The sequence below is a fragment of the Cellvibrio sp. PSBB006 genome (genome assembly GCF_002162135.1).
GTDB lineage: Bacteria > Pseudomonadota > Gammaproteobacteria > Pseudomonadales > Cellvibrionaceae > Cellvibrio.
In genome coordinates this window covers 2,806,022-2,921,364 of sequence record NZ_CP021382.1, presented here as the reverse complement: position 1 = coordinate 2,921,364, position 115,343 = coordinate 2,806,022, and the positions used below count along the sequence as shown (strand labels likewise).

Here is a 115,343-nt window from a genome sequence, read left to right as displayed (position 1 = left end):
GTTCCTGCGCGGCAGCCTGCAATCGATTGACTACACCGAACGGATTGCCCCGCCATAGCGCTCTGTCACTGCCAATATGTTGGATATGCAAACTTGCCACACCACGGGCGGACCAATATTTACCGAGATAGCTGTAGCCTTCCCGCGAACCGCCGATTCCATGCGAAAACACTACTAAGGGTACCGATTTTTCAGCCACGGCAGTGGCTGGCCAATACAGGCGCGTAGGTACCGGCCGCGAACGTGTCCGATCAACCCAATCGAAATCCGTGATCAGATACGGCGGTGCCGAGTGTAGAGCGCTCGCCGCCGCAGGCGGCATAGCCAATGCCGCTAATCCAGCCAGTAACATGCCATTCACGTGGCGTCGGCTTACCAACATTTCTCCAGTGTGTACCGGAACAGGATGCTTAGCGCTCATAACTCACCCCGGTAAGCTCTTCGGACAACCGCCATAGTTTTGCCGCATTAGCTGTTTCCAGTGCTTGTGGCGGAATCCTGGCCAGGGTGGGATAACCTCGGGTTTCGCTGAGTTTGTCGGGTCCGTAATAGTGGCCGCCTTGCGCCTGGGGTGAAGTGGCGGCGAAGAGCGTGGGTAATGCACCCTGGTCCGCCGGTTGAAACAGAAACCATAAATAACGACGCGCCATGGCGGCGGCGCTACGCGCACCGGCACCATTGGGTAGTAAATCAGTCCGCGAAATGCCCGGGTGAGCCGCCATACTCTGGATACCCCAACTGGCGGCATTACTGAGGCGTTGCAGTTCAAAGGCAAACATCAGGCACGCCAATTTCGATTGGCCGTAAGCAACCATGGGCTGGTAGTGGTGCTCTGACTGCAAGTCGTCGAAATGAATAGCACCACTGCGAGCGGCGACGCTTGAAAGGGTGACAACGCGCGGGTTGTTGCCTTGGCGCAGCAGCGGCAAAAGTAGCCCGGTCAATGCAAAGTGGCCCAGGTAGTTGGTACCAAACTGCAGTTCAAATCCATCGCTCGTCACGCGACGTTTCGGTGGCGCCATTACGGCCGCGTTGTTAACCAATAGATCGAGGCCGTCGCGGGAATCCCGCAACCTATGGCAAAAGGCTTTTATAGAGCTGAGTGCTGCCAGGTCCAGAACTTCAAAGGTGACACGAGCGAAAGGAACCTGCTGGCGAATCTGGTCGACCGCTGCCGCACCTTTGGATGAATCTCTACCGGCGATGATGACGTCTGCACCGACTTTCGCCAGCGCCAGCGCATTCTGGAATCCAAGGCCGCCAGTGCCAGTCACGACTGCTGTACGGCCGTATTGCGGGGGTATATCCGAAACTGTCCAATGCATGGTTGTTGCCTACGATAAGGAGAGAGGGGTAACCTAGGTGCACAAAAAATAGCACTAAGTGCATATATTGTTGCACTGAGTGCATAATTGCAACAGATTATCTGTAGGTTTATCTGAAATGTCGGGAACCCTATCCCCTTCGGGCGCTGCGCCCGCAGAAGGCTTGCGGGAACGCAAGCGTCGTGAAACCCGCCAGCGCATCGCCGAAACCGGATGGCGTTTATTTCTCGCGAACGGTTACGAGAGCACAACGTTGGACGTTATTGCTGCGGAGGCCGGCATCTCTCGTCGTGCCTTTTTCTCGTATTTCAAATCGAAGGACGACATCATCCTGTTCTGGCAAGACGCCAGCTGGGCAGGTCTGTATGCCGATATTTTGAAGGTGTCACCGGATATTCTGCCGCTTGATGCGGTGTGCAACGTGATGGTGGAACATATCGCGCGCTACCCCATTGAGCAGATGACCGCTATCGACAATCTGATGCGATCCAGCGAGTCATTATTAGCAAGAAAGAACACCTATTACATGGAACAGGAACAGGCGCTCTTCAATACGTTATGTGAGGTTTGGCGGCAGCCGGAACGTCGCACGGCGCTGCGGATGGTCGCTATTGTGGCCATTGGTGCAGCTAGGTTAACGACCCAGACATGGCACAACCAGAGCGGCCAGCGAAAGCCGATGGCCAAAGTTCTCCTGGATGCTTTCGAGAGCCTGAAATCCGAGCTTGGTGGGGTGCCACAATATCAGGGCAGAGCATTTTCAACGGAGTGATGTTCGATAAGTGCATAGCAAGCTCGGGGCCGGAACACTCAGTCTGGCAAGATTTAACCGACAAACGAGTGCTCACACAGCACAGATGATTATTTTGCGGTCGCGCCTGGCCGACGCACGGAACGCACCTTGCCACTGCCTCCGCCGCCGCAAAAGAATCGCTCGCCCCCGTCAGATTCAAGCCCTGAAACGTTGATCCCCGTCGGCAGGTCCAGCCGTTTGAGAACTTCACCGGTGTGCGGATCTACTTGCCTCAGTTCGCTCTCATCCCCTTCCCAGGTGGCATGCCACAGTTCGCCGTCCACCCAGGTCACACCGGTGACAAAGCGGTTGGATTCAATGGAGCTGAGAATCTTACCGGTCGCCGGGTCAACCTGATGGATCTTGCGGTTGCGGTGCTGGCCTACCCAGAGCGCACCCTCGGCCCAGGCGAGGCCGGACGCGCCGCCGTCGGGTGTGGGAATTGTCGACAGTACATCGCCGGTATCCGGGTCGATTTTCTGGATACGATCTTCGGCAATCTGAAAAAGATGTTGCCCATCAAACGCGGTTCCCGCATGGGCCGCCACATCAATGGAACGCAGGATCTTTCCGCTCTCCGGGTCCAGCGCGTTCAATTTGTCTCCCGATGCAAACCAGGTCTGGTGTCCGTCATAGCTAACACCGGCAACTTCATCGATACCGGGAAAGGGCCCGTACTCGCAAATAACCTCAGCCGTTGTTCGTTTCATGGTGATGTCCTCATTGTTGAATAACAGGCAGTCAGTCTAGTGACTCGGCAATGGACCGGGGAGTAACAAGGTTGTCGTGAATGCTGGCATGGGCGAGGTTACCCAGCGGCACGCTTGCCCACGGCCGAAGGATTGCACCTTACCGGTTGCTGCCAGGGCATCGAGTGCGCGCTGGACGGTGCGCTGGCTGGTGGCCAATACCAGCGCAAGGGCGGAGCTGGACCAGGCTTCACCATCGGCAAGGAGAGCGAGGACGGCGCCGTGTTTTTCTTCGATGGGCCGCGCCAACACCACAAGGTCCTGCGCGCGGTGGGGCACCAGCATAAACCCGTGCGGCGTTGCGTTGATATCGGCAATGGGGCGCAGTGCGGCGCGGAGCCTGCCGATTTCCACACGCAAACGAGCGCGATGCGATTCGTCGGCCAGCTTTAAGCGAAAGGCGCGGGCGATCAATTGATCTCTCGGTATATCGTGCGGCCAGGCTTCACCTAACGCGCGGGCGAGGGTGAATAAAATCGGACGCTTTGCGAGGGATACCACCAGACCTTCACTGCGTATTTCATAGCGGCACGCATCGACAACCAGCGCCTTCGAGGCCAGCAAGATTTCAACCTCCTCCAGCAACAGCAAGCGTTCATTATCGCGGCCAACTAGCCGTGCGGCGGGCGTTTGTAACACGTCAGCTACCTTTTCCACTTCCGCCATCAACGAGGGAATGCCTGCCTGTTGCGCCGCCTCGGCGGCCCGGTGGAGTGCCGAGCGCGCTGCCCGGGTGTGGAGGCGACGTAGCGCAATCCCGGCGAGGGTTAACTCATGTAGCGCGCGAAAGGCAGGCGGGAAGTGTGTGGCGTCGAGCTCATCGAGCGCTTGCTCCGCCTCGTCAATACGCCCGAACAGGAGCAGAAGCCGTACGTCGAGATGGCGGGCATAGGCGGCATTGGTCCGGTCAGCGTGGGCTTCGAGCACCTGCCGCGCGGCATTCAGCCGTTCGCGCGACCAGGCCAGGTCGCGCGTTACCAGTGCGATCTCCGCTTCGGCAACCACACACCGCGCGCGGGCCACAGGTTGTTTTGAACCGAAGGCTCGGGCCGCGTTGCGCAACAGCAGCTTCGCCCGCTCCAGGTCGCCGAGCTGTGCCATGGCAATGCCGCGCAATGCCATGGCCGGAGGATCGTCACGCAGTGCCACCCGGTTGAGTGCGCCTAAAGGATCGCCCTTGGCCAAGGCGAGCGCCGCACCGGTAATCAATGAGTCCATCGCAATCCCGCCAAACTTGTTACTCCTGGGGTTTTTTATCCGCCGTTAATCTAGGTCACTCCACAAATCATCACAACCACAAATCAACAGTAAGGTGACCGCAATGACAACACACGTAATTGGAACACGCGAAGAATGGCTGGCAGCTCGTCTGGAGTTGCTGGATGCAGAGAAAGCCCTGACCCGTCGCAGCGACGAACTGGCGCAGCAACGGCAGGCACTGCCCTGGGTGCGGGTCGATAAGGATTATCGTTTTGATACGGACGACGGAAAAGCGTCCCTCGCTGAGCTTTTTCAGGGGCGCTCGCAGCTGCTTGTCTATCACTTTATGTTTGGCCCGGATTACACCGCCGGCTGTCCATCGTGTTCAGCAGTGGCAGACGGCTTCAATGGTTTTACCGTCCATCTGGCCAATCATGACGTTACCCTGATGGCGGTATCCCGTGCACCGCTGGCTACATTGCAGGCTTATAAACAACGCATGGGCTGGTCATTTCCCTGGGCATCCTCATTTGGCGGCGACTTCAACTTCGACTTTAATGTGGGGTTCACCGAGCAGCAACAACGCGAAGGCCGGATCGATTACAACTACGAGCGCAACGGCCACGCGATGGACATCATGCCGGCGCCGGAACCGGTGCACCAGCTCGCCGCGACCTGTGGGACGGATGCGCCGACCTACTCCCGCGACCGGCCGGGCATGAGCGCGTTTGTGCTGGAGGACGGTGTTGTTTATCACACCTATTCCACCTATGCGCGCGGTGTGGACGGTATCTGGGGCATGTATCCCTGGCTCGACCGGGCGCCGAAAGGGCGCAACGAGACCGGCATCTGGTGGCGCCGTCACGACGAGTACAACCAATGAGCCAGGTAGATATGGCTGGCACGGCGAGAAAGGAATTCTCGCCATCAAGAGTGCACGACCACCGCTTTTTCATCATCGCAGCCTTGGTATTTGTCGCCAGCGCGGCGGTGACGGTTATCTGGTGTGCAAGCATGTCGGCCATGGAAGGCATGTCGATGCCCGGCGGTTGGACAATGTCGATGACCTGGATGCGGATGCCGGGGCAAAGCTGGTTCGCCGCCGCTACGGCATTCCTCGGTATGTGGGTGGTCATGATGGTGGCGATGATGTTGCCGCCGCTGATGCCAATGTTGCGGCGTTACCGGCAGGCCGTCGGCGGCATCGATAACGCACATCTTGATCGACTGACTGCACGGGTAGCCGTTGGGTATTTTGCGGTGTGGACGCTGCTCGGTATCGTCATTTTTCCCTTGGGGGTGCTGCTAGCGTCGCTCGCGATGCACCTCCCTGAACTGGCCAGCAAGGTGCCGACGCTTGCCGGTGCTGTGGTCGCAATTGCTGGAGCGATGCAGTTTTCTCCGTGGAAAATTCACCACCTGAACTGCTGCCGTCACTCGCTTGACCGGGGTTCCAGTCTTCGGCCTGACAGCGACACTGCCTGGCGGCACGGTCTGCACCTGGGGCTGCGCTGTTGTTACTGCTGCGCAGGTCACACAGCAGTTCTGTTGATGGTCGGTGTTATGAGTCTCAGTGCCATGATCGTCGTGGCCGCCGCCATTAGCGCTGAGCGGCTCGCGCCGGCGGGTGAGCGCATCGCCAGAGTTATTGGAGCCATTGCTATAGGAGCGGGGGTATTTATGATGCTGCGATCCATGAACCTGATCACCGGCTGATGCGCAACCCATCCACCATCCACTTAAAGGCTTCAATCGCTTTATCGACAACACGTTCGGGGTCATCGCTGGCCGCGATCCACAGAGCTGCATTCAAGGCCGCACCGTTGAGCAACCGTGCTGCCGCTTCGGCGTTTACGGGCTTGATGGTGCCTTCCTCAATCAGTTTATCGATGGTGCGGATGGTCATCTGGAGGCAGTTATTCTGACTTGGCCATTGCGAGGGATCGCCCAGCACCGCCGGGCCGTCCAGCAGCACAATGCGCTGGACCTCCGGATTCAACGCCATCTCGATATACGCCACACCCTCAGCCACCAGACCGTCCCACAAACTGGCAGTTTCGCCCGCCAAGGCATGGGCACGGGAAGCCATCTCGGTATCGATTTGATCAACCACCGCCATCAGCAATCCTTTTTTATCCCCAAAGGTGTGATAGAGCGCTCCCCGCGTCAGCCCCACCGAGGCGGTGATGTCATCCATCGACGCGGCGGTGTAGCCCTTTTCCGCAAAAGCTTTACGTGCAGCTTGGATGAGCTTGCGGCGAGTCTCCTCAACCTTCTCGGACCGTTTCATAAAAAGTTCTCAACAAAATGCAATTTTTTGATTTACATACGGCTCGTATGTGTTTACTATTTTTACATACGCCGCGTATGTTAGTCCGGCCGGCTCAACATCTCAACTATTGCGTATCCATACGACTGGTAAGCCAGTCTCACTTCAGAGGAATTCAGTTATGAATCAACGCCAGGCAATTTTCCCTGCTGAGCGCCATGCGCTCTATGAACAGCACAAATATTCCGCCGCAATACAATCCGGTGATCTGCTTTTTGTTTCCGGTCAGGTTGGAAGCCGGGTGGATGGGACACCGGAGCCGGATTACGAACGTCAGGTGCAATTGGCTTTCGATAATCTTGCCAATGTTTTACAAGCCGCAGGCTGCACATTTCAGGATGTGGTGGATGTCACCAGCTTCCATACAAATCCCGAAACGCAATTTGAAACCTTTATGGCCGTGAGGGAAAAAAATATCGGCGCAGCACCCTATCCGAGTTGGACCGCCATTGGTGTCAATTGGTTAGCGGGGTTTGATGTCGAGCTCAAAGTGATTGCACGAGTGCCGCAAGCGTAGGGGGCTCAATTGCTCCGCAGAGGCAGGCCTGCCAGTAATTTCATCAGCTCAGCCATATCAACAGGCTTCACCAAGTGACCGTCGAATCCTGCCTCGGCGGATTTGCGACGGTCTTCCTCCTGGCCCCATCCGGTCAGGGCGATGATCAGAATGTTTTCCGCCCAGGGGTTTGCACGAATACGCCGGCAGGCATCAAAGCCGTTTAAGCGGGGCAAACCGATATCCAGCAGTATCACGTCGGGGCGCTGCCTTTCCGCCGCTTCGACAGCTTCCTCGCCATCATGGGCAACGAAGGTGTCATTGCCGGTCATCTTCAATACCTCGGCCAGGCTCTGCGCGCTATCCAGATTGTCATCGACGATAAGAATGCGACCTTTGGGGCTCGATCCGTTTACCGCGTCCACTGCTTTTATCGGCGCTGTCTGATCGATCGTCACCGGCAAGCGGACCACAAATTCACTTCCCTTACCCAGCCCTTCGCTAAGTGCTTCGATGTGGCCGTTATGAAGTTCAACCAGCCGTCTGGCCAGTGTAAGGCCGATACCCAATCCGCTTTGTGACCTCTCCAGTGATTGATCAACCTGCAAAAACATCTCGAAGATGGCATTGAGCATGGCGGGTGGAATGCCAATGCCGTCATCTTTCACGGTTATCTCCACATCGCGATCGCGCAGGCTGACGGTCAGATTGATCCGGCCGCGTTGTCCCGCAAACTTGGAAGCGTTGTTCAGCAAATTACTCACGACTTGCGACAAGCGCACCGGGTCGGCATCCAGGTAAATTGGCTGTGCCGGTAAGGTCACGGTGATTTCCTGGCCGGCAGCTTCAGCCATCGGCCGGCAGGTTTCGACGGCCTGATGGATAACCGACGCCAGCTCGATGTGCTCGCGGCGCAGCTCCAGTTTTCCACGGCTGATGCGGCTCATATCGAGCAGGTCATCAACCAGCCGTACCAAATGCGCAAGTTGCCGCTCGATGGTACCCGTTGCACGCTCGAAGACCTCGCGGTCGTCGTGAGCCAGTTTCAGTATTGATGTGGCATTGCTGATGGGGGCGAGGGGATTGCGCAGCTCATGCGCCAGGGTTGCGAGAAATTCATCTTTGCGCCGATCCGCTTCGCGTTCGCGTTGCTCGCGCCGGCGCAGTGCCAGCAGCGCGATCCACATCAAGCCCACAACACCCAGCACGAGTAGCGCGGCGCTCAAGGCGCGGCCGGTACCAACGTCAAACAATTCATATTCATACCCCTTACTACGCAGCCAGATCACCAACGGAATCATGACGACCAGAATCGGCAGGACGGTCCGTGCCATGGTGCCGGCACTGGAACGTTCGCATAACAACAGCATGGGCTGATGGTCGGGCATGCTGATGATCACACTCACGGCCAAGGCCAGCAGCATGGTCGCGCTGGGCAACGCAATCGCCGAAAGCCAGGGTATCGCATAAAAATTGCGCGCATTGAACAGGTAACCCAGGAGTGAAAACATCATCAACAGGAGGACGACAAGCGCCAGACCCGGAACGTAGCGACGCGCCGTATGGTCACGCATACCAAGCAGCATCAGCGAGATGCCGATGAACACGAACGAGATTGATGCCGGTGGGCCAAAACGGCCCGGTGTGACGGTAGCCGCTTGACCCCACTCGCGACCAAAAAGCAGCTGATGGTTGAAGCCCAAATCCGCCCCGGTAATGTATTGCAGCAGATTGAGCCCACCAAAGGCGGCAACGATTCCGCCGAACACCAAGGTGAACTTGCCATACCCGTATTGCAAAAACACAACCGCTGCGCCAGCCAGCGCAATCAACACGGCGGTATTCGGTTGGATCGAAACACCATCGTTAAGCCAATCGGTAAGGCGCGGAATATCAAATGCCCAACCGCCAAGGGAGATTACACCGGCGATAAGGGCATATAGCCCCAGCACCGCGGATAATCTTCTCAAGTAACGCGGGTCACAGGCTAATAACGGGGTTGGCATGCTGGGGCCTCGGAAAAACAACATTGGATAGAACCCGGTACAACGGAGCGTGCGGCTTATACTTCATCAGAGCATGAGCGGGATGGCTTGTCGGTTCGAAATATATCACAGAGGTACGGATTCAATTTCCGGGTAACTCACCAACCGGGCGGCGTGCTGTTAGCCGGGAAAGAAAAGGAACACATAAATCAGGCGGGGAAGAACTGAGTGGCTGTTAAAAACGCGGGCGCTTCACAATAAAAATTATCGGCTAGCGCGTGCGAGGTTGCTCACGTTAGTGAAGCGCTAAGGCTGCAACTGACAACCGGCGGTAACACGCACCGGATTGCATTGCGCCATCGCACCATGTTGCAAACTAATCACAAAACCCAACTGCAACGGATCGGGTGCGCCGGGATAATAATCTGTGCTCACGGCTTGGGCACCGCTGGAGATCGCAGCCCTCGCTTTGGAAAAATCGTTACGTCGCGCTTCCTGTGTTCCGGCATCCGTGCGCGTCCGGACGATGATGCCGTCATTAACCCAGCGCTTGATCTTTTCACCATCGACCAATGGGTCCTGAACGATCTGAATCACGCCTTCGGGTTGGTCGTCGGGATACCAGCCGAACATCGTGCGCCCGGTGAGTGAAGGATGACCGGCCCGATAGGTATCGGAAACTGCCTGGCGGACATCGAACAAGATGTAAATGCGCCCGCGTGCGGCCGAGAGGTTAGGCCAGCCGTGTTCATTTACCGCATCGCGTAACGTCGGCGCATCGCCGCGCACATCATCCGGCGTGATAAGTCGATCGCCAGGAAGTACGGAGCGAATTTCGGCATCAAGCGCATCGAGCAGCGCTTTATTATCGAGCGGTAACGGATCAGTGATACCCGGCCGGTTGACGGGCGTGTCGGCTGCATTGAGCGTAATCATGATCGGAAGATGTTCAGGATGCGCGCGTGACCATTGATCGATTTCGTTGAGACAACGGATCAGCGTCGGGCAGGTGCTGAGATAATCCACATCGGGATTGTGGAACACCTTGAACCCCGGCTTGAGCATTGCTTCTCGATCAAAGTTCGTGATCTCGCCGGCCGCGCGTGCCAGCGCTTCGCCTTTGGGATCGGCGTAACGTCCGCCCTGGGGATCGGCAAAAATATCCAGCTCGAACTGGCGAACGCCGACTTCAAGTTGTTTGGTCAAGGGGACGTGATAATAATCAAGGCTCTCGGCCCGTTTGCGGTCCGTAGCGCGAAGCGTTGCCATTACTGCATCGGGAATTTGCGCCTTGAAACTGTTGTGCGAACCTACCACCTGAATGTCGTTCATCTTGAGCGGAGTTGTTGCATCTATCTCGCGCTGGTTCGGTTGTGCGCCTTGCGCCAATTCCAATGCTAATGCTAATGCTAATGCCGAGGTCAGCATCAAACAGACAACAGTCGTCATCGCGCTGCGTGTAATCAATAATAATGGCGGGGGAATTTTATTCATCGGCGCATGATGAATCGTATGTATTAAAGATTTGTGACGCGGAGTGGGAGATGTATCGCACGATTACAGCGGCGCACAACCTTGTGAGCCGCCGTTTAACAATCCTATCGCCAATTCATTTCATCGTTATTATTGAGCCGCTGCATCCCACACCCGGCCAGAGGCAGTACCGTCGTTGGCGGGATTGAAAACTTCAACCGCCATGACCTGATAGGTGGGGTCATCACTCGCGTTAAAGTTGTTCATGTCTGGAATGATCCAGCCGGTGTCGGCCCAGGCCTTAACGTGGTCAGCAAAAATAATTTTATGATCTTCCCCAAGTGGCCGTTGCTCGGTCGGTTTGCTCCAGTATTGATAAAACGTGGATGGGCCGTTTATGGATGGTTTCTGTTCCCGTATTGAGCGGTAAGTGGAATATTCCACACCATCACTGACGAAAGTTTTTCCATAGGTACCGTCCTGGCTTGGGTCATAGGTCCAGCGTTGCAAAATATAGTATTCCACCAAATGGGCTGGATCAGCGGCAGACATATCTTCGTCGTAGCCCCAACCGTATAACGTGATATAGCTTGCGCCACTGTCTTCGTTGAAGCGATAGCCAATAACCCGGTCTTTATCACCAAAGTGCCACCCCGGACCGCCCACGTAGTTATAGCCACCGCCCTCCCAGCTCACGTTGAAGGCGCCATCGGTGCTCAAGGATAACGAGGTAGAGCCACCGTCTTTCCAGTGCGTGAAGAAAAAATCACCGATATGACCTGTTGCGTGATTTTGCGTAATAACAGCGGCTTCGGAGAATTTTTGGGTGTAAGCCTTATATTTTTCTATGGTACTAGCCGCTGATTCCTTGACATCGGCTGCGCTTTTTTCTGCACCCTTCTGTTCCTCTGTGCAGCTTATGAGGCCGAACATGGCCAGCAAAATGGTTGTCTTTAAAAAATAATGTTTCAAAAGATAATCCTCTTTTTATTAGGTTATTAATAAATCCAGGTTTAGCCAACTAGCCTGCCGATGTCTAGAGCAGCGCTGCCCTAACCAGGTCTTAATTAAAGCTCAAGACAGTGTTCTGTGCCAGATAGCGAGTAACGGTCAACAGACTCGTTCGTTATCGAATGGTTGATTTTTATACATGCGGCCGTGAACTTTTTTGCCAAGTGTACACCGCATTACACGCAATGAGCTTTGCTTTATAGTGTTTGCCCACCAGTTCGATGAAGGAGGATATTCTATGACGCATCAACCCTATACCCCACCCAAGGTTTGGCAGTGGGACGCTAAAAGCGGCGGCACATTCGCCAATATCAATCGCCCGGTGGCAGGGCCTACGCATGAAAAGGAATTGCCGGTTGGCAAACATCCATTACAGCTTTACTCGTTGGCAACGCCCAACGGTATGAAGGCTACCATCATGCTGGAAGAGCTTTTGGCACTTGGCCATGGGGGTGCGGAATATGATGCGCACCTGATACAAATTTCTGATGGCGATCAATTCAGCAGTGGGTTTGTCAACATCAATCCCAATTCAAAAATTCCCGCGATGATGGATCACAGCGTGACGCCGAGCCTGCGCGTTTTTGAGTCGGGCTCGATTCTGCTTTATCTGGCGGATAAATTTCAGGCACTGATTCCGCAGGCGATTGGCCCGCGTACAGAATGTCTGTCGTGGTTATTCTGGCAGATTGGCACCGGGCCTTTGCTCGGCGGCGGCTTCGGACATTTTTATGCCTACGCGCCGGAAAAATACGAATACCCCATCAATCGCTATACGATGGAAGTGAAACGTCAACTGGATGTACTTGATCGCCAGTTGGCGCAACATCGTTTTGTTGCGGGTGATGAATACACTATTGCAGATATTGCGATCTGGCCGTGGTATGGCGAGTTGGTGAACAACAAGGTATATAACGCGGCGGAATTTCTTGAAGTGCATATCTATAAAAATGTGCTGCGTTGGGCTGATGAGATTGCACAGCGACCAGCGGTGCAACGCGGGCGCATGGTCAACCGTACCTGGGGTGAACCGCATGAACAACTGCACGAGCGTCACGATGCCGCTGACTTCGCGACCAAAACCCAGGACAAATCATTAACTCAATCAACGTAAAAATATGCACAATATAAATTCATCACATCTTCGCCCCATGCTGCCGCGTGATACCAAAGAAGCGCATCGCGCGGCCACGCCGTTGGAACTATTCTTCGATCTGGTTTTTGTTATCGCCATAGCGGCGGCTGCGGCAGGTTTGCATCACAGTGTGGCGGAGGCGCATTTCGTCGACGGCATTATTAAATACGTGGCGATATTTTTTGCGATCTGGTGGGCCTGGATGAATTACACCTGGTTTGCCTCCGCTTACGACAATGATGATTCGTTGTTTCGCATTCTCACGCTAGTCATTATCGCGGGTGCACTGACGCTTGCGGCGGGCGTGAGTCACTTTTTTACATCCTCGGATCTGACCTTGGTCGTCGTTGGTTTTGTCATCATGCGTATCGCCATGGTGGGATTCTGGCTCAGAGCGTATAAACATGATGTAACGCGCAAACAGACGGCGCTGTGGTATGCCGTAGGCATTGCGCTGGTGCAGGTGTACTGGGTTGCATTGCTGTTGTTACAACCCTTAACGCCAGCTATGTTTTATATGGGCTTTGCACTGGGCGCTTTTCTGGAATTGTTGGTGCCATTTTTTGCCGAGCGAAAAGCGCAAACGCCGTGGCATCGTCACCACATTATCGAACGTTACGGCTTGTTAAATATTATTGTGCTGGGTGAAACCTTGCTGGCCGGTTCCATTGCATTGAACTCGGCGGCGGAGCATTTTGATCTAGCCTTGATACATTCGGCGATCTCCGCGCTGGTGATCGTGTTTGCACTCTGGTGGTTATATTTTTCGCGCGAGGAACATCTTAACGCGCAGGATTTGTCGATGGCACTTACCTGGGGCTACGGTCACCTGGTGATTTACATTGCCGGTGCTGCCGTCGGCGCAGGCTTCGCCGTTTTGGTCGACATTATTACCGGCCATGCTGCCGTGAGTTTGTTGGTGGGTGATTATGCGGTAGCGATTCCGGTGGCGTTTTACTTTATGGGCTTGTGGTTTGTGCGGGATCGTTTTGTGCTTGATGGTATCGGAAAATCTGTACTGCCTGCCTTTGCGTTATTGGTGTTATGTATTCCGTTAGTATTGGGACTCGAAGGTATTGCGTTGGTAAGCGTGTTGTGTGTTTTCACTCGCAGCAAAATCGCCTGCCGGGGAAAGCAGGCGTAGCCACGTCGATAAGAGCGTCCGTTAAAGCGGGCGCAATACAAACCTGCCGTAAGCGATAAACGCGCAGATAGCAGCCACAACAAGCCAATAGGTGATTGAGCTGAAGGTTTTATCGCCCGAGGCAACATGTAATACGCAAAACAACAGCATTTCTATTGCGATGCAGATAGCGGCGATCGGTACCAGCAGCGTCAAAGGTTTATAAAAAGCCGGCAGGATCAAACACAGGGCACAGATCAATTCCAGTCCGGCCAGTGCTTGCCAGACGCCTGTGGGAATAGCTTTGAGCGAGGGCATGGTTTGTTCAGCGGAATGGGAAAATTTCCACACCGCGCCCATGATCGTATGCAGGGCAAGCAGGACTTGAAGAACCCATAAAAAAATATTCATGATTTAAACTCCATTGTTTTTGTGGATGGCGTTATTGTGGGTGTTGTTGAGAAGGGTGTTGTCGACTGTTTGTATATCAATTGTTTGTATATCGAAGGTGTCCAGCGTTTTTTTGTCCATCACGACATCAATGGCGGTAATTTTTCCGTCTGTTACTGCAAAGCAAAATGCAACCACAGTTTTTCCATTCATACCCCAGGTGGCGCCTGCCACGCCATTCACCAGCGTCAGCTGCGCACCCGCTGCGCGACCCTTGAAGGTATCCGCCACATTGTTCGCGCCGGTAATTTCGGGGGCAAATGCCGGTGCACCTTTCGCTTTATTCGCGGTGCTGATTTTGATGGCGGTTTCATCGGCACGGAGAATAATATCCGGGTGAAGCAATTGGATTAGCGCTTCAAAATTACCTTCTCTGGATGCTGCCAAAAATGCAGCGACCACCGCATGTTGACGGTGGCTGTCCTCCTGCGGTGTGGTGCCGCCCCGAACGCGCCGCCGGGCGCGGCTGGCGAGTTGGCGCGCGGCTGCTTCGGTGCGATCAATAATGGGCGCGATCTCTTCAAACGATAAATCGAATAAATCGTGCAGCACAAACGCGATGCGTTCGGTGGGTGTCAGGGTATCGAGCACTAACAGCAACGCGGGCCCGACGGAATCGGCCACCAGAAGATCGGCTTCCGGATCGTTACTGCCGTCATCCGTTACGTCATAAACCATCTCATCAAGGGATTCGGTTTTGCCGGATTTACGCGCGCGGAGCATATCGAGGCATACGCGCGCGACAACGGTGGTGAGCCAGCCACCCAGATTGTCGATTTTTTCTGATTCGGATCGATTCAGCCGAAGCCAGGTTTCCTGAACCGCATCCTCAGCCTCGCTGTTGGAGCCCAGCATGCGATAGGCCACGGCCTGCAAGTGATGTCGAGTGTCTTCAAAACGTTCCGTTAACCAATCATGTTTTTCCATCCAGCCTTCCGTCCTCTCAAATTGCTTTGGTTTCATCAGCCATGACGAATCAGCTTCAGGAAATGTGACAAGCAATCCTGAAAAAATAATGTGAACCAGCGCATGTGTCCAACTCACGGCCTAAAGTGGGAATGTGCTATGTCCATTAATCGAACGTGCCATGTCACGCTTTCGCGGAAAATGGGCAGACACACCGTTAAACACTCCTTTAGTCTTCCTGACGCTAATGACCGCGATGTGGGTTCTCAGGTGCAGGTCGGTCCTTCTCTGTTTACTTTTAACTCCTGGAGAAATTAATGAAAATAAAATTATCCCAAGTCAGAAAAGCGTTATGTGCAGCAGCGTTCGGCAGCTTGCTGTGTGTAACCAGCGGCGCTTCGGCCGTTGTATTCCAGGCCGAAGATTACACGAATGCCTTTGATACTACCGCTGGTAATACCGGTGGCGCCTATCGCACGGGCAACGTTGATATCGAGCCTGTGACGGATACGAACGGCGGCCATAATGTCGGCTGGATAGTGGCCACTGAATGGCTGAGTTATGCGAATTTATCGGTGCCGACTGCGGGCACTTACAACATCCGCGTCCGTGTAGCCAGTGCCTCGGGCGGCACGCTCTCGGTAGATTTGAATGGTGGTGCTATTCCCCTGGGAACCATCAATATCCCGGCAACCGGTGGCTGGCAAACCTGGCAGACCGTCCAAAAGCAAGTTCAACTTCCGGCGGGTACTCACAGCCTTGGTGTGTATGCGACCACCGGTGGCTGGAACTTCAACTGGATTGAAGTTACCCCTGCGCAGCCGCCCGTAACCGGGCACCACTTTGAGGCGGAAGACTACGCTGACTCGAGTGATAACACCCCGGGCAATACCGGTGGCCAGCACCGCACTGGCGATGTAGACATTGAAGCCACGACCGATACCGGTGGAGGCTTTAACGTAGGCTGGATTGATTCCGGCGAGTGGCTGTCATTCAACAACATGAATATCGCCACAGCTGGTAACTATAAAATTGAGGCGCGCGTTGCGAGTGGCGGTACCGGCGGCGTGGTGTCTTTTGATCTGAACGGCGGCAGCGTTGCGCTGGGTCAGCTGGTTGTTCCCGCGACCGGTGGCTGGCAAACCTGGCAAACCATCTCGCTGGATGTGAATATCCCCGCCGGTAACCACAGCTTTGGTGTGTACGCCACGACGGGCGGTTGGAATCTTAACTGGGTAAAAGTCACCCCCGGTGGCAGCGGTCCGGTTGACCCCAATCCCACCGTGACCTGGAGCGATGAGTTTAATACCATCAATAGAGATATTTGGAGCTTTGAAACAGGCAATGGCAATGAGGGTTGGGGCAACAAAGAGCTGCAGTCCTACACCGATGGCAACAATGCCTATATCCAATTTGACCCGCAAGCCAACAGCAATGTGCTGGTCATTGAAGCTCGTAAGGAAACCGGTGGCGACTGCTGGTGGGGCGGTAAGTGTGGATACACCTCCACACGTATGGTTACCCGCTACAATAAATCTTTCCAATATGGGCGGATGGAAGCCCGTATGAAACTACCGCGCGCCCAAGGGATCTGGCCGGCGTTCTGGATGATGGGGGATAGCTTTAACAACAATGTCCCTTGGCCGGACAATGGCGAACTGGACATCATGGAGCACGTCGGCACTAACAACACTACTTCAGGTGCGTTGCATGGTCCTGGCTATTCGGGCAATACACCCATCACCGGGCATTTAAACCACGGCACCAGTATTGATTCCGTTTATAAAATCTATGCCGTTGAGTGGGATGCAAATGGCATTCGCTGGTACGCCGATGGTGTTAACTTTTACAGTGTGAGCCGCGCCCAGGTGCAGCAATATGGTCAATGGGTTTACGACCAACCTTTCTGGTTCCTGCTTAACGTCGCCGTCGGCGGCAACTGGCCCGGTGACCCCGACCATGCCAACTTCACCACCCAACGCATGTACGTGGACTACATCCGGGTGTATCAATAAAACTAAAAAGCCCCTTCATTCCTGAAGGGGCTTTTTAGTATCTGCAATAGCGGTTGTTCAGTTATCCCTTACCGATACAACCGCACTTTTCTTACAACCCGGAGATGGTTGAGCTTGCCCAGTTGCGGAAGGAACCGCCGTTAGGGCTTTGATCTGCACGCAGCTTCAGGCCGAGAGTCTGATACAACTCGGACTGGGTTCTGCCGCCAATATCAAGCACGCGACCACCGCTGATGCCAGCGCCGGCGACTAACATCGGCACGTTGCTGTTGCCGTGTGAGTCGGCGTCACCCATGTCGGAAACCTGGGTGATAATGGTCGAGCTGAACAAGCCTCTTTCACCCATTTTATCCAGCAAGTACTTGGTCAAACCCTGCATGTAAACAATATCTTCCGTGTAAGCGGCAGGCATGTTGCCCTGGTTGTGATGCGATTGGTGCGACTCGCGACCCAGTACGTCGAGGAAGTGGGTGTGCGCGTCGGTACCGAAGGCGATGGACACAGAAGCCGACAAGTTACAGCTCAATGCGAGGGTAACGATGTCTGCGTGTAACTTGGCCGTCGCATCAAAACCGGTAACGGAAGTGTTGCCCGGTTGCGGGCAAGTGCCGCCGGGATTTTCGCCGCTGGTGTCGATAGCCTCTTCAATTTCACGAATCGCAGTGAAGTGACTGTCCAGCTTGTCCTTTTCATGTTGGCCGAGTTTGGTGCGCAAGCTGTTGACGGCAGCATAGTGCAGATCCACCACAGATTGGCGTGGTGCTGTTGAGCCGCCACTACCGCCGCCGCTACCACCCGCAAAAAGCACATCCAATGCGGCCTGTGGGCTGGTGATGATGGGCTTGCCGGTGGAACCCTCGCGGCTCAGCGCGGATTCTGCGGTGGTGCCCACGTTCAGGTATTTCACGGGATAGTTTGCACCGATGGTACGGCCCAGGTTTACATCAAAACTGTCCTCACCCCAGCTGCCGTTGTTGAAACGGTGGAACATCACGCCGTGGCCAGCACCGCTCAAGGAAGCGTTGCGCAACATGGCGATACGGCTGTAATGTGTTTGCAGCGGTGCAGATTGGACCGGCAGGGTGCCGCCGGATGGGAACCACCGGTTTGGATGGCAGCCGCCGCCGTTGAACACCAGGCAGTGCTTGGTGGGTGTACCGGATTGCGCTTCAGCGGTGCGCGCCAGCATCACACCGGCCAGTACGCTGGACGCCCTGATCAATCCTGCCGATATACCGGCATGCGAGACAACCCTGAGGAAATCTCTGCGTTCTTTGTCGAAGCAATCTTTATATCGCATGGTATTTACTCCAATTCGTTAACAAGGTGATGTGGTTGAAGGGGCGCGCATTAGCGCGCCCACTCCTGCCGGTACATCACAGAATCCAGCGCCGGAATTTCTTCGAGCATGGCGCGTGGACCATTGGTGGTCAGTACGTTAGTCAGGTTATTGATATCGCAACGGTAAGCGTTTTCTTCCGCTTTGCTGATGCGTGGATAACCGACATCCCTTGTTGAATCAATCAGGAAGATCGAATGGATACCTGAGCTGTAGCTTACGAATTGCGTTGCCAGACAGCTTTGCGCAAGACCGGCGACCATCGGGTCTTCAACAATGGTGCGTGCGAGATCTTTACCGCCGTCAAACGTAATAGCGGGTTCGTGAAGCACGCGATCCGGATCGTTGAGGAACTGCAACTGCGGGAAGGGCGAGAAGAACGTACCCACCGCATTGATTTCGTTGCCTTTCAGGTCAGTAGCGCGAACGCGACCGAGTGCATCGTAGTTCTCCATGGAGCCGCCCAGCGGGTTGATGATTTCGCCGTGACAGTTGGAACAACTGGTACCGGAGGTAATACGGTCGAAGATCATACGTTGTGTGGTGTGCGGGTCTTCAAAGAACTCTTTGTCACGCTGGGCCAGGGCTTCGCGGTCAAGGCTCACACCTGAGGGTGGCTCAGGAATGTCCTGACACATCATACGGCGACGCACGGCCACAGCACGGGTTACCAGGTTGGCGTCCTGATCGGTGGCGTAACGTGAGAGGAAGGCACCGGAGATCAGGATACCGCCGCGCTCACCCGTGCTCGCTCTGACAAAGCCGTCAGCATCCGCACCATTACCGGAGTAAGACATACCGTAAAGGTTGGCCAGACGCTGGTTAACGTGGGTGTAGCTCGGGTTGTAGAGCGATGCGAAGGTTGAGCTGCTATCCAACATGGCATGTGCAAAGTTTTTGCCCAGCTCTCTCTTCATATCATTCGCAACCGTGGCGAAGTCAGTAACGCCGACTTTCTCTTTGATCTCCAACTGATTCGTACCCAACCAACGGTTGACGAAGTCACCGAGCAGGGCATTGGTGTCAGTAGAGTTCAGCAGAGCAGCGGTGTGTTGACGTACACCGGCAGCCGTGTTGAGTTCACCATTACCGGCAGCAGCCATCAGCGATTGGCTGGGCGTCGTGCCGGTGAAGGTGTAGCTGATGTAGGTTGCCATTTCATAACCATTCAGCTTGTACACGCCACCGCTGGCATCACCCACTTCCGAGCGATACAGGAATTGCGGGGAGGACAACATGGCCGCCAGGGCGATTTCCATACCTTCTGCGGCTGTGCGTCCGTCTGCTGTGCCTTGGGCAACGGCCAGGTAAGCCGTGCGCTCATCACTGCTTAAGGGGCGACGGAAGATGCGTGGCCCAAGTGTGTCAACCAGTGTGGTTGCACAACTTGCACTGGGCGAACAGGACAACACATTGTTCCAACGGGTTGCTACGTCTTCCGCAATACGTTCAGCGGTGGAGATGTAACTGGTGTAGCGGTTCTTGTCGACAATCAGGGTGTTGTTGTTCTCGAAGGCACCGGCGATAAAGTCGTCGGGCAGACGTGAAATCACATCCTGAGTGTAGCCGACCAGGTCGCGCACTGAGCGTTGGTACTCTTTCTTGGTCAACAGACGCAGGGTACGTTGGCCGTAAGCTGAGCCAGTATTCGGACAGGTGAAGTTGGACACCGGGTTATCCGGAATACCATCAGCCGGTCTGCGCCAGGTGAGGATGTAAGCTTCCAGATCCGCCGCACATTGGCCGGTACACGCGCCCGGATTACCTTGTGGCATCCACAGCTCGATAAACTCGCCGAGGGTGCGATCCTGGTTATCCTGGCTGTGACGATAGACAGAACGGTTCGGGTTCAAAGGCGCGTAAGCCGGTGAACCATCGGCGTTCTTCTCGCCATCAACACCGTGACAGGCGATACAGCTTTGTGAGGTCCACAAACCTTCACCGCGCGTGACATCACCAACCCAACCACCGGTGCTGCTGGAATTGCCGGCGCTGGATGAGTTACCGGCACTGGAAGAATTACCGGTGCTGGACGAGTTGCCTGCACTGGATGAATTACCGGTGCTGGAACTGGAGCCGTTGGTGTCGGAATAAACCACAGTGACCGGTGCACTGGCTGTTGAAGGAATACTGTCGCGATAGCTAATGACTTTGTAGTCGTAGCTGCCGAAAGAAGACAACAGGTTTTCTTCAAACATCGACGAATTCGCCGGCAAATTGCTTTGCGTCGTCCAGCGGCCATCCGCACCTTTACGGCGAATCAGGAAGCCGGTTTCGTTGCTGCTGATATCCGACCAGACCAGTGAAGTATCGCCACTACCCTGGCTGATATTGCCCGTCAGACCAACCGGTGTTGCCGGTGCGCTGGGCAATGTGATTGCAGCAATGTTGGTGGGGTTGTCGCGGGTCAGGAACATCTTGAAGTACACCGGTGTTTTTTCACCGATTGCAGTCAAGTTGGCAATGACACGCAAGGCTTCCACGCCAGCATTCATCTCAAAATCAACACTGTTCACCACGATGGGTTTCCGTGGTGACACGCTGATGCTGGTGCTGCTGTGCTTGACGATGGTGGCATCGAAGGTGATGGCTTTGCTCACCGCATGCAGTACCAAATTACCGCTCAAGGTTTGCGTTGCAATATCACCTACGGCCATTGAATCCAGGGTGCTGAGATTCAATTGCGTGGTGAAGTGCAGGCTGGGCAGATAACTTGATTCAAACAACAGGTTTTGCATCCGCGTGTTGCGAATATCAAAACCGGTGGAGACGCTGGCCAGAGGAATAGTCAGTGTTGCACTTCCGGTATTCGCTACCGTTCCCTGCATTTGCGTAAAGGTATGGGCTTCCGCATTGCTGATGTTTTTTACCGTCACAAAATGGAAGCTGGATTTGGTGGTGTCCAGTAACCAGCGTGCCGCTGTTGCCGGAGCACTGCTGCTTGCGTTGCTGGAAGCCACGCTGCTGACACTGCTTGAAGCTACGCTGCTGGATGTATTGTTACCACCGCAACTTGCACCGTTGAAAGTGAAGTTCGTCGGCGCTTGTGTGCTCGGATTGTTGATATTAAATCCGAAACTTGCAGAACCGTTGGCGGCGACATTGGCGTTGTAGCCTGCATCTGTGACGCATACATTGCTGCCGGTTGTGGTGACATTACCATTCCACAAATTGGCAATGGTTTCACCGCCGTTAAAGGTCCAGCACACTTCCCAACCATCCACAGCCGGGCCATTGTTGGTTACTGACAAGGCAATTTGTGCACCGCTTCCCCAGTTGTTCACTGTGGTGTAGGTAGGTGTACAAACACTTTGTGCAACAGCACTGCCGGAAGCAGCCAGGCCAAGGGCCAAGCCAAGTGGGGAGAGCATCGAGAGTTTAAGTAATTTTTTCATGATAGTTCTCTTTAGCCTCCAATTAGCGCGCATCAAATACAAGCGCGAAGTCCACAGGTACTGCCGCGCTGATAGATGTCAGGTTGGCAATGGAACGCAAGGCTTCCACACCGTCGGTCAGATCGAAATCTGCCGCGCGCGGTAGCACCGGCGCCATGCTTTGCACCAGAACACGCGAGTTCGACAGACGCTGTACCGACACGCGTGTCGTAACGGTTGTGCTTACGCCGTGCAGATTAACGCTGGCACTGATGTCTGTTTGCGTGGTTTGTCCGGCAGACAGGGAGCTCAGCAAGGTGGCTGGTACGTCAACCGTGATTGTTGCTGTGGGGTAACTGGCTGTTTCAAACAACAGGTCGCGCATCCGCTGGTTGCGTATGTCAATACCGGTGTTGACGCTGTCCAGTTCAATGGTCACCGTAGCTACACCACCAGTGCTGATAAAGCCACTCAGTGAGCCGAAGCTATGCACTTCTACGTTATGGGTATTTTTGGTGGTTACGAAGTTCAGGTAAGACGCTTCGGTATCCAGGTCCCAGGCCGCATTGGTGTTGGTCGAGGAATTTGCAGAGCTTGCCACGCTGCTGTTTGCTGCACTCGATGAGCTCACGGCAATGCTGGAAGCAACACTTGATGCAACGGAAGAAACAACAGAAGAAGCCACTGAACTGGATGATGGAACAACACTGGATGCAACAGAACTTGCGCTGCTGGAACTGGTGGGGAGTGTTGTACCGCAACCAATGGGCTCGGTAGACAACACGATATCGTCCATCCAGACATCAGCAGTATTGCCACTGAAACTGTGGAAACCGAACATCGCGTAGTTAAATTTATCGCTCAGCCAATTGGCTGGCAGGGTTCCGTTATTCCAATCGTTGGCAGACGTAACTGAATGGACCAGGCTGCCATTCACCCACATGCGCAACTCGTCGTAAGCGGTGTCAGCGTAATAAGCTGTTTCTACGCAGTACCACACATTGGGAGATAATTGCGGGCCGCTATTCCATTGCGACATTTTCGGCGCGATGTTATCGCTGGGTACGTGGTTGGTGCCTAGCACACCTTTAATTTGGCCCACGCGAATTTCGTCATCGGCATTCTGGGTTCTTTTGATTCCCATAATGTGTTCATGGTTATCGCCGGGATCATTACCCAATACTTTGCTGAGGTTGACATAAGCACGCATGTGCAAACGTTGTGTACCAGCAGGCAACGCGCGAACAATTTGCGCCGGATTTTGACCGCCGCGGAAGTGAATGGAATTGCTCCCGTTGTAAGATTTGCTGTTATCGATCAGTGCATAGTTGCCTGAACTTTGGTTGTTGTTATTGCCGTTAAATATCCAACCAATAAAGGTACTCCAACCGCTCGGGCCGGCACCGACAGTACCGTTTTCAAAGCCTTCACTGAAGAAAACGCCGTTGCCGTTGGGAACAGATGAACTGCTTGCCGTTGAAGAGGGTGCAGAGCTGGCCGGCGCGGATGAACTTGCCGGTGCAGATGAGCTGGCCGCAGAAGAGGTGCTGCCGCCACACGCACTACCGGTCACTGTAGGAACTTCCGCCGCTGCTGCGCCTTTGCTTCCCTGGAAACCAATCTCAACCGTTTGATTCGGTTGAATGTTGGCATTCCAGTTTAAATTGGACGCGGAATAGGGATTAGTACCGGTGTAGTTGGCATTCCAGTTACTGGTCAAGCGGTTGTCACCGCTGTATTGCCAATTCACGCTCCAGCCGTTAATTGCACTGGTACCGGTATTGGTAATTCTGATTGCAGCAGTGAAGCCGGTGCTCCATTGGTTAGTCACGACATACTGGCAAGCAGCATAAACTTGGGTCGAGAAGGCCGCGCTAGCCAGGGAAAGTCCTAGCAGGTACAAAGACCGGGCCAGCCTTCCCCTTCGGCGCGGGGTAATCGCAGAGGCTGTAATTCTACTCATCTTGTCTTCCTCTTAAGTGAATGCCGAGCAAGCTCGGCAACGGTCCAACAACAGCCTGCGGTCATTATTTCCACTACGCGCCACAGGTTAGTCGAAGGGTAAAAAGACTCGAAACTGCATCGATTCGAGCGGTTTAAAAAAATGGTTAACTCATGTTTTGGAAACGCTATTGGCAAGGGAAATGGATTCCGAAAGCATCGGCTGCTCATCGTCCGCGTGCGCGTCATGTTTTTTTGTCGCGAAGAGCGAACGCATAATGAAGCAACCCACCACACAGGCGGTGGCGAGTAAGCCGATATTCATGTACATCACGGTGCGGGATGCTTCCGCCGGATTCCAGGGGTGGGCGATGCCGAGGTAGCAGGCGAACAGCCAGGCGAACGCAGAGATGGAACCGCAAAACACAACCAGCAGTTTTTCAACATTGTTTAAGTCCAGGATTCCGCGGCTTGAGAAAACAGTAGAGCCAAAGATGCAGGCCGTGCCGATCAGGCCGAGATAAATAAACATGATGAAGCTGTATTCGAGGGTGTAATTCCAGCCGCGTGCAATGCCCAGATAGCAGGCAAACAACCAGGAAACGGTGGAAACACAACCGGTGAGTATCACAAGGGTTTTTTCGATGCGGCCCAGTCCCAACACACCGCCGCTGGAGGCAACACGCGGAAAACTGAAATGATGCAGCACCACTCCGTTGATGGTCAGCACAACGACCACGGTGAACTTGGCCCAGATCTTCTGGTTCGTCAGGTACTCCGGATTATCAAGGTAACCGATCAATACCAGCGTCAATCCCGACACCCAAAGCACACTGAGCGCGATGGAAATAATGCCCGCCGCGCGTTTCAATTCCTTGATGCTGTATACCGACATGGGCTTGCCGCCGGTCTTGGCTAACACCAGGTCCTGCATTAACAAAATGCCCACGGCAACGCAGGCTGCTATCAAATGAACATAAACAATTAAGGTTTTCATTGGTTAGTCCGGTTGTTTTATTTGTTATTTGTGAACCAATCACCGTCACGATTGTGAAAATGATTGCGCTAACATTTTTATCTAACACACCTCTGCCTAATGAAGAAAAACAGCAGTAGTTAAAGGGATAACGCGTTTTTCGGGCAATAAAAATCAGTTGCGCTTTTAACAGCACAAAAATGATTGTGATGGGCCGGTGAAGTTGTAAAACGACTGGAAAATAGTTGTTTTACAGGATACTGCATGCGATGAACGCTTTGACTATCACGGCTCGGTACAGCTTTTTAATTATGTTTTGTCGCTAGTAGTTATATTTTTACCAGTACTGACACCGACAATGCGTGGGTGGTGTTGAGTAGTGGTAGCGATACCATGAGCGGGATTTTACAAAAATTTGCCCTACAGTCCACAAGTATTTCGTCGTTTTTAATGTAAATCAGCCGGGAAACACACATTTTGTCGTCTGAATTTATATTTTGTGATCGATTTAAAAAAGCGCAAGAAAAAATTCGAAAAAAATTTGTCGCAAAAAATAATAATCGAAATTTCGTTTGGAAATTGATTGAATAATTTTTAATTTAAAAAGTGAATTTAAAACTTTTTTCGGTCCAAACTTTTACTAATTAAAAAACTTTTTATTTATTTCGAATTAAATGGATTTTCAAATTTTTGATAGCGACTTCACAACACAACAACCAAGCAGGACACAAATCCCTGGCCTGCCTGGTTGCAGCGGTTTAGATGAAGAAATAATCCTTTACAAATGCATAGGTGCTGCGCCAGTCAACTCGACTTCATATTGCAGGCCGATAGCATCGGGGCTGCTGGTCGTACTTTCGAAGGCGTTATAGAGGTACAAATTGTTGGGCGTGTTAGCAACCACCAGACTGACTTCTTCGTTATTCGCAACCGCCGTATTGGCCGCACCGTTCACCAGGTCCACATAACGCACGCTGCCGGATTGCGTATTGCGGATACTTAAGGTCGCGGTGAAATTGCTATCGCTCAATCCGTTACCGAGATTAATAACGCGCGCGTTCACTGTGCCACTGCTCACGCTGAGCGGCGTAATGTTGGCGCCGCCATATAAAGGTGCGCGATCCGCCTTCACGCGATAACGACCGCTACCGAGCGCCGTTAAATTGGCATAAGCGCGTGTTCTGAATCCGGCGTTATTGCGTGTACTTAAATAGCGCGCCTGAGCTTTGGGGTGATTGATATCCAGATACGCCATGCGCGCCCAATACCGGCCAAGCACACGTTGTGCAGAAACTGGCGCGGTCAAACGGGCCAACACATGCAAAGGCGTTTCATTGTTGCGCAGATGATTGCTCATCAAATCCGGCACCGCCATGCGTCCGAGGCCGGGATACTGATCCGGATTTTTGGTCAGGTAAGTCAGGAATGGCCACGCCTGATAATAATTGCGCGTGCTGACAATTTGCAGATGCGATAAAGCGATGTTGGCTTCCAGATCGATGATGGTATCCCGGTCGCGTTGCAAACCGTTGCGCACACGCACGTCTTCACACAAGGCATCGGTGTTATACGTATCCGCCACCCAGTTAGCCACGGTTTCCCACCAGGCGCCGGTGCGACCTTGATCCACCCAGGTGTAATCGGTGTACGTCAGACTGTGGCCGAATTCGTGTACCGCCGTTTCCGGACGATTGATGGCGTTGTCGCGAAACTCGATAAAGCTCAAGCGATACTGGGCATCCGCACCCATAGCGCCGCCAGCATTCAGCGTCGTGGTCGAATAGAGGTTCATCTTGTAGTAAGGACCGCTATCACTGTTCGCGGATAAACTCGTGGAGCGAAAACCCCATTCATTCACAAAACATTCGTAAGCCGCTTCCAGGTGCGACAAACCAAATGCAATCTGACTGGACGACACATTTGCCAGATTACCCTGGCCGCCGTTTAATCCATTGCCACCGTAATACGCGCGGAAACGATCAGTATCCATATATAAGGCGTTAGACGTGTTCACATCAAAGCGCGTGAACTCAGTGGTAACTGCACGATAGGGCACCGGGCCGCCGGTATTGCCCGAACTGCTGGAGCTGCTGCTTGAACTGGAATTACCCGTTGCCACACCATACACACGCCACTCAAGAATCCCGGTGGACTGCTGGGTGTTCAACATGGACACGCGCAAACGATTGGTTTCAATCTCATCGAACTCAAGGTCATTAAACGCATTCTCGGTTAACGGCACCTCGCCCGCGTAAATCCAACTGCTGCCATCCCAATACTCAACGTAGGCCGTGGTAGGCACTAACACACCGCCGTTGTCATCGAACCAATAGATTTGTGCGCGCTCCAGGCGCTGTTGTTGCGGCCATTCGTATTGCACCCATTGAATCGAATTCGGATTGTTCCAATTGCCGTAAGCGCCACTGGATTTATCGTTGGAGTTGGATGGATTGCTGTTGTCATTCACCGCGCTTAAGGTTTCCCACGGCGATACATAAGACGTCGTCGCAACAGCCGCCAGTGCAATATTGGTTGCCGTAGGTGCGACCGAACTGTCGCTGGAGGCTGCCAAAGAACTGCTACTTGAAGAGGGCGCAAGACTACTGCTCGATGAAGAAACCGAACTGGACGTATTGCTCGTTCCGCACAGCGCTCCTGTAACCTGCGGCGTCTCCACCGGCCCGCCGTTGGTCACACCCTGAATGCCAAACTCCACCGATTGGCCCGGTGCAATAGAACGGTTCCAACCGACATTGCTCGCCGAATAATTTCCACTTAGCTGCGCATTCCATGCGTTGGTAACGGCGTTAGTTTGATAGCTCCAATTAACTTGCCAGCCATTAATCGTTGACGAGGTGTCGTTCGTGATACGGATTGCCGCCGTAAAACCCGCATCCCAGTTATTTGAAACCTGATAACTGCATGCAGCAAACACATTCGGCGTAAGCAATAAACTACCGGTTGCCACACCGGCAAAACACAGCGCACGGCGCCGTTTAGATATGATACTTTTCATAGGGAGTCCTCCACCACAGGTAAGCCCGCAGCTTCCATTGGTAGTGAGTTGATTGAGGGAAAAATTATTTTTTTATTGATAAAACGCGATCAATGACCGAGTGGGGCGCAGCGAACAATAACAACTCCGCCACAACGAAACGTGGCGGAGTACGCAGAATTTCCAGCTTGCGCATGATTCGTTGCGGGGTTGTGATGGGGTGCAAGAAATGGGTTAGGCTCAGTTGAGGTAGTCAAGTTCGCCAAGGATGTCGCGAACATTGATATTTTTTTGGGGTGATTTACAGAGACATATCTGCAGGATAGTGCCAATGATCTTTGAAAGAAGTGGTGTCCACATTCAAGAGATTAGCCACGAGTGCGGCCTCAAGACTCCAATATCCAAAATAAAAGTCCCAGTTGCCTCCTTCGGCATTTTCTTTGTTGTGGTTGTTATACCAGGCTGCTTGCCAACAGTTTGAATACCAATCTTTCAGGAACGCATTAACGTACATGATCTGTTGAGATGGTGACGCGTCAAATGCAGATAGGAGTGGGCGATATAAATGCGGATAAAGCAAGTTGGGCGCGAGGATTTGATTTTCGTCGCCAAGCGCAATGGCAATGCGATCCAATAATGTATCCTCACCGCGATTGCCTATGCAGCTCAAAATTTCCAGGCAATGATCTTGCGGCTGTTGTGTTGTAACGGCAAGAGATAGCCACCAGAGCACATTGATATATCGGGTGATGTAATGTGTTTCCCCTGCTTCACTTTTGCCCGACATTTTCTCAAATTGTTCACGATATACCTGTTGTCTTGCTGGCAAAGTAGCTGCTTTTTCAAAGTAAAGTTTTTTAGCCTTCAATATCTCTGCGACTTTTGGCTTGAGTGCCTGAAGTGGTTCGCCTGCGGAATAGCAGGCGATTGTATACATCAATGTAAGTTCAAATATGTCATTGGCTACAAAAGTTTGCTCATCGGGTAAAGGCATAGAGCCGTCATCTAATGCATGATGAAGATTCTCAATGCCTTCCAGATACTGGGGTAATAGTGCATTGAAGTAATCCTTGGATTTCCGTGTGTCTCTAAGCATCATCACCTCAGATTCGTTTTCTTGTTTGATTAGCGCGTATGAACCAGATCGGCTGGATAGTAGCGATGATCACGGAATCCGGTGTCATCTATGCCAAATAATTTGACGATCAAAGCAGCTTCGTAACACCAGTAACCACGGTATCCGAAGTTATTGGTAATTTCATGGGTCTCATAGAATCCTTGTTTAACACAGGCAGGATACCAATCATCCAAGAATTTGTTCATTAGTTCGGCTTGTTGGCTGGGGTTGGATTCTATTGCATCAAGTATTGCTTTATAAGGAATTTTATACAGCACCTTGTCCGCAACAGGACGATTAGTATCACCTAGCATAACTGCGATTCGGTCGTAAATAATATCTAGTCCATCATTGTCTACAAGTTGAAGAAGCTTCATTAAATATTCCTGATTTGCTTCTAGACTTACCGCAAATGACAGCCACATGAACGTCTTTTTATACGTTGAAAAATCTAATCTTTCCCACTCTACGCGACGATCCATTTCTTCTTCTGGTAAAGCATCGGCATATTTTTTTTGCAGCTCTCGATACTTCAATAAATCGACAAGATCCTGTTTTAACTCAACAAGAGCGTCTCCGCGAGAATAACGATACTCGATGCGATCTTGCATGAGACGGCAAAGTCCTGCGGCTCCTCCCATTCTCCCATAAGGCTTTAGTTTCTCAGGCTGGTCCAAACGCAATAAATAGCGCGCGATGCTGTTATCTACGTCCTTTATAGCTTCATCAAAATAGGATTTATTTCTTAGTTTATCGCGTAACATTTTTAGCCTCATTTAATCATTTAAAGTTAAGTGATGCTGTTATGGAATGATATTGGTGCTAGTGCTGCCATCTGGATTCACTCGGATCAGGATCTTTTCCACTGTTCCATCACCGAACTCCAGACCTTCTTTAATCGCATTTAAATCCGTTGGTGATAGTCCAGCTTTCTCCAATCTGTCGCTACCCATAACCCAGCTATCACTCATCTGCGTTCCGTCAGCAGTATTACCTAATCTTGCAGTTCCATATTTCGCTTCAGTAATCACATAATCTGGCGGTGGATTTGGATGTCTATAGACACCATCAATACCGGTTTGGCCTGGGCTATAAGTGCCATTGGTATTGCCTAAAGGCTCATAGCCATCAGCGACCATCTTATCGTGCGCTGTTCGTTCGCCAATAGCGGCTTTTTGATGATTCGTCAGAGGGGTTGAATTCCGTCTGTCGGGTGGTACTTCTGTGGTTACGGTATGCTTTTGATCGGTGTCACCGGATAAATTTCTCCGCAACTTCTTCCTTTTCAACAGCTTTCCTAAATTTCTGAAAATCGACCCCAGACTTTTCAGTTTTCCCGCATGACGAATCTTGCTCACACCCTGAGCGACATTGCCGATACCGCCGGTGAACATCAGCAGCAGGGCAGTCAGCACAATCTCAAACACACCGCCGCCGGCAAACTCGGCCCATTCAATACTCGATTGCGCACCGGCGTAATCTTTACCAAATTGAACGAGCATGTCGAGGGATTCAGGATCATCAGCGATGAAGGCGGTGATCTCGTAGGCTTCGGCAAAGATATTTTTGAGGTTTTGTAAGCCTTCAGCAGATAAATGGCTGGGATCTATGCCGAGGATGCGGGCGATGTCTTGTATTTCTTCGTCCTGCATGTTCTGTATAAAACTCTGCTTCCATTGTGCAGAGGTGAGTTCGCCATCGTGATAGCTAGTGTAGGCAGCGTGGAGTGCATTGCTGAGTCGTTCAAAAGGGCTGAGGTATACAGCAATCTCAGCAGTTTTTACCACGACATCCTTGGCAAAGGTGACCAAGCCAACGGCGCCATTCCAGATCCCCGTCACATACGCGCCGTAATGACTGCCTGCTTGCTCTAATGCACTTTGCTGCGCGAGTTCGGCTTCATGTTGTGCGGCTTCGGCGCGTTGTTCGGCGATAATCGCGTCGAGCACGGCTTTGATGTCAGCGCGCGTGCGTGCCAGCCCAGGTCATGCCTTCGCTGTCGGTCGCGACGAAGCGGCCTTTAACCGGTCTGCCGTTGGCGTATTTGTATTCCACGATGACCCAATGCGGTCGATCCGGATCGACGATGGTGGTTACGGCAATGGCTTCTCCTAACTGCGTCATGCTGAGATCCTTTCGGGTATCAAACAAACGGCGGCGCGGTAGGCGCTGTCTGATGAAGTGCAAATTAACGTATGAGAGGGTGAGGTTTTTGTGAAATTTGAATAGGCAGCCAGTGCGATCAAAGCGCCGCCGGTGGCAGCACCGAGGTCACCAAAACAATCGGCAGGATGTTGGTGCTTCATATCGTTAAAGCGGTGACTGGATCGCGTGACGGCCACACCGAGTTCTTTGGCCCAATAACTTTCGCCATTACTGCTGCTAAACAGGTATTCAATCTTGTGCGGTTCGGGTAATTGGTTCAGCGCTTGTTGTACTGCCGCATCCAGCCCTTCGCCGCGATACGGCGCTTCACTGTAAATATGGCCCGGCTCCTGGCTAAAACCCGGTTCAGTCAACGCGATGACCAAGCCGTTTGTGATCATCGCATAGGCGGGATTATTGGTGAGCAGTAAAAAGGCAGCGCCTTCGCCGGGTACAAAGGTGTCGGCGTGGCGGTGCGGGCTGGCAGATTTCAATCGCTCGGTACTATCCAGAAACTTCAGCCAGGCGGAATGCTGGCAACTATCAATACCGCCAATCAATACATGATCGTGCTGGCCGCTACATAAATAAAATTGTGCAAGACGCAGTGCTTCAAGGACGCCGGTGCGCCCGGTACCGATCACACGGCTCGCACTGTAAAGAATTGGCAGGTCTACCTGTGTTTTTAACGCAGATAAAAAATTGGCAGGTAACTGATTAACTAAACCGGGATAATTTTCAGGCCCGGCCAATATCAGCGGCACCGGCTCACCGCGATAATGTGACAAGGCCTCTTGCGCTGCCACCTGCGTCATTTGCAATAAACGCTCATCGCGAAAATTGAGCAGCTCTGTTTCTTCAATTGACTCTGCAAGTGGTGGCAATACATCGTCCGGCACTAACGCCAATGTGATTTGGTAATGATCAAAGGAATGATAAATTGAAAGGGACTGGTCCGCGTTTTGGTTTGACGCGATTGTAGCCTAATCGCAAAATATTTCTGCGCAGTGACAATAATGAAGAGGAATAAATACAAGCCAGATAATTTGAGAAATGAAAATTAAAAATTTGCACGAAAAAATAATCCAGACACCGAAAACTAAAAAATAAAGAAATACGTTTATCTATTCACGCGCCTTTCATTGGCGTACTCGCGAATTTTGAACTACTAATTACATTCACCCGAAAAAAATGTAGCCGCGTGCGGCGATGCTTTGGCGCATCTTTCTGTGTTCGCACCTTGCTATTGTGGGGTTGTGGCTCCGTCTTCCGTGACGAAATCGTTCAGGAGGAACAACAGCAATGATGAAACCATTAATCAGCAAACAATTTACGAGTCTGGCACTTCTCGGCTTGATGGTAAGTGCGAGCACTAACATCGCCCTCGCAGAGAGCACCTTGTCCGGGGGTGTATGGGGCACGTATCAATACTTGCCGGATGACAAAGCCAATACCAACACCAACGGCGAATTCACCGGCGAGGCGCTGATCATTTACGCCGACGGCAAAGCGGAGGCGGGCGGCAAGTGGCTGTATTCTGCGGAGGCGCGCTTCGGTCCCGGCAGTTTCACCGATCCCGACAACAACAGCACCGGCGATCAATTCACCTTGCATAAAGCCTGGGTAGGCTGGCAGTTAAACGAGCAGCACAGTGTGCGCGTCGGCAAATCCCAGGTGCCTTTCGGATGGAAGACCGTCAACTTCTGGCCCGGCGATATCCTGCTGGCCGGTTTTGGTGATCAGATGGATGTCGGCTTCAAACTCAGCGGCACGCAAACCCGCTGGCACTACGATCTGGCCTATTACGTCGCCGACGATTGGGGCGGCACCAGCACTGATACCGTGGACGACAATGGCCATTGGGGCAGCTCAACCACCTTTCGCAAAGTGCAAACCCTGGTGGGCAATCTCGCCTGGAACATCAACCCCGACAACCGTGTGGGCGTATCGGTGCAAAGCGGGCAGTTGCAGGATTTAACCGGCACACCCGACAAGCCCACCAGCGGCGCTCACGAGGCTTACGTGATCTACCTGGAGGGCGAACACGAACAGTGGTTTTACAAAGCGTCTTACATCCAACAGCAGCGTTCACTACCCGATGCATATCAACTCATGGCCGGACTGCCAGAGGACATTGAAAACACCCGCATTGCCGCCGAAATTGGCTACAACCGGGGCGATTGGGCGTTTTACCTCGATGCCTCTATGGCCCAGCCCGACACCCAGGGCAACGACGCCGACGACGTAACCGCCTTCGCCCCCGGCGCGCGCTACGACTACGGCCCCGGCTGGCTCTACATCGAATACCTGACCCAGGACGGCTTCGTCGACCGCGACGGTCAGGTCGGCGAAGGCGACTTCGACGCGCTCTACATCTCGCTCGATTTTTATTTCTAACCGCATCAGGAGGCAGCATGTCCGATCAGCCCACCCATGACGCCATCACCGACCCGGAGCGCAAACCCTGGATCAAGATCAACCCGCCGGTCTTTATCGGCTCCGGCGGATTGTGTGTGCTCTTCGTCGCCTTCGCGGTCATCTGGCCGGACGCCGCCAGCACGCTGTTCGGCGCTATCCAGAGCTGGGTCATCCATACCGCTGGCTGGTTTTATATCCTCGCGGTCGCACTGTTTTTGTTGTTTGTGGTGATTCTCGCCACCTCGCGTTACGGACTGATCAAATTGGGACCGGACCACAGCGAACCCGATTACAGCTACGTCTCCTGGTTCGCCATGTTGTTTTCCGCCGGTATGGGCATCGGCCTGATGTTCTTCGGCGTGGCTGAGCCGGTGATGCACACCATGAATCCGCCGGTGGCAGAAGCGGGCAGTGTTGAAGCCGCCCGTGAAGCTATGCGCATCACCTTTTTCCACTGGGGCGTGCACGCCTGGGCGATTTATGCGGTGGTCGCGTTATCGCTGGCTTATTTCGCGTTCCGTCACAACCTCCCGCTCACCATTCGCTCGGCGTTTTACCCGCTGATCGGCGAACGGATCTACGGACCTATCGGTCACACGGTGGATATTTTTGCGGTACTGGGCACGCTTTTCGGCGTGGCCACCTCGTTAGGTTTTGGCGTGATGCAAGTAAATGCCGGCCTCAATTATTTATTCGATATGCCTATCTCTATTGGCTGGCAAATTTTGTTGATCGCGGTGATTACCGGCTTCGCCACCATCTCTGTGGTGATGGGCCTGGACGGCGGCATTCGTCGTATCTCCGAGCTGAATTTAATTCTCGCGGTGGTGCTGTTGGTGTTCGTACTTTTCGCTGGCCCCACGGTGTATTTGCTGCAAACCTACGTGCAGAATATCGGCGCGTATATTTCCGGCCTGGTGGCCACCACGTTTAATCTTTATGCCTACGAACCCAGGGGCTGGATCGGCGGCTGGACATTGTTCTATTGGGGCTGGTGGATTGCCTGGTCGCCCTTTGTCGGGATGTTTATCGCGCGGGTTTCGCGCGGGCGCACCATCCGCGAATTTGTGATCGGTGTGCTGCTGGTGCCGGTGGGTTTCACCTTTATGTGGATGACCTTCTTCGGCAACAACGCGCTGCACATGATCATCGACCAGAACATCATCCAGATGGCCGACGCGGTCGCGGCAGACACTTCGGTCGCGCTGTTCCAATTCCTTGAATATTTACCCTTCTCCACCATTTCATCCTTGATCGCCACGGTGTTGGTCATCACGTTTTTTGTTACTTCATCCGACTCCGGCTCGCTGGTGATCGACATGCTCACCTCCGGCGGCACCAATGAAGACACGCCGGTATGGCAACGTATCTTCTGGTCCGTCTCCGAAGGTTGCATCGCTGCTGCACTCTTGCTTGCAGGTGGACTGGCCGCCCTGCAAACCGCCACCATCGCCAGCGCCTTGCCCTTTGCCATTGTGATGCTGCTGATGTGCTGGGGTCTGGCTCGTGCTTTACGTCTGGAAGTTGTTAAGCGCGACCGATTGCAAGGCGCCATGCTCGCTCCCCGCGTCGCCATCCGCCCGGTCAGTTGGGAGATGCGTTTAGCGCGCATCATTCATCATCCGAGTTATGAAGAAGTCATGCAATTTTTCAACAGCATGGTAGAGCCCGCATTAAAACGCGTGGAAAATGAATTCACCAAACGCGGCCTGGAGGCAACCGTCAGTCGCGACGACAATGATCGAATCTGGATCGAAGTTAACCATGGCGACGAAGTGGATTTTTTCTACTCCGTTCATGCGCGACCTTACATACCACCGTCTTTTGCCATGCGCGACACCACCGCCAAGCGCGGCAAAGCGCTTAAATATTTTCGTGCAGAAGTGTATTTAAAAGAAGGTGGCCAGGATTACGACATCATGGGCTGGACGGAAGATCAGGTCATTGCGGATGTGATAGATCAATATGAAAAACATATGCATTTTTTGCATGGACTGCGTTGAATAAAAAAAGGCGAGATCCGAAGATCTCGCCTTTTAATTTTCACACCAGTGCTTTGCTGCACTGATAAGCTACCTGAATTTTAGATAGCTTGAATATTTTCAGCTTGCGGGCCTTTTTGGCCTTGAGTCACGGTGAAGCTAACGGCCTGACCTTCAACAAGGGTTTTGAAACCTGAACCGGAAATAGCGCTGAAATGAGCAAAAACATCCGCACCGGATTCTTGTTGAATAAAACCGAAACCTTTAGCTTCGTTGAACCATTTTACAGTGCCAGTAGTAGATTTAGACATAGTGTTACCTATTAAACAAAAGTAGATTTACCCGAAAGGGCGTTGGGCAGGAAGGCAGGAAATTACTTATGTAAACAGGACGAAATGCTAATACTGGAACTTCGAAGTGAGGGCATAAATACTAAACGTACTTTCAAGCTGGGTTCGAGTCTACGCGCATCCAGCGCTATGTCAACAAATGATTTTCTGCAAGCGTAACCGTGCCCACGTTCAGCTTATGTCACGATCAAGCAGGCAATCGATAAAAGCGCGAAGCGACGGAAGAATGTGACGACGATTGGAGTAATAAAGATATAGCCCCGGCATCGTCGGAGACCAGTCAGCGAGAATACGCTTCAGCTTTCCACTTTCTAATGCCTCAGCGATCCCATCATCATTGTATGCGTAGAAAATACCTAATCCTTGCAGCGCAGCGGGTACAACGATGTCCTGGTGATTCGAAATCACCGAGCCACTAACAATGGCTTCGATATTGTTATTTTTATTTTCGAAATTCCACCCGGCAATTTTGCCACTGCCTGGAAAGCGCCAGTTGATACACGCGTGGTGATGTAAGTCGGCGGGCGTTTTAGGTTCGCCATGTTTCGCAAGATATTCAGGCGAGGCGACGGCGAGCAATTTGATGTCCGGTGTGAGACGAACTGCAATCATATCTTTTTGCAAACGCCCGCCCACGCGGATGCCGGCATCGAACCCGCCGCTCACGATATCGCTCAGGCCATCATCAACCACGATGTCCAGTACCACATCGGGATAGGCTTCGTGAAAACGTCCGAGCCTCGGTGCAATGACTTTTTTCGCCGCCATACTTAGCGTGTTTATCCGCAACGTACCGGCGGTTCGACTCGTCGCACCAACCGCCTGTGCGACGGCATCGTCCATCTCACGCAGCATGGGAGCAATGCGTTCATGAAGCCGCCGCCCCGACTCCGTTGGCGAGACGCTCCGCGTCGTTCGATTGAGCAGGCGAACGCCCAGGCGAGATTCAAGCTGCCGCATGATCTGGCTGAGCGCCGACCGTGATAGCCCAAGATAATCGGCGGCGCGCGCAAAGCTCGCCCGATCAACAATTGCCACGAAGGCTTTTAACTCGGCAAATTCTGAACCACGCATTGTGCACTCTTCTCTACATAGTCTGATTAGATTGTAGGTGATTCTCTTGCCGATGCGAAAGCGCCATCCTAGGGGCTCTTTAACCTGGAGGGCCAACACAATGAACGAACTCAACTTACCTGAACCTATCGCCGCCTACTTCGAGGCAGATAAACGCGATGGCCAGGCCGTGGCACGCTGCTTTACAAAAGACGGGGTGGTAAAGGACGAGGGGCAAACCCACGTGGGCCTCGCTGCAATCGAAGCCTGGAAGACCGCAGCATCGGCACAATTTTCCTACGTTGCCAAGCCCGTCTCGTTCGACAAACAGGAGCGCCATTGCATCGTAACGGGCCGGGTGACCGGCGACTTTCCCGGCAGCCCGGTGGATCTTAAATATGTCTTCATGCTTGAGCGCGGCAAGATAGCATCACTGGAGATCACACTATGAGCTTCGATCTGCAACTGACGGGCATGCGTGCCCTGGTCACTGGTGGTGCTCGCGGGGTGGGTGCGGCGGTCGTTCAATCATTGGCGGAAGCGAACGCGCAGGTTGTAGCGGTTGCTCGCTCGCTGCCCAAACACTTAGTCGACAAGGTGCACCATATCGCGGCCGACCTAACGACAGCAGAAGGTGTCCGTCACACGGCAAACCTGGTGCAGCAGCATTTGGGTGGTATCGACATTCTCATTAATGTGGTCGGCGGTTCCAGCGCCCCCTCGGGTGGATTCGCAGTGCTGGATGATGCGGAATGGGCGAAAGAGCTTGACCTGAATCTCATGTCCGCCGTCCGCCTGGATCGCGCGTTATTGCCGTCAATGATCGCGCAACGTGCCGGGGTGGTCATCCACGTTACATCCATCCAGAACGTCCTGCCATTACCCGACGCGACTATTGCATACGCTGCCGCCAAGGCCGCGCTGTCGACCTACAGCAAGGCACTGTCGAAAGAAGTCACGCCAAAAGGCGTCCGCGTCGTACGTGTTTCACCCGGCTGGATCGAAACTGAAGCCGCCGTAGCGCTTGCCGAGCGATTGGCGACCCAAGCCGGTACGGATTATGAGGGCGGTAAGAAAATCATTATGGATGGGTTGGGTGGTATTCCCTTGGGGCGCCCTGCAAAACCCGGCGAAGTGGCAGACCTCATCACCTTTCTGGTGTCTCCGCGAGCGGCTTCGATATCGGGGGTTGAATACAGGATCGATGGTGGCACCGTGCCGACGGTTTGAATATAGTCTCAGCGTGGTTTCAGATGCTTTTTTGATAGCGCTCCCTATGCCTGAGGCTCAGCGCGGAAATACCATGGCGCCCAACCCGCAGGTGGAGCGCTTTATGTCCGCTTTTTGTAGTTAAACTTTATGTAGTCAAATCGATTCGGACAAAATGCAAACTCCAAGCCTTGTAGCTCCGCGTAATATATTCCGTGACCTTTCTCTTTCGGCCATCGTAGCGGGGTTCGTTACGGTATTAGTCGGCTTCACCAGTTCCGCGGCCATTGTGTTCCAGGCTGCGCAGTCTTTGGGAGCGAACGACGACGAAATCAGTTCATGGATGTGGGCGTTGGGTCTCGGCATGGGGCTCACAAGTATCGCGCTCTCGTGGGTGTATCGAATACCGGTTGTCACCGCCTGGTCCACGCCGGGGGCCGCAATGCTCATGACGAGCACCGCCGGATTACCGATGTCGGATGCAATCGGCGCATTCGTTATAGCGGGATTGCTCACCGTTATTGTCGGTTTCACCGGATGGTTCGAGCGGATGATCCGTCGTATTCCGGTGTCGATAGCCTGTGGCATGCTTGGTGGTGTGCTACTGCGTTTCGGAATGGAAGCCTTTGGTGTGCTCAACACGCAACTCGTACTCGCATCGCTGATGTTCGCGGCATATATCCTCGCGCGACGATTCCTCACACGTTACGCCGTGGCATACGCCGGCTTCGCCGGGTTGTTGCATGTGGAGGTACTGACGCTACAGCTCACAACCCCCGTGTTCACCATGCCGACCTTTTCGTTGGCTGCGATCCTTGGCATTGCGCTGCCTTTGTTTATTGTCACGATGACGTCCCAGAATATGCCCGGTGTTGCCGTGATCCGCGCCTCTGGTTATGACTTGCCAATCTCACGACCCATCGGGTGGATCGGCGTGGCGAACACCTTCCTTGCACCCTTCGGTGCATACGCTCTCAATCTTGCGGCGATCACCGCAGCCATATGCACCGGTCGCGATGCCCACGAAGATGCGGCGCGCCGGTATACAGCCGCGATTGCTGCCGGTGTGTTCTATCTCATCCTTGGCTTGTTTGGCGCGACAGTGGCTGCACTTCTCAGTGCATTCCCAAAAGAGTTGATTGTCGCCATTGCCGGTTTCGCGCTATTGGGAACCATCGGTAGCAGCTTAACGACGGCGCTCGAAAATGAGTCGCAACGCGAGGCGGCGTTGGTCACTTTTTTGGTAACGGCGTCGGGTATTTCGCTCGTGGGCATCGGGTCCGCATTCTGGGCTTTGGTAATAGGCAGCGTGACGTTACATATTCTAAAACGACGGCCTGCGCACTAACCGACGTAAACGTGCTGGCTCAGACTGCACGTTTTTCTTCAGCATCAAGACGCCGATTCAGCATCAAGACGCCGATTTTTTTCGGGGTGATTTTCTTTTTCCATCGTTACCAATAGCGCCTGCCGCCGCTAGTCCCAGCAAACGGCGAAACTTCGGGCACTCCATATGACTCGGTGCAGAACAGACGGCCGCATGGCGCAGGCCGTCGCGCATCGCGGTCAGCTTTCCAATTGTTCTATCCAGTTCATCCGCTTTGCTTATCAATAATTCCCTATCAATGTCCGGGTTTCCCTTGGTGCCTAGCATGCGCGCGATTTCATCCAGTGAAAAACCGGCGGCGCGCCCCAGTGCAATCAGCGCCAGTCGCTCCAAAACACTGGTGTTGAAAACCCGGCGTAAGCCTTGCCTGCCCACCGAACTGATCAAGCCTTTTTCCTCGTAAAAACGCAAGGTCGAGGCTGGCACACCGGCGCGTTTAGCGACTTCTGCAATATCCATCATGAACCCCTTGACCTCAAGTCGACTTGAAGTCGTACGATAACAACCAGTCCAAATTCAGACAACAACAGGTAAGTAATCATGAACAATTATGTAGTCATTTCTATCCTCGGGATTGGCGCTACAGCAATAATGGATGTATGGGGATTGGTCCGCAAAGCGTTGCTCGGTATAGCGCCTCCAAACTACGCGTTGGTCGGGCGTTGGATCGCCCATATGGCGCGCGGACGTTTTCATCATGACGCCATCGCGGCGTCTGCGGCGGTGCGCGGCGAACTCATCATCGGATGGGCCGCGCACTATTTAATAGGTATCGCCTTCGCAGCTTTGCTTATCGGTATCTGGGGGAGTGCATGGATTCAACAACCAACGCTTGGCCCGGCACTTATGGTGGGTGTTGTGACAGTGGCTGCCCCATTCTTATTAATGCAGCCAGGTATGGGTGCCGGTATTGCCGCCGCCAAAACGCCGCGCCCTGGGGCTGCGCGAATTCAAAGCCTGATTACTCATGCGATGTTTGGTATCGGGCTTTATGTAACGGGGCAGGTGATACAACTTTTTGATTGACGACAATTAACACGCTTTTTAAACGGTTTATTAAATTTTCAGGAGAACAACATGCGTATTCCCGCTCGCTTCGCGCCTATTCTTTTCAGTGCATTACTTTCCGCCATCATGGTCTGCATCGTATCGGCTTTCGTGCTTATGATCTCCCAAGGTTTTCACGCGGGATTTGTAGCGCAATGGCTCAAAAGCTGCGCGACAACATGGCCTGTAGCCTTCCCGACAGTCGCTGTTGTGGCTCCCTGGGTACGGCGGATAGTTAGCGGGATGACTGCTTAATGTAGGAGTTGGCGTTAACGCGCCAACTTCCCTGAATATAAATCCTCGACCGGGAAAATCATTGTGTAATCATCCCAATTCAAATTACCATCTTCAATCTTGAAAGTAAGAAAGCCTGATTCCGATTTATAGCGTTCATAGTCGGGGTGACCAACGGAAAATATAAAAGGTGCGAAATCAACGAGCCTATGCTCACCATCAGAGAATTCAATATCCAAGATGTGAGACTTTATGTGTTTTGCTTTTTTAACGGATAGCTCCGGCATTTTATACCTTCTGGTTGATAATTTTGTGTGAATATATTTTCTCTTAACAAAATAATCTACTGGTTTTGGACGATAAGCTTGGTTTATTCGTAATGGTTCTGGCATCACCTTGATGCACTTCTGGCCGACTGAATTAATTCTTTATCATCCAGTCTTAATCAGCATGAAATATGTTCTGATCATGGTGATTGTGCTTCTCTGTGCGGCCGCGCTGTATTTTAAAGACCAGGTGCTGCTGTCGCCGCACGATTCCTATTACTCCGCATTGCTGCGCGAAAACCTCAAGGCTACTGCCGAACGCTGGAGAATGGAAGCGGAGGAATCCTTAGCGGCGCCATTACCGATATCCTTGCCCTACAGCGAGCGCCGCCTGCTTGAAGCTGACTATCTACAACCCATCACATTTTCGTTTGATCTTAAAGTGGATGAGCTTATCCAGGTTGATATTTTTCCATCAATTAATACGCGCGCCGAGGTTTTCGTGGATGTGTTTTATGTAAAGGACGCAGCAACCGAACCAAAACGTATTGGCAGCATGGCGGCGAAGGAACAGCAACTCAAGATAGCGGCGGAACATACTGGCCAATACCGGGTGCGTATACAACCATCCCACACGGCGCAGGGACTAATGGATATCGCCATAACGTCACCGCTACGTTATGGCTTTCCTGTTGATACCGAGCGTGAAAATGCCGTGCAGAGTTTTTTTGGTGGTGATCGCGATGGTGGCGCGAGACGGCATGAAGGTATCGATATTTTTGCACCGCGTGGCACGCCGGTCATTGCCGCTGAGGCTGGTCATGTTTCCCGCGTGGGAGATACACCGCGCGGCGGAAAAAATGTGTGGGTCCGTGGTGACAATCGTTCCTTTTATTATGCGCATCTCGACTCAATCGCGGTGTCCCCCGGCGACCGTGTCAGGCGTGGAGATGTTCTCGGCACCGTCGGTAATACAGGTAATGCAGTCACTACCGACCCGCATTTGCATTTTGGGATATACAAATTTGTGCGGGGCGCGGTTGATCCCTTGCCTTTGGTTGGCCGAAAAAAATCGGTAAACACTTACGCTCCACCGCTCGTTCAACTGGCGCCGCGATGGTTGTCGATTAAACCAGAGAAAGCAAATTTGCGCAGCGGCCCTTCATTAAGAACTACCGTCGTCGCTTCTTTAATGCGTGCGGAATTAGTACAGGTGGATTCAGTCGCCGGGGATTGGTTGCGGATTACAACAGGCAAGGGCAAAAAAGGATTTATCGCACGGTATTTGACGGAGACACCGTCCGAATCGATATTAACGTCCGCTGAAAATTACGTGGCTTTTTCATTGCCCGATGACACCGCGCCGGTTGTGGGTCATTTTTCTGCGGGAGAGAAATTACCAACTTTAGGTCAGTTTGGCAGTTTTGCGTGGGTCAAAATGCCGGGTGGCGTTTATGCATGGGCTAAAGTGGCGAAGCAGGAAATACCAGCACTGGATTAAAAGCCTTGCATGTATGGTTATTACACTCCAATTAATACTGAGCGAAAATTTGTCAGGCTACTCATTCCAGGATCTCGCCAAAAACCGTCCCTTACCGCCCGACAAGACATGTATGGCCAGTTGCGTATTACGGGTTTGCGCCTCAGTTGATTTCAATCGATCCAGGTAGCGTAGTATTTCCTTTTGAAGGCTCGGGGTGAGTTCATCCCAGCCCTGTTTAGCAAGTTGATTTTGTTCTAATGCTTCACTGAACCAAATGGGCATCGGATGAGCGGGCCCCGGTTTATAATCTGCATCAAATTGCAGTTTTACTTCCACCAGGCTACCAACCTGTGTGTTAGAAGCTTTGAGCACTTCACGACTCAAGTACAAATAAAAACTCCCGTCGCCAGCAGGCATCATATTGATGCGCCACGGCGGCTCAGGCTTACTATTTACCTGAACCAACACGGGAAGGGGCTTGCGCCAGTTTTTCTTTAGTTGTGCAGCGAGTTCCGCGCTGACAAGTACATAAGGATTTATTCCGCGTTTTTTGATTGTCGCGGTAAAGGAAATACTGGCCATGGCGCAACCCGTGATATCACAAATTCCCGGTTTCAATAGGTTCAAGCTCTCATGTAGCGGATACTTTTTCAAGCTTGCGGATCTGATATGAATTTCGTTAGTTTTCCTCAGTCTTTATTGCGCATCCACCAAAAATTTCTATCGAATGTATTTGGGCGAATGTATTTAGGGAGGTGAAAAAACTATTCGCTGGTTGAATTGGCATTGGTAGGATCATCTCCCCGCGCCATGCTCGCAAACACCCCATCGCGGCGCACCCAGGCGTGGAACAGCGCCGCCGCTAAATGCATCAGCACCGTGACAAACAGAAGCAGCGCCAGCCAGGTGTGAGCGCTACGCAATACGGCATAAACGGTGGCGTTGTGGGGGGCAATGGCTGGCAGTGTAAAACCACCGAACATCGTCACCGGATAACCGCCTGCCGACAACATAGACCAGCCAACCAACGGCATGGCAAACATCAGCGCATACAACAACCAATGCGACGCCTTGGCCGCAAACACCTGCACGGCGGGTAGGTCGGCGGGCAAGGGTGGCGGGCGATGACGAAGACGATTGATCAAGCGCACAATTACCAATAACAAAATAGCGATGCCGAGCGGTCGATGCAGGCTGATCAGAGTGGGGCGCAAGCTAAGCGACGCAACCATGCCGATGCCAATAAACAACATCGCCAAAATCATCAGCGCCATACTCCAATGCAAAATGCGCGCGGTCAGGTTGAAGTGGCGCGGAGCAGACCGCGAGGGTAGGTGATTATTATTTTCGGTGGCGTTCATTGTGAAGCCTCCTGTGACGACGCTTGACCGATGGCGGCATCCGCTTTGCCGGTGGCGATATCATGTTCGCGGCGATTAAATGACACCGAATAGACTGCGGAGCGCGCTGCCAACAACGGATCTTCAGACCCGTCTACGCCCGTGGGCAGTATCAGCGGATCGTAATTTATATCGCGGCACGCGCCGGTCGTTTGTGGTGACGCACGCTCGATCACCACAGTGCCCACCGTCACTTTCTGGCGATCTTCCGGCCAGGTTTGCGACGGGTCGGTAATCGAATCACCTGGTTCTGCCAGGGTCACGACCATCTCCCAGCGCAAGGGCCCTTGTGCGAGGCGCGTCGTGAGATCTTCTGTCAGGAAATTATCGTCAGCGGCCTCTCGCTCTTCAGGCGACATGGCCACGAATTCTGTCTGCGGTTGCATTGACCAGCGCACATGATGCTGCTCACCGGCACTGTTGCTAAAGCGAAACGTATTGACGCTGTGGTAGGTGGTATTCGCCCAACTGGTTGACCAGGGCGTGTTTTTGGCCCACGCCGCAAAGCGTGCGAATTCTGGATGTGCCGCCGCAAACGCGGCCACTTTAGCGGGGTCGGGCTTGCCCGTTGAAGGGTCGGGCGCATTCGCCACCGTTTGCGCGTAAAACGCCTGAACCGACGACACCGCAAAAAACGGGAAATTATTCATCGCCATGCGCCACTGCTGGCCATCGTCACTATTGAATTGCAACGCCATACTGCGCACGCGCGCCTTGGCATCCAACCCATAGGGCGAGCCGCCGCCAATCGACATGCGCCCGATAAACGGCGTGCGTACCGGCGCGAACAGGCGCGCGCGCGAAAGCGCTACGCCCTGGCCATTACCCTCAAAATAACCTGCCACGCACACGCCCTTGGCATGCGCGCGACGGAAACCGCGATGGACTTGCCCGTTGCTGGTCTCAATCGCATTGGTGAAACGCGCCGGGGTAAGCCTGTCTGGCGTAAGCCACCCAGCCACCCACGCAAAAGCGAGCGCGATAGCGGCAACGATGAACGCAATAGCAAATCGCGGAAGCCACGTGGGGCGCCGCGATAATAGATTAGAAGTGGGTGTGGTTTTTTGCATGGAAGCGTTTCCCCAGAGGCGATGTGTCAGCACCAGTATTGGCTTGAATGGGTTGGAGCACCAGCTTTCTATGAAGATGCCTGATATCGTAGCGGGTATGCACTGAAATTCCCGTGTCATTTGGATGACAAATTTGTCATCACGATATGCGGCACTAGCCTGTAAAATTGATCGTAAGACATTCTCAGAGCAGGAATTTACATGGCCCTTCTCGTCATTGAAGATGACCAAAAAACCGGTGAATACCTGAAGAAAGGTTTTCAGGAGGCTGGCTATTCAGTGGACGTGGCCCGCAATGGTATTGATGGATTGCACCTGGCACTGGAAGGCGAGTATGAGCTGATCATCCTGGACGTGATGATGCCGGTTATGGACGGCTGGACCTTGATCAGCGCGCTCAGGGCCAAAAGCGATGTGCCGGTTATTTTCCTGACTGCCAAAGACCGTCTTGACGACAAATTAAAAGGTTTGCAACTGGGCGCTGATGATTATCTGGTCAAGCCTTTCTCATTTGCAGAACTGCTGCTACGCGTGCGCACCATCCTTCGCCGCGGTGTAGCGCGAGACAGCCGTGACCTTGATACATTCCAGATCGGCGACCTGCACTTTGATGCCGTCAAACATAAGGTTACGCGGCAAGGTGTGGATATCGTGTTGACGAAAAAAGAATTCATGCTGCTGCATTTGCTCATCAAACGACAGGGCGAAGCCTTATCTCGTTCTGTGATTGCATCGCAGGTGTGGGACATGAATTTTGACAGTGATACCAATGTCGTCGATGTGGCGGTGAAGCGGCTGCGCGCTAAGATAGACGCGCCCTTTGAGAAAAAATTAATCCATACCGTGCGCAGCGTCGGTTATATGTTCTCGGACCAATCATGAGCTTCTGGAACAACTGGGAATTACGCTATCGGGTCGCCGGTTTATTTGGCCTTGTTGCATGTTTGGTCGTGAGCGGTTTGGGTTTCTATCTGTACGTTTCAGTCAAACAGGCAATGGAGACGCGCGTCGACTATGCGTTGATTGGCAGGGTCGAGCACTTCCGTAATCTATTTCACGCGTTGTATGACATCAAGCAAATGGAAGAACGCCCTGAGCTGTTCGAGAGCATGCTTGGTAATGAACAGGATGTGCGCATGTTCAAACGTGTCGATGAAGCGCCATTCATCGTTGTGAATCCGGGCAACCTGTTGCCCCCCTCTATGCCTGTGGTGCCGGTAGATAAGGCGATAGGCATAAATTCTCTACGCACGAGCACAACCACCGATGGCGTAAAAGTGCGCTGGGTGACAGCGCTGGCTATGCTGGGTACAAGCCAGGATAGGATAGAAATTACCGCTGCCTATGTGATGACACAAGAATCCAGGATGCTGTCCGCCTATCTGTACCGTGTTATCGCAGCGGTAGTGTTGACAGCGCTACTGACCACAGCGCTGGCTTTTATTATCCTCAGTCGCGGGCTGCGCCCCATTAAACACATGCGTGACAAAGCGGCTGAAATTACACCCACAAAATTGTCCGTACGATTCGGGATGACAGATGCCCCACCCGAATTGCGCTCGCTGACAGCGGCATTTGATGCAATGCTGGACAGGCTGGAAAAAGGGTACCAGCATCTGAACCAGTTTTCTGCCGACCTTGCGCACGAAGTGCGTACCCCGGTGAACATCATGATGGGGCAATCACAAGTCGCCTTACAACAGGCAAGAAGCCCGGCTGAATACGAGCAAGTGCTGGAATCCAATGTCGAAGAGTTATCACGCATGGCACGCATCATAGAAAATATTCTATTTCTTGCGAATGCCGATCAGGAAAACCCGGTTGCCGACCAGGTAGAGATTGATGTTCCAACCGAGCTGGAGAAGATCGCCGAATATTTCGAACCTTTGGCAGCGGAAAAAAATATGAGCTTTGAGGTCACTGCAAGCGGAAAAATGTTTGCCAACTTAATCATGTGGCGCCGTACTGTGAATAACTTAGTGTTGAATGCCATACGCTACGGCAAACCGGGTACGACGATTCAGCTCACCAGTGCGCACACCGCAGTAGCCGACACCATTTCTGTCGTTAACCAATACGATGCGTCTACGCCAATAGATACCGATCGAATCTTTGACCGTTTTTATCGTGGTGACGAATCACGCAGTGTGTACACTGAGTCTAATGGCTTGGGATTGTCCATTGTGCGTGCCATCATGCGTCTTCATCGAGGTACTGCCAGTGTTGCTCATCTTGGTGAGGAAAATGCCGTTGTATTTACGTTGGAATTTCCGGGAAAGACGATACGGCGATAATAGCGTAAGTCTAAAATGAGCAATCGAAGTGTGAGTTAGTCGAGCCATTCGCGATAAGTCCCGACATTCTGATAGTTGATTGTAAGAGCTGCATGAAAGAGGGGGCTATTGCTCTACAAAAAGTACTGCCTGCGCATCCATCGCAAGTTTTCTCTCTATAACGGCTTTAATAGCTCAGCCCGATGCGGGAGTGATCTTTAGTTCAGCTTTCGGCCAATAGCGGACCTTGGAATCCCCTGTCCAGCAAAGCTATAGTAGGGTGACAATAAAATCTGAGAAGAAAGTTTGGTAGAGTTTTGTGCTCCAAAAAAGTGCATTCTGTTAAGTCCTTTTTGCATTAATTGACTTAAGTACCGCTCTAATACTTTCGCATTTACATTGCGAAGGTTCGATTTCAGTTAAAAATGAGTGTTGATTCCTTTGTATGACTCCAGCAACGTGAATTCCTAACGAATCATCACTTACTGACTTTACCATAGAGATGCATGTCTCCATTGCTGCAAACCTATTCATACGATACGCACTGTCAACAGCCAACTCGAAAGCTCGTGCACGAGTTTTCGATAATACATCTTTGTTTTTAAATATTGTCTGCATGTTGTCTGCTATTTTTTCTGCAAATGACCATCCATATTGCTCACTCTCAACCATCGTCTTATAGATCTTAAGAAACCCATCTAACTGTGATCTAAGTTTGTCTTGAGTTAAAATTGATATGAATGGAACTTTTATTTCGATACAAATTCGTATCTGATCCTGTTCATCCACAAGGCCTAGCTTGTCAATAAATTCTACTACTTGAGAAGATTTATACTTTGCTTCGTTTTTGAGCCGATCATTAATCGTGGCCATAAGCTGGCTCACCTCACCTAAAGGGCCCCCACGGCCACGGATAACATCATAGGCCATAGTTAAAGCCTGTCTAAGATCGGCTAGCGATTGATATCGTTTCTCCTTACTTAACTCACAGGCTCGCTCAATAACGTGAAAGAGAGCCGGATGAACTTCATTCTCCATCAAGTATGCTGGATTTTGCTTGGTGACTAAAACGTAAAAGCTTTTTCCAAGCATAAATATATCGCTAGCTTCATCAGCATATTTAAATCCACCATTCTGAAATTCAGGCGGTAGATAGCCTTGTGATCCCCAAAACATTGAGCTGCTTGTAAATCTGGAGGTTGAATCGGGTTCAATTCCAAGGCCAAAATCAGAAACGACCAACGTATCTCCATCCAAAAGAAAATTTTGAGGTTTAATATCTCTATGCAACACCTCATTTGAGTGAAGTTCTGAAATGCAATCAATCATCATATTGAAGAAATTCTCTTGCTCTTCAACGTCTGCCTGTATATCGTCAATACGTGTTGTAAGATCCCCATTTTCATAAAACTTCATAACGAAATACGGCGGTTCATGTTGTGTATTGCTGTATAACACTTCGACGACTTTTGAATTTCCATAAAATCGTTTGAGGAGGCGAACTTCTCTACGAAATCTCTTGATATACTCTTCATCTTCCTCTCGGCAGTACTTCAAGGCTAGTTGTCCTGGAAGCTCCCTTGTACTATCTCTCACAAGTAGCACACGCCCCATACCTCCACTATCACTACACAGTCCAGTGATTTTAAAGCGATCATCTATTAGTTCGTTGATTTCATAATCGATCGTCATTCCTAAAACCCATCTTTATTTAATACAATTTAGCACTTTAATTTATGATTAAGTTTCAGCTATTCCACATTCAATTCGATGTAACGCTAATAACATTAAACGGCCAACTGAGGACGTTAACTAAATTTTCAACGCGATACAGCAGTGTTGACATATCGAATAATGAAATTTATAAGAAGAAGCTTTTCCTATTATTAAACTAAAACGGAATCCCTGCTTTAAATACACATAAAGTATTATTCGTTCCATTTTTTAAATCCAATAGAATCTAATCTAGGGGAAAGCTCTTTAATTATTATCTTTGGCACCGCCAGTACAAATAAATCTTTCGCTCTGGTTACTGCTACATAGCCAATTCGCCCAAGCTCTGTCGAAACACCATCAAGCAGTGCATGTATTTGGTCTTTCTTCGCAATATATAAAACACCATCAAGGCTTTCGCCTTTAACTTTATGAACCGTGGTAACTCGAATTGAAGTGGAGCTTTCTAAATTAAACGCCATATCTGGGGCTAATGGATAATCGATTAATTTAGTTTTCTTTATGTTTCCCGAAAAGTTATTGATTTTAGTATATTTATATTTTTCTTCTAGATTAGCTAGCAGTAGAAACAAGTTGTTTTTTAAGCAAGCATGCCATTCGGTACTAGCCTTTAGGTGCGCAGAAGGCAACCCAGTTTCTGTTGATCTAGTGAAGCACCATAGGTCTTCTCTCATGCTTTTTGCGACAATATTTGAATCGCTCTTTAAAATAGAGGATAAAATATTATCTGGGACATCTTTTAGAAGTCCAATCACTGCACGAGAAACGAGTTGAAATGCAGTGAAATAATCCAGATGCACATCTCTGTATAAAGCAGCAGATGAAAATAATTTAATCTTCCCTATCCCTAAATTTTTTGAAAAATCATTTAACCTCTGTATGTCTGCATTCCCTCTATACAACACTGCTGAATTTTCAACTGAAAGATTTAACGATTGAAGCTTCTTTTCGAATATAGAAATAAGCTTCTGGTGGTCATTGGTTTCATAGGCAACATAATAAGCGCCATGCCCCTCGGAAATTCGATTACGGAAAGCCACATCATTCCGTTTTGAAATTGAATTTGCGACAGAGAGTATTTCGGGGATCGAACGATAGTTAGTTGTAAGCGGTAAACTATGAACATTAACAGAGCTATCATGATCAACGATAAACTGACCAGTTGCTCCTGAAAACTCATAAATAGCTTGGCATGGATCTCCAACAAGGGATAGATTTGTCCCTTTTTCTGCAAACAATTCAAGAATATATTGATGAAATAGTGAAATATCTTGTGCTTCATCCACAATAATATGTGGGTATCTGTTTACGATTAAAGACAATATATTTTCTTGCTCGCATAAACTTTTTAGTGCCCAGAACTTACCCAGCTCATGAGTGTATGCTCCAATACAGCCGAGCCGCTTTGTTACTAAAAGGCCGTTATTGATAATATATACCGAGTTATGATATTTGTATTTAAAATTGAAGCCTCGACCATCAAAATCTACGGTGACGTTATTTATTTCTGAACCTTCTACAGGCCTCTTCTCTCCGGACGGTAACTCATACCAGAATTTAAGTTCTTTATTCAGAAGAAACGGTTCTGACCCATCAACCAAGAATGGAATTTTGCTACACCCCATAGTTCGATGAGCATGAGGACGAATTATGTGGCTTGTAATGAATCCATCTACAGTATCGATTGTGACTCTATTTAAACCCCTGGGCCCTTGACTATTAGATGAAATTTCCAGATACGTCTTTTTGAAGGTATCGACAGCGATATTTGAGAATGATAATAATGCAACATGAGAACGAGTATTTGTTAACGCATACTTGATCTTTTCTAACCTGTGAACAGCAGTTTTTGTTTTTCCACTGCCAGCACAAGCAATAACAGATAGAGCATTGAGTGGTGCATGAACTACATTTCGCTGCTCATCAGAAAGGCCACTCACGATCACGCCTCCTCATAATCACATACATGCTTAATAGCGTTACCGATGTATTCCGGAACCACAAATTTTTCAGCTGGCCCAAGTTTCGCAATCGAGTCAGCTAATGCCTGACCGTAGCGGCCTTTCTGTATATTCTTCTTATTGCTACCACGCTCAAACATTCCAGTAAATAAGATTTTTGCTTTCTCCTGATCGGTAATGGCACGATTAATTAGCGCTTGAAGATCCCTGCCTATTTTTGGATGCATTTCAATGAGAGTAGCAATCATAACTTTCCGATTATCATCATGTAGAGCCAAATCATATTCTAATGTTTTAACTCCATAGAAAATTTTTATTAAATTATCTTGGTATTTAAGCATTGATTTAGTGTTCGAAGATATATTTACTACCTCTTCCAAACTTGGATAAATTGGCTCCGCATCCTCTTGGTCGGGATCAGCAACAGGGTCAGCATCTGTAATAGCCGCCACTGGGATCGGGAGTGCTGCTTCGCCAAATATGGGAAGAAAGCAATCAAAATTTAGTCCTTCAACGCTAATCAAGCTGATTGCATGCTTTCTAAGATCATACTGATATCCAAGCTTTTTAGCTAAAACACTAATGAGCATAAGCTCAGCTGCACCTTCGACAAATATTACTCGCCTCGCAAAAAAAATCTCTGCACGAGTAATGTCTAAGTATCGCTCCAATTTCTTTCTCTTAGTTTCGCTTTCCTTTTGAACGGTATCAAATTTGACATTCCTGGGTGAAAATGCGACAACCCTATCTTTTCGCTGAATCATGCAAATAGTTGAGTCCAAGTTCGCAATGGCTGCAAAATTTGGAGAGTGGCTTGTAACAAATAACTGGACATTGCCCTCCCCAGTATCAGCCTTAATCGACTCCAAATACTCAAGCAAAATAACCTGAAGCTGAGGGTGAAGATGAGCCTCCGGCTCTTCAATAATAAGACCTCGATATGCGGCAGTTTTATCCTTCACCATTTCACTAAGAACTACAGCCATAAATATTAAATTATTAAAACCTAGGCCATTTGCTTCAATACCAAAATAATCCACCATTAGTGAAAGTCGCGCAGACACAAGATTGTAATCTGAACCAGTTATTCCTAAGTCAAGCTCTTGCGCAAGCGTCTCACCAAGCATATTTTTATGACGAAAAAAAATGGCATCTTTGGTTGCCTTGATTGGAGACCTATTCTTTAATAACACTTCAAACCGCCGAATAAGAGTCTCAACACTTTCTTTTCCAACCGGATCTTTCTCGCCAAGAAGTCTCATCAATCTAGCTAACTGGCTACGCCTTCCAGGCCTTAAACCCTGAGATGCGTCCCTCAATGGCGGCAAATATACTCCCCGCAAGTTTTCCAGCATGTCGCTAGTAAGCCCAAGCTCTTCATGAGCCCCGCACCAACGCCTAGGTCTCAATCGCTCACTCGATTCATCAACAAGTGAGTAGCTAACAAAGAGATGAGCTTCGAACGCTTTTCCGTTTGGCACCAATGCTTGGATAAAATCGGCTTCATCCTCATGCGACAAGCCATCAAAAATGAACTCAAAAGAAATTGGCCCAATTGCAGAACCACCATCCGCAGGCCGGTGTATATCCTCAATTGTGAGAGAAGGATATGGGTCTTCGTGGCCCGCCAATAATGATCGAAGAGCGTCAACTAGAGCAGTCTTTCCTATATTATTCGCGCCCACAATGACATTTAGTCCTTCGCTAAAATCAAATCTTGTATATTTTATTTTTCGAAAATTGGAAATCACCAAGCTTTTCAAATACATCAGTTTTTCCTTTTACAAAATTCTGCATATTTACCTAACACTCAAAGTCCGCTTTGGGCACAAAGCGGTCCCAACTTTCAAGCAAGTCCAGCCTCTCCAGCCCAATGCTCCTCCGTCACAATCACCAACGGCACTCCACTATCCCGATACTCCATCGCCTTTTCTATCTTCCGTCCAAAGGTTTCATGCGCCCAGCTATCCGTTACATAGGTTCCAAGCACCAAATAATTTAATGATTTATTCACGCTGCCAGCATTTACACCGCCAAGCGTTTCGACGGCTGCTTGGCATTGGGCGCGCGTGCCAAATGCACAGGTTCCTGTGAACAAAAATGTCATACCATGAAAAGTAATAGCGGGTTGTGGTTTATTGATTGGTAATGTGGTGGTTTTGGTCAATTCGCCGAGCGTGCTGCTTTCGCCGGTTATACGGTGCAAGAGTGAAAGCAGCTCTTTGGATTCTCCATTATCCAATATGCCGTCTTGCAGCATGATGCCGATTTTTTCGAGCAGGTTAACAATGACGGGGTTGCTGGTTTGTTGATTTTGGATAAGCCAATTCATCAGGAATTCGGCTTCCATGGTATTGATGGTGTTGTCAGCAATAAGCCCTTTGCTGATACCGATCAGCGTATCTATCTGCCGGTCTTGAATGGCTTTGCGGTTAAACCGAGTGAAGATGTCCATAACAACACGCCTTGTCTGAATCCCAATGTCGCACTGCTGAATAGTAAAGCCTATTGCTGCTTTACATGCCAGTAATGAAGCGGTGCTTTAGATAACAATTTGTTATGGCTTTTTCGGTTTTTATATAGCCGCTTCGCTTTGCAGAAAAGTCAATTACACGGAATTACACGTACGTGAAGGCAAATGTGTTTGTTGCGCGGCTTGCTTAAATGAAGATGCCTGTTTTTTTTGATCCAATCTATGGTGAATATGAGTTCCGAAACTAAAATGACTTTTAGATTTATAACAATGTCCACCAGGGTTACTGTCTGATCGGCTAAACTGATTTTTAAGGCTCTCAGCCAGAATTTACTAAAGGTTAATGCTGGCCAGAGCCTATTCGTCGATCCTGATTATCTCACCTTGAACCAAAAATATTCTTCACCTCGTCAGTAATGCCAATGTATGACGGCTTGATCTCTCTGGTGGTATAGGCGTTATCGCTCCATGCAAAGCCTTTCCAATGGTCGCTATCCAGGCTCCATTGAGGCCGGGATTTCAGGTCGGCCCGTAATTTATCCAGTTGTGCTTGAAGATTACCGGTACCGGTTGTGGTGGCACCAAAGCGCCAATCAACACCATTTGCTGCACTGAATGGAATAGGAATCAAACGGTATATTCCAGGAGCCCCGTACATCTGACCTTTTTTATTTGGCCAGGGCCGCGGAATCAGACCAACGGCCTGTAGTCCCAGCGGCGTGATCTTGAAGGGTATTGCACTAAGAAAATTCTCCCATTCATCCTGCGACTGCACCTTGCCAGATGCTTGCAGAACGATATCAAAAGTATTTACTTCGTCGCGATTGCCGCTGAGGAACCCGGAGGTATCTTTCTCTCCATCGGTTATAAAAACGACGATATGCCCATCGGGCAAAATCACAGGCCGGCCCTTTATGTCTTGAGCGAAGGCTTCAGTGTTCAGCGGTTTTTTGTCAATTTCGAAACCTGATGCCTCAAACGTCATTGAACTATGGTTTATCAAGCCGTTAGGAGAAAATTTAAGTTCTTTTAATGATCCAAAGGGTTTGTCTCTTTCATCGGTAGCGTAAAGTCCGCCTCCCAGTTGATACTCCCGCAAGATGGGGTTGTCGACCCACACGCGATAAATGTTGTGTGCGGTTTTACTTAATTCACCCACCAGAGATTGCAATTGGGTGCGAACATCGACGCGGTTGAGATCGCGCATTACATCAATCGCCTTGGATGCAGCATGTCCGAACGCGTCCCTCAACGCACCGAAATTAACGCCTTCAATTGTGACACCGGCGGTATAAACCGTGTGATAAATGCGCTCAAGTGATCTGCAGTCCTGAATGTAGGTGCGCAAACGTATGATGTCAGTTGCTTGTGCATCTTTGGGGATACGATTGTCGTGACCCGAAACCAGCCAAGGGAATAGTTTGCTCCAACTGGCAATCCACAATCCCATGGGTACGAATTCGTCCTGGGGATTACTGAGAAGGGGTGATGTTTGTTCTTTTAGATTGTGGTGTGGCGGCTCTGGCTGTTGATCGTCCATCAGGTTTTGGTTGTGCGGCGCGTCCAGATCGGGTGCGACAGGTTCATCCACTAATCCGGTAATATCATTGTTTTCTTTCCGGGACTTTATAAACGCATCCAAGTCACCCTCACCGCCACCGGCTTTATATTTCTCAAATGCAGCGGCTGTTGCATAAGCTTCAAGGCCATCAAGATCTTTTATTTCACTGATCAGGTCAGTCACTTTAGGCTTCTTGTCTGGCTTTACAAAATCCGGGATAGTGGGTGCGCTGGAGTTATCAATCAATTCAGCGTTGCGGGTAACTTTCTGTTTTCCGAGTTCATTGAGTCCTTTATTGGCTATTTCTTGATATTGCTGCGCCCAGGCGGTGATCTCTTTCTGCACGCTTTTGCCACTGTAATAAGCGTCCACCTGAGCAAATCCCGCTTCAGCAATTGAAGATTTAGACCCGCCATACGCAGCTGAAATGGCCACCGATGCGCCTGTTCCCGCATAGGTGAAGCCGGCTTTCCCGCCATATTGCCATTTATCTTCCTGTGCATCCGACGTGAAGGTAAGGTTGACCGACCCATAGGCTCCCCAGAGAACACCGATGACAACACCGGTTCCTTGTCGTGCGTAAAAGTCTTCGCACGCCGCAATCCATTCTCGTATTGCGTTATCTTTTGTGGCGGAGTCGGCGCTCCTCATAGCATTAAATTTTTCCAGCGCCTTTAACAGGTCGGCTTGTGGATTTGCAGACATTCCACAAACCAGTTCAGAGACAGAGAGATTGTTGAAGTCAATATACTCGATACCTGCCCAGGTCATAAGATCAATCGACAGTGACGTGCTGCGACTGTTCTGCGCATTGGTGTTTCCAACATAGCCGCTTACTGCGGCTGTGTATTGTGAAACCCCCTTTACGCCATAACTGCCCGAGACACCAAAGGAGCCCTGATTCATTGAGTCGCTGTATATAAACGCACTGTTGCCCGACATTCTGATAGTGCCCTCAGTGCCTGCGGCAAATCGTGTCATGCCTTCCTGAATAACGGGTGCTGAAAATGATCCATCATTTTCGTGCACGGTAGATCCAACGGATATTCCATAAAATGGGTTTCCACCATTGCTTTGACCTGCTTTCATGTTGCCTCCAAGCTTTAGTTATTGAAGTAATAAGAAGGATAATTTCCGATGATTTTATTGTGTCAATTTACACACCGGTTATATGTGTTCAACAGAAATCAAATTATGACTCTCGTTACATTAAGCTGAGCCATGTTGTTTGATGAAGCCACCCAATTGCATTGGGCGAAAGAGAAGAAAACTGAATAGTTGCTTAGAGGGGTATTTCAGTCAATTACATCACATAACAGGCGACTCACACATGCCATAAAGCTTTACGGTGATGAGTAGAGTCCTTGGGTAAAGGCCTGATCGATGTATTTCAGGATAGGATTTTGATTCTGCTGGATTATGACGGGCCAGTTTGAGCGGCCCGCCGGTAAATTGCCAAAGCGGTGAATAACCGGCGGGATTTGATTTTTTACTTCGCTAATGCTTCTAACGCTTTTTTGGTTTCTGCGCTCACACTGTGATTCAGGTTCATCACAATTTCCGCCAGTTGTTTTTCTTCTTCAGTGGTGGATTCCGTTTCACTGACGATTTTCAGCGTAGCCACGTCTTCAGCTTTGGCTTTGTGCTCAACGTTATGAATCGCCTCGGCAATCGCTCGCGTGGCTTCGCTGTTGCTCTCATCTTTGCTGATCGCGGTCAACGCTGTTTTCTGCTCGGCAGACGGGTAATGATTCAACTCGGCAACAATGCGCGCCATCGTGGCAATCGCGCTGGATTCCGCAAACGACAGCGGGGCGATGACCAGCAATGTGAATAAAGCGATAACGGTGGTGGACAGGGTAGAGGATTTGCGTTGCATCTTATTAGCTCCTGTAGTTATGGTTGGAAAAGCTTGACTGTACGACGGCGCTGATTATGGCACGGTCGGCGCGAATTTGTTTGTGATGTGATGCACTGCCTATAAAACCTCTTCTGGTTCCGTTATTTCATACTGCTGTGGATATGAAGTTTCAATCAGCGCTTCCAGCGCGGGGATATCCATTTCACCCTGTGTAAATAACCCGTCATACCAATCCAGCCAGAGACGCAGGTCTTGGTCGATGGCTAGTGCATCACGTTTGAAATCGTTCCAGAGGAATTGCCAAAGCTTTGATGCGCCGGGATAGAGCGTGTGAATTGCAGGGCGTTCATCTGCGGTGTGCGTGGGTAATGGTGGTGACCACAATCGCCGTACAAATAACTCATGGATAGAATGTCGATTGAGAAATTCCAGATCGCTTAGTACCGCATCCAAAGATAATTCCCTGATCGTGTAGGTGTCATATTTTGAGTAGGCATCAACGTCGGCGTGGCAGCCTGAGAGCGTATAGCCGATAGCATCAATAGCGTGTTGGGCAATGGTTGCGTCGTAGGTTTCGATATCAGCACCACGAATATCACTTAGTTTGGCTGGGGTTGAAAAATGATAGAGGGCTGCCAGGGAAGATGATAATTCAGAACTGTCAGGCGTTAGTGCAAACCCTATAAATTCATCAAACTGCCGGTAGGCGATATCGTAGTTATCAAAGGCAGCAGTGAAATCCCGCATCCGGGGTTCTCGAATAGCATCATTGAATCCCTCAATAATTTTTCCTGCAGACTGGATGCAGTGGTTAATCTTGGCGACCAGTTTGCTCGGCTCTAGCAGCAATGTTTTTAGTGCAATGTAAGATTGTTGCGGTGCTTCTACGTAAAAATCCGTGCTGATGTCATTGCCGAAAGGTAGCATTGAAACGCGAACATCTTCATACAGCGCGGCTGCGGATAATGCCTCATGGAGCGTTTCGATGAATTCTTGGCCTGCAGAGGTTACGGTGCTTTCGCATACTCGTTGGAAAGCTTTTGCAGCAGCATGCGCAGCGTCGTGGAGTTCTTTTAGTGTATCGGTTTTCGTATCAGCAATTATGTGCGAGATGGTGTCGGCGCGCAGGTTAAAACGCGCTGATATTTTTTTTGCTTCATTGATTACCAAGGCAGTGACGCTTGCTTTTTCTTTTGCAAAATTATTTTCCGTGGCGTATGTCGCGGCAGCAATTAATTGTTGATGCAAGTGATCGGCTTCCTTTGCATAGGCTTTTATGTTCACCATCTTTTCGGCCGCTGCTTCGAAGTTTGATTGTAAAAATCCTGCGGTTTCGAGGTTTTTGTAGATGCTGCCGATAACGGCACTCGCGCAGACAGTGCTGGCGGTGTAGGCCTTGCCACAGGCATCGGAGAATAAATATTCATTCGAATAGGCTCGCCTGCATGCGAAATCAAGACTGCCCGATGCTTTGTAGATCGTTTTTTCCAGGTGCCCAAATAGAGGGCTTATGACATTTACATAGTCAGTTGAGCAGGGTGCAAGCAAGCGTATGGCAAGTCCTTGTGCGCTGAGGGTCGCCAACAAATTTTCTTGTATGTCTTTGTCGCTCCAGTAGCCGAAAGGCTTGATGGATACGCGCGTTTTCTCATCGCTTGAACTGTGAAGCATTAACAGCGGCAACACACGTAGAGCCGCGCGCAAGGCGATGGCTACGCAACTAGCCGGTGCAAGCCCGGTAAACTTTTCCTCCAGAATCTCATAAGTGTTTTGATCCATGCTCATTAGACAGCTCCTTCTATATCACTTAATGATTGAGTAAATGTCGCACCGCTTTATCCACCGCATCCGCCACACACAGCCTCGGTGCCGGATGCCGCTCCAATAACGTCTGAATATTTGCCCGATAACTGTCACCATTCATCAACAAGTCATCCAGCAGTTTTACCATCTCATCCAGCCCCGGTATTTTTTCTACCAGCACACCGAAACCGGCTTGCTGCACTTTTCTGCCCGTGAGTAATTGTTCGAGTTGAATCGGTAACACCACTGTGGGATTTCCAGCAACGAGACTTTCTTTTACGGATGATGCATTGCCGTGGCCGACAAATAAGTCGACATCGCTCATGGCGCCTTGCAGGTCCACCAATTCGTTGCTGAATTGAAAACGGTCGCTGACGTGGGGCGTAAATAAATTCGCCGGGCCTTTGGGGCAGGCGATAAATACGTTGGCTTTACAGCGGGCGAGGGCGGTGACCAGTAATTCAATATTCGGGTGCGCCGGTTTTAAATAGGCGAGGATGCGCGGGCGCGCGTCGCTGGCAAATTTCACGGGGGTGTCAACCAATTTTGCGGTGGGGCCGGTGCAGTAATCGGCGTTGTCGCGTTGACTATACAAATCGAGTTCCGGAAAGGTGCTGATGACCACGCGGTCTACCGCAAATAAATCGGTGAGCTGCGTGAGTGTGGGTTGTTGGCGGCGTGCGAGTACGGCATTCACTTGCTGTAGCACGCGTTCTTCCTGCCGTGCAACGAGCCCGTCGTCTTGCGGATAGGGTCGCCAGTCGACAATGGAGCGGCCGGGGACAGGATCGGCAAAGCCGGTGCCGATTAAAATTTTGGGAATTTGGATGTGGCGCAACGCGATCATGGCGGTGGGTGCGTAATCGAAAATAACCAGGTCCGGTTTAACGCTGTTGATAATGCTTTCCCAGGCTTGCACCAGGCAGTCGAGCGGGTCGGTTTCCAGATAGCCCAGGCACAATAAGGTGTCGGCAAGGCAGGCGATGGGACGTTGCATGGTGACCTTGGGCAGCCACACCGGCGCTTGCATCAGGGTGGCTTTGGTGTGGCAAAAAAACGGGTACGCGCGCGATAAATCTTTTAAGGCGAGTACAACGTGGTGCCCGTCTGATTCCAGCGCTTTGACTATTGCAGAATAGCGCGAAATATGTCCCAATTCGCCTCCGATTTCCCAGGTACACAATATGGTTTTCCCTTGAGTTTGTGTGGCCATCTGCGGTACTCGCTCCTCGCATTTTTTTAATTCAATTCATTCGACAAAAGGACATTTTGTATGAAGCAACACTGTGTAAATCCACTTCATTCCATCCCCATGCTGCTGTTAGCCGCTGCGGTGCAGCAGGCAAATGCCACGGCTATTGCAACCCCTGATACGGCGACCATGATACAGGGCACCGGCTCGATTGCCATTGATGTATTGGCCAACGATACCTCGGATAACGTTGAGAACAACAATCTCTTCATCGACAGTTTTGATTCCACATCCACCGGATACGGCTCGGTGATTCTCGATAGTGAAACTAATCAACTGGTTTACACGCCGCCCAGCGAAGACTTCGTCGGCACCGACACCTTTACATATTTTGTGGTGGACGATTCCGGTTACGGTGGCTCGACTGTCGTGACCGTAGAGGTGACTGAGCCGGAACCCGAACCCGAGCCAGAACCGGAGCCCGAACCTGAGCCAGAGCCGGAACCCGAACCGGAGCCGCAACCAGAGCCCGAACCGAATTTTGCCTTCGAGTTATACGTGGACGGTGCGCGTAACAAAGCCGTGGCTGGCATGTTGGAAGACGCCTGTAATGCCGGTGAATTGTCCGCGCAGTTGGATAGCAATTGTGATTTGTTGTATGCCGAAGCCGCCGAAGGCGATCTCAATCCCATCATGGCCGAGATCGCGCCGGATGAAGCGTTAATCCAGAGCCGTTTGCTGGCAGAAAACAGCCGCAATAAAACCTCACGCATCTACCAGGGCATGGCGCAAATGCGCAGCGGCGGTGGCGGTGCAGTGGTCGGTTTTAACGATCATATGCTGCCCACCGGCGGCGCGGCGGGTGATGGTTTTGATTCGCCTTGGACGGTGCTGACCTCGGTGCAGATGGAAAGCTTCGAACGCAACCAGACCTGGCGCGAAGCGGGCTATGAGTCTGAAGCCGTCGGTGTGTTGCTCGGGTTGGGTTATCGCGTTAACAGCAATCTGAACCTGGGCGCGGCGGTGGATTGGGCCTCTTACGATGTCGACTTCGCTAACGACGGCGGCACCATGGATTCCGATGTCATCAGCCTCACCGGCTTCCTGTCCTGGTACAGCGGCCCGCTCAGTCTTGATCTACAGATGGGTTATGCCTCCGGTGATACCGAAGCACAGCGCATCATCCGCTTCCCGGATGTTTCCGTCGCCAACAGTGATTACGGCAGTGACCAGTTCAGCGTGAGCACGCAGTTTGAATACAACTGGCAACCCGGCGCCTGGGCGCTCAAACCGTTTGTGCGTCTGGACTACCTCAACACGCAAGTGGACGCTTTTGCAGAAACTGGCGATTCACCCTGGTTGACGTCTGCTGAAGACCAAACCCATGAACAGCTCAACACCAGCCTGGGTCTGGATACCAGTTATACCCTCGCGATGGATTGGGGTGTGATGATTCCAAGTGTGCGTTTCAGTGCGGTGAATCAGGCGCATCTGAGTAATGACTACATCGGGTTTAATCTGACGGACGCTGATGCCTTGGGTAATTTTGAATTGCGTGCGGACTCGGCGGACAGTTTGTTCTACCAGTGGGATGTGAGCACCGCGTTTGTACTGCCTAACGGCGTATCGACATTTATCTCCGGTAAGGTCGTGAGCAGTTATGCGGATACCAGTGCGTATCAGATTACCGGTGGGGTTAACTGGGAGTTTTAATTAACCCAAAAAAAAGCCCGGACATTGCTGTCCGGGCCACACGAGTTGTGGACGGTGCAGGGGCACCGTCGCACGGGGATTACAGGGATTCCAGGAACCGCAGTACGTCTTGTTTTTGTGAGCTGCCCAATGCCTGGTAGGCATTTTTGGCGTTTTCACCTTCACCACCGTGCCACAGGATGGCTTCTTCGATGGATCTGGCGCGACCGTCATGCAGGTAGCTGTGAACCGGTGTACACACTTGCTGGCCTTGACCGGCATTGGTTACACCACCGGTGACGCAAGCTGACAAGCCCAGGCCCCACAGCGGCGCGGTACGCCATTCGGAACCGGACGCCTGACCTTCACCCAGGTTATCCGCCAGACCTGGACCCATATCGTGCAACAGCAGGTCGGTGTAGGGCTGGATAGTCTGGCTGCGCAGCTCGGCCAGTGGATGGTTGGCGCTGGTTTGGTAGGTCGACGCGGTGTGACAACCGGCACAACCGATGTTGGTGAACTGGGTTTTACCGCGTTGTACGGCCGCATCGTTGATATTGCGTTGTGGACGCACACCCAGCAGGGAGTTGTATTTCACCAGGTTGTTCAGGTGGGTGTCAGACAACTCGGAACCGCTCGGGCCACAATCGCTTTGACCAGAACCGCAATCCGGGTTGGGCAACACGGACGTGCGCACACCCATATCGTTATTCAGCGCGCTGGCGACCTGATGCTTGACGCTGCTGGTGCCCGCTTTGTAGCCGAAACGACCCAGACGGGTTTGACCAGTCACCGGATCGATCACACGGTTAGCACGACCGGAGATACCGTCACCATTGGCATCGCTCGGATCTTCTTTCGCGAGGATGGCGGATTCGGGAATCGCTTCCAGCAAGCCTATACCGACCAGTGATGGTGCGATACGCGCTGAGAAGGTAGCCGGCTGCACGCCGCTGAATTGGTAGTTCGGCTCACGCAAGCCACCGACATTGCTCCAGCTTTGCAAAGACACGACGCCTTCGCTTGCGGCACCACCGGATGACTTGGGTTGCAGAGTACGACCCAGTTGCGGATGCGGATTGCCGTTGGCATCACCCACTTTGAATACCCATTTGTCTAACGGCTCGCCCAGGTTGGCAGGCGCCGCACGGCCATTGCGCACGTGACATCCGGTACAACGATCATTCACGTAATGCGGACCGGCTTTGCCGGGCATACCATCGAACACACCGTTTTCCACATGCTCGTCATGGGTACCATCAACGAACGAGGTGTGGTGTACACGGCGGCCCAATACAAACGGCTGACCGTTGTTGTAGCCCAGGTTGGTGGCCATCTGGATGTAGTGGTTATCCGGCTCATTGGAGTGGTCGTAAGGCAGGGTAGTACCACCGCCTAACCAGGCTTGTGAGGGAATCTTCACCGAATCTTTAGTACCGCCGCCAAACGTCGGCGTATTAAAGGTGCCGGGCAGAATGTCCCAGGGCACGATGCCCTCACCGACGATGTACAGGTAGGTGGTGCCGTAGTAAGGCGCACGACCACGCGGTACGCTCGGGTCAAGGAACTGGCTCAGTTCAAACTCCAGCTTGTCACCCTTGCGGATGGGCTGACCGGTGCGGCAGTTGTGAGTTCTTTCTTTGTAGTAGTTCAGGTCGTTGACCACGACCATGGTGCCGTTATCGCAGTACTCGGCTACGGTGCCGATGCCGCGGTAGAACCAACGGTTTTCCGCTTCGGTATCGTTCAGGCGCCATTGGGTTCTGACATTCATACGAATGCTGGCGGTATCGTCCGGGAACTGGGTTTCGATAATCTCGATGGACGCCGTGCGATGTTCCCAATAGAAGCTCAGGAAGTGGTCATAGGACTGGAAGTGACTTTCCTTCGCGTGACGGTCGCGCGCGCGGTCGGCAATGCGGGTAATCAACTGATTGCCCTGTTGCACTCTAATTGTCGGCTCCAGTTGGGTAGATGAGTTATACAAGGGCACGATGTTGCCCAGCGGCACGCTGCTGGAAGAGCTGGAAGACGACGAGGTCGTGCCGCCGCCCAAGGTGCCGTACAGCTTCATCTCAGCCAGTTGCGTCATGGTGCCGCTGTTGTTGCTGAAGTTGAAGCGATAGTAGGTGTAGCCGGTGCTGTTGTTGAACGTAAACGCACGGGTCTGGAAGCGGTTGGGGAAATCCTGCGCAGAGCGGCTGTCGATGGTGGTCCAGCTGCTGCCGTTGTTGGAGCCTTGCAGGGACCAGCTCAACGGGTCGCGCTCGGGCGCATCGTTAGCCGAGGTCAGCGTATAGCCAGTGACAATGTAAGACGCCGGTGCCTGGTAGCGAACCCATGAAGAGCTGGCCACGGTCAGGAACTTGGTATTCACATTGTTATCGATCAGGTTGGTAATGCCTTCTCCCGCCGGTGAGTTGTTGTACTGTGCGGTAATTGCGCCACCCAGACCGGTGATGTTGGTGCCACTCGGGGTGCTGGTAGAGCTGGATGAACTGCTGGTCGATGAGGAGCTGCTGCTGGAAGACGAAGGCGCGCTGCCCAGGGTGTAATCGTTCCAGGCCGTGGTATTGCCCACACCGTTGGTGATGATGGTGAAGCTCACACTCACGGTCGCACCTGCTGGCAGGTTGCCGATGTCGTAAGTCCACACACCATTATTCAGCGTCATACCGAAATTCTGCTGCGATCCGCCATTCACGCGGTAGTGGATATCCACGATGTTGCCGGCGCTGACAGTGGCACGCATGGTGTTGCCGTTGAGCGTGGTCACGCAGCCCAGGTTGCAGTTGCCTGATGTGCTGGAAGACGAGCTGGATGAGGCGGCGCCAAAGACGCGGAACTCAAAGATCGAATAACCCCAGTTGTTGCCGACGCTGCGGTGGGTACCGTGCATACGCACCCAGCGGTAGCTGCCGCTGATGGTGTGATTATCAGTACGGTTGCCGAAGGCACCACCGGTAAAAATACTCAAGGTAGTCCAATCAGCGTTGTTGTTGGAGCCCTGAATCAGGTAGTTCTCGGCGTTGGCTGCTTCCCAGACCACTTGGGCTGAAGCCAGGCTTTTTTGTGATCCCAAATCGACCGTAAGCCAGGAAGGATCGACACCGTAAGCGGATTCCCAGCGGGTGCTGGCGTTACCGTCGGTGGCAAGGTTGCCTGGTTGGACATTGGTACTGCCGGAGGCAGGAGCGTTGAGTGCAAGATTTGTCTGAGCGTTAACACTGGCGCAGGCAAACAGGATGAGCAAGTAGAAGGCACGGCTGCCTAGTCTCTTTAGACACATCTGATGTTCCTCGTTGTTAGACATTATTATTTCGAGTTAATACCCGACGACCGAAAGCATGTCGGGGTGCGCACGTAGATCGCGTCCAGGCGTCAAATACCTCTTATCGTCAGCTTCATTGCTGTGCCCGTCGCTTAACTCTGGGCCCCGCCATACATCCAGATACATCCTGGGCGGGGATAGACCGATGGGAGTTAACTCCACTCCTGCAACCAGCCTAACGGCCAAAAAATGCGCCGTCGTCCCACTAGGCTCTCTGGGTAAAGTGGACTCTATGAATGTGGCACGTGGTACCGGGGTGGTCATGGAAAGTCCTACTTTCTGCGCAAAGCCACACTGCGCTTGCGTTGGCAGGTCTTTCCCGCCTTTTTTTGTCGAAAAGTGAGACAGCCCATGTTGCAAAAAAAAGTCAATCTGGGACGACGTTTATTCACGCGACGTTAAAAATAGTTCATCGGACAAGAAGAAATGACCCGTCGGGACAGGATGATCCGGACACCGATGATTTGCCTAATTAATAACGCATAACAATCAGAGCGCAGCTAGTGATAAAGATAAGATGGGTACTCCTGTTGAGTGCGCTAAGTCTTACGCAGGCCTGTCAATCCGTCTTCACTTCCTATGGGGCGGGCAATGTCAGCCATGCCATCAACCCGGCCAGTTACCAATGTGACGCCGGTCAAATTCTTAACGCCGGTGTGGTCGAGCGTAACGCAAGTGCTTGCGATGCGCCGACGCGGCTGTATCCCCAACGCGTTTCACCAGCGGCTGACCAGCCGACCATGACCCACCGCTGGTGGGGCTCCATTCCCTTTCACGGCGAGATGATCACCGGCAACCCGAATCACGCGGGCTACATTACGCCGGACCCCGTTACCGCCCGCATCAGCGAGCGCGGTGCGCGCCTCCTGGGGATTCCCAGCGGCTTACGTGCCGGCGACAAGGAATATGCCTACCGCATTCCCGAACCCTACAGCGACGTTTTCGACGGTATAGCGGTCGGTACGTCAGCGGGCGACCAGCTCCAGGCTTACCTGAAAGATTTCAGTGATGGCTCGGTTACCGTGCAGTGGCGCAGTGAAACCACACCGGTGATGGAAGCCACCTTTGTTCATGGCTCGCCTTACGTGTACTTCACCGCGCTGCACGGTGAACTGATCCTGCGGACCCACGCAGCCGACGGCGATCAAAAAGGCATATTCCACCGTGGCGATGACACCCTGGGTCTCTGGACTGACGTGGCGGGCAACCGCAATTACTTCCTGCTGGTCGGTGACGAGAGCGCCCGTTTTAGTGGTGTGACGGGTGCCGATATCCGGGTCAACCACACCAAACAATTAACCGTCGCGCTTTTGCCCTTGAGTCAGGGCACGCCAGACGAAGCCATGATCAAGACCTTTACCACCCATGCCCGCCAGCCAGTGGATGAAGTGCACATCGACTACGCCGTCAATCGCAGCAACAACCAGGTAACGATTACGCACCAGTACCGCTTTAATGGAAATTCGGTCACTACCCTGGCAGGGATGCTGCCCTTACATTGGAAAAACTCTGCCCAGCCGACCACAGATTACCGGGTGCGCAGCGCGCGCGGCCTGACCAAATTCGCCGCCACGGACCGGTTCAGTTACACCTTACCCTTCGTGGGTGTGCTGCCATTCTTCCCGGCTGGCATCGGCGACTATGACCCCGCGCAGCTGCGCACATTGATTACCGAGTTCGTCAGTCAGGGGCCGGCGCAGTGGAACACCTATGCCGACACCTACTGGACCGGCAAGATGCTCAGCCGCGCCGCAGAGCTGGCTGCCATTGCCCGCGATCACGGCATGGTGGCTGAAGCAGGTCAGCTGATCGATTGGCTGCAGCGTGAAATGGAAGACTGGTTTCGCGCCGACACCAGCGGTGACCTGGATACCAGCAAATACTTTGTATACGACCAGGACTGGAGCACCTTGCTGGGCTTTAACGAATCGTTTTTTGCCCACCAGCAATTGAATGACCACCATTTCCATTATGGCTATTTTGTGCGCGCGGCCGCTGAGGTGTGCCGGGTGGAACCCGAGTGGTGTGGTGATAAGCAGTATGGTCCGATGGTGGAACTGCTGATCCGCGATTACGCCGCTGGCCGCGATGATCCGCTGTTTCCCTACCTGCGCAACTTTGACCCCGCTTACGGATTTTCCTGGGCCTCGGGCAATGCCAACTTTTTGCTGGGCAATAACAACGAATCTACCTCCGAAGCGGCTAACGCTTACGGCGCGATTATTCTCTACGGCTTGATTACCGGGCAGCAAGCGCTGGTAGACCGGGGTATTTACTTGCACGCCTCATCGACGGCGAGCTACTGGGAGTACTGGAACAATATTGATCGCTACACCAACAAGGGCGCGGATTACGATAATTTTCCGCCGGAATACAGCAAGCCCACCACGTCAATTATCTGGGGCAACGGCCATGTGTTCACCACCTGGTTCAGCGAGGCCTATGCCCACATCCTCGGTATTCAGGGATTGCCCTTGAGTCCGTTGGTGCTCCATATCGGTCAGCATGCGGACTATCTGGAGGACTATATTGCGCTTGGCTTGTCTGAATCGCCCAATGGCAAACCCTCAGGGTTGCCGGACAATCAGTGGCCGGATGTCTGGTGGAATATCTGGGCCATGAGCAACGGCGAGGCTGCCGCCGCTGACTTTGCCAGTCGCCAGTTCAACTACCGGCCGGAAGATGGCGAAACAAAAGCGCACACCTATCACTGGATATACACCTACAAGCAGTTGGGACACCTGGCGACTGGCACCGGTGCCTTGACCGCCTCCAGCCCGGTGGCGGTGGCGTTTACCAAGGATGGGGTGACCACCTATATCGCCTATAACGTCGGGTCCGCACCCGACCTTGTCACTTTTTCAGATGGAATGGCCCTGAACGTACCTGGTCATGGCTTCCGTATTAAAACCAGCAGTCGGTGAGAGGAAAACCATGAGCATTCGCCCACTTCATATTGTTTCGGTTCTGCTGATTTGTTCGCCGCTGTTGTTTTTGTGGCATTACACCAGTTCAAACCCGCAGGTCACCACCATCAAATTCTGGAATGGCAACAAAACCAGTTCCCGTCAGGCCTACGAGCGTGATGTCCTGACGGCGGTGCTTGAGGTCACCCGCAAGGGCTACGGGGAAATTCCGGTGATCGAGGATCTTACGGATTATCCCGACCCGGCTGATGAGGCCAGCATATTCCGCAAGAAAGGCTTTGATGTGTTCGGCACGGTGGCGGGTAACCCCAAGCTGGCTAACGAAAAGAAAATCCTGATTCCGCACCCGATGATGAAAGGTCTGTTGGGTTATCGCGTGCTGATAATCCGCGCCGCCGACCGTGAAACCTTCGCGGGGATAACTACCGCCGCGCAATTGCAACAACAACGTTTGGGTATTCCCCTCGGTTGGGCCGATGCGGCGTTGTTTCGCCATAACGACTATCCCGTCGTGGAAGACGGGACGTTTGATGATCTGTTTACACGTTTGCGTAGCAACCAATTTGATTATGTTTCGTTCGGGGCAAATGAAGTGGAGAGTGTTTACCAGGAGCGCGCTGCTACTCCCGCTGACCTGCACACAGATGAAAATGTGCTGCTGTATTACCCCTTCCCATTGGTGTTCTACGTCAATCCCAACAACACAGAATTAGCGCGGCGCATTGATCAAGGAATGCAAATCATTATTCATAATGGCCAGCTCGACGACATTTTCCAGCGTCACTATGGCAACCTGGTTGAGCGTTTACAGTTAAAAAATCGTGCGCTCATCACCTTGACCAATCCGCTCTTGCCCAACGCTTTACGGAATTATGAATCCGACTTGTTGAACGATTAGTTTTTGTCTTAATGACCGTAAGCGTGTGCTGTGCTGCGATTTCACAAAACAAGATTCGTTGCACGACATCTGCGCAGTGCGAATGAAAACAATTGGTGCGCAACAGCAAAAAAAGAATTTGTTTTGCATCGACATTGCGCAGACAACATTCATCCAGTTGGTGCGCCGACAGCACTGTCCCTGAAAAAGAAAATAGCGGGAATGGAGGCTGAAAATGACGAAATTTTTACATCTTTACACTTCCCACTTTTATTTTGGCGCGCTTTTTAGTTGTATCTAACTGTATGAATTTAAAGGAAAATTCGGTTTTCCCACTTTAAAAAAGTAAAAGTGAGATAGTTCATGTTGGTATTAGCCGCCAAAGTGGGACGACGCTTGCTGGCCGGGAGTGGAAATATCGCCTAGCGTTAGAGTGGGGTTGGTTTAGTTAACGTCTAATAAACAACCAACACGCAATAACATAAGTAAGTCAGTAACTCGGTTGTTATGGATTGTTAATAAAAAAATCGCCTCTATTCCCAAAGGCGTCCATACCTCTACAACCAGGTCCCCCCTTAATGTGGGGTATGCGGCAGTACCGGGTAAATAATTCCAGACGAATAAGAAACCGGAGAATTTCATGAACAAAAACACAGTAGGCTTCAAGAAGAAACTTATTGCGACGGCAGTGGCTTCTTACGCCCTTGTGGGGCTGAGTGGTACCACTTTCGCGCAAGAAAACGGTGAGATGGTTGAAGAAATCGTCGTAACCGGCATCAAGGGCAGCTTGCAGCGTTCTATGGATATCAAACGTGAATCGCAAGGCGTGGTAGATGCGATTTCTGCGGAAGATATCGGTAAGTTCCCTGATACCAACCTGGCAGAATCCCTGCAACGTATTACCGGTGTGTCGATTGACCGTGCTAACGGTGAAGGCTCCAAAGTCACCGTGCGCGGTTTCGGCCCCGACTACAACCTGGTGACCCTGAACGGTCGTCAGATGCCTGGCACCACCATCGAAGCAACCAGCGTGTCTGGTTCTCGTTCCTTTGACTTCTCTAACCTGGCTTCCGAAGGTATTAGCGGAGTAGAGGTTTACAAAACTGTTCGCGCCGAAAATCCGGCCGGTGGTGTGGGTGCAACCATCAACATCAAGACTGCACGCCCATTGGATAACCCTGGCCAACAATTCTCCGCCGGCGTCAAGGGTGTTTACGATGACTCTGCAGAAGATCCAAGCCTGACGCCGGAAATCTCCGGTATCTACAGCAACACCTTTGCGGATGACACCTTTGGTGTGGGCTTGTCTATGAGCTACCAGGAGCGTGAAGGCGGTAACGCTAATGCGCAAATCGGTACTGGCTGGCGTTACTTCCCGGCTGGCTCTGATGGTTGGGGTGCAATCACCAACCTGCAAGACACCAACTTTCACACCAATCCTCCTAGCCCAGCGGTTATGGACGGTGAGGAAGTTGTAGTTCCTGCTGATGTTTACGGTGTGCCACAACAAGCAGGCTACAACTTCAACGAATATGAGCGTAAGCGCTTGAATGGTCAGTTGGTGTTGCAATTTGCTCCGACTGAAAACATCACTTCAACTCTGGATTACACCTACTCCAAGAAGGAAGAGTCTTCCAAGTTCTCTGATGTGGGTGCTTGGTTTAACTTTGGCGGAAACCGCCGCACTTCCTGGACGGATAACGGTGAAGGCGTTGTTGAAGTGCCGTTGATGTATGAAGAGTTTGGTTTGACCGGAGAGAGAGGTGCTGACTTAACCTTCGGTGCCGGCCTTAACTCCAGTGTCAATGAGAACGAATCTATCGGCTTGAATGTTGAGTGGTCTGTAACTGACCGTTTAACACTTGAGTTCGATATTCACAGTTCTGATGCTGAATCCAAACCAGACAGCGAATACGGTAACAGCAACGTAATCACCACGTCTGCGTTTGTTCGCGATAGTTCAGCGGTTTATCTCGGTTCTGATCTGCCAGTGCTGAATGTCGGTATTGTAAATAGCGATGATGGCGATACTGCGCGTCTCGAAGACCTTCAGATTACCGGTAGCTCTTTCCGCAACGCGCGCATGCTGCATGAAATCGATCAATTCCAGTTCAAAGGTAACTTTGAATTCGTCGACAGCCTGAGCCTTGATTTCGGCGTGTCTCGTATCGAGCAAACCAACCGCTCTACCTTTGCAAACAACCAGCGTGATACCTGGGGTGGACTGGGTGATGAAGGTGACGTACCGCTCGATGGCTACAAAGTTGCAGATATTGCCAGCTACTTCGACAATGTCAGTGGTAATGGCCATGATCAATTGCTGGGTCAGCGTTTCGTCGCTGATTTCAATAAAGTGGTCGAATATGCTGCAGCCAACCTGGATGATGGCGGTGGTTTTGCTAACTGCTCCAACGGCAGTACTTACTACTGTATGAACCCCACACCAGACGATGTTCGTCTGATTGAAGAAGACTCCACCAGCGCTTGGGTTCAATTGAACGCCGAATACGATATTGGTATCCCGGTTCGTGGTGCATTGGGTGTTCGTTGGGAAGACACAGAAACTCGTTCTTTCGCAACACCCATTGAGCTGCAATACACCGGTGAGGTTGTATGGATTGGCGGTAACGAGATGTATCTGCTGGCTGCTGACGATTACGAAGTTACTCCGGTCAAACAAGGCGAGGGTGGCTACGACTACTTCCTGCCAAGCATTGATCTGGCGTTTGACGTGACCGATGACGTGGTTGTTCGCACATCTTACGGTCGTAGCCTTGGCCGTCCACTGTGGAATCAGATGAGCGCCCTATCTATTGGCCGCGGCGTTGCACCTCAATCCATGTTCCCGGGTAGCCCTGGTGGTAGTGGTACACGTGGTGATGTGAACCTGAAGCCGATTATCTCCGACAACTTCGACTTGTCTGTGGAGTGGTACTACGACGAAGCCAGCTATGTTTCTGTCGGCTACTACAGAAAAGACGTTAAGAACTTCATCGGTACAACCGTATCGCCCGAAGTTATCTTTAATGCGCCGGACCCATCGCAAGGTAGCCGTCGTGATGCGGCCGTTGCTGCTGATCCCAACAATCAGTGGAGTACCGCTGCAGTTAAGGATTACATCGTTGCCAATACACCTGATGGCGACCCAAGTGTAGACCTGACCAAAAATCCGGCGTGGGTTTATGGTGTGGAAGGTGATCCAAATGTGATCTTCAACATTACCGAGTTCCTGAACGAACAGGAAGCGGCCTTTGAGGGATGGGAATTTGCGGTTCAACATAACTTCTGGGATACCGGTTTTGGTGTTGTTGCTAACTACACCATCACGGATTCCGATACCGAGTATGACGACGGTAACATCGTAGATCCGCAATTTGCATTAACCGGTTTGAGTGACAGTGCCAACTTTATTGCCTTCTATGAAAAGAACGGCGTACAAGTGCGCTTGAGCTACAACTGGCGTGATGACTACCTGAATGGAACCGCTGATGGTACAGGCGCTAACCCGACCTACGTTGAGAATTATCAGCAGGTCGACCTTAATGCCAGCTACGACATCAATGATAACTTCACGATATTCTTTGAAGGCATCAACATCACGGATGAATACCGTCGTACCTACGGTCGTCATGACCTGTACACCACGGGTGTTTACACCAGCGGTCCACGCTACAACATCGGTGCACGTTATACCTTCTAATGTGTAGTTGATGTACAAGGATGCCTTTCAGGCTCGAAAAAGCCGCTGAACTTTCAGCGGCTTTTTTTTACCGCGCCAGGGCATTACTTTAATCAGAATAATTCAAACGTTTGCGTAAATAAGCGCCTATTCTTAGTAAAAAGTGATTCGCAAGCAGGAACAGTGGTATGGGCAAGCCAGTAAAGTCGATTGTTATTGTCGGAGGTGGCACTGCTGGTTGGTTGACCGCAGGTACTCTGGCTGCTGCGCATGCTCAAGGGCGTGGGCGGAATCTGTCGATTACCCTGGTTGAGTCACCAACCGTAAAGATTCTGGGGGTCGGTGAAGGCACCTGGCCCTCAATGCGCGATACCCTGAAAACCATGGGCATCGCTGAAGTCGATTTCATTCGCCATTGTGATGCGAGCTTTAAACAAGGCTCTTGCTTTGTCGGATGGCAATCCGGCGCGCGGGAATCTTACTATCACCCTTTTACCTTGCCGGAAGCCTGGGGCGACATGAATCTGGCGCGGATATGGCCAGCGTTTCGTGACCAAGTGGCATTTGCTGAAGCCGTGTGTCCGCAAAGTCTGGTCTGTGACAGCCAGCTGGCGCCCAAGGAAGTCTCAACAGCGGAATACGATTACCTGCTGAATTACGGTTACCATCTGGATGCCGGTAAATTCGCCGCTTTCCTCAAGCGTCATTGTTGTGAACGCTTGGGGGTGCACTATATTTCAGCGGATGTGGCGGCGATTGAGAGCGACGACGATGGTTATATCACCGCGTTAAAAACCGAAGCCGCGGGCAGCATCGAAGGCGATTTATTTATTGACTGTTCCGGCTTCGCTGCGTTGTTGTTGGGGCAGCATTACCAGGTTCCGTTTATTAATAAAAGCGACGTGTTGTTTAACGATACGGCGCTGGCGGTTCAGGTTCCGTATAAAGACGATGCGAGCCCAATAAAAAGTTATACCCAATCGACGGCGCAATCTGCAGGCTGGATCTGGGATATCGGCTTGCAAAGTCGCCGTGGGATCGGCCATGTATATTCATCCCGCTTCACAACCGAAGCGGAGGCTGAGCAAGCGTTATTGGCTTATCTCCAGGCTACTGACAGTCCGGAAGCTCGAACTGATATCCGCAAGATTTCTTTCACGCCCGGTTACCGCGAAAAATTCTGGGTTAAAAATTGTGTAGCGGTGGGCGTGTCGGCGGGATTTATCGAACCGCTGGAAGCATCGGCGTTGGTCATGATTGAACTGGCGGCTAAAATGTTGGCCGAACAAATGCCTGCGTCATTCGATATGATGTTACCCTTGGCCAAGCGTTATAACGATAAATTCAGCTATCACTGGCAGCGTGTTATTGAGTTTTTGAAACTCCACTATGTACTATCATCAAGAACGGATTCCGTTTATTGGCAGGAAAATAAAAATCCCTCGACCATACCGGAAAGCTTGCAAGATTTATTATGTCTGTGGCGTTTTCAGCCGCCTTGGGCATACGATTGTCCACAGCGCGAAGAGTTATTTTCTTCGGCCAGTTTTCAGTATGTGTTATATGGTATGGGTTTTCCGCCTGATATTACCGCAGGCTATCAAAAGCCCGGCAATAAAGAGCTGCAATTAGCGCAACACTATTTTGAGAAGAATGCAAAACAAACACGCCGATTACTCGGCAGATTGCCGGGCCACCGTGAATTGTTGATGCACCTGTCGAAGATAAGTCACCACACCGATACGGTTAAACAATTAATAAATTAAGATGAGTTCTTATGAAAAATATTGAAGTCGTTAATAACGTCAAGCATAAAAATATCCGGGTAATTACACGGAAAGACAAAGCGCTGGGTGATGGCGTGATGATGACAAATACCTTTCCGCTGGAGTTCCGTTTTATTCAGGCGCATTACCCGATTCTCTTCCAAAAAAGTCACGAAAGCGACGGTTATAACGCGGTAGCTTTATTTGGCTTTGAAGAAGGGGAAAACCTGTTCCTGAGTGAGCGGGGTTGGGAAGCAGGTTATGTTCCCTTGATGATACAGCGGCATCCGTTCCTTATCGGTTTTCAGCGGGGTCCGGCTGGCAGCGAGTCTGATACCACGCGCGTTATGAACATTAATATGGACAGCCCACGTATCAGTGAAATAGAAGGCGAACGTTTGTTCCTTGAGCAAGGTGGCAACAGCGAGTATCTGGATTACATGGCTTCTGTGCTGGAAACGATTCACCTGTGGAATGAGCAAGGCAAAGGTTTTAGTCAGGTGTTGCTCGAACACAATCTTCTGGAGCCTGTCACCTTTGATATTACCCTGACGACTGGTCGACAAGCGCAGTTGTTAGGTTTCCATACCATCAATGAAGATGCGCTTGGTAAATTGAGTGGCGACGTGCTTGGTAAATTAAATGAAATGGGATATCTGATGCCTATCTATATGGCCGTTGCGTCGCTTTCACATGTGAATAAATTAATCAAACTGAAAAGCCAGTTGGAAGCCAACTAATCGCATCTGCCTCTGAAGTAACCCTATGAGTATCAGCCCGAATAACGTAAAAGTGGTTGAGGGATGTAGCCCCAAAAATATTCCGGATTGGATATTTCAATCCGGCGAACCCTTGGTACTAAAAGGTGTCGTGGCCGACTGGCCCATCGTTCAAAAGGGGCGGCAGTCAGAGCGGCAAGCCAGCGATTATTTGCGCAGTTTCTACAGCGGCAAGCCGGTTACCTATTATTACGGCGCGCCGGAGATCCAGGGAAAAATTTTCTTTAACAAGGATTACACCGGATTTAACTTCCAGCGCTCAGAGGCGAATCTGAATAATGTACTGGCGTTGCTTGAGCAACACAGCGATCAGCATGATGCGCCACTGTTTTATATCGGTTCTACGCGTGTTGACGAATGGCTGCCGGGCTTTCGTGCTGAGAATGATCTCGGATTAAGCAACATCGATCCGCTGGTCAGTATCTGGTTGGGTAACCGCAGTGTTATTGCCGCGCATTATGATTGTCCAGATAACATCGCCTGTAATGTTGTGGGCAAACGAACCTTTACGCTGTTCCCGCCCGAACAATTGGAAAACCTGTATGTGGGCCCGCTGGATATTACGCCCTCAGGTCGCGCGATCAGTATGGTCGATCTGTTGCAGCCCGACTTTGAAAAATATCCTCGCTTCAAACAGGCATTGGCCGCCAGTGTTGTCGCAGAGCTCGAAGCAGGGGACGCGGTCTTTATCCCCGGTATGTGGTGGCACCATGTACAGGCGCACACCAATTTAAATGTACTGGTGAATTACTGGTGGCGAAATGTACCGGAGTATATGGGGAATCCGGAAAACGTTTTGCATCACGCGCTGCTGGGATTACGCGACTTGCCCAAGCATCAGCGGGATATCTGGAAAAAGATATTTGATTATTATGTTTTTGATGAGCCGGAAGCGGCAGGGAAACATATACCACCCCAGATTCAGGGGGTTTTGGCCCCGACAGATGAATTGATTGCGCGCAAGATAAGATCTCATTTAGCCAGTCTGTTGAAGCGCTAGCTCAATAATACGCCAACAATACATTAACGACAGTAGGTGTAACCTTGAAAGAATTAAAATTGAAACGAGTGGTGATTGCCGGCGGCGGTACCGCAGGTTGGATATCGGCTGCCTTGTTGGCAAAGTCTTTTGGCAAGAGTATTGATTTAACCCTGATTGAATCAGACGCAATCCCAACCGTGGGCGTTGGTGAGGCCACTATTCCTCCTATCATTAATCTCCATAAAGTATTGGAGTTGAGTGAAAAGGAATTTATGTCGCGCGTGAATGGTACCTTCAAGCTGGGGATTTCATTTGAAAACTGGCGCGATGTGGGTGAAAACTACGTTCACTCGTTTGGTTTTGCCGGTAAAAGTAACTGGGCAGCCGGCTTTCAGCATTTCTGGTTGGCGGGCCAAAAGCGTGGTATTGATTCAACAGAATACGGCAATTACTGCGCGGAACATCTGGCGTGCCGTAAAGAAAAATTCGCGGTTATGCCCAAGAATGGTGTCAACTATGCCTATCACCTTGATGCAGGTTTGTACGCTAAATTTCTGCGCGAATTCAGTGAAAAATACGGTGCAGTACGTAAAGAGGGCAAGATAACCGGTGTCAACCTCCATCCCGATACGGGTTATATCCAATCATTGTCCCTGGAGTCGGGTGAAGTGGTGGAAGGTGATCTGTTTGTCGACTGTAGCGGCTTCCGCGGATTATTAATTGGTGATGCGCTCAAGACGGAATACGAAGACTGGTCGCATTGGCTGCCATGCAACAGCGCCATTGCCGTGCAGACCGAAACCGTGCGTCCGCCATTACCTTACACCCGTTCTATTGCGCGTGAATTTGGTTGGCAATGGCGAATTCCCTTGCAGAGTCGCGTTGGTAATGGCCTGGTATTTTGCAGCGAATATGGCTCAGATGACGAAGCCAAAGAACTGCTGGTAAAAAATCTGGAAGGAAAATTATTGAACGAGCCTCGTGTCATTAAGTTTACGACCGGAACACGCAAGCAACACTGGACGAAAAATTGTGTGGCCATTGGCTTGTCGAGCGGGTTTCTGGAGCCGCTCGAATCCACCAGTATTCACCTGATTCAAAAAAGTATCACGCGCTTTATTCAATTATTTCCCTATGACGGTATCAAGCAATCAGAAGTCGACGAATTCAATCGTCAGACACGGGAAGAAGTACAGAACATCCGCGACTTTATTATCCTTCACTACCATGTGACAGACCGCGAAGACACCCCGTTCTGGCGTTACTGTAAATATATGGATGTGCCTGAGTCATTGACGCACCGCATTAAACTCTTCAGGGAAACAGGTAAGGTCTTCAAGAAGGAAATGGATCTGTTTGCAGAGGAGTCCTGGATTCAGGTAATGCTTGGTCAAGGCGTTACGCCGGAGAGCTATCACCCGGTAGTGGATTCCATGACTGATGATGCATTGCGTGAGTTGCTGATGGAGTTGAAGCAATCTACCGAGCAGAAAGTTGATCGATTGCCAGCTCACCATGAGTTTATTGATTATTATTGCAAATCAAACGTGATGTAATTTATTCATGGAATCTGATGTAAAAAAACAAAGTTTTCATGTTAATGCTTACGAGGTTCTGGCCATAGGCAATGAGCAGACGTGTGCCATTGTCATTGACGATTTTGCTAAAGATGTTGTGTCAATAAGAGATGAGGCTTGCCGCATTCCGGATTACGCCGAGGATGGTAAAACAGGTTACCCCGGCGTTCGCACACCATTGCCAGGCGCCTATGTGAAGACTGTGATGGAAGCAATTACGCCGCTGCTCTATGAACAGTATGCTATCCCATCAACCTTGAGCCCAAACGTGGAACTTGCCTATTATTCTTTGTTGACGACGCCAGCGCGAAAATTAAATCCATTGCAGCGTTTGCCTCATTTCGATACCAATAACACGCATTATTACGCCGTGCTGCATTATCTCAATGAAGGCGATTTCGGTGGCACAGGCTTTTTTCGCCATCGGCCGACAGGCTTTGAGCGTATTACCCAGGGGCGAAATGATATTTATAAACAGTCGGCTTCCGCATTTATGGCGGTCAGAGGTTTGCCGGAAGAAAAATATATTAACAGCAGTACCAACCACTACGAGCTGATTACCGGTGTTGCTTACAAAGCTAATCGCCTGGTGATTTATCCGGGTAATTTACTTCACAGTGGTTTGGTGTCTGAAGCGGTGGACGTTTGCAGCGATCCTGCGCGAGGCAGGTTGACTGCCAATATTTTTATTGATTTTCATTAGGTGCGTTAACATCTATCGTGCAGGATTAAAACTAATCAGCACGTTTTATTTCTACAATTATGGTATCCCGTTATGGCCGAATTATTATTCTACGAAAAACCCGCTCCGCTTGATAAAGAAAAACATCGCGGGTTGACGTATAAAAAATCTGACAGCTACGCTTTTGCATCAAAAGTAAACACCGTGCCTGTGTCCGGACCCGAATTTTTCTCCTGTAGTCGCAGCCATCCGGTTATGTTTGTTGAAACGGCCAGCGGCGGTTTTCTACCGGTTGCGTTGCTGTCGCTCACCAGCCAGAGTCATCAATTGGGCGATCGTTGGGAGGGCGCTTACATTCCTTCTTTTGTTAAACGTTATCCCTTTGCGCTGGCGGAAAACAAGGGGGTGGTCATGATCGACGAGTCAGCGCCACATTTCAACGCCGCAGACGGTGAACGCTTGTTTGACGATACCGGTGAGCCTACACAGGTGTTGTTGGATACCTTGCAATATCTCGATACCCTGGATCAAGCACATCGCATGACCCTGGACTATACCCAGGCATTAAAAGTAAAAGGCTTGTTAAGCCGCTCGCAAGTGGTGGTGGAACTTGCTAATAAAGAAGTCAAACTTGACAGCTTTTTTGTGGTGAATGAAAAAGCGTTTCATGAAGCCTTGACCGATGAAGAAATCGTGGATTGGTTTTATAAGGGTTGGACCGCCTGGACCTACGCACATATTCATTCAATTGGTTCAGTGAATGAAATCCTGAAGCGTATGGCAAAGACCATGAGATAACACGATGTTGGTACCAGTGTGGGATGGCATTGTGGATGAGTCCGTGCGTGCAGCAGTACGGGCAGGCCAGCGGCCGGTTATTCTCCGTAACCTGGTACAAGACTGGCCGTTAGTGCAAGCCGGTTTACAAGGAATCGCCGTACTGTCAGATCATTTGTTGCAGTTTGATCAGGGAAAAACCTTTCAGGCCATGATTGCACCTGTCTCCGCAAAAGGCAGGTTGTTTTACAAGGCTGATATGAGCGGCTTTAACTTTGATCGCATGAATGGCGAGCTGCGTGAAGCACTGAATATTTTAAAGGCCTTGTCGAACAAAACGCCTTGTCCCGGTTTTTATATTGGCTCTAAGGTAATACCGGAATATTTGCCGGGGTTGGAGGCCGAAACGTGGATCGATTTTCTCAGTGAATCTATTGATCCCACTATCTGGATTGGCAACGCGGTCACGGTGGCTACCCACAATGATGATTCAGAAAATATCGCGTGTGTGGCGGCAGGGCGCCGCCGCTTCACCTTATTTCCGCCCGATCAGGAAGCCAATCTGTACATCGGCCCGGCTGATATGACGCCCGCCGGTAGACCCATCAGTCTGGTCGATCTGCATTCGCCGGACCTGGAAAAATTTCCATTGTTTCGTCATGCGCTGGATCAAGTCCAGGTCGCTGAGTTGGGCCCGGGTGATGCCTTGTATATTCCGACGCATTGGTGGCATCACGTGGAGGCACTGGAGCCTGTCAACGTATTGGTCAACTTCTGGTGGAAAGGCAGCCCGCCACAATTTCCTCAATAATTTATTTCTCATCAAGATCGGCAAAACACCATGAAATTTTTATTCACCTTGTTCATCAGTTGCTTTTTTATCGCGCAAGCCCAGGCTCAGGGCTTTTTGCGTGCAGACGGCAAACACATCGTCAACGAACGCAATGAACCGGTGATTCTGCGCGGTATGGGTCTTGGTGGTTGGATGTTGCAGGAAGGTTACATGTTGCAGGTCGGTAACCTTGGCCAGCAGCATGCCATCAAAGGAAAAATTCAGGAGCTGATTGGCCCGGAAAAAACCGCAGAATTTTATGATGCCTGGCTGGCTAACCATGTCACCAAGGCGGATATCGATGCGATGGCGAGCTGGGGCTTTAATTCAGTGCGGCTGCCGATGCATTACAACCTGTTTACCCTGCCAGTGGAGGATGAGCCGGTACCGGGCAAAAATACTTGGTTGGATAAAGGGTTTGCATTAACGGATCAGTTACTCGCGTGGTGTAAAGCCAACAATATGTATCTGATTCTGGATCTGCATGCTGCTCCGGGCGGGCAGGGAAACGATTTGGCGATTTCAGATCGCGATCCCAACAAACCATCCTTGTGGGATAGCGCCGCTAACCAACAAAAAACGGTAGCACTCTGGAAAAAACTGGCGGAACGTTACAAGGACGAACCCTGGATTGGGGCGTATGACATCATCAATGAACCCAACTGGGGGTTTACGGATGCTGCCGATAAAAATGGCTGCAAGGAACAAAAAAATGAACCGCTAAAGCAATTGCTGGTGGATGTCACCAAGGCAATCCGCGCCGTGGATTCCCGTCACATGATTATTGTGGAAGGCAATTGTTGGGGAAATAATTACAACGGCATCATGCCTTTGTGGGATGACAACATGGTGGTGAGTTTTCACAAGTACTGGAATGACAACACGCCGGATACCATCGAACAGCATTTGCAATTGCGCGATAAATATAACGTGCCGCTCTGGTTGGGTGAATCCGGCGAGAACTCCAACGTCTGGTTTCGCGATGCGATTCAACTGGTAGAGAGTCACGGCATTGGTTGGGCCTTCTGGCCATTAAAAAAATTGGGTTTCAATAATCCGTTGGAAGTTAAACCCAATCCCGGTTATGTCGCGCTGGTGGATTATTGGCACGGTCGCGGTCCCAAGCCCACCGCCAGGGCGGCTTACCAGGCGCTGATGCAATTGGCGCGTGAGGATATCCGTTTCGAGAATTCCATACCGCATCCCGATGTGGTGGACGCGATGTTGCGTCAGCCGCACGATGATGCAACCCGTCCCTATAAAATCCATTCACTTGATAAAAAAGGCGGCAAGATCGCGGCAGTTGATTATGATATGGGCCGTAATGGCTATGCCTGGTTCGATACGGATGTAGCCAACTACCACGTGTCCACCGGTGCTGAGCGGAGTGCCTGGAATCATGGCCGGGTTTATCGCAACGATGGCGTGGATATTGCGGAAGACACAGGCGCGGCGCAAAACTGGTATGTGAATCGCATCGACACATCGGAATGGTTGCAATATACCGTCCGTGCAGCATCGGCGGGTAACTATCGGCTCAGGTTGCGCGTTTCTGCTGAAACCGCGCCGGGAAAGATAGCCGTCAGTATTAATAACGACCTGATCAATATCCTTGATGTTCCAGTGACTGGCGGAGCGGCTCAGTGGAAAACGTTCGATCTGACAGGGATACCCCTGATGCGCGGCAACAATGTAGTGGTGCTGCGCGCGGAGCAGGGTGGTTATAACCTTTCTGCTCTGGAATTTATCTGGGCCACCAATTAAACCACCGTGTTATAACGAAACGACAAATACCGGGGCTTATGCCGCGCGCCTTATAACTGCCCAGCATTCCCATTCTGCAATCAAGGTGGTAAGCGTTGCGTTTGAACGCTTCCCACTTTGCCAACGGCGGCTGGCACTGGCCAACAATCGATAAAAGTTTTGTGAAAATAACAAATCCCGTCTGATGTTCTCTCTCGTCGGATAACCTGCCCCTAATTCCGTTCGACCCGTCATTCTCCATCCGGACAGCGCCGTCATTATAAAGCCATCGAGTAAGTCTGGATGGCCTGTCTTCATCCGTGTCCTGATTTACGTCGAACGCAAGCCTGTCCGCGGCTTATTCCAGTTCCCATTTTTATCCGGCAAAAGTGAATCGCCCATGTTGGCTGGCTTTCACAAAGTGGGACGACACTCAGCGGTGCCGCTGCAATCATCTCTCCCATCAAATCTTCACTCGTGTGACAAATAAAAAACATAAAGCGTGTATTCGGTAAGTCCATATCACTCTTTAAGCAACTCGATGGCGAATTAGCCATGTGAATCTCCAGCTGCCGCTTTTCTACCGGCGGAGCTGTACCCGAACCTTTAGGTGATGTCAGGTCACCTTTGGGTGTTAACAGGTGAGGCTGGGATTATGCCAACCCCATGCGATCTTGTTAGCTCTCCTTGCTTAGCCCCCGGAGATTGCTCCGGGGGCCATTTTTGTCCGGGTAATGAGGAATTCAGCATAAACAAACAGTTTGCGGCAATTGAAGCCCATATCCATTTTTCAGCAGTGTTGTTCCCGTGGAACAGCAGGCAAAGCGGTTATCAAGACGATTCAGATAAAGAGAGAAGGTTATGAAGCAACAGTTAAAGATCATGGTCGGTGGCAGTGTGATTTTTTTAACCGCGCTGATGGGATGTACCAAGACAGAGCCGGTAGATAAGCCCATAGCCGAGCAAAAAGCAGCGGCGGAATGGCCGGTATTAACCAGCGCTGTTGCTAAAGATCCTGCCGTTGAGGCGAGAATCGATGGATTGCTTGCCAGGATGACGCTGGAACAAAAAGTAGGCCAACTGATGCAGCCGGAGCTGCGTCAGATCACGCCGGAGGATATCAAAAAATATCACGTTGGCTCCGTATTGAATGGCGGCGGTGCCTTTCCCGGTGATAACAAATACGCGACTGTGAATGATTGGGTCGCGCTGGCAGATACCTTTTACAACGCCTCCATGGACGATAGCGACGGCGGTATTGCGATTCCCATCATGTGGGGAACGGATGCGGTTCACGGCCACAACAATGTGATTGGTGCAACGATTTTCCCGCACAACATCGGTTTGGGCGCGATGCGCAACCCTGAGTTGATGCGCCAGATTGGTGAAGTCACCGCGCGCGAAATTTCTGCCACCGGCATCGACTGGAATTTTGCACCGACGTTGGCCGTGGCGCGCGATGACCGCTGGGGCCGCGCTTACGAATCCTATTCGGAAGATCCTGCGGTGGTGAAATCCTATGGCGGAAAGATGGTAGAAGGCCTGCAAGGCCGCGCCAATACCGATGAGTTTATGGCGGAAGACCGTGTCATTTCTACCGCCAAACATTTTATTGCCGACGGCGGCACCCTCGGTGGTGTAGATCGTGGTGATGCCAATATCAGCGAAGCGGAATTGATCGAGTTGCACGCGCAAGGTTATGTCACCGCGATTGAAGCCGGTGCACAAACCGTGATGGCGTCCTTCAGTAGTTGGCAGGGCAAAAAAATGCACGGCCATGAATATTTGCTGACCGACATCCTGAAAAACCGCATGGGTTTTGACGGGTTGATTGTCGGCGATTGGAACGGTCACGAATTTGTTCCGGGTTGCACCAAGATCAGTTGTCCGCAAGCCATCAATGCGGGCCTCGATATTTTTATGGCGCCCGATGCAGATTGGAAAGTGCTTTACGCCAATACGCTTGAGCAAGCGAAAAACGGCGAGATCAGTGAAGCGCGTTTGAATGATGCCGTTCGTCGTATCCTGCGGGTAAAAATTCGTGCCGGTTTATTTGAAAAAGGCGCGCCTTCTACCCGCGCATTCGCGGCCAAACAAGAGTTGATCGGTGCACCGGCACATCGCGTGGTTGCGCGTCAGGCTGTGCGTGAATCTCTCGTGCTGTTGAAAAATAAAAACCAACTTCTGCCGTTAAATCCCAAAGCTAATGTGTTGGTGGCGGGTGATGGTGCGGACAACATTGGCAAGCAATCCGGCGGCTGGACTATTTCCTGGCAAGGCACGGGAAATACCAACGAAGATTTCCCCGGCGGCAGTTCTGTTTATCAGGGCATCGCCGAATCTGTTGAAGCGGCGGGCGGTAAGGTTTCGTTGAGCGAAACCGGTGAATACACCACCAAGCCTGACGTGGCCATCGTCGTCTTTGGTGAAAATCCTTACGCTGAGATGCAAGGCGATGTAAAAAATCTTGCCTACACCAATACCGATGATCTGGCGCTGCTGAAAAGACTCAAAGCTGATGGTATTCCGGTTGTCTCTTTATTTATTACCGGTCGCCCGCTGTGGATTAATCGTGAATTAAATGCCTCTGATGCCTTTGTTGCCATTTGGCATCCGGGCTCTGAAGGTGCCGGTGTGGCTGATGTGTTGTTCACCGATAAAGCCGGCAAAATTCAACACGACTTCAAAGGCAAGCTCTCCTTCTCCTGGCCGGCAACGCCGACGCAATCACCCTTGAATGTGGGTGAAAAAGATTACGCCCCTCTGTTTGCTTACGGATATGGCCTGACTTATCAGGACAAAGACACGCTGGGTGATGATCTGTCCGAAGCAGCAGCCAAGATCAACGTGCAAACTGATGCGGTGTTGAACATTTTTGATAACCGTCCACTGGAACCCTGGCAGCTGGTTATCGCCGATGGCCGTAACAATTCTGTGACTGTTACCGGCAGCACCGCAAGTCTCGACACCATTACGCTACGCGCGGTGGATCGCAACGTGCAGGAAGATTCACGGCGTATGCAGTGGAATGGTACTGGTCGTGGCAGCGCTGGTTTCTTTGCGCAATCGCGCACCGATCTCTCTTCTTATGTCGAAGCAAATTCCGCGCTGGTGTTTGATGTGAAAGTGGATGAAAAACCCACGGCTGATGTTCGCCTCGGGATTTTCTGTGGCCAGGACTGTATGGCTGAAAAATCCATCACGGAAAACCTGCAAGCACTGCCGCAAAAAGAATGGACCACGCTGTCGGTTGCGCTGAAGTGTCTCGCAACAGATCGCGCAAAAATGGACATGATTTTGTCGCCGTTCTACCTGGTGACAGAGGGCAAGTTGGATCTATCACTCTACAACTTGCGTATCGAGAAAAACGTTGATGCTGAAATTACGTGTGATTAATTCAGCGTAATAGCACATCAGCAGAGTGACCCGGCCCGCCGATTCGGTATCGACGGGCCATTACCGATAACAATATAACGAGGTAATCATGAAAATAACATTTCCTTTAGTAACCTGCTTTAGCGTGTTGTGTCTGACGCTGGCCGGCTGTGGTGGCAGCGATTCTGATGATAATCGCTCCAGTTCATCCGCACCGGGCAGCTCAAGCAGTTCCAGTGCTGTTGCATCAAGCGAGCCTGCCTCCAGCAGCTCCTCTGAGTCCAGCATTGCGGTCAGCTCTGAAGCTTCCAGCGAAGCCTCAAGTTCTGAAGCGGCAAGCTCTGAATCTTCAAGTGCAGAGTCTTCAAGTTCTGAATCTTCCAGTGAATCCAGCTCTGTTAGTTCAGGGGGGTGGACATTGTTATGGGAAGACAACTTTGATGGCGATGCCATCGACCCGGCGAGCTGGGATTACGAAGTGAATTGCTGGGGTGGTGGTAACAACGAACAGCAGTGTTATACCGATCGTCCGGTTAATTCCTATGTTGCTGACGGTGTATTAACGATCGTTGCGCAAAAAGAAGAATTTACCGGCCCGAATGATCCGGAAGGCACTGGCACCGGAATGGCAACCTTGCCCTATACATCCGCACGTCTGCGCACTAAAGGTTTGCGCGAGTGGACCTTCGGCCGTTTTGAAATTCGCGCGAAATTACCGGCTGGTCAAGGTACCTGGCCTGCGATCTGGATGTTGCCCACAAACTCACCTTATGGTGGTTGGGCCGGCGGTGGCGAGATCGACATCATGGAAGCGGTGAACCTGAAAGCCGATTCAGACGAAGCCGGTGTTCCGGATGGCACACCGGAAGCTCGTGTACACGGTACTCTGCATTACGGCCGCACCTGGCCAGGCAACGTTAATTCCGGTGCTTCCTATAAATTACCGGACGGACTTAATCCGGCTGATGATTTCCACGAATACGCACTTGAATGGGAAGCGGGCGAAATCCGCTGGTATGTTGACGGCGTTCACTATGCCACCCACCGTCAGGATGGCTGGTATTCACAATACATGCTTGGCGGTGTATTGACTGATGCTCCACTCGGCGCGCCCTTTGATGAGCATTCAGAATTCCATTTGCTGCTCAACCTGGCTGTAGGCGGTTCCTGGGCTGCCAATACCAATGAAGGTGGCGTTGATGAATCAGTTTTCCCCCAAACCATGCAAGTGGATTACGTGCGCGTCTATGAGTGTAGTGGTTCTTCTCCATCAACCGGTACGGGCTGCGCCACGATTGATGAAGGTGCTGAACTGATTGCCGGTAACGAGCGCCCCGGCATTGGCCCGGTTGATCTGGATGGTCCACCGCTGCTCACCATTTATGGTGATGATCTGTTCGAAGGTTTGAAACTGCGCAGTTACAACCCGGAAGGTGTTGTTACTTACGCGGAAATTGAAGAAGACGGTCGCGGTGATGTGATCAACGTGGTTAAAACCGGCAACAGCGGTAACGCTTATATCAATGTTAATGGTGACCCGGCGGATTTGCGCAACTGGTCTCCAGACAGCAAATTGATGTTTGATTACAAGATAAACAGCATTGCTGATGGCAGCACCTTGCTTGTTAAGCTGGATAGCGGCTGGCCAAGTGTGAGCGATGTCGGCTTGCCCACTGACACCGTCGGTGAGTGGCAATCGTTCGAAATCACACTGGCTGCTTTGATCGCCAATGGTAACTCTTTACAGGCAGGCGGTAAGGCAAGCCTCGCTAGTATTGCCAATATATTTGTCATCGATTCTTCCGGTGAAATGGATGTATCTTTTGACAATATTCGTATTGAAGGTACGGAGAACGAAGGTGATTTTGCCGCACCACCGCTCTTCACTCTCTTTGATGATTCTGTCATCGATGGACTTCAGATCCAAAGCTACAATCCTACGGGTGCGATCGTCTCATCAGAACTTGCTGAAGCAGGTCGAGGCGACGTGTTTAGTGTGGTTAAAGGCGTAGGTGCTGGGAATATATCATTCAATATAATTAACGGTGCTACCGATTTGAGTGCTTGGGCGGCAGGCGGAGAGTTAGTTTTTGATGTGAAGGTAAATAGCAAAGATGCTGCTGCTAATCTGCTGGTGAAGATGGATAGTGGCTGGCCTCAAACTAGTGATGTAACAGCCACTCTCGGTGAAATCGGTGAATGGTCAGAAGTCCGTATTAATATTGCCACGCTGATAGCTAGTGGAAACTCGCTAGAATCGGGTATCGCTAACCTGAGCGCTATCACCAACATGTTTGTTATAGAACCAACCGGTCCGATGGATGTGTTGTTTGATAACATTCGTTTGGAAATGAGCGATGAAGTTGTGCTAACCGACACCTTTGACATTTATGTCGATGGAGAAGTTGGCAGTTATTGGGATTTTGGCCTGGGTAAATGGGATAACGATACTGGACATGTTGTAATTAGCGAGGCGAACGACGCTGAGCGTGGCGAAGTTATTGATGTGACATTCAGTAATTCAGGAAATAACGGCCTTGCTTTCATTCAATCTACTGCACCCAGAGATGTGTCTGCATTTGAAGACGCTGGCTACCTGGAGTTCGACATTAAGGTGGTCAGTTATGGGGATAACACTGGTGGAATAGTTGTTAAAGCCGAAAGCGGTCCGTCCACAGGCACTGGCGATTACATCATTAATCCAGCGGAAGGCGTATGGGAAACTGTTCAACTTAATATTGCGGATATGTTGGCCCATGCAGGTACCAACCCGGCATTCAATTTGGCTGCACTTAATACCCCGTTTGTTATTCTTCCAGCATGGGAAGATCAATCAGGTGTGCATATTCAAGTGGATAATATTCGTTGGGTAATGCCGTAATATCAATGATGTGTTGATGTAACGAAAAAGCCATACAGATTTGTATGGCTTTTTCGTTTTTGGTGATCAGAGATTATTCTTACATTTTTTTGTCGGATTACGCTTGCGCTAATCCGACCTACAAAAGCATCACCGTCGAATTAGCCAAAGGCGTAATCCGATAAGTTATCGATTAAGTAAAAACGCCAGGTGCTGCTTTATCCCCGTCCATTCGTTTTTAATCACGCTATAGATAACCGAATCCCGCACGCGCCCGTCCGGCATGACCATATGGCTGCGTAAAATCCCTTCTTCTTTAGCGCCCAAGCGCAGGATCGCTTTGCGTGATTGGGTATTGAGATAATCGGTCAGCAATTCCACGCGGTTCAAATGCATCTGCTCAAACGCATGGCTGAGTAGCAAAAATTTTGCTGCGGTATTTGTGCGTGTGCGCTGCCAGGATTGACCGAGAAAGGTATAGCCGATTTCTACGCGTTTATAGGCGAGGCTGGCCTTCATAAATCGTGTTGAACCGGCAACTCTATTGGTTTGCTTGTCAAGGATAGCGTAGGTGATGCCTTCACCATTGCGGAAAGATGTTTCGGCAAGATCAAAAAATTGCTCGATGTTATCGGGATGAGGAACCAGCGTTAAATGGAGTTTCCAAAGCTCACCGTCCGTGATGGCGGCACATAATCCGGAAAGGTGCTCGCGGGCGAGCGGTTCGAGCCGAACTAATTCTCCTTCCAGTACAGTCCGTTCAAATGTCATAACAAAATCCTTATGTGTCCGTGTAGGTCGGATTAGCCAACGGCGTAATCCGACAACCCATTCAGGTCAACGTATTACTCATTCGCCGCCTTCTTCAACGCCGCATCTGGTGCACCGTTTTTGCGAAACTCCGTCGGCGATACACCTACCAAACGATTAAAAAAGCGGTGAAATGCAGATTTACTGTTAAACCCGGATTGCAACAATACATCCAACACTGTCATATCCGCATGTTTCTCATCGCTTAATAACCGCTTGGCCTCTTCTACCCGGTAAGTATTCATAAACTCGAAGAAGTTGGTGCCGTAATGTTTGTTGATAACCGCAGACACTTCCTTCACTGGCAAATCAATACGTTTGGAAAATTCTTCAATATTCAGGTTGTGTTTGAGGTATAGCTTTTGTATTTCCATACCCTGTTGCACTTTTTCAATCGCACTGTCGGTGAGTTTCTCGTCGTGTTTATCTTTGATGGGTTCGTGCTTGGTGGTCAGCAATTTATGCGCATAGACCAAACTGTAGGTGAACAGTGCATTGATCAAAATAAACGTAACGTAATTGTCGGCAATGCCGAAGCTGTCGGAGACATCCGGTGAGGCGGTTTGCGCAATGATGTGTGCGATCCCGCTCAGACTCCAGCTCACCAGAAAGCCGATCGTTAAGACTTTTAACCAGCCGGGCTCAGTGGTGGAGAAATCGGAATATTGATCTTTCAGTTGTGACTGGTATTTTTTGGTTAACAACACCGCTGCAATACCGTAAATAAATGGCAGGGCTTTAACCACATGCCATACGCAATCCACGAGGCTGCGCGAAAAATCTGTGGCATCAATGGAACGGAAACTCAAGTCCAGGCTGTCTATGCGGAATATGGCCAGCCACAGCATGGCGGCGGCTACCGGTGTCAAATGCCATAAATGTCGTGGTTGCAGATGAAAGGATTCGCGAGTCAGCGAAGCGACGTAAAGGTACAGCGCCGGTCCTTTGAGGATCAACGCGGTGACCAGAAAGTAGGGCAGGAAATGACGATCAAAGACCGGGTGGATATGCACATCACCATTCCACAATACCAGGATGCACGCTGAGCCGACGGCTACGCAAAGCAGGAAGCAACTGAGGAGAATACTGGCGAGGCGATTGGTGACCGGTAATACTGCCTGGAAGATTGCCAACAAGAAACACTCTGCCACGGTCATCAATAAGACGACGTCGTGGATATTAAAAATTTGCGCTTTCATGAGAGTCCCACAGCTTGTCAGTGATCGTTATAGTTATACTCCGCGAATTATAGATCAAGCGCGTTCGACTGTCGTCAGTGTCATCAACGGCTTCCGCAGCGTAGGGTTGGCATCGCTCGGGTCGCGTTATGTTTATGAACCGGTTACAGTATGCGCTGCATCATCGCGGGGCATAAGTCAGGTAATCATTTTGTATCCCCGACAGAGGGGAATTTACCTCAGCCCTTTGCATCCAGGGAATTGCATCCAGAGGATCAAGTCTTACGTGGAAGCCCGGGCCTGTGATTTTGTTTAACACTACTTTACCCAGAGAGGCCTGAGTGTCCGATTCCATGATACTCGATAAAGAACTGCTGTTTCGCTTGGCAGAGGAATTACCGCCACTTCAGTTCGTGGCCGAACAGGATCGGCGATGGCCGCTGGAGGCTGATCCACAAACCTATCTCGACTACTACCACATTAATTTCGCACGCGAATTTCCTGAGGTTGTGCACGGGTTCGGGCGTGTCGACAGCAACAATTTCCGGGTGGCGACTCACTACTGGTTACCACCAAAACCCAAGGGCACCGTCGTCATTGTCCATGGTTATTACGATCACGTCGGGGTGTATCACCATCCCATTCAATTGGCGTTGCAACAAGGGTATGCCGTCCTGGCTTTTGATTTGCCCGGCCACGGACTCAGCAGCGGCATGACGGCATCAATTGATTCCTTCGATCACTACGCCGATGTGCTTGCCGATCTGTTAAATCGCTCCCGGGATCTCTTACCGCAACACCGTTTTGCGCTGGGGCAAAGCATGGGCGGCGCTGTGTTGCTCAACTATTGCTGGCGTTACTCACCGGATGATTTCGCTAAATTTGCGCTTTGTGCCCCGCTGATTTTGCCGCGTGGCTGGCGCTCCGGCCGTATGCTCTACCGCCTGCTCAAAGGTTTCGTCAGCCATGTGCCGCGGCGGTTTACCCCCAGCTCCCATGATCCGGAATTTGCTGACTTCATCGCGCGCCGCGATCCCTTGCAATCGCAATACCTGTCTGTGGTCTGGATTACAGCCATGAAAATCTGGGCTGAAGGTTTCCGCCACTTCAAACCGCTGGATAAAGCGATGCTGATTGTACAGGGAACTGGCGATCGAACTGTGGAATGGCGCTACAACCTTGAACAATTGCGCGAAAAATTACCCAACGCCGAGGTCAAGTTGATCGCCGATGCCGGGCATCATTTGGTTAACGAAAGCACAGAATATCGCGCGCAGGTCTTCACCTATATCCAAAGCTATTTCTTCAACGAGTGAAACCGGTAGAATGCCTTGCCTCTGTGAGTCCAGCGGAGGCACCTGCCGCTTGAATTCACTGACGTGAGGAAACTGTTTTGACGCAAGAACAGCGCAGTATCAAGGATTATCTGGTTATCTTTTTGAAAGGCATGTGCATGGGCGCGGCGGACGTAGTGCCCGGCGTATCAGGCGGCACCATCGCCTTTATCACCGGCGTTTATGATGAATGGTTAAACTCCCTCAAACGCTGCACCCCCGCCGTTTTACTGATGCTCAAGACAGACGGCCTCGCCAACACCTGGCGCTACATCAACGGCAACTTCCTTCTCGCCCTCTTCGGCGGCATCCTCGTCAGTCTGAAAACCTTCGCCGCCATCGTACTGATCGCCATGGAAACCTACCCCATCCTGGTATGGGCATTCTTCTCCGGCCTGGTGTTAGCTTCAATTTACCTGCTCGGTAAATCCCAAACCAGCTGGCGCTTGCCCCACTGGATTGCACTACTGATGGGCGCCGCCTTTATCTATGCCGTAGCGAATCTGGCCCCGGCCCAGCTACCGGGCTACGCCTGGATACTCTTCCTGGGCGGATTCGTCGCCATCTGCGCCATGATATTACCCGGCATTTCCGGCAGCTTTATCCTCTTACTCGTTGGCCTATACCCGGTCTTCCTCAACGCCATCCACAACCTCGAAATCGGCAAACTCCTCGCCTTCGGCCTGGGCTGCATCTGCGGCCTGATCATCTTCTCCCGCTTCCTCTCCTGGCTGCTGACGAGCTACCACCGCGCGACACTGGCGACCCTGATCGGCTTCCTCGTAGGCTCGCTCTACGTCACCTGGCCCTGGAAGCAGGTGCTGACCACGACGCTAGATAGCGATGGCAACATCGTTGTTTTGCAACAAGCTAATCTCAGCCCGTTTGAATACCTCTCAGTAACTGGCGTAGAGCCGATGTTGTTTGCAGCGTGTTTAAGTGCGTTGGCGGGAGTTTTGTTGGTAGTGGTAACCGAGTACGTGGCGCATCGGTTGAAGAGATAAGTACTAGCGTTGCTTTCTTTGGTAAATCGCAGATTAATCCGATGCGAGTTTGGCGTTAGGGTGTTGATTTCGAAACCCTCAAGTCAGGGACGACTTGAGGGAGCTACAGGGATGTATTCATGCGTTTTCGAAATCAACACCCTAATGACAAACGGTGTGCGAAGTAAATTCTAGCCGTAATTAAAACAACACCCGACACCGAATCGTCCCTTCCACATTACGCAACTTCTCCAACGCCTCCTCGCTATACGGCGAATTAATATCCACTACCACATAACCAACCTTCTCGTTAGTTTGCAGATATTGCGCGACGATGTTGATGTTGAAGTCGGAGAAGATTTTGTTGATGGATGACATCACGCCCGGCACGTTGGCATGGACGTGCAGCAAGCGATGCGCATCCGGATGACCAGGCAAAGCCACTTCCGGGAAATTGACCGAGCTGGTAGTGGTGCCGTTGTCGGAATATTTAATTAACTTCTCTGCCACTTCCACCCCAATATTCGCCTGGGCCTCCATGGTGGAACCGCCGATATGCGGGGTAAGGATGACGTTGTCCAGGCCGCGCAGGGGGCTGATAAATTCATCGTCATTGGCTTTGGGTTCTTCCGGGAAGACATCAATGGCGGCGCCCGACAAGTGGCCGATCCGGACTGCCTGGGCCAGAGCATCAATATCCACCACTGTCCCGCGCGAAGCGTTGAGCAGGATCGCGCCTTTCTTCATCAAACCGATTTCCCGCGCGCCGATCATGTTTTGTGTGGCATGGGTTTCCGGCACATGCAGGCTGACGATATCAGCTGTGCTCAGTAACTCATCCAGGCTACGCATCTGGGTTGCATTGCCCAGGGGCAACTTGGTGATTACGTCGTAAAAACAGACATTCATGCCCAGACCTTCCGCCAGCACGCTGGTCTGGCTGCCGATAGAGCCGTAACCGATCAGTCCCAGGGTTTTACCGCGAATTTCGTAAGAGCCGATAGCCGATTTATCCCAGCCGCCGCGATGACACACGGCATTTTTTGCGGGAATGTTGCGCAGCAACAGGATAGCTTCGGCGATCACCAGTTCGGCGACGGAGCGGGTGTTGGAGTAGGGTGCATTGAAAACCGCAACGCCGTGTTCCTGCGCCGCTTTCAGATCTACCTGATTGGTGCCGATACAGAAACAACCGGCGGCAATCAGCTTGGGCGCATTTTCGAATACGCGGCGGGTCAGTTGGGTGCGCGAGCGCAGGCCGACAAAATGGGCATCCTGAATCCGCTCGATCAATTCGTCTTCGCCCAGGGCGGTCTTCAGATATTCAATGTTGGTATAACCGGCGGCGTTAAGCGTATTGACCGCGGATTGGTGAACGCCTTCCAGCAACAGGAATTTGATCTTGCTTTTGTCTAACGACGTCTTGCTCATGAAAGTCTGACCTCTGGCAATACTGTGGCCCGCGCCTGACGGGAATCTCTGATCGGGAGTGGAAACGGGGGGATAAAAACGGGCGGCATGATAGCACAGCTCATCCTGTGGCTGCGCGCCGCCCGGCGCCAATTACTTGCTGAATACCGCACCGATGATGGCACTGCCGCGCTCAACCGGGTCCTTGCGGATCAGTTGTTCCTGGGTAGCTACTTCCTTGAATAACGCCGTCAGGCTCTGGTTTAACACATGCTGTTCGAGATCCAGGTCCGGCTTGTTGGCGATGGGGAGTTGCTTATAGGTACCAAGCAGCTGTTGGTACTGGTTGTAAAAACCGATCTGCCGCAGGTTCTGCTGGATGATGGGCAGGTAACGCTGGCGCAGGGTGGACTCGGTTTGCTGACGGAAATAGTCCGTGGCCGCCGTGTCGTGACCGCGAATAATCCCCAGTGCGTCCGTCACTGTCATATTGCGCACGGCACTGATAAAGACGTCCTTCGCTTCAACCGCTGCCTTCTCCGCGCCCTGGTTCATTAGCGTTTCGACCTTATCCAACTGGCCGCCCAAACCGAACTGGCGCAGGGTGCTGGCGATAGGCTGGACCGATTGCGGCAACTCAATGCGGTACAGCGGATTGTTACTGTAGCCGCCGGTTTGCGACAGGCTGGTCGCAGCGCGCCCGCTGCTCAGCTCCAGCGCATCCTTGATGCCGCGTACCAACTGCGCCTGATTGCCATATCCACTGGCACTGGCTACATCGGCACTGGTTTGCAAGATTTCCGGCATGCTGGCATTGCAGGCGGCGAGGGACAGGGGCACGGCGAGTAAAAAGAGTTTGAGGGCCTTCATGGTGATGTCCTTGTGATGGAACGAGTCGATGAAATTAAGAAACTGATAAAAGCGCCTGCCGACACGCTGTTAATGTTCAACCAGCTGCCGTGGCTTCACACCCATCAACGCCAGAATCTGCGTTTGCGCGGCGTTTAATATGGCGCAGCGTTCGGTTTCGTCCGGAAGCATACGGGCGAGGGTGATGGCGCCGACCAGCGAGGCGAGAACGGCGCGGGCGCGGTCGCTGATCAGGCTCGGGTTAATGTCGAGTTTTTGCAGACGGCTGATAGCGGTAATACGGTTTTCAAGCAGTTTGCGCAGGTGGTCGTAGGAGTTTTGTAACAGCGGGCGGATGCGTTCGTCGTGCTGGCCAATTTCATTGAACAGCAGGGTTTCCGGCGCCGGTTCCAGGTTTTCCTGCTGACGCAAATTGAGGTAGCTGGTTGCCAGGGCGATCAATTTTTTCACTGGCAGCGGCGCCTTGACCAGTCGCGCCCGTCCACGATCCTTAAGGGTTTCCAGAAAAGACGCAGAAAACAGTGCTTCCTTGGATTCGAAGTGCGCATAAAACGCCCCGTGGGTCATGCGCGCTTCTTTCATGATCTGGTTGATGGACACCTTCTGAAAACCGTAGCGAAAAAACAGCTCCGTGGCCGATTTAAGGATACGGGCACGGGATTTGATTTTCTGGTCTTTGGGATAGGGCATGGGCTGCTAGTGTCTGAATATGATCTTGATCATAAGGTGGTGGTGAGTAGAGTTATCTGTCTGATTTACGCGCAACACAACAGCGAATAGCGAGACATGAGGTATATCATGAATTCACCCATCGTAGTCACCGGTATGGGCATGGTCAGCCCTCTCGGTTGTAGTGTCAAGCCGGTCTGGCAACGGCTGATTGCCGGTCAGTCGGGTATCAGTTTTATTGATCGTTTTGATATCAGCGACTTCCCCATTCGCATCGCCGGTCTGGTGCCGGACATTTCCCGGGATGCTGAAGCCGGGTTCGATGCCGATGCGGTCATTGAGCCGAAAGAGCGTAAAAAGCTGGATCGGTTTTCACTTTATGCCCTGGCAGCGGCGCAGGAAGCTTTGGCCCAGGCCGGCTGGCATCCGCAAAGTCTGGCCGACCAGGAAGCCACAGCCACTATCATTGGCACTGGCATCGGCGGCTTTTCCATCATTACCCAGGCACAAAAAACACTGGATGAACGGGGCTATCGCAAGTTGTCGCCGTTTACGGTGCCGGCGTTCCTCGCCAACCTGGCGGCGGGTAATGTCTCTATCCGTTATGGTTTTAAAGGCCCATTGGGCACACCAGTAACTGCGTGCGCCGCCGGTGTTCAGGCGATTGGCGATGGCATGCGGCTGATTCGCAGCGGTGAAGCCAGAGTGGCTTTGGTCGGTGGTACAGAAGCCTGTGTTGATCCGCTGTCCCTGGCAGGCTTTCATGCACTGAAAGCGCTGTCGAGAGAGGCCGACACACCGCACACCGCATCGCGCCCCTTCGATGCGCAGCGCACCGGTTTTGTGATGGGCGAGGGCGCCGGTTTATTGGTGATCGAAACCCTGGAGCATGCACTGGCCCGCGGTGCGACACCGCTGGCGATATTGAGCGGTTATGGCACCAGTAGCGATGCACATCATATTACCTCGGGACCCGAAGACGGTGCCGGTGCGGCAGCGGCCATGCGGCGCGCCCTGGCGATGGCAAACTTGCAACCGGCGGATATTCATTATGTGAATGCTCACGCAACCTCCACCCCGGTGGGCGATCGCGCTGAAGTGGCCAGTTTGCGCGCGGTGTTTGGCGAGCACTTGCCGCAAGTGCCGGTGTCCTCCACCAAATCAGCCACCGGCCATTTGCTCGGAGCCGCCGGTGGAGTGGAGAGCATCTTTACGGTGATGGCGACGATAGAAGATCGGTTACCCGCCACGCTGAATCTGGAGCAAGTGGATGACGATTTGCAGGGTCTGGATTTCATCCCGCTGCACAGCAGAAAGCAGCGCGTTCAACATGCGCTTTGTAATGGATTTGGTTTTGGTGGGGTGAATGCGGCGTTGCTAGTAAGCAAGTGGCCCAATGAATAACATGCTGATCAGCCAGTGACGACGACGTCCGTTACGAGGGCAAAAGATTCTGCGTTTTGTGCTGCGTAACGCCAGCGTATATCCAGATCCAGCAAGCGCATGCCATACACCCGGGCGGGATCGAGCGTCTGATACGAAGGGCGTGGGTCCTGTTGCAGGATTTGCGTCAGCAATGATTGAAGATCCAGCCCGTTGCTGCGGTGATAATCCGCGCAGAAATCCAGGGCCGTTGCAGAAAAGCGTACCGGCATTTGTGGGGGTGCTTCCGCCGCAAACCCGTTCACCGCATCCGCCACGCAATCCACATACGGCACGTAGGGTTTGATATCCAGGACCGGCGTGCCGTCGAGCAGATCAACCCCCGATAACGCCAGCCACAGCTTGCCCTCTTCCTGATGAATACCCTCCAGGCGCACCACGGACAAACCGATCGGAGACGGCCGAACCGGTGATCGGGTGGCGAAGACACCGAGGCTTTTATTGCCGCCGAGGCGCGGCGGTTTGACCCTGGGTTTCCACTCTTCGCGGCGGTTGGCGTGGAACACAAATTGAATCCACAGGTGGCTGCAAGTTTCCAAGCCGTCCAGCGCGGCGGGATCATCATAGGGAGGTAGCAATTCCAATTGCGCGCGCGCCAGCGGCACCAATCCCGGTTGACGGGGGATGCCAAACTTTTCCTTGAAGCAGGAATGGACGATTCCGATGGCGGGGAAGGTGAATTCCATGGGGTTATCCGCAGGTGAAAGCCGCAAGGCTACGGAATTCACCGAGCCTGCTCAAGTGAAAAATACGCAACGGGCCAAGGAAAAACTTTTAGCAATTTGGTTGGCGCCGCATCTCGCCCTAGCTGGTAGTATGGGCGTCCAACAGCAGGCAAATCCGGCGAATTTATTGTGCGCGTCCCCGGAAAAAAATCATAAAGCACATCTTTGGAGAACATTAAACATAACTATCTGCGTGAGTTTGCCCATGATCAAAACCCACACTGCTACTGCTAAATGGCTACCCTGTTTATTCACCCGTTGCTTTCTCGCCTTGGCGAGCTTGTTCATCCTCATCTCCTGCGCGGATTCCGACCCGGAGCACACGGCTAACGCTGTGTCTCTCGTGGACGCAAAAGCTACCGCACAAACCCGTGCGCTCTATCAGAATTTGCATCGATTAAGCCCCGAGCATGTGTTATTCGGCCATCAGGACGCCCTGGCTTATGGCGTGCTGTGGGAAGGCGACGAAGATCGTTCCGACGCGCGCGATGTGACCGACTCTCACCCCGCACTCTACGGTTGGGAGATCGGCAACCTGGAGCTGGATGCGCCGGAAAATCTCGACAAGGTTAACTTCGCGCGTATGCGCCGCTGGATTCAGGCGGCCTATCAACGCGGCGGGGTGATCACCATCAGCTGGCACATGAACAGCCCGGCCACCGGCGGCAATGCCTGGGATACCCGGCCCACTGTGGCCGAGATCATTCCCGGCGGCAGCAAGCATGATCAGCTCAAGGCGTATCTGGATGCTTTTGTTGCCTTTAACGAGCAGTTGGCGCTGACCGATGAGCAGGGCGAAAAGCATTACATTCCGCTCATCTTCCGCCCCTGGCACGAGCACAACGGCGACTGGTTCTGGTGGGGCAAGGGCCACGCCAGCGAAGCAGATTACATCGCGCTCTGGCGCTTCACTGTGGAATACCTGCGCGATGACAACAAGGTGCACAACCTGATCTACGCCTTCTCGCCCGACCGCAGCCGCACGGACATCAACCACTTCAAACGCGACTATCTCTACGGTTACCCCGGCGACGACTATGTCGACATCATCGGCCTGGACAACTACTGGGATCTCGGCCACCCCGCCAACGAGGCCCCGGCAGAACAACAAAAACAAGACTTCGCGCGCAGCCTGCAAGGGATTGTTGAGATCGCCAATGAGAAAGGCAAAATCGCCGCGTTGACGGAAGGCGGCCAGGATAAATTGCCCAACCCGAAGTTTTGGACGGAAACCGTCTTACCGGCGATCAAAGCCAACGCCACGACGCGACAACTGGCCTATATGATGGTCTGGCGCAACGCCAACCGCGAGCGTGAAGGGCGCGATCATTTTTATGTGCCTTACGAAGGCCACGAAGGCGCGGCGGATTTCCTGCATTTTTCCCGTCATGCCCTGGTGTTGTTTGAGAACGAATTGCCAGATATGTATGTGGCACCGTCGCTTTGACGCCGCTGTTGAGGGTACAAGGGGAGTTGAAAACGCGGTGAATACGTCCCTGTAGCTCCCTCACGTCGTCCTTGACGTGAGGGTTTCAACTCCCCTTGTACCCTCAACAGCTACCTTTGCAGTTGCTGATACTTCATATGCGACCAAGGTTTTCTCGCCCGTTAATACTGCTACTATCCCCTCTTTTGCTGACTGGCCCGGATATGCAATTGACCAACTCCCCATCCCTCACACTGCCGCCACAGGTTTCCTGGTTGTTGTGGCCCGTCGCCCTGTTGTTGGGGGTGGGCATTGCGGCCGGTTCGCTCAGTTACAGCCCGAGCGGGCGAATCAATGTGTTGTGGATCTGGTTGCTGTGGGCGGGTTTGCCTTTGTTGGGTTCTGTTGCGTCCTTATGGGCGATGTTCTTTGGGAGCGGCCGGCCCTGGTTATTCCAATGGCGCAATCGCACGGTGCATTGGCATCCGTCAAAACGCCAGCGGTTGGAGATGTTGGCGCTGCTGCAAAGTTTCTGGTTGCTGATAGGCGTGGGCATGCTTGTCGGTTATTGGTTGTTGTTGCTGTTTACGGACCTGGCGTTTGGCTGGAGTTCGACGCTGATTGATGAGCAACAGACGGTCCTCGCGCTGATTGAAACGATTGCGACACCCTGGCAGTGGCTTTGGCCGGCGGCAGTGCCGGATGCGAGCGTTATTGAGTCAACCCGCTATATAAGAATCGCGCCGAATGACAACATCACCGCCGCCGGTGAGTGGTGGCCGTTTTTGATGGCGAGCCTGTTGTGTTACAACCTGTTGCCGCGATTAGTGCTGCGCGGATTATTGGCTGTGCGGCTGCGTCACTTGCGTGGCCACGACGTAAATGTTAGGGCGCCGCAAATGACAGTGACGACAACGCCAGTAAGTGTCGCCAGCGAAGCGTCGCCGACCGACTGGCAAGACGCGACGGTTATCCACTGGGAAATTCGCAGCGATGCCGGCACCATGTTAGGCATTGCCGATTGGCAACACGATGAGGCCGCGTTCAAAGCGCTGCTCGTCGACAAACCGCACAGCCTGTTATGGCGGGTCAACGCCAGCCGCTCGCCGGTGGCAGAACTGAGCGATCTGATTCAGTTGGCGCGCACCGCCGGCATCACCCGGCAGGCATTGCAAGCCGTGTGTGATGCCACCACGGACCCGGCGCGTCATCTTGCCAGCTGGCGCGCCTTCGCCAATCAACAACAACTTGTCTGGCTTAAGGAAACCACCTGATGACTATTCCTCATTTATGTGTGGTGGGCCATCCCAACAAGGGCAAATCCTCCATCGTCTCCACGCTCACCGAAAATGACAGTGTGCGTATCGGTGCCGAATCGGGCACCACCACCAGCGCCGATACGTTTGAATTTCTGCTCGACCAACGCGTGTTGCTTAAATTGACTGACACACCCGGCTTCCAACGCGCACGCCAGGTGTTAAGTTGGCTGCAAAGCGAAGAAGTCAGCTCCGCAAATCGTTCCGAACGCGTAAAACAATTTTTGCGCGAACCGGGCCACGCACAAAAATTTCCTGATGAGGTTGCGTTGCTCACGCCCATCATGGCTGGCGCGGGCATCTTGTATGTTGTCGACGGCGCACAACCGGTCAGCCCCGCCGATGAAGCGGAGATGGAAATCCTGCGCTGGACCGGCCAGCCGCGCATGGCGGTAATAAACCCCATGGGCGAACCGCGCGCATTGGATGAATGGCAGCGCACGCTGACACAATTTTTCCAATGGGTGCGTATATTCAATCCGCTCACCGCCAGCGTGCCGGAACGTTTAACCTTATTTCGTGCCATGGGCGAACTGCTTCCGGAGTGGAGCAAATCCATTAGCGAATTATGCGCGGGCCTCGCCGAGCGCGATCAACAACGCTTGCAGGATGTCGGCTTTAATCTCGCCAATTATTGGTGCGAACAAATTAACCGACGCGAACCGGTAACGCTGTTAGATAAAAGTGGATTGAGCCAGGCCGAAGAACGTTTGCGGCGCGCGCTGGATGAACAGGAAAAACAATTTTTCAAACACATCAGCAGCGCCTGGGGACACAATCATTTCGTGTTTGAAAATGACGCACAGTGGGATCTCGGCAGCGACACATTAATGAATACCGAAACCTGGTATTTGTGGGGCTTAAAACAACGCGAATTATTATTGGTCAGCGGTGCCGCCGGCGCCGCAACCGGTTTAATTGTCGACGCCGGTTTAGGCGGCAGTTCATTTTTATTAGGTGCATTATCCGGCGGCGTTATCGGCTCCGTCGGGGGCTGGCTAGCCGCACGGCAACTCCCCGGAAAGCGCATCGGTTGGTTACCGCTCGCACAACAAAAAGAATTCGCCGGCCCGGTGCAACATCCCAATTTCCCCCTCGTCGTCATGGCCCGCGCCCTCACCGTCACCCGCCAACTCTGGCACCGCCCCCACGCCGAACGCGGCGCACTCACCCTCCGCACCAGCGCCACCGATTGGTCGCGCCAGGAACAAGTGCAGTTATTGCAATGGGCAAAATCCTTGCAACAGGATCAATGGAAAGCGAAGCAGCAGGATGCGTTGGTGAAGTGGGTGATGGGGGAGTTGCAGAAGGTTGTGGGGGAAGGTTAGTGATTTTTTGAGCGTGCCATTAGCTGGATTGCGGAGCGCTGTGCTGGACCATCACCGACATCCGTGTCGGTGATGGTCCAGCACAGCGCTCCGCAATCCGCTTTATCGAGTGTTGATAAATTGATGTTTAAAAAATTCAGCTGTGCTAGCCGTAAGGCATTGATAGAGTTTGGAGGCCCTGATGGGTGGTTCTTGTTGTGAAAACAATTGTGCAGTAGATGCACTTCGTGCGCGGCAGAAGAGTACCTTGATAAAGGTGCTTTGGGTCAATGCTGTTATGTTCTTTTTTATTGTCGGCGCAGCCTTTTATGGGCAATCGACGGCGCTGCTTTCGGACAGTTTGGATAACCTGGGCGATGCACTGACCTACGGGTTAAGTTTGTACGTCGTCGCGCACAGCGTGCAGGCTAAAGCAAGGGTTGCGCTGTTCAAAGGCTTTTTAATATTTCTCGGCGCATCAGTGGTTGTTGGGCAGGTGGTTTGGAAGTTATTTAATCCCGTCGTTCCTTCCTATGAGGTTATGGGTATCTTCAGCTTGGCCGGAGTGGCCGCCAACGGGCTGTGTTTGTGGCTGTTATGGCAGCATCGGAGCGAGGATATTAATATGAGCTCCGTCTTTGAATGTTCGCGCAATGACATCGCTTCCAATTTGTCTGTATTTATCGCGGCCGCTGGTGTCTGGCTATTTCAATCCGGGTGGCCCGATATCATTATCGCGTCTTTGCTGGCGTTATTATTATTGCGCTCTTCATTTCGCGTTATAAGTGGTGCTCTTCGGGAACTACGACGAAAAGCTTAAGGTTGATTAAGCACAATATAGTTATTTGGGAGCTTCGCAGGGCAATTCCTTGAAGCAATTTCGCGCACGAAACTCGGTAAGCTTATGTTTGGCAATTTCTTTCGTTATGGATGCATATCATTTTTATTCGTTGCTTTCCTCGTTTGTCTCCCCATAAAAGCTGATCAGGAACCGGCTTTCGAGTTACCGAGAACCCAGGTTGTAGAGATTCAGGATTCGAGCACCAAGCGAGTCTATGAACTTCATATACAGTTGCCGCACAATTACTCCGACGAGAAAAAATATTCAGTTGTGTATATGACTGACTCTCCTTATACATTTCCAATAACAACCGGTGCCGCACGTTACCCTGTGAATTTCAAACGCATGGAAAACGTGATGTTCGTGGGAATTTCCTGGCAGAAAGGTCATACGCCGAGTCTCAGTAGGCAGCGGGACTATACGCCTACGCCGAGTTCTCCGGGCTTTAAAGACCCTTCGGGTGAGGCAGCAAGGCATCTCGCTTTTATTCGCGATGATGTTATTCCTTATATCGAGCAGCGTGTTAGTACAGATGCTGAAAATCGGACTTATATCGGCAACTCGTTTGGCGGATTGTTTGGTATGTATATCTTTTTAACCGCGCCAGATATATTTAAAAACTACATCCTCGGCAGCCCATCGGTGTGGTGGGATAATAAATATATACTGACGCTGGAATCGAAAACCAAAATTCACCAGAATATCGAAGCCAATCTATTTATATCGGTTGGGGCGGATGAAATCCCGGCTAAAGACAGTCCTAAAAACGATATGGTTGGCGATGCCAAGGAGTTCTACACGCGCTTAGAAAACCGAAACCTGAAAAAATTGAACGTGGAGTTCCGCGTTATAGAAAATGCGACGCATGCAACGGCGTTCCCCACAACAGCGGTGCAAGGTTTATGGTGGTTATTTAATACAGATACCGGATTAGCCGTTAAAAAACAACACCAGATCTCTCCGACTAGCACATGAGGAGTTGCGAAGTGTCATGCGAGACCATCACCGACACGGATGTCGGTGATGAGCCTACAGGGATGTATTCATTCGCTACATCCCTGTAGCTCACCCTGCGGGCAGCTCTGCTGTGCAAACAGGCTGTCCTGCCTGTTTGTTACGGCGAGTCTCGAATGACACTTCGCAACTCCTATCTCACAAGAAAATCCCCTACATCTGCTGAAACAAATGCGAATGGTTCCGACTCACCTCAAGATGCTCAGGATGATTACGCACATGCACAATCTGGCGCCCGCGATAATCGCGGGTGACTTCGCTAATCGCATCCACGCGCACTAAAATCCCGCGATGAATCCGCCAGAACTCCTGCGGGTCCAGCTCCAGTGCCAGGTCTTTTAACGGCTTGCGAATCAGAAATTCCGCTTTCTCCGTTTGCACACGCGTGTATTTATCATCCGCACGAAAAAATAAAATTTCCTGGGTGCTGATCATGCGCAAGCTGTTACCTACGCTGGCCTGAATCCAGCGGAGATAATTCGGCGTTTGGCCTTCTTCAAACTGCAGCAGGTTTTTTAACAGGGCTTCGATATTTTCCGGTTGGCTCTGCAAGCGCGCGTTTAAGCGCTCGCAGGTGAGACGCAAGCGCTCGTCGTCCACGGGTTTAAGCAGATAATCAATCGCGCCTTGGTCGAACGCCTGCACGGCGTATTGGTCATAAGCGGTAACGAAGACGATATGGCATTTGTTGTACAACACTTTGGCTGTTTCGATGCCGCTGAGGCCGGGCATGCGGATGTCGAGAAAAATAATGTCCGGTTTGTGGCGCGTCACTAATTCAATCGCTTCAACGCCGCTGCTGGCTTCCGCTACGATCGCCAGCTGTGGCCATACATTTTTTAAATGGCGGTGCAGTTGGGCGCGCATGGGCGCTTCGTCGTCAACGATGATGGCGGTGGGCATCAGACGGAACTCCGGTTCATATTTTTATCAGGTTATTTATTTTTCATTGAGATGGTAGGGTACATGGATTGCCACCGCTGTGCCGCCCTGTGGCGGAACTTCAATCACCAGTTGCGCCTTGCCACTGTACAATATTTTCAATCGCTCGCGGATGTTGGCCAGACCGACACCGTCTTTTGCTCGGGGGTTAAAGCCGGCACCGTTGTCGATGACCTCCACCACTAAATCACCTTCTGCAAGGCGCGCGCGAATTTTAATTTCACCACCGGCCAGTTTGGGTTCGAGGCCGTGTTTGATGGCGTTTTCTACCACGCTTTGCAACATCATTGGCGGGAAGCGCGCCTCATTTAATGCTTCCGGCACGTCAATAGCTATACGCAACCGCTCTTTCATGCGCGCTTGCATGATATTGAGGTACGCGCGCGATAAATTAATTTGTTCCGCCAGTGTCGTGCCGCCGCCAGCGCGCATCTGCGGAACGGCCGCGCGCAGGTAATCAATCAGGTGTCGGTGAATCCGCGCGGCTTCCGGTGGATCAGTTTCAATGTATTGGCCGATCAAGGCCAATGTATTGAATAAAAAATGCGGCTCGACCTGGGCTTGCAGTACGGCCACCTGGGCCTCCAGTAACCGCCTTTCCAGCGCTTCCACATCGGCGCGTTCGGAGGCGGCGCTGGCGGCGATGTCGGCGCGCCGTTTACCGCCAGCCAAAATCTTCATCACGATGGTGGCGAGGATGGCCAGATAAAAAATCGACGGCAAATGCAAAATACCGGCGACGATAAATGCAAGGAAACAGAGCACCACCATCTTGGGCCAGGGAACCACTGCAACCCAGTCAAAGAATTGCCACCAAAGTTTGCTGAAATTGGTTTCCGGATTGTGGTCCGGTGTGGTCGGTTTGTGGTTCATCGGTTGATACTCCATTTCCTTGCGGCCATTGCGTTATTGATTGACAGCCTGGGGCTTATCATCGGTGTCAGTGACGTTGTTGTCTACGACCAGTCCGTTTTTTTCGGGCGGATTAGCCGGACTCATCAGCCAGCGGGCGAGCATGCAGAGAACAAACAATAACAACACCAGCGGCAATAACGTAATCGCTAATGCCACCGGAATGCACAGCAATAAAATCTCCAGCCAGTTGGCCTGGCGCAGCCATTGGCGGAATTCACCGGCAAAATCTTTTACTGCCTGTTCAGCCCGTTGGAGGCTGCTGGTGACTCCCTGAAAATGAACATGTTTCATATGACTCTCCTTTAACTGTAGTGAAACCCGATGTGGGTGAAGAGATAGGCTATCAACCCCTGACCAATGGGCCGAGTGGAAGCGGACGGAACGACAGAGCGGCGGGCGGAATTGCAGATAAGCGCGACGAATGGTGCGGTTAAATCCATCGCAACCAGGTAACACCTGGCATGCGTATGGCGTGTTTGTTTGCCATTTATTGTGAACTGGTGGGTTCTGTGGGTTCGACTTTCGGCAGTGTCGGTACGAGTTTGGGGCGCTGTATTGTTGGGGTTATGGGTGGGTGTTAGCGTGAACGGCGTGTTCATTCACAGCGACAATTTTCATCCTCATACCAAAAAAACTGTCAGGAGAAATTCATGTATTCGGTCAATCAAAAAGTATCAATCAGGCTCGCCCGGCATCTTGTCGGCGCGTTGCTTTTGGCGCTGTTGGCGCCACTGGTTCATGCGCAACAAGTGCTGTTCGATGATTTCAGTTATAGCAATACCGCGCAATTGACCGGGAATGGTTGGCGCATCCGCACCTGGAATGGCGGGCCGGGTCTGGCTAACGGCACCTGGAGCACGGCCAACGTGTCCTTCGTGAATGACCCGGCGTCCTCCGGCAATAAATTGATGCGGCTCAAGGCGAGCACCAATGTCAATCGCAACAATATCAATACGGCTACCAACCAATCCACCGCCGGTACCTCGTCGCAAACAGAAGTCGCACGGGTTGAGCAGGTTTACAAAAATGGCACCTGGGCCGCGCGTATGTTTTTTACAGATACGCCCTCTATCGGCCCGGACGGCGACACGGTGATTGAAACCTTTTTCGGCCTGACGGATTACATCGAAGGCGCAGAACCTTACAGCGAAATCGATTTTGAATATCTGGCCAATGGCGGTTGGTGGACGGGATCGGGTACTCCCGCGATGTGGATGAGCACTTATCGGATTGTCGATTTCAGCGATCCTACGAGTCGCGGTCATACCGTTCGCACCGGCAGTTTGGCAGGATGGCGCACGCTGGTGGCGCAGGTGATGGATGGCTATGTGTCTTTTTATATCGACGGTGTTTTCCAGGAAGGTTTCAGCGGTGCGGTTGCGCCGGATCATCCGATGTACCTGATGTTCCAGATCTGGTTCAGCAACGATTGTTTTGATCCGGCGTGTAATACGCGCGGTTACCTGAATACCTCAACCTACCGCGAATATTACGAAGATATCGACTGGGTGTATTTTGAGAAGGACAACATTGTGTCTCCGGCGCTCGTCAATCAGGCGGTGGCCAACCTGCGCGCTGCTGGTACGACTTATGTGCAAAGTCTTGATGGTAATGGCAGTTCGTCGTCCAGCAGTTCTTCGCCCGCGTTTTCGCAACTGATCCAGGCGGAGTCTTACAGCTATATGTCCGGTGTACAGACGGAGGCGACCCAGGATGTTGGTGGTGGTTTGAATGTCGGTTGGATCGATGCGGGAGATTGGATGAGTTACGCCAACGTTAATTTTCCGACAGCAGGTAGTTATCGCGTTGAGTTTCGGGTGGCGAGTCCCAGTGGGGCGCAGTTGTCGCTGGATTTGAATGGTGGTGCGACGCAGCTTGGGACGGTGACGATTCCGTCGACTGGTGGTTGGCAGAGCTGGACGACGGTGTATCGCGATGTGCAGTTGCCGGCGGGTACGCATAGTGTTGGTTTGTATGCGCCGCAAAGTGGCTGGAATATTAATTGGTTGAGAATTACCAAGTTGTAAACGCGTTACCAGCATTTTCTGATTGGTACTCCGCAAGCCGTTTGTCATTAGGGCATTGGTTTCGAAAACGCATGCATACATCCCTGTAGCTCCCTCAATTCATCCCTGAATTGAGGGTTTCGAAACCAATGCCCTAACGCCAAACTACCCCTGACATATGAACCTACCCATCCGGTTCGCTTGGTCCGCCAACGCACAGTGATTTATCTGCCAGATTGCTAAAGTTTGAATAACTTTGCTGATGCCTCGGGTGCATGAGGCTCGCTATAGCGGCACAATGGAATGATTACGCTATCAGGGATACTTATCATGTTATTCATCTTTGCCTTGCTCAACGGCCTGCTGTTGTTGGCGACTTTCATCACCTTGTGGCGTTATGAAGCCTGGTGGGTGCGCGGTTGGGATTTTCCGCGTTTGCAGGTTGCGGTTGTTGCGGCGGCGGTGTTGTTGTTGCAGTTGATGTTGCTGGATTTTTCAGAGAGCGCGAGTCTGGTGTTAGTGGGGCTGACGGTATTGTGTCTGGTTTATCAATTGTGGTGGATCGCCGCGTACACGCCATTCTTTCCTATTGAAGTGAAGCTGGCTCCGGGAGACGATGCGAATAACACCATCAGCATCATGACGGCCAATGTGCTCACGACCAATAAAAATGCCGCGGGTTTGTTACGCGAGGTGCATCAATGGCGGCCGGATATTCTGGTGACGCTGGAGACGAATGCCTGGTGGCAGCAGCAACTGGATGTCTTGGGCGCGGATTATCCTTACACCATCAAATGTCCATTGGAAAATCTTTACGGCATGCACGTATATTCACGCTTGCCGCTGGAAGACCCCGCCATACAATTTTTAATCGAACCCAATATTCCTTCCATGCATGCGCTGGCAATATTGCCGTCCGGCCAACAGGTGCGCGTGCATTTTTTGCATCCGGCGCCGCCCAGTCCGAGTGAAAATGAAGAGTCGACCGAGCGCGATGCGGAGTTATTGGTGGTGGCAAAAAGTGTGGTGGATGCTGAACTGCCGGTTATCGTGGCGGGGGACTTAAATGATGTGGCTTGGTCGGCAACCACCCGCTTGTTTCGCAAGATCAGCGGCTTGCTCGATCCGCGTGTCGGGCGCGGTATGTTTAACAGTTTTCATGCGGATTACTGGTGTGTTCGCTGGCCGTTGGATCACCTGTTTCACAGCGACCATTTTACGCTCAAGGATATTCGACGCTTGCCATCATTCGGTTCGGATCATTTTCCGATGTTGATTACGCTGGTGTATTCACCCGCGCAAAGCGTAAAGCAAGATGGGTCTGAATCGAGTGCGAGTGAAGAAGCCTGGGCCGACGAAAAAATTGCTGCGCAACCGGCCAGGGAAGTCCACCAGCCAAAAGCTTGAACAGCACCAACGACGCTAGGCAATTTTTAACAGGCGCGTAGCCTGAATCATGCGATGTGCTACCTGATGTTGTTGCTGTGCCGTGTTGGCAACACGAATAATTGATTGGTCTGTTTCATTCACCGCTTGCACCATAATCGCCAGGCGCTGGCGCATCTCTTCTGCCCGGGCACTTTCGAGTTCGGCTTGTTGGGTAATGGACTGGATGACATCGCTGGCTTGTTTTACCGCGCGATGAATCTCCAGCAAGGCCTGTTCAGCGGTTTCCGACTCCGTTACGCAACGTGCCGCACTTTCCTGTTCGGCGGCGAGCCCGCTGGCGGTCTGGTCGACGGTGCTGCGCAGGTGATTGATCAATTCCTGAATTTCGCCGGTGGCCGCTTGCGTGTCGAACGATAAGCGACGGACTTCTTCGGCAACGACGGCAAAACCGCGCCCGTGTTCACCCGCTCTGGCGGCTTCAATCGCCGCGTTTAACGCGAGCAAATTGGTTTGTTCCGCCACCCGCTGAATGGTGACTAACACGGTAACGATATTGTCGGCAGCGTTGCGTAACTCCACCATGCTGTCACCCGAATGCGCTACCTGGGTCGAGAGTGTACGCATTTGCACGGCAACGGCATTGACGCGTTGCTTGCCGTCATCGGCGGTACGGGTCGCCGCTTCAACCTCGCGCGTCATCTGCGTTAACGAATGCGACATTTCTCCCAGTGCATTCACCACTAGCGTTGCGGCGCCGTCCAGTGCATGAGCTTCGCGTCGTTGCCGCTCGGTTTCCTGCCGACATTGTTCGCTGGTTGCGGCATTTTCATTGGCCGCAGTGAACGAATGTTGTGTCGCATGAGCGACATCTTCCAGCGTTGTGCGCAGTACAGCGAAGAGCGAGTTAAGCGCACGGCTGATATCACCCAACTCGTCGGTACGTGTGCTGATAAATGTGGTACTCAGATCTTTGTCGTTTGCCGCCTGCTGAATCTGCTGTGTCAGCCGCGTCAGTGGTGCACCGAAGTAACGGGAAAACATAAATGCGGCGCACGCGGCAATGCCGGTGAGTAAAACAACGGCGAGTGCAACGCTGCTCCAGATATTGATCTGCATTTGCTCCAGCGCGTGAAACGCTTCATGTGCATCTTGTTGGGTAATCAACGCAAACTGTTGTTGCCCAATGTGCATCGGTCGCCAGGAGGTGAGCATCTCCCGATCCAGGTAATCGCGCTCGAAGGCGATCCCGGAATCGCCGCGCAAGGCGCGCTGGACCGGCGCTGAATTAATATTCAACCAACCACCGATGTGCTGCGTGCGTTGCATTGCCGCAAACGTATCGGACGAAACTGTTTGTTGCAGTTGCGCTAACAAGGTTTGCGGTGTTGTGTAAGCTTCGCGCAATTCCGTTACGAGGGTTCCGTGTTGGTCAACCAGATACGCTTCGCCAGTATTACCCAGTCCTAAAGATGCCCAGTTGCGTTGGGCGGTCATGATGTCATTGAAGCGTTGCACGGGAATCTCGGCGACCAAAAAGCCCAGCTTTTTATCCGGACTTTGAATGTCGTGATAAACCGGCACACCGACATAAATCACCTGTTGTCCAAAACGAAAGTTGCTGTGACTGAAAGGTGAAATAATGACATCCGTTTTTGTCGCCTGGCGCAATTGCCGGCTGATATCAGCCAGAGCACTGTCCTTGAACGGGCCGTTATCCAGCGAACTGCCAAGTATCGGACCCTTATTGACGGAATACATCACCGCCAGACTTTGGCTGTCGATCAACAACAAATCAGAAAAACCGAATCGTTCTACCAGATCGCGCAAACTGCTGTGATAACGCCGATGTTGTTGTCCATAGACAGTGGCATCAGCGCGATCCTCTAACGCCGCCAGCGCTGTCACGCCGTGCGGATTGTCGTGCAGGTAATAGCGTTGGATCAGCAGCGCCTCGTGGCTTAATTGATCCAGCCATTGTTGATAGGGTGCCTGTAATCCGTGAGTTTGTGCCTGATAAGCCGGCTGATATTGCGTGGCATACCATGCGTGCATTTGCGCGCGCAGTTCATCGGTAGTGATGGGTTCCACTTCATAGCGATAAGACACAAACGGCCGCACAAATCCGTACACGGCTTCCTGTAACAAGCGACCGTGGGAAAGCGACAGCAATAAATCACTGTAGCTTTGCATTTGCGCGTGTATCTGGTTTTCCCGACTGATGGCAACCGCTTGAAATTGTTGTTCGATGGATTCTTCGATGGCCGCAGAACTGTCTTGTAAGGCGAGCCATGCGGTGGTGCCGGCGGCGGAGATGACCGCGACAGCCGTCAGGGCAATCGCGCCCAGCATCAAGCGCGTGGAGATTTTCATGGATCTATACCGAAGGACGATGAACCTGAACTCTAGGTTCTTAATATGACAAAAAGATGACAAGAAAATAAATGCGCCAGCAAATTTTTTACCATACCACTGGCGTCCCTCTGCACAACGGCCTATTGTTATTTTTATTAAATTTTTGTGAATTTTTTGCTGAAGTTTTTCAGGTTGATGCCGACACGTGTGCTGCTCAAATCAATGTCTAACGTTTGGTTTTTATACAGCCTCATTGGAGTGCAATCATGATAGGTATAAACAGAAGTATGCAAACGCGCCTGATGGCGATCCTGGGCGGTGGGCTCGGCGGTTTGTTTCTGGCTGCCATCATCGCGATCACACAGCTGAATAAACATCTCGACGATTACGAAACGATTCTGATGCTCGATACAGCGCAGGAACGTAGCATCAGTGAGATCAATCTCAATTTCAAAACCCAGGTACAGGAATGGAAGAACGTACTCTTGCGCGGACACAACCCTGAGCAATATGAAAAATATTGGTCGCAGTTTGCACGGTTACAGGAGGATATTCAGGCTGACGGAAAATCGTTGCTGGCGTCCTTGCCTGAAGGTCAAAGTGCAACGCTGGTGCGCGATTTTCTGGCTGCGCATGCGGCGGCCTTTATAGAATATCAGCGCGGTGCGCAGGCATTCAGAGCGGCAAATTTTGATCATACCGCAGGCGATAGCGCGGTAACCGGTATTGACCGGGAACCGAGTCGGCTGCTATTGGAAGCCGCGCAGGAAATTGCCGCGCAAGTGCAACAACATGTCGCAGCAACCAGTGCCCGCAGTGAACAGATTTCTTTTTGGTCCACACTGGTCGTGATACTGGTAGCACTGCTGGTTATGGCGATTATCTGGTACACCTTGCGTGTCAGTTTTTTGCAGCCGATGAACAGCATCATGGCGCATCTGCAGCATCTGGCGGAAGGTAATTTCTCGCGCACCCTGACGCTAAAGCGTGAGGATGAGCTGGGCCAATTGGGCAACAACATCAACCATATGCAGAAGTCCGTGGTGCAGATTATCGCCGCGGTAAAAACATCGGCTGTGCAATTGGGCGAGGCGTCGGCAGATATCAATAAAACCGCATCGGAAATTGCCCGTTACTCCGGTGAAACCCAGGAGTCTACCGACCAGGTGGCGGCGGCGGTAAATGAAATGTCCTCCACGGTGCAGGAGGTCGCCGGCAATGCGTCCGGCGCTGCCAACGCCGCACAGGAAGCCGACAATAATGCCCGTGATGGATTGTCGATCATGGAGCAGACCATGAACTCCATGACCCAGTTATCGCACGAGGTGGATAACGTCGAGTCAGCCATGACGCAATTGGATGCAGAAACCAAGCGCGTCAGTAATGTGTTGGATGTGATTAAGAATGTCGCGGAGCAAACCAATCTACTGGCGTTAAACGCGGCGATTGAAGCGGCGCGTGCCGGTGAGCAGGGGCGTGGTTTTGCGGTGGTGGCCGATGAGGTCAGAGCGCTGGCCCGGCGCACCCAGGAGTCCACGGCGGAGATTCAGCAGATTATCCACGCCGTTCAAAGCGGTGCAGCGCAAGCCATGCAGGCGATGAAGGTAAGCCAGGACAAAACCCGCACCACGACGGTGTTTGCTTCGCGGGCCGGGCAATCCATCACCGACATCACGGCGGCGGTAAGTCGCATCCACGACATGAACACCCAGATCGCGACCGCCGCTGAGGAGCAGAGCTACGCCGCGGAAGAAATTAACAAAAATGTGATTCGGGTGGTGGGACTGGTGCAGAGCACCAACAAAAGCGCACAACATTCAACCTATATAGCCAGTAACCTTGATGATGCCGCGCGCCAGTTGTCGGTGCAGATTGCCAACTTCCAGGTTTAGTATTTGGGGTGCAATGTTTTAACGCCGGACTGCGTGCCGAGTAGTAACACATCCGCCGGGCGACGGGCGAATAAGCCATTGGTGACCACGCCGGTAATCTGGTTGATGGCGGTTTCCAGCTCCTTGGGATTGAGAATCTGTAAATGATGCACGTCGAGGATGACGTTGCCGTTGTCCGTCACCACGCCTTCGCGATACACCGGATCACCACCCAGCTTAACCAGTTCGCGCGCCACGTAGGAACGGGCCATGGGAATCACTTCCACCGGCAGCGGGAAGGCGCCGAGTACATCCACCCATTTGCTTTCATCGGCGATACACACAAATTCTTTGGCGGTGGCCACCACAATTTTTTCGCGGGTCAGGGCGGCGCCACCGCCTTTGATCAATTCCAGTTGTGCATTGCTTTCATCGGCACCGTCGACATATACCGCCAGTTGGTGAACGCTGTTGAGGTCGAATACCTCAATGCCGTGCTTTTTTAAACGGTCGGCGGAGGCATCGGAGCTGGCTACTGCGCCGGAAAAAGAATCCTTGATGTCCGCAAGATAGTCGATGAAGTAATTGGCGGTGGAGCCGGTGCCGACGCCGACAATGTCGTCAGCGTGGAGTTTGGGGGCTATGTAGTCGACCGCCGCGCGTGCGACGGCTTGTTTGAGTTCGTCTTGTGTCATAAAAATATCCCATCGCCGTGGTGAATCAGGTGGGGCGCATTATACGGATTTTCATCGCGCCTAATGCGGGCTGCGCCTAAATTGTTTACTATGCGGAACAGTTTTTCCTCTCCTTCGACAGTAAGTTTTTTAACTATGCCCGATTCCTACATCAAACGTATCCTGAATGCCCGTATCTATGATCTGGCGGTCGAGACGCCGCTGGATGAAGCGCGCCTTTTGTCCCAGCGTACCGGCAATAAAGTACTGCTCAAACGTGAAGATTTGCAGCCGGTGTTTTCGTTCAAATTGCGCGGCGCGTATAACAAACTGTTGCAGCTCACCGGCGAAGAGCGCGAGCGCGGCGTGATTTGCGCGTCTGCGGGAAATCACGCTCAGGGCGTGGCGCTGGGTTCGCAGCACCTGGGTATTAAAGCCACCATCGTGATGCCGCGCACGACGCCGCAGATCAAGGTGGATGCGGTCAAGGCGCGTGGCGCCAAGGTGGTATTGCACGGCGACAATTATGATGAAGCTTCCGCATACGCCAAAAAGCTGGTGGAAGAAAAAGGGCTGACTTACGTGCATCCTTTTGATGATCCCGATGTGATTGCCGGGCAGGGCACCATCGGGCTGGAAATCCTGCGCCAATACCACGGCAAGATCGATGCGATCTTTGTGGCGGTGGGCGGCGGCGGCCTGTGCGCGGGTATTGCGTCTTACGTGAAATTTGTGCGCCCGGAGATCAAGATTATTGCGGTGGAGTCGGATCAGTCAGCATGTCTGAAGGCGGCGCTGGAAAAGAAAAAGCGTGTGGTTCTGCCCCATGTCGGCATCTTCGCGGACGGCATCGCAGTCGCGCAGATCGGTGAAGAAACCTTCCGTGTTCTGCGCAAGACGGTGGATGACGTTATTACCGTGAGTGACGATGAAATCTGCGCGGGTATCAAAGACATCTTTGAAGACACCCGCTCTATTGCCGAACCGGCCGGCGCGGTCAGTGTGGCGGGTATCAAGAAATATGTGGCGGAGCACAAGCTCAGTGGCCAGACGTTTGTGGCCATCGCCTGTGGTGCCAACATGAACTTTGATCGCTTGCGTTATATCTCCGAGCGCACCGAGATCGGTGAGCAGCGCGAAGCCATATTGGCGGTGACCATTCCGGAGCGCCCTGGTGCCTACAAGGAATTTTGTAAAACGCTGGGCAAACGCAACATCACCGAATTCAATTACCGTTACGCCGATAACCGCGAAGCCAAGATCTTTGTCGGTATTCAGGTCAGCAGTGGCGGACAGGACCGTCAGGAACTGGTAGCCGATCTGAAACAGCAGGGCTACGCCGTAGTGGATATGACGGATAACGAACTGGCCAAGCTGCACATCCGCCACATGGTGGGTGGTCATGCACCTAACGTCGGTGAGGAAGTGGTGTACCGGTTTGAGTTTCCCGAACGCCCCGGCGCGCTTTATACCTTCCTCAACCGGGTGGCGGGACACTGGAATATCTCCATGTTCCACTACCGCAACCACGGTGCGGCATCAGGGCGCGTCTTTGTGGGCATGCAGGTGCCCAAGGCAGAACGCAGTCAGGTGAAGAAATTCCTGAGTGAGCTGGGTTATCCCTTCTGGGACGAAACCGGCAACGAAGCCTATAAGTTTTTCCTCGGTTAAGCCCCTTGCATCCGCGCCCTCGATGGCGCGGATGCCCCTGTCGTCCGATTTACCTTTCTTTACCCCATCTGCTTTTTTCCAGCCAAAGCGCTTGATCGCTGATTTTTCGCGGGTTTTCGGCGTGCGTCGCCGAAATCTGGCCTATTGATTGTCGCTTTTCTGCACAGAACGCTATTGGTCGGAGCAAAAACTCGTGTAATCTGGACAACGTTGTCTATTCTTGGGTCTTAGGGTAGTTATTAGAGCAGTTATGGGGTGCCTGTTGAATCAGGCGAAGCACAACACGATTCCCGAGTGACTCAACATCAGGGTTACTCAATACACGGCGGGAGCATAACAATGAGATGGGCGGTTTTTTTATTCTTGGGTTTATTGAGCAATGTCGGGCTGGCGCAAAGCCTTAGCCAGCAGCAACTGGCGAATTTTGCCGATGCTACCGAATTTCGTTTTGGCGTCCTGAGCAATTATGGTGATGGTGGAGTAAGGGCGAGAATAACCCTGAATAACCAATCCACTGTTGCCTTGCCCAAAGGCGAAAGTGACTGGCGCATTTACTTCCATTCGGTGCGCAAGGTGGCGGATACCACCGTGGCAGGCTTGAAGCTCGTCCATGTCCAGGGTGACTTACATCAACTATCCCCCACCGCTGATTTCGCGGGTCTTGCCAGCAAAGCCAGCCTGGAA

General features: G+C 51.8%; 92 protein-coding genes (2 of these 92 running past the window's edge). 45 read left to right on the top strand and 47 right to left on the bottom strand.

The features are described 5' to 3' along the window. Positions 1 to 421: the beginning of a hypothetical protein gene (locus CBR65_RS12210; RefSeq protein ID WP_198300730.1), read on the bottom strand. The gene continues 677 nt to the left of window position 1, outside the view; the window shows 421 of its 1,098 coding nt (coding positions 1–421); its start codon is at positions 419 to 421; its stop codon lies off the left edge, out of view. Then, positions 411 to 1,325: an SDR family oxidoreductase gene (locus CBR65_RS12205; RefSeq protein ID WP_087467100.1), complete on the bottom strand. Its 915-nt coding sequence runs from the start codon at positions 1,323 to 1,325 to the stop codon at positions 411 to 413. The genes CBR65_RS12210 and CBR65_RS12205 overlap by 11 nt, the downstream gene beginning before the upstream one ends. 118 nt (positions 1,326 to 1,443) lie before the next feature. On the opposite strand from CBR65_RS12205, the gene CBR65_RS12200 reads away from it, so the two are divergent. Next, positions 1,444 to 2,097 (top strand): TetR/AcrR family transcriptional regulator, encoded by a 654-nt coding sequence (locus tag CBR65_RS12200; protein ID WP_087467099.1) that lies wholly within the window; start codon positions 1,444 to 1,446, stop codon positions 2,095 to 2,097. An 89-nt stretch (positions 2,098 to 2,186) separates the two neighbouring features. On the opposite strand, the gene CBR65_RS12195 is transcribed toward CBR65_RS12200, so the two are convergent. Both CBR65_RS12195 and CBR65_RS12190 read right to left on the bottom strand, forming a co-directional pair. Next, on the bottom strand, positions 2,187 to 2,828 hold the full coding sequence (locus tag CBR65_RS12195) for a PQQ-binding-like beta-propeller repeat protein (protein WP_087467098.1): 642 nt from the start codon (positions 2,826 to 2,828) through the stop codon (positions 2,187 to 2,189). A gap of 36 nt (positions 2,829 to 2,864) precedes the next feature. After that, on the bottom strand, positions 2,865 to 3,890 hold the full coding sequence (locus tag CBR65_RS12190; RefSeq protein WP_198300729.1) for a hypothetical protein: 1,026 nt from the start codon (positions 3,888 to 3,890) through the stop codon (positions 2,865 to 2,867). Between the two features lie 76 nt (positions 3,891 to 3,966). Here CBR65_RS12190 and CBR65_RS22310 point away from each other — a divergent pair, with 76 nt between their 5' ends. From CBR65_RS22310 to CBR65_RS12180, 3 genes are read left to right on the top strand one after another with little or no spacing between them, the layout of a single operon-like run. Further along, the gene (locus CBR65_RS22310; RefSeq protein ID WP_198300728.1) at positions 3,967 to 4,134 is read left to right on the top strand and encodes a hypothetical protein; all 168 of its coding nucleotides are present in this window, start codon (positions 3,967 to 3,969) and stop codon (positions 4,132 to 4,134) included. Positions 4,135 to 4,188: 54 nt separating this feature from the next. Beyond that, positions 4,189 to 4,950 carry a thioredoxin family protein gene (locus tag CBR65_RS12185; protein WP_087467096.1) on the top strand — a complete coding sequence of 254 codons (762 nt, stop codon included), beginning with the start codon at positions 4,189 to 4,191 and terminating at the stop codon, positions 4,948 to 4,950. Beyond that, positions 4,947 to 5,783: a DUF2182 domain-containing protein gene (locus CBR65_RS12180; RefSeq protein ID WP_198300727.1), complete on the top strand. Its 837-nt coding sequence runs from the start codon at positions 4,947 to 4,949 to the stop codon at positions 5,781 to 5,783. Before CBR65_RS12185 ends, CBR65_RS12180 begins: the two co-directional genes overlap by 4 nt. On the opposite strand, the gene CBR65_RS12175 is transcribed toward CBR65_RS12180, so the two are convergent. Beyond that, complete coding sequence (locus CBR65_RS12175; RefSeq protein WP_087467095.1) at positions 5,773 to 6,357, bottom strand: TetR/AcrR family transcriptional regulator; 585 nt, start codon at positions 6,355 to 6,357, stop codon at positions 5,773 to 5,775. The genes CBR65_RS12180 and CBR65_RS12175 overlap by 11 nt on opposite strands. 160 nt (positions 6,358 to 6,517) lie before the next feature. On the opposite strand from CBR65_RS12175, the gene CBR65_RS12170 reads away from it, so the two are divergent. After that, on the top strand, positions 6,518 to 6,913 hold the full coding sequence (locus CBR65_RS12170) for a RidA family protein (RefSeq protein ID WP_087467094.1): 396 nt from the start codon (positions 6,518 to 6,520) through the stop codon (positions 6,911 to 6,913). A 5-nt stretch (positions 6,914 to 6,918) separates the two neighbouring features. Here the strand turns inward: CBR65_RS12170 and CBR65_RS12165 are convergent, their stop codons facing one another. The 3 genes from CBR65_RS12165 to CBR65_RS12155 form a co-directional block, all read right to left on the bottom strand. Then, on the bottom strand, positions 6,919 to 8,898 hold the full coding sequence (locus CBR65_RS12165; protein ID WP_198300726.1) for an ATP-binding protein: 1,980 nt from the start codon (positions 8,896 to 8,898) through the stop codon (positions 6,919 to 6,921). 285 nt (positions 8,899 to 9,183) lie between these two features. Next, positions 9,184 to 10,371: a Ca2+-dependent phosphoinositide-specific phospholipase C gene (locus CBR65_RS12160; RefSeq protein ID WP_198300725.1), complete on the bottom strand. Its 1,188-nt coding sequence runs from the start codon at positions 10,369 to 10,371 to the stop codon at positions 9,184 to 9,186. A gap of 129 nt (positions 10,372 to 10,500) precedes the next feature. Beyond that, entirely contained in the window at positions 10,501 to 11,322 is an 822-nt protein-coding gene (locus CBR65_RS12155; RefSeq protein WP_232461189.1) for a glycoside hydrolase family 11 protein, read from the bottom strand. A gap of 277 nt (positions 11,323 to 11,599) precedes the next feature. Here CBR65_RS12155 and yghU point away from each other — a divergent pair, with 277 nt between their 5' ends. Together yghU and CBR65_RS12145 are read left to right on the top strand one after the other, a co-directional pair. Further along, complete coding sequence (gene yghU / locus CBR65_RS12150) at positions 11,600 to 12,475, top strand: glutathione-dependent disulfide-bond oxidoreductase (protein WP_087467092.1); 876 nt, start codon at positions 11,600 to 11,602, stop codon at positions 12,473 to 12,475. Between the two features lie 4 nt (positions 12,476 to 12,479). Further along, positions 12,480 to 13,640: a low temperature requirement protein A gene (locus CBR65_RS12145; protein WP_087467091.1), complete on the top strand. Its 1,161-nt coding sequence runs from the start codon at positions 12,480 to 12,482 to the stop codon at positions 13,638 to 13,640. Between the two features lie 21 nt (positions 13,641 to 13,661). Here the strand turns inward: CBR65_RS12145 and CBR65_RS12140 are convergent, their stop codons facing one another. Together CBR65_RS12140 and CBR65_RS12135 are read right to left on the bottom strand one after the other, a co-directional pair. After that, entirely contained in the window at positions 13,662 to 14,030 is a 369-nt protein-coding gene (locus CBR65_RS12140; RefSeq protein WP_087467090.1) for a DoxX family protein, read from the bottom strand. A 3-nt stretch (positions 14,031 to 14,033) separates the two neighbouring features. Then, positions 14,034 to 14,996, bottom strand: a complete 963-nt coding sequence (locus CBR65_RS12135; RefSeq protein ID WP_087467089.1) for a sigma-70 family RNA polymerase sigma factor — start codon at positions 14,994 to 14,996, stop codon at positions 14,034 to 14,036. Between the two features lie 296 nt (positions 14,997 to 15,292). Between CBR65_RS12135 and CBR65_RS12130 the strand changes: the two genes are divergently transcribed. Next, complete coding sequence (locus CBR65_RS12130; RefSeq protein ID WP_087467088.1) at positions 15,293 to 16,990, top strand: carbohydrate-binding protein; 1,698 nt, start codon at positions 15,293 to 15,295, stop codon at positions 16,988 to 16,990. A gap of 91 nt (positions 16,991 to 17,081) precedes the next feature. Here CBR65_RS12130 and CBR65_RS12125 read toward each other — a convergent pair whose 3' ends face one another. From CBR65_RS12125 to CBR65_RS12080, 10 genes are all read right to left on the bottom strand, one after another. Next, positions 17,082 to 18,290 (bottom strand): DUF1552 domain-containing protein, encoded by a 1,209-nt coding sequence (locus tag CBR65_RS12125; RefSeq protein ID WP_087467087.1) that lies wholly within the window; start codon positions 18,288 to 18,290, stop codon positions 17,082 to 17,084. Positions 18,291 to 18,340: 50 nt separating this feature from the next. Continuing rightward, a complete protein-coding gene (locus tag CBR65_RS12120; protein ID WP_087467086.1) occupies positions 18,341 to 21,724 on the bottom strand; it encodes a DUF1592 domain-containing protein in 3,384 nt (1,127 codons plus the stop codon). Between the two features lie 22 nt (positions 21,725 to 21,746). Further along, a complete protein-coding gene (locus tag CBR65_RS22505; protein WP_232461188.1) occupies positions 21,747 to 23,666 on the bottom strand; it encodes a cellulose binding domain-containing protein in 1,920 nt (639 codons plus the stop codon). Positions 23,667 to 23,816: 150 nt separating this feature from the next. Next, positions 23,817 to 24,641, bottom strand: coding sequence for a DUF2214 domain-containing protein (locus CBR65_RS22500; protein ID WP_232461187.1), 825 nt, complete (start codon positions 24,639 to 24,641; stop codon positions 23,817 to 23,819). A 757-nt stretch (positions 24,642 to 25,398) separates the two neighbouring features. Further along, entirely contained in the window at positions 25,399 to 27,636 is a 2,238-nt protein-coding gene (locus tag CBR65_RS12100; protein ID WP_087467085.1) for a cellulose binding domain-containing protein, read from the bottom strand. A 280-nt stretch (positions 27,637 to 27,916) separates the two neighbouring features. After that, a complete protein-coding gene (locus CBR65_RS12095; RefSeq protein WP_232461442.1) occupies positions 27,917 to 28,714 on the bottom strand; it encodes a PoNe immunity protein domain-containing protein in 798 nt (265 codons plus the stop codon). Positions 28,715 to 28,740: 26 nt separating this feature from the next. Then, positions 28,741 to 29,496: a PoNe immunity protein domain-containing protein gene (locus CBR65_RS12090; RefSeq protein WP_087467084.1), complete on the bottom strand. Its 756-nt coding sequence runs from the start codon at positions 29,494 to 29,496 to the stop codon at positions 28,741 to 28,743. A gap of 39 nt (positions 29,497 to 29,535) precedes the next feature. Beyond that, entirely contained in the window at positions 29,536 to 30,681 is a 1,146-nt protein-coding gene (locus tag CBR65_RS22495) for a hypothetical protein (RefSeq protein ID WP_232461186.1), read from the bottom strand. 10 nt (positions 30,682 to 30,691) lie between these two features. Further along, entirely contained in the window at positions 30,692 to 30,856 is a 165-nt protein-coding gene (locus tag CBR65_RS22100) for a hypothetical protein (protein ID WP_157672056.1), read from the bottom strand. Then, positions 30,853 to 31,761, bottom strand: a complete 909-nt coding sequence (locus CBR65_RS12080; protein ID WP_157672055.1) for a beta-ketoacyl synthase N-terminal-like domain-containing protein — start codon at positions 31,759 to 31,761, stop codon at positions 30,853 to 30,855. The genes CBR65_RS22100 and CBR65_RS12080 overlap by 4 nt, the downstream gene beginning before the upstream one ends. Positions 31,762 to 32,179: 418 nt before the next feature. Here CBR65_RS12080 and CBR65_RS12075 point away from each other — a divergent pair, with 418 nt between their 5' ends. Continuing rightward, positions 32,180 to 33,274 (top strand): porin, encoded by a 1,095-nt coding sequence (locus CBR65_RS12075; protein WP_232461185.1) that lies wholly within the window; start codon positions 32,180 to 32,182, stop codon positions 33,272 to 33,274. Between the two features lie 17 nt (positions 33,275 to 33,291). Further along, a complete protein-coding gene (locus CBR65_RS12070; protein ID WP_087467082.1) occupies positions 33,292 to 35,298 on the top strand; it encodes a choline BCCT transporter BetT in 2,007 nt (668 codons plus the stop codon). Between the two features lie 80 nt (positions 35,299 to 35,378). Here CBR65_RS12070 and CBR65_RS12065 read toward each other — a convergent pair whose 3' ends face one another. After that, complete coding sequence (locus CBR65_RS12065) at positions 35,379 to 35,588, bottom strand: cold-shock protein (RefSeq protein ID WP_087467081.1); 210 nt, start codon at positions 35,586 to 35,588, stop codon at positions 35,379 to 35,381. 210 nt (positions 35,589 to 35,798) lie between these two features. Then, a complete protein-coding gene (locus tag CBR65_RS12060) occupies positions 35,799 to 36,701 on the bottom strand; it encodes a LysR family transcriptional regulator (protein ID WP_087467080.1) in 903 nt (300 codons plus the stop codon). Between the two features lie 100 nt (positions 36,702 to 36,801). On the opposite strand from CBR65_RS12060, the gene CBR65_RS12055 reads away from it, so the two are divergent. The 3 genes from CBR65_RS12055 to CBR65_RS12045 all read left to right on the top strand — a co-directional run bounded on the left by CBR65_RS12055 (position 36,802) and on the right by CBR65_RS12045 (position 39,237). Beyond that, entirely contained in the window at positions 36,802 to 37,131 is a 330-nt protein-coding gene (locus CBR65_RS12055) for a nuclear transport factor 2 family protein (protein WP_087467079.1), read from the top strand. Beyond that, positions 37,128 to 37,910, top strand: coding sequence for an SDR family oxidoreductase (locus CBR65_RS12050; protein ID WP_087467078.1), 783 nt, complete (start codon positions 37,128 to 37,130; stop codon positions 37,908 to 37,910). Before CBR65_RS12055 ends, CBR65_RS12050 begins: the two co-directional genes overlap by 4 nt. Before the next feature lie 154 nt (positions 37,911 to 38,064). Continuing rightward, the gene (locus CBR65_RS12045; RefSeq protein ID WP_087467077.1) at positions 38,065 to 39,237 is read left to right on the top strand and encodes a benzoate/H(+) symporter BenE family transporter; all 1,173 of its coding nucleotides are present in this window, start codon (positions 38,065 to 38,067) and stop codon (positions 39,235 to 39,237) included. A 63-nt stretch (positions 39,238 to 39,300) separates the two neighbouring features. Here the strand turns inward: CBR65_RS12045 and CBR65_RS12040 are convergent, their stop codons facing one another. After that, on the bottom strand, positions 39,301 to 39,735 hold the full coding sequence (locus CBR65_RS12040) for a helix-turn-helix domain-containing protein (protein WP_087467076.1): 435 nt from the start codon (positions 39,733 to 39,735) through the stop codon (positions 39,301 to 39,303). Between the two features lie 81 nt (positions 39,736 to 39,816). Here CBR65_RS12040 and CBR65_RS12035 point away from each other — a divergent pair, with 81 nt between their 5' ends. Together CBR65_RS12035 and CBR65_RS12030 are read left to right on the top strand one after the other, a co-directional pair. Next, positions 39,817 to 40,302: a DUF2938 domain-containing protein gene (locus CBR65_RS12035; RefSeq protein ID WP_087467075.1), complete on the top strand. Its 486-nt coding sequence runs from the start codon at positions 39,817 to 39,819 to the stop codon at positions 40,300 to 40,302. Between the two features lie 51 nt (positions 40,303 to 40,353). After that, the gene (locus CBR65_RS12030; protein WP_198300724.1) at positions 40,354 to 40,578 is read left to right on the top strand and encodes a DUF2798 domain-containing protein; all 225 of its coding nucleotides are present in this window, start codon (positions 40,354 to 40,356) and stop codon (positions 40,576 to 40,578) included. Between the two features lie 14 nt (positions 40,579 to 40,592). Here CBR65_RS12030 and CBR65_RS12025 read toward each other — a convergent pair whose 3' ends face one another. Then, complete coding sequence (locus tag CBR65_RS12025; protein ID WP_232461184.1) at positions 40,593 to 40,949, bottom strand: DUF2442 domain-containing protein; 357 nt, start codon at positions 40,947 to 40,949, stop codon at positions 40,593 to 40,595. Between the two features lie 58 nt (positions 40,950 to 41,007). Here CBR65_RS12025 and CBR65_RS12020 point away from each other — a divergent pair, with 58 nt between their 5' ends. Then, on the top strand, positions 41,008 to 42,324 hold the full coding sequence (locus tag CBR65_RS12020; protein ID WP_198300723.1) for a peptidoglycan DD-metalloendopeptidase family protein: 1,317 nt from the start codon (positions 41,008 to 41,010) through the stop codon (positions 42,322 to 42,324). A 57-nt stretch (positions 42,325 to 42,381) separates the two neighbouring features. On the opposite strand, the gene CBR65_RS12015 is transcribed toward CBR65_RS12020, so the two are convergent. The 3 genes from CBR65_RS12015 to CBR65_RS12005 all read right to left on the bottom strand — a co-directional run bounded on the left by CBR65_RS12015 (position 42,382) and on the right by CBR65_RS12005 (position 44,776). Continuing rightward, complete coding sequence (locus tag CBR65_RS12015; protein ID WP_087467072.1) at positions 42,382 to 42,888, bottom strand: YdeI/OmpD-associated family protein; 507 nt, start codon at positions 42,886 to 42,888, stop codon at positions 42,382 to 42,384. A 182-nt stretch (positions 42,889 to 43,070) separates the two neighbouring features. Beyond that, on the bottom strand, positions 43,071 to 43,667 hold the full coding sequence (locus tag CBR65_RS12010; protein WP_087467071.1) for a cytochrome b: 597 nt from the start codon (positions 43,665 to 43,667) through the stop codon (positions 43,071 to 43,073). Next, positions 43,664 to 44,776: a catalase family peroxidase gene (locus tag CBR65_RS12005; RefSeq protein WP_087467070.1), complete on the bottom strand. Its 1,113-nt coding sequence runs from the start codon at positions 44,774 to 44,776 to the stop codon at positions 43,664 to 43,666. The genes CBR65_RS12010 and CBR65_RS12005 overlap by 4 nt, the downstream gene beginning before the upstream one ends. A gap of 201 nt (positions 44,777 to 44,977) precedes the next feature. On the opposite strand from CBR65_RS12005, the gene CBR65_RS12000 reads away from it, so the two are divergent. Then, the gene (locus CBR65_RS12000; RefSeq protein ID WP_087467069.1) at positions 44,978 to 45,658 is read left to right on the top strand and encodes a heavy metal response regulator transcription factor; all 681 of its coding nucleotides are present in this window, start codon (positions 44,978 to 44,980) and stop codon (positions 45,656 to 45,658) included. After that, positions 45,655 to 47,070, top strand: a complete 1,416-nt coding sequence (locus tag CBR65_RS11995) for a heavy metal sensor histidine kinase (RefSeq protein WP_087467068.1) — start codon at positions 45,655 to 45,657, stop codon at positions 47,068 to 47,070. Before CBR65_RS12000 ends, CBR65_RS11995 begins: the two co-directional genes overlap by 4 nt. Positions 47,071 to 47,391: 321 nt before the next feature. On the opposite strand, the gene CBR65_RS11990 is transcribed toward CBR65_RS11995, so the two are convergent. The 8 genes from CBR65_RS11990 to CBR65_RS11955 form a co-directional block, all read right to left on the bottom strand. Continuing rightward, the gene (locus tag CBR65_RS11990) at positions 47,392 to 48,741 is read right to left on the bottom strand and encodes a serine/threonine-protein kinase (protein WP_087467067.1); all 1,350 of its coding nucleotides are present in this window, start codon (positions 48,739 to 48,741) and stop codon (positions 47,392 to 47,394) included. A 236-nt stretch (positions 48,742 to 48,977) separates the two neighbouring features. Further along, positions 48,978 to 50,723 (bottom strand): DEAD/DEAH box helicase, encoded by a 1,746-nt coding sequence (locus CBR65_RS11985; RefSeq protein ID WP_157672053.1) that lies wholly within the window; start codon positions 50,721 to 50,723, stop codon positions 48,978 to 48,980. Between the two features lie 2 nt (positions 50,724 to 50,725). Beyond that, a complete protein-coding gene (locus CBR65_RS11980) occupies positions 50,726 to 52,513 on the bottom strand; it encodes an ATP-dependent endonuclease (RefSeq protein WP_087467065.1) in 1,788 nt (595 codons plus the stop codon). Between the two features lie 77 nt (positions 52,514 to 52,590). Further along, positions 52,591 to 53,199 carry a BRCT domain-containing protein gene (locus tag CBR65_RS11975; protein WP_087467064.1) on the bottom strand — a complete coding sequence of 203 codons (609 nt, stop codon included), beginning with the start codon at positions 53,197 to 53,199 and terminating at the stop codon, positions 52,591 to 52,593. Positions 53,200 to 53,596: 397 nt separating this feature from the next. Further along, positions 53,597 to 55,867, bottom strand: coding sequence for a hypothetical protein (locus tag CBR65_RS11970; protein ID WP_087467063.1), 2,271 nt, complete (start codon positions 55,865 to 55,867; stop codon positions 53,597 to 53,599). Positions 55,868 to 56,267: 400 nt separating this feature from the next. Continuing rightward, positions 56,268 to 56,657: a hypothetical protein gene (locus CBR65_RS11965; protein WP_087467062.1), complete on the bottom strand. Its 390-nt coding sequence runs from the start codon at positions 56,655 to 56,657 to the stop codon at positions 56,268 to 56,270. Between the two features lie 99 nt (positions 56,658 to 56,756). Then, positions 56,757 to 58,424, bottom strand: a complete 1,668-nt coding sequence (locus tag CBR65_RS11960; RefSeq protein ID WP_087467061.1) for a hypothetical protein — start codon at positions 58,422 to 58,424, stop codon at positions 56,757 to 56,759. Positions 58,425 to 58,446: 22 nt separating this feature from the next. Further along, complete coding sequence (locus CBR65_RS11955; protein WP_087467060.1) at positions 58,447 to 59,655, bottom strand: glycosyltransferase; 1,209 nt, start codon at positions 59,653 to 59,655, stop codon at positions 58,447 to 58,449. A gap of 60 nt (positions 59,656 to 59,715) precedes the next feature. Between CBR65_RS11955 and CBR65_RS11945 the strand changes: the two genes are divergently transcribed. Then, complete coding sequence (locus CBR65_RS11945) at positions 59,716 to 61,347, top strand: autotransporter domain-containing protein (protein ID WP_157672052.1); 1,632 nt, start codon at positions 59,716 to 59,718, stop codon at positions 61,345 to 61,347. Between the two features lie 79 nt (positions 61,348 to 61,426). On the opposite strand, the gene CBR65_RS11940 is transcribed toward CBR65_RS11945, so the two are convergent. Next, the gene (locus CBR65_RS11940; protein WP_157672051.1) at positions 61,427 to 64,615 is read right to left on the bottom strand and encodes a di-heme oxidoredictase family protein; all 3,189 of its coding nucleotides are present in this window, start codon (positions 64,613 to 64,615) and stop codon (positions 61,427 to 61,429) included. A 545-nt stretch (positions 64,616 to 65,160) separates the two neighbouring features. Between CBR65_RS11940 and CBR65_RS11935 the strand changes: the two genes are divergently transcribed. From CBR65_RS11935 to CBR65_RS11870, 13 genes are all read left to right on the top strand, one after another. Next, on the top strand, positions 65,161 to 67,581 hold the full coding sequence (locus CBR65_RS11935; protein WP_087467056.1) for a glycosyl hydrolase: 2,421 nt from the start codon (positions 65,161 to 65,163) through the stop codon (positions 67,579 to 67,581). A gap of 10 nt (positions 67,582 to 67,591) precedes the next feature. Then, entirely contained in the window at positions 67,592 to 68,482 is an 891-nt protein-coding gene (locus CBR65_RS11930) for a transporter substrate-binding domain-containing protein (RefSeq protein WP_157672050.1), read from the top strand. A gap of 619 nt (positions 68,483 to 69,101) precedes the next feature. After that, the gene (locus CBR65_RS11925) at positions 69,102 to 72,161 is read left to right on the top strand and encodes a TonB-dependent receptor (RefSeq protein WP_087467054.1); all 3,060 of its coding nucleotides are present in this window, start codon (positions 69,102 to 69,104) and stop codon (positions 72,159 to 72,161) included. A 167-nt stretch (positions 72,162 to 72,328) separates the two neighbouring features. Continuing rightward, entirely contained in the window at positions 72,329 to 73,906 is a 1,578-nt protein-coding gene (locus CBR65_RS11920) for a tryptophan halogenase family protein (RefSeq protein ID WP_087467053.1), read from the top strand. 11 nt (positions 73,907 to 73,917) lie between these two features. Continuing rightward, on the top strand, positions 73,918 to 74,646 hold the full coding sequence (locus CBR65_RS11915; protein ID WP_087467052.1) for a SapC family protein: 729 nt from the start codon (positions 73,918 to 73,920) through the stop codon (positions 74,644 to 74,646). 25 nt (positions 74,647 to 74,671) lie between these two features. Then, on the top strand, positions 74,672 to 75,685 hold the full coding sequence (locus tag CBR65_RS11910; protein ID WP_087467051.1) for a cupin-like domain-containing protein: 1,014 nt from the start codon (positions 74,672 to 74,674) through the stop codon (positions 75,683 to 75,685). A 44-nt stretch (positions 75,686 to 75,729) separates the two neighbouring features. Then, on the top strand, positions 75,730 to 77,223 hold the full coding sequence (locus CBR65_RS11905) for a tryptophan halogenase family protein (RefSeq protein ID WP_087467050.1): 1,494 nt from the start codon (positions 75,730 to 75,732) through the stop codon (positions 77,221 to 77,223). Between the two features lie 7 nt (positions 77,224 to 77,230). Continuing rightward, the gene (locus CBR65_RS11900) at positions 77,231 to 77,947 is read left to right on the top strand and encodes a DUF6445 family protein (RefSeq protein WP_087467049.1); all 717 of its coding nucleotides are present in this window, start codon (positions 77,231 to 77,233) and stop codon (positions 77,945 to 77,947) included. Between the two features lie 72 nt (positions 77,948 to 78,019). Then, the gene (locus CBR65_RS11895) at positions 78,020 to 78,724 is read left to right on the top strand and encodes a SapC family protein (RefSeq protein ID WP_087467048.1); all 705 of its coding nucleotides are present in this window, start codon (positions 78,020 to 78,022) and stop codon (positions 78,722 to 78,724) included. 4 nt (positions 78,725 to 78,728) lie between these two features. Beyond that, complete coding sequence (locus tag CBR65_RS11890; protein WP_087467047.1) at positions 78,729 to 79,514, top strand: cupin-like domain-containing protein; 786 nt, start codon at positions 78,729 to 78,731, stop codon at positions 79,512 to 79,514. A 30-nt stretch (positions 79,515 to 79,544) separates the two neighbouring features. Beyond that, entirely contained in the window at positions 79,545 to 81,299 is a 1,755-nt protein-coding gene (locus CBR65_RS11885; protein WP_087467046.1) for a cellulase family glycosylhydrolase, read from the top strand. 840 nt (positions 81,300 to 82,139) lie between these two features. Next, positions 82,140 to 84,674, top strand: a complete 2,535-nt coding sequence (locus tag CBR65_RS11875; RefSeq protein ID WP_087467044.1) for an exo 1,3/1,4-beta-D-glucan glucohydrolase — start codon at positions 82,140 to 82,142, stop codon at positions 84,672 to 84,674. 88 nt (positions 84,675 to 84,762) lie between these two features. After that, positions 84,763 to 87,534: a glycoside hydrolase family 16 protein gene (locus CBR65_RS11870; RefSeq protein ID WP_087467043.1), complete on the top strand. Its 2,772-nt coding sequence runs from the start codon at positions 84,763 to 84,765 to the stop codon at positions 87,532 to 87,534. 165 nt (positions 87,535 to 87,699) lie between these two features. Here CBR65_RS11870 and CBR65_RS11865 read toward each other — a convergent pair whose 3' ends face one another. Then, the gene (locus CBR65_RS11865) at positions 87,700 to 88,284 is read right to left on the bottom strand and encodes a GNAT family N-acetyltransferase (protein ID WP_087467042.1); all 585 of its coding nucleotides are present in this window, start codon (positions 88,282 to 88,284) and stop codon (positions 87,700 to 87,702) included. A 74-nt stretch (positions 88,285 to 88,358) separates the two neighbouring features. Beyond that, positions 88,359 to 89,522, bottom strand: coding sequence for an AraC family transcriptional regulator (locus tag CBR65_RS11860; protein ID WP_087467041.1), 1,164 nt, complete (start codon positions 89,520 to 89,522; stop codon positions 88,359 to 88,361). Between the two features lie 320 nt (positions 89,523 to 89,842). Between CBR65_RS11860 and CBR65_RS11855 the strand changes: the two genes are divergently transcribed. Together CBR65_RS11855 and CBR65_RS11850 are read left to right on the top strand one after the other, a co-directional pair. Continuing rightward, positions 89,843 to 90,817 carry an alpha/beta hydrolase gene (locus CBR65_RS11855; protein WP_157672049.1) on the top strand — a complete coding sequence of 325 codons (975 nt, stop codon included), beginning with the start codon at positions 89,843 to 89,845 and terminating at the stop codon, positions 90,815 to 90,817. 77 nt (positions 90,818 to 90,894) lie between these two features. Continuing rightward, positions 90,895 to 91,839, top strand: a complete 945-nt coding sequence (locus tag CBR65_RS11850; RefSeq protein ID WP_232461183.1) for a DUF368 domain-containing protein — start codon at positions 90,895 to 90,897, stop codon at positions 91,837 to 91,839. A gap of 180 nt (positions 91,840 to 92,019) precedes the next feature. Here the strand turns inward: CBR65_RS11850 and serA are convergent, their stop codons facing one another. The 3 genes from serA to CBR65_RS11835 form a co-directional block, all read right to left on the bottom strand. After that, complete coding sequence (serA, locus tag CBR65_RS11845; RefSeq protein WP_087467039.1) at positions 92,020 to 93,249, bottom strand: phosphoglycerate dehydrogenase; 1,230 nt, start codon at positions 93,247 to 93,249, stop codon at positions 92,020 to 92,022. Positions 93,250 to 93,381: 132 nt separating this feature from the next. Then, the gene (locus CBR65_RS11840; protein ID WP_087467038.1) at positions 93,382 to 94,098 is read right to left on the bottom strand and encodes a DUF4197 domain-containing protein; all 717 of its coding nucleotides are present in this window, start codon (positions 94,096 to 94,098) and stop codon (positions 93,382 to 93,384) included. Between the two features lie 69 nt (positions 94,099 to 94,167). Further along, positions 94,168 to 94,788, bottom strand: a complete 621-nt coding sequence (locus tag CBR65_RS11835) for a TetR/AcrR family transcriptional regulator (protein WP_087467037.1) — start codon at positions 94,786 to 94,788, stop codon at positions 94,168 to 94,170. Positions 94,789 to 94,896: 108 nt separating this feature from the next. Between CBR65_RS11835 and fabF the strand changes: the two genes are divergently transcribed. After that, positions 94,897 to 96,171, top strand: a complete 1,275-nt coding sequence (gene fabF, locus CBR65_RS11830; protein ID WP_087467036.1) for a beta-ketoacyl-ACP synthase II — start codon at positions 94,897 to 94,899, stop codon at positions 96,169 to 96,171. 8 nt (positions 96,172 to 96,179) lie between these two features. Here the strand turns inward: fabF and tsaA are convergent, their stop codons facing one another. Continuing rightward, entirely contained in the window at positions 96,180 to 96,896 is a 717-nt protein-coding gene (gene tsaA / locus CBR65_RS11825; RefSeq protein ID WP_087467035.1) for a tRNA (N6-threonylcarbamoyladenosine(37)-N6)-methyltransferase TrmO, read from the bottom strand. Positions 96,897 to 97,140: 244 nt separating this feature from the next. On the opposite strand from tsaA, the gene CBR65_RS11820 reads away from it, so the two are divergent. The 5 genes from CBR65_RS11820 (at position 97,141) to CBR65_RS11800 (ending at position 102,800) form a co-directional block, all read left to right on the top strand. Continuing rightward, positions 97,141 to 98,382: a glycoside hydrolase family 26 protein gene (locus CBR65_RS11820; RefSeq protein WP_087469047.1), complete on the top strand. Its 1,242-nt coding sequence runs from the start codon at positions 97,141 to 97,143 to the stop codon at positions 98,380 to 98,382. A gap of 209 nt (positions 98,383 to 98,591) precedes the next feature. Further along, positions 98,592 to 99,635, top strand: a complete 1,044-nt coding sequence (locus CBR65_RS11815; RefSeq protein ID WP_157672048.1) for a DUF2868 domain-containing protein — start codon at positions 98,592 to 98,594, stop codon at positions 99,633 to 99,635. Beyond that, the gene (locus CBR65_RS11810; RefSeq protein ID WP_087467033.1) at positions 99,635 to 101,005 is read left to right on the top strand and encodes a DUF3482 domain-containing protein; all 1,371 of its coding nucleotides are present in this window, start codon (positions 99,635 to 99,637) and stop codon (positions 101,003 to 101,005) included. The genes CBR65_RS11815 and CBR65_RS11810 overlap by 1 nt, the downstream gene beginning before the upstream one ends. Positions 101,006 to 101,174: 169 nt before the next feature. Beyond that, complete coding sequence (locus CBR65_RS11805) at positions 101,175 to 101,804, top strand: cation transporter (RefSeq protein WP_232461182.1); 630 nt, start codon at positions 101,175 to 101,177, stop codon at positions 101,802 to 101,804. An 84-nt stretch (positions 101,805 to 101,888) separates the two neighbouring features. Then, a complete protein-coding gene (locus tag CBR65_RS11800; RefSeq protein ID WP_087467031.1) occupies positions 101,889 to 102,800 on the top strand; it encodes an alpha/beta hydrolase in 912 nt (303 codons plus the stop codon). Positions 102,801 to 102,992: 192 nt separating this feature from the next. On the opposite strand, the gene CBR65_RS11795 is transcribed toward CBR65_RS11800, so the two are convergent. Genes CBR65_RS11795 through CBR65_RS11785 form a run of 3 tightly spaced genes read right to left on the bottom strand, consistent with a single transcriptional unit; the run spans position 102,993 to position 104,987 of the window. Further along, on the bottom strand, positions 102,993 to 103,742 hold the full coding sequence (locus CBR65_RS11795; protein WP_087467030.1) for a LytTR family DNA-binding domain-containing protein: 750 nt from the start codon (positions 103,740 to 103,742) through the stop codon (positions 102,993 to 102,995). A gap of 36 nt (positions 103,743 to 103,778) precedes the next feature. Further along, entirely contained in the window at positions 103,779 to 104,654 is an 876-nt protein-coding gene (locus CBR65_RS11790) for a sensor histidine kinase (protein ID WP_087467029.1), read from the bottom strand. 33 nt (positions 104,655 to 104,687) lie between these two features. Then, positions 104,688 to 104,987 carry a hypothetical protein gene (locus CBR65_RS11785; RefSeq protein WP_087467028.1) on the bottom strand — a complete coding sequence of 100 codons (300 nt, stop codon included), beginning with the start codon at positions 104,985 to 104,987 and terminating at the stop codon, positions 104,688 to 104,690. 359 nt (positions 104,988 to 105,346) lie between these two features. Between CBR65_RS11785 and CBR65_RS11780 the strand changes: the two genes are divergently transcribed. Beyond that, entirely contained in the window at positions 105,347 to 106,723 is a 1,377-nt protein-coding gene (locus tag CBR65_RS11780; protein ID WP_087467027.1) for a carbohydrate-binding protein, read from the top strand. 309 nt (positions 106,724 to 107,032) lie between these two features. Continuing rightward, entirely contained in the window at positions 107,033 to 108,109 is a 1,077-nt protein-coding gene (locus CBR65_RS11775; RefSeq protein WP_087467026.1) for an endonuclease/exonuclease/phosphatase family protein, read from the top strand. 15 nt (positions 108,110 to 108,124) lie between these two features. On the opposite strand, the gene CBR65_RS11770 is transcribed toward CBR65_RS11775, so the two are convergent. Next, positions 108,125 to 110,461 (bottom strand): methyl-accepting chemotaxis protein, encoded by a 2,337-nt coding sequence (locus CBR65_RS11770; RefSeq protein ID WP_087467025.1) that lies wholly within the window; start codon positions 110,459 to 110,461, stop codon positions 108,125 to 108,127. Between the two features lie 248 nt (positions 110,462 to 110,709). On the opposite strand from CBR65_RS11770, the gene CBR65_RS11765 reads away from it, so the two are divergent. Continuing rightward, entirely contained in the window at positions 110,710 to 112,335 is a 1,626-nt protein-coding gene (locus CBR65_RS11765) for a methyl-accepting chemotaxis protein (protein ID WP_087467024.1), read from the top strand. On the opposite strand, the gene rpiA is transcribed toward CBR65_RS11765, so the two are convergent. Further along, positions 112,332 to 113,009 carry a ribose-5-phosphate isomerase RpiA gene (gene rpiA, locus CBR65_RS11760; RefSeq protein ID WP_087467023.1) on the bottom strand — a complete coding sequence of 226 codons (678 nt, stop codon included), beginning with the start codon at positions 113,007 to 113,009 and terminating at the stop codon, positions 112,332 to 112,334. The two genes, CBR65_RS11765 and rpiA, sit on opposite strands and share 4 nt — an antisense overlap. Before the next feature lie 135 nt (positions 113,010 to 113,144). Between rpiA and ilvA the strand changes: the two genes are divergently transcribed. Both ilvA and CBR65_RS11750 read left to right on the top strand, forming a co-directional pair. Then, positions 113,145 to 114,659, top strand: coding sequence for a threonine ammonia-lyase, biosynthetic (ilvA, locus tag CBR65_RS11755; RefSeq protein ID WP_087469046.1), 1,515 nt, complete (start codon positions 113,145 to 113,147; stop codon positions 114,657 to 114,659). 339 nt (positions 114,660 to 114,998) lie between these two features. Then, positions 114,999 to 115,343, top strand: partial view of a family 20 glycosylhydrolase gene (locus CBR65_RS11750; protein WP_087467022.1) — the 5' end (the start) only. 2,229 nt of this gene lie beyond the right edge of the window; 345 of the gene's 2,574 nt are visible here — the first part of the coding sequence; the start codon lies at positions 114,999 to 115,001; the stop codon falls past the right edge of the window.

What these genes read in the sequence shown, in the direction of transcription:
- CBR65_RS12125 (WP_087467087.1), bottom strand. Translation starts at nt 18,290, where the DNA reads ATGCGATATAAAGATTGCTTCGACAAAGAACGCAGAGATTTCCTCAGG.
- CBR65_RS12185 (WP_087467096.1), top strand. Translation starts at nt 4,189, where the DNA reads ATGACAACACACGTAATTGGAACACGCGAAGAATGGCTGGCAGCTCGT.
- CBR65_RS12200 (WP_087467099.1), top strand. Translation starts at nt 1,444, where the DNA reads ATGTCGGGAACCCTATCCCCTTCGGGCGCTGCGCCCGCAGAAGGCTTG.
- CBR65_RS11875 (WP_087467044.1), top strand. Translation starts at nt 82,140, where the DNA reads ATGAAGCAACAGTTAAAGATCATGGTCGGTGGCAGTGTGATTTTTTTA.
- CBR65_RS12010 (WP_087467071.1), bottom strand. Translation starts at nt 43,667, where the DNA reads ATGAACGCCACCGAAAATAATAATCACCTACCCTCGCGGTCTGCTCCG.
- CBR65_RS12070 (WP_087467082.1), top strand. Translation starts at nt 33,292, where the DNA reads ATGTCCGATCAGCCCACCCATGACGCCATCACCGACCCGGAGCGCAAA.
- CBR65_RS12140 (WP_087467090.1), bottom strand. Translation starts at nt 14,030, where the DNA reads ATGAATATTTTTTTATGGGTTCTTCAAGTCCTGCTTGCCCTGCATACG.
- CBR65_RS12060 (WP_087467080.1), bottom strand. Translation starts at nt 36,701, where the DNA reads ATGCGTGGTTCAGAATTTGCCGAGTTAAAAGCCTTCGTGGCAATTGTT.
- CBR65_RS12065 (WP_087467081.1), bottom strand. Translation starts at nt 35,588, where the DNA reads ATGTCTAAATCTACTACTGGCACTGTAAAATGGTTCAACGAAGCTAAA.
- CBR65_RS12075 (WP_232461185.1), top strand. Translation starts at nt 32,180, where the DNA reads ATGATGAAACCATTAATCAGCAAACAATTTACGAGTCTGGCACTTCTC.
- CBR65_RS12055 (WP_087467079.1), top strand. Translation starts at nt 36,802, where the DNA reads ATGAACGAACTCAACTTACCTGAACCTATCGCCGCCTACTTCGAGGCA.
- CBR65_RS12090 (WP_087467084.1), bottom strand. Translation starts at nt 29,496, where the DNA reads ATGTTACGCGATAAACTAAGAAATAAATCCTATTTTGATGAAGCTATA.
- CBR65_RS11925 (WP_087467054.1), top strand. Translation starts at nt 69,102, where the DNA reads ATGAACAAAAACACAGTAGGCTTCAAGAAGAAACTTATTGCGACGGCA.
- CBR65_RS11870 (WP_087467043.1), top strand. Translation starts at nt 84,763, where the DNA reads ATGAAAATAACATTTCCTTTAGTAACCTGCTTTAGCGTGTTGTGTCTG.
- CBR65_RS12005 (WP_087467070.1), bottom strand. Translation starts at nt 44,776, where the DNA reads ATGCAAAAAACCACACCCACTTCTAATCTATTATCGCGGCGCCCCACG.
- CBR65_RS11975 (WP_087467064.1), bottom strand. Translation starts at nt 53,199, where the DNA reads ATGGACATCTTCACTCGGTTTAACCGCAAAGCCATTCAAGACCGGCAG.
- serA (WP_087467039.1), bottom strand. Translation starts at nt 93,249, where the DNA reads ATGAGCAAGACGTCGTTAGACAAAAGCAAGATCAAATTCCTGTTGCTG.
- CBR65_RS22500 (WP_232461187.1), bottom strand. Translation starts at nt 24,641, where the DNA reads ATGAAAACCTTAATTGTTTATGTTCATTTGATAGCAGCCTGCGTTGCC.
- CBR65_RS11930 (WP_157672050.1), top strand. Translation starts at nt 67,592, where the DNA reads ATGAGCATTCGCCCACTTCATATTGTTTCGGTTCTGCTGATTTGTTCG.
- CBR65_RS11865 (WP_087467042.1), bottom strand. Translation starts at nt 88,284, where the DNA reads ATGACATTTGAACGGACTGTACTGGAAGGAGAATTAGTTCGGCTCGAA.
- CBR65_RS12170 (WP_087467094.1), top strand. Translation starts at nt 6,518, where the DNA reads ATGAATCAACGCCAGGCAATTTTCCCTGCTGAGCGCCATGCGCTCTAT.
- CBR65_RS11910 (WP_087467051.1), top strand. Translation starts at nt 74,672, where the DNA reads ATGAGTATCAGCCCGAATAACGTAAAAGTGGTTGAGGGATGTAGCCCC.
- CBR65_RS11915 (WP_087467052.1), top strand. Translation starts at nt 73,918, where the DNA reads ATGAAAAATATTGAAGTCGTTAATAACGTCAAGCATAAAAATATCCGG.
- CBR65_RS12205 (WP_087467100.1), bottom strand. Translation starts at nt 1,325, where the DNA reads ATGCATTGGACAGTTTCGGATATACCCCCGCAATACGGCCGTACAGCA.
- CBR65_RS11890 (WP_087467047.1), top strand. Translation starts at nt 78,729, where the DNA reads ATGTTGGTACCAGTGTGGGATGGCATTGTGGATGAGTCCGTGCGTGCA.
- CBR65_RS12100 (WP_087467085.1), bottom strand. Translation starts at nt 27,636, where the DNA reads ATGAAAAGTATCATATCTAAACGGCGCCGTGCGCTGTGTTTTGCCGGT.
- CBR65_RS11775 (WP_087467026.1), top strand. Translation starts at nt 107,033, where the DNA reads ATGTTATTCATCTTTGCCTTGCTCAACGGCCTGCTGTTGTTGGCGACT.
- CBR65_RS11835 (WP_087467037.1), bottom strand. Translation starts at nt 94,788, where the DNA reads ATGCCCTATCCCAAAGACCAGAAAATCAAATCCCGTGCCCGTATCCTT.
- fabF (WP_087467036.1), top strand. Translation starts at nt 94,897, where the DNA reads ATGAATTCACCCATCGTAGTCACCGGTATGGGCATGGTCAGCCCTCTC.
- CBR65_RS11810 (WP_087467033.1), top strand. Translation starts at nt 99,635, where the DNA reads ATGACTATTCCTCATTTATGTGTGGTGGGCCATCCCAACAAGGGCAAA.
- CBR65_RS11965 (WP_087467062.1), bottom strand. Translation starts at nt 56,657, where the DNA reads ATGCAACGCAAATCCTCTACCCTGTCCACCACCGTTATCGCTTTATTC.
- CBR65_RS11885 (WP_087467046.1), top strand. Translation starts at nt 79,545, where the DNA reads ATGAAATTTTTATTCACCTTGTTCATCAGTTGCTTTTTTATCGCGCAA.
- CBR65_RS11785 (WP_087467028.1), bottom strand. Translation starts at nt 104,987, where the DNA reads ATGAAACATGTTCATTTTCAGGGAGTCACCAGCAGCCTCCAACGGGCT.
- CBR65_RS12165 (WP_198300726.1), bottom strand. Translation starts at nt 8,898, where the DNA reads ATGCCAACCCCGTTATTAGCCTGTGACCCGCGTTACTTGAGAAGATTA.
- CBR65_RS11820 (WP_087469047.1), top strand. Translation starts at nt 97,141, where the DNA reads ATGATCAAAACCCACACTGCTACTGCTAAATGGCTACCCTGTTTATTC.
- CBR65_RS11920 (WP_087467053.1), top strand. Translation starts at nt 72,329, where the DNA reads ATGGGCAAGCCAGTAAAGTCGATTGTTATTGTCGGAGGTGGCACTGCT.
- CBR65_RS11980 (WP_087467065.1), bottom strand. Translation starts at nt 52,513, where the DNA reads ATGTATTTGAAAAGCTTGGTGATTTCCAATTTTCGAAAAATAAAATAT.
- CBR65_RS12000 (WP_087467069.1), top strand. Translation starts at nt 44,978, where the DNA reads ATGGCCCTTCTCGTCATTGAAGATGACCAAAAAACCGGTGAATACCTG.
- CBR65_RS11770 (WP_087467025.1), bottom strand. Translation starts at nt 110,461, where the DNA reads ATGAAAATCTCCACGCGCTTGATGCTGGGCGCGATTGCCCTGACGGCT.
- CBR65_RS12120 (WP_087467086.1), bottom strand. Translation starts at nt 21,724, where the DNA reads ATGAAAAAATTACTTAAACTCTCGATGCTCTCCCCACTTGGCTTGGCC.
- CBR65_RS12020 (WP_198300723.1), top strand. Translation starts at nt 41,008, where the DNA reads ATGAAATATGTTCTGATCATGGTGATTGTGCTTCTCTGTGCGGCCGCG.
- CBR65_RS11795 (WP_087467030.1), bottom strand. Translation starts at nt 103,742, where the DNA reads ATGCCCACCGCCATCATCGTTGACGACGAAGCGCCCATGCGCGCCCAA.
- CBR65_RS12130 (WP_087467088.1), top strand. Translation starts at nt 15,293, where the DNA reads ATGAAAATAAAATTATCCCAAGTCAGAAAAGCGTTATGTGCAGCAGCG.
- CBR65_RS12135 (WP_087467089.1), bottom strand. Translation starts at nt 14,996, where the DNA reads ATGGAAAAACATGATTGGTTAACGGAACGTTTTGAAGACACTCGACAT.
- CBR65_RS12175 (WP_087467095.1), bottom strand. Translation starts at nt 6,357, where the DNA reads ATGAAACGGTCCGAGAAGGTTGAGGAGACTCGCCGCAAGCTCATCCAA.
- CBR65_RS12180 (WP_198300727.1), top strand. Translation starts at nt 4,947, where the DNA reads ATGAGCCAGGTAGATATGGCTGGCACGGCGAGAAAGGAATTCTCGCCA.
- tsaA (WP_087467035.1), bottom strand. Translation starts at nt 96,896, where the DNA reads ATGGAATTCACCTTCCCCGCCATCGGAATCGTCCATTCCTGCTTCAAG.
- CBR65_RS11800 (WP_087467031.1), top strand. Translation starts at nt 101,889, where the DNA reads ATGTTTGGCAATTTCTTTCGTTATGGATGCATATCATTTTTATTCGTT.
- CBR65_RS11900 (WP_087467049.1), top strand. Translation starts at nt 77,231, where the DNA reads ATGGAATCTGATGTAAAAAAACAAAGTTTTCATGTTAATGCTTACGAG.
- CBR65_RS12195 (WP_087467098.1), bottom strand. Translation starts at nt 2,828, where the DNA reads ATGAAACGAACAACGGCTGAGGTTATTTGCGAGTACGGGCCCTTTCCC.
- CBR65_RS11840 (WP_087467038.1), bottom strand. Translation starts at nt 94,098, where the DNA reads ATGAAGGCCCTCAAACTCTTTTTACTCGCCGTGCCCCTGTCCCTCGCC.
- CBR65_RS11990 (WP_087467067.1), bottom strand. Translation starts at nt 48,741, where the DNA reads ATGACGATCGATTATGAAATCAACGAACTAATAGATGATCGCTTTAAA.
- CBR65_RS11765 (WP_087467024.1), top strand. Translation starts at nt 110,710, where the DNA reads ATGATAGGTATAAACAGAAGTATGCAAACGCGCCTGATGGCGATCCTG.
- CBR65_RS11780 (WP_087467027.1), top strand. Translation starts at nt 105,347, where the DNA reads ATGTATTCGGTCAATCAAAAAGTATCAATCAGGCTCGCCCGGCATCTT.
- CBR65_RS12050 (WP_087467078.1), top strand. Translation starts at nt 37,128, where the DNA reads ATGAGCTTCGATCTGCAACTGACGGGCATGCGTGCCCTGGTCACTGGT.
- CBR65_RS12030 (WP_198300724.1), top strand. Translation starts at nt 40,354, where the DNA reads ATGCGTATTCCCGCTCGCTTCGCGCCTATTCTTTTCAGTGCATTACTT.
- CBR65_RS22100 (WP_157672056.1), bottom strand. Translation starts at nt 30,856, where the DNA reads ATGACGCAGTTAGGAGAAGCCATTGCCGTAACCACCATCGTCGATCCG.
- CBR65_RS11970 (WP_087467063.1), bottom strand. Translation starts at nt 55,867, where the DNA reads ATGAAAGCAGGTCAAAGCAATGGTGGAAACCCATTTTATGGAATATCC.
- CBR65_RS12025 (WP_232461184.1), bottom strand. Translation starts at nt 40,949, where the DNA reads ATGCCAGAACCATTACGAATAAACCAAGCTTATCGTCCAAAACCAGTA.
- CBR65_RS11955 (WP_087467060.1), bottom strand. Translation starts at nt 59,655, where the DNA reads ATGGCCACACAAACTCAAGGGAAAACCATATTGTGTACCTGGGAAATC.
- CBR65_RS22310 (WP_198300728.1), top strand. Translation starts at nt 3,967, where the DNA reads ATGGCAATGCCGCGCAATGCCATGGCCGGAGGATCGTCACGCAGTGCC.
- CBR65_RS11860 (WP_087467041.1), bottom strand. Translation starts at nt 89,522, where the DNA reads ATGAAAGCGCAAATTTTTAATATCCACGACGTCGTCTTATTGATGACC.
- CBR65_RS11790 (WP_087467029.1), bottom strand. Translation starts at nt 104,654, where the DNA reads ATGAACCACAAACCGACCACACCGGACCACAATCCGGAAACCAATTTC.
- CBR65_RS12035 (WP_087467075.1), top strand. Translation starts at nt 39,817, where the DNA reads ATGAACAATTATGTAGTCATTTCTATCCTCGGGATTGGCGCTACAGCA.
- CBR65_RS11895 (WP_087467048.1), top strand. Translation starts at nt 78,020, where the DNA reads ATGGCCGAATTATTATTCTACGAAAAACCCGCTCCGCTTGATAAAGAA.
- CBR65_RS11940 (WP_157672051.1), bottom strand. Translation starts at nt 64,615, where the DNA reads ATGTGTCTAAAGAGACTAGGCAGCCGTGCCTTCTACTTGCTCATCCTG.
- CBR65_RS12045 (WP_087467077.1), top strand. Translation starts at nt 38,065, where the DNA reads ATGCAAACTCCAAGCCTTGTAGCTCCGCGTAATATATTCCGTGACCTT.
- CBR65_RS22505 (WP_232461188.1), bottom strand. Translation starts at nt 23,666, where the DNA reads ATGAGTAGAATTACAGCCTCTGCGATTACCCCGCGCCGAAGGGGAAGG.
- CBR65_RS11995 (WP_087467068.1), top strand. Translation starts at nt 45,655, where the DNA reads ATGAGCTTCTGGAACAACTGGGAATTACGCTATCGGGTCGCCGGTTTA.
- CBR65_RS11945 (WP_157672052.1), top strand. Translation starts at nt 59,716, where the DNA reads ATGAAGCAACACTGTGTAAATCCACTTCATTCCATCCCCATGCTGCTG.
- ilvA (WP_087469046.1), top strand. Translation starts at nt 113,145, where the DNA reads ATGCCCGATTCCTACATCAAACGTATCCTGAATGCCCGTATCTATGAT.
- CBR65_RS12015 (WP_087467072.1), bottom strand. Translation starts at nt 42,888, where the DNA reads ATGGCCAGTATTTCCTTTACCGCGACAATCAAAAAACGCGGAATAAAT.
- CBR65_RS12095 (WP_232461442.1), bottom strand. Translation starts at nt 28,714, where the DNA reads ATGATGCTTAGAGACACACGGAAATCCAAGGATTACTTCAATGCACTA.
- yghU (WP_087467092.1), top strand. Translation starts at nt 11,600, where the DNA reads ATGACGCATCAACCCTATACCCCACCCAAGGTTTGGCAGTGGGACGCT.
- CBR65_RS12160 (WP_198300725.1), bottom strand. Translation starts at nt 10,371, where the DNA reads ATGAATAAAATTCCCCCGCCATTATTATTGATTACACGCAGCGCGATG.
- CBR65_RS11960 (WP_087467061.1), bottom strand. Translation starts at nt 58,424, where the DNA reads ATGAGCATGGATCAAAACACTTATGAGATTCTGGAGGAAAAGTTTACC.
- CBR65_RS12040 (WP_087467076.1), bottom strand. Translation starts at nt 39,735, where the DNA reads ATGGATATTGCAGAAGTCGCTAAACGCGCCGGTGTGCCAGCCTCGACC.
- CBR65_RS12145 (WP_087467091.1), top strand. Translation starts at nt 12,480, where the DNA reads ATGCACAATATAAATTCATCACATCTTCGCCCCATGCTGCCGCGTGAT.
- rpiA (WP_087467023.1), bottom strand. Translation starts at nt 113,009, where the DNA reads ATGACACAAGACGAACTCAAACAAGCCGTCGCACGCGCGGCGGTCGAC.